Raw genomic sequence first — 114,161 nt, forward strand, 5'->3', positions numbered from 1 at the left:
GGCCTAAATGCCCCGGCCCCTAACGCGCAAGAGGGCTTTTTAGAATTTTGCCAAAAGGGGCCAAGCTTTGAAGAAGCTTATGCGGTGTTTGGGGATTTACTGCTCGAGCAAGAGCTCTTAGGCGTGGTGAAAAGAGAAAATGGGCGGGTGGTGGTGCTGTGATCATCGCTTGCGACATCGGGCTAAAGCGCATCGGCTTGGCTATGGGTGTGCAAGGCATCGTCTTGCCCTTAGAGCCTATTTTGCGCCACAGCCGCAAACAGGCCAGTCAAGAGTTGCAAGCCCTGCTAGATGAGAAAAAGCCCAGTTGCCTTGTGGTGGGGTTGCCCTCAGAAAACTACACGGATACACGCAAGCGCGTTTTGCACTTTGTGGGCTTGTTAGACTTTGCCCCCATTGTGTTTATTAATGAGTGCAACACGAGCGCTGAGGCTCTAGGGTACACCCACCATTTAAAGGCGCAAAAACGCCAAAACGCTAGAAAAGATGGCAAGCTAGACAGCCTAGCTGCTTGTGAAATCTTAAAACGCTATCAAGAAATGTTGGTGTAAAGGGCGATGACATCGTCATCCTCTTCGATTCTATCTAGGAGTTTTTCGCTCTCGGCTAAAGCTTCGGGGCTTAAAGTGATGGGGGCATTGGCGATGCGCTGTAAGCTCGCCTTTTGCACCGGGATTTTCAAGGTCTCAAAGCCCTCGTGCAACTCCTTAAAGCTCGTGTAATCGCCCAAAGCGATCACTAAATCCTCTATCACTTCTAAGCTCTCTAAGCCATAGTCGATCAAAGCCAACTCCATATCCTCTAGGCTCAAGCCTAAAGTTTCAAGGCTAGAAAGCGGGCACTCAAAGACGCTTTTTTTAGAAAACATAAATTCTAAAGAGCCGTTATTGACAATGCTAGCCCCCGGGGTTTTGTTGAAGTAACTTTTTAAATTGGCGATGGTGCGGGTGGGGTTGTCTGTCATGCACTCGATGAAAAGCAAGACTCCGTGGTTTGCCTTGCCCTCATAGCTCACCTCCACTAATTGCCCCTCTTTGCTATTTGCCCTTTTAATCGCCGCCTCTATGTTGTCCTTTGGCATGTTTTGCGCTTTGGCGTTTAAAATGGCGGTGCGTAATTTGGCGTTGCTGGCTGGATCTCCCCCGCCCTCTTTGGCCGCTAAAGTGATCGCCTTAGCCAATTTGGGAAAAACCTTACTCATTTTGTCCCATCTTTTTTCTTTGGCCGCCCGTCTGTATTCAAAAGCCCGTCCCATTAAAATCCTTTCTGCAAGAGTTGCGCCACTTCTTTAGCGTGGTAGCTGATAATCATGTCCGCTCCCGAGCGCTTAAAAGCGGTCATGGTTTCTAAAAGTAGATGATTGTAATCCATAAGATTGTGCGCTTGGGCTAGTTTAAACATGGAATACTCCCCGCTCACATTGTAAAGTGCAAGGGGCAAGAGTGTGCGCTCTTTAATGTCGCGCACAATGTCTAGATAAGCCAAAGCGGGTTTTACCATTAAAATATCCGCCCCCTGCGCTTCATCTTCTAAACTCTCTAAAATCGCCTCATAGCGGTTAGAAAAGTCCATTTGGTAGGATTTGCGATCGCCAAAACTGGGGGCAGAGTTGGCCGCCTCTCTAAAGGGGCCGTAGTAACTGCTGGCAAACTTAGTTGAGTAGCTCATAATAGGGGTTTGGCTAAAGCCGTTTTGATCTAGGGCTTGGCGTAAGGTGCTCACCATACCATCTAGCATGGCACTGGGCGCGATCACATCCACCCCACTTTGGACTAAAATCACCGCTTGTTTGGCTAGGATTTCTAGCGTGGCATCGTTGTCTAACTCAAAAGTTTTGCCCTTGTTTTTTAAAATCCCACAATGCCCGTGGTCGGTGTATTCACAAAAACACAAATCCGCAATCACGCACAAATCGGGGAAGTTTTCTTTAATCGCTTTTGTGGCGGTGGCTACGGGGTGATCCTCTCTTAGCGCGCTCGAGCCTGTCGCGTCCTTGTGTGCGGGCAAGCCAAAGAGCAAAACCGCTTGAATCCCCACTTCTTGCAACAGGGCGCACTCTTTTAATAAATCTTGTAAATCCATTTGAAAAACCCCGGGCATGGAAGCGATGGGTGCGCTCTTGCCCTCTTGGAGCACAAAGAGCGGGGCGATGAAGTCGGCACAACTTAGGCGGGTTTGGCGCACTAAATGACGCAAGGTGGGGGTGGTCCTTAGGCGGCGGAATCGTTTAAACATGGCTGTCCTTATTTTTTGGAATCAAACAATCTTGGCAAAAAGGGGCATTGATGGCGGCCTTTAGGGCGTTTAAAGACAAAAAGCCCACACTATCCGCCCCGATATATGCGGCCTCGCCCCCTTGCGCGCTCAACAATTCGTTTTTGGCGGGGATGTCAATGCCCCACAAACAGGGAGATAGAATGGGCGCAGCGCTGAGGAGCAAATAGACACGGCCAGCGCCCGCCTCTTTTAGCATTTGCACCACGACCTTGCTCGTGGTCCCCCTCACAAGCGAGTCGTCTATCAAAATAATGTCCTTACCTTTTAAGTCCTCTTGGACAAGGCTGAATTTTTGGCGAGCTTTGCGCTCTCTGCTCTCTTGTGTGCTCTCTATGAAGGAGCGCCCCACATAGGGATTAAGGCTTATTAGGGGGGCAAAGTCTAAACCTAGCTCTTTGGCATAAGCAAGAGCGGCCAGTGTCCCGCTGTTGGGGATAGGCACGACAAAATCCGCTTGTAAGGGGTGTTCTTGGGCTAGAGCTTGCCCGAGTTTGGTGCGCATGGCATAGACGCTTTGGCCAAACACGACACTGCTAGGGTGGCTGAAATAAATGGCTTCAAACACACAGGGGCGGGGCGTGGGCCGGGCTAAAAGCATTGCGCCCGTCTTTGTATAAAGTGTAGCGGGTGGGATTTCTTGGATGTCTGTAACGCCCAAGGCTTGCAAGGTGTAAGTTTCGCTAGCCAAAGCAAACCCACTCCTTAAAGCCCCCACAAATAGGGGGCGATAGCCAAAGGGGTCGCGCACGGCGATTAAGCGATTGGGGGTTAAAAGCAAAAACGCATAAGCCCCTTTTAGCGTGGGGGTAATTTCTTTTAATTTAGCTTCTAGGCTCGTTGCTTGGGCGCGATCTAAAGCTTTGGCGATGAATTTGGCGGGGGTTGTGCTATGGTGTAAATTACCGCAAAAGGCGATGGCTAGGTGGTTGTTAGCGTAAAAATCGTGGTGCGCGCCCAGCACTTGCCCAAGTGCGTGGGGGGCAGGGGTGAAAAAATCTTTAGGGGCGCAACTTAACAGCCCGCAAGATCGCTTAAATTCTAGTTTGGTATGGGCTGTGGCTAAAGCGATGCCTTCTTGGGCGCGGTGCTGTAAAGAGAGCAAAGCTTGGTGAGCTAAAGCGGGAGTGGCGCACGCAAAAAGTCCAAACATGGGTTTTCACCCCCCCTTTTTGGGCAATTTAGAAAAGAGATTCCCAAATTCTTGCAAAATGCACCCATGGATGGTGAAAATATTGCGCTCGTCCTCATAAGCATAGCTTAAATGCAATTCCAAAGTGTCTAGCGCGCTTTTGATGATGTACATGCCCAGCCCAAAGCCGTGCGCATCGCTGGGGTTTTCGTGGTGGAAGTAGGGCTTGAAGTAGTGTATCAAATCCTCTTTTAAAGGCGCACCCCGATTAGAGATGACTAAATCCTTGCCACTGACTTCGATCTTCACTTGCCGATCGGGGCTGTATTTTAGGGCGTTGTCTAGCAGGTTTTTAATCACTAGGCTAAAAAGCTCAAAATCGGTTTCAAGGCTGTAATTGGGCAAGTCTGCCAAAATACAAGTGCTGTTATGTTCTAAGAGCAACATGTTTTTGACATGCTCGACAAGGCGGTCCATTAAAAACATCTCTTTGGTGATTTTGTAATTCTTTGAAGAGAGTTGCTCGATGCGGGCAAATTGCTCGATGAGAGCATTGAGCCGTTTAAAAGTGGTCAAAAGCCTCTCTTTTTGCAAAGGATTATCCACCATTTCCGCCACAATCATGCCTTTTGTGATGGGGGTACGCAACTCGTGCATGATGGCCCTTAAAAATAAAATGCGCGACTCGTTCATGCCCTTAATTTTTTTAATGGCGTTGTCAAAAGCTAAAGCCAAATCCCCGATTTCATCTTGCTGATCGATTTTGCACTCTATATTCATCTCTCCGTTTGAAAAAAGATGTACCTTTTTGCGCAACTCATTGATGGGGATAAAGCCTTGCAGCATGAATATAAAAATCATGGTGATCAAAAATGCCCCCACAGAGATCGCAAGGTAGTAGTTGCGGTAAGAAGTTTTTTGAATCTCTTTATATAAAACCGTGTCGCCCTGACTTTTAAGGGAGATGAAAATTTTATTGCCGACTTTAATGATGTGGGCTAGGGGGTTTTCGTCGTTTTCAATTTTGCCCTTTTGCTTGGCTAGGATTTCGTGCAACTCTTGTGGGGTGATCTCTTGAAAGCCCAACTCGTGCAAATAGACTTCAGCAGAGTAGCGGTTGCTCTTGTCGGCGAGAACCTGGTTGATAGTGGTGATGAATTGTTGGTGGCGGATTTGGGTTTGAAAATTCTCGTGGTCGATTTGCGAGCGGATAAAGTAGTAAGAGAAGGCCGCAAAGCTTGTGATCGAGATCACAAACAAAAAGACAATCTTGCTAAAGATTGAAAAAGGCATCTAAAACTCGAGTTTGTAGCCAACTCCGCGCACAGAGATGATGTGCTTAGGTTTTTTAGGGTCTTTTTCGATCTTAGAGCGCAGACGGCCAATGATGACATCGATGCTCTTATTGGAGCTCTCAGGGTTGATCGACTCGGATTCAATGGCGATCGACTCCCTAGAAAAAACATAGCCCTTTTTGCTGATTAAAAGCGTGAGAATCTCATACTCTGCTCGCGTGAGCTCGAGTTTTCTATTTTGCATATAGACCTCTCTAGCATCGTGATCGATTCTAAAAAGGGTGTTCTTGGCCTGCACTTCGCCCCCTTGCAGGGGTTTTTTATTGTAGCGGCGCAATAAAGATTGTATGCGGGCTAAGAGCTCTTTAGGGTCGTAGGGTTTGGGGATGTAGTCGTCTGCCCCGCACTCTAGGGCTTCCACTTTGTCGTTAAGGTCGTTTCTGGCTGAAGAAATGATGATGGGGATGTCCTTTTGTTTGGATATGCGCTTGCACACCTCTAGGCCATCTAGGTTAGGCAAGGTCAAATCGAGTAACAAAAGGTCGTATTGTTGGGTGGTGGCGGCGCTGATGCCCGTGTAGGGCTCATCGCAATTCACCACTTCAATGCCATGCCGACCTAAAAATTCACTCAAAATCTCGGCTAACTCGACATCATCTTCTATCATAAGTATCTTCATCACACGCACCTTAACAAAGAGCTAACAAAAACCAAATGCTAACATAAAATCGATAAAAACCCAATCAATCTTTGAAAGCCTTGAGCCTTTCTTGTACCATGTAAAGCTGATATTGCAAATAATTCACCACGAGGTCTAGCTTCATCGGTAAGTTCTTGGTTTGGGGAGACTTAAGCCCCTCAAAGAGTAAAAGGGTCTTTTGTTCCAAGTCTTTTAAAAACTGCTGTTCTTCTTGCAAAACTTTGGGGCTTTGGCGAGGGGGCGGGATTTTGGCTACGGGCTGGGGCTTATGATCGACTTGCTCGATCTCATCTAGGGCTTGGGATATGATGTTTTTTAGTTCCATTTGAGTAACCACTCTTCGATTGTTTGTAACTCTGCTGGGCTTGTGGCTTGGATAAAAAGGGACTGCATGTTTTGGATTTGGAAGCGCTGCAAAGGGGCGTATTGGCTCAGATTCGCCGCAGGCTTGGGCTTTGCTAGCGCGGGCTTAGTGGGCGCTTTTTGCCCCAGCGCACTTAAGCGTCTGTGGCTTTGCAAAGCCTGTTTGTGGTGGGGGTCGTTTTTTAAAATGCTCTTATAAATTTGTAAGGCCTCCAAAACACGCCCTTGTAATTCATACACACCAGCTAACGCAATCGCTTGTTCCACGCAAAAAACCTTAATTGTTTATTCAACTTATTATATAATAGCCCCTTTTAATAATTGCTTTTGTGGCAGGATTTTTAAAAAGGCGATGGTGAGGGCGCAAAAATATGGAAGCACATGCGCTGTATGTGGTTGTAGCTGGATTGGGTCTTAGTGTAGTGAGCGGTCTTTTGCTTAAAAAGATCGAAATGCCCGTGATCATTGGTTATATTTTAACCGGACTTATCATCGCCGCCCTTTTTCACATCCAAGACTTCGAATCGCTCTCAGAGATTGCAGATTTTGGGATTGTATTCTTGATGTTTATGATTGGGCTTGAATTTAACTTCGACAAGCTCAAGACCATGAAACAGGAGGTCTTGCTCTTTGGCGGGTTGCAGGTGGTCGTCACCTCTGCCTTGCATGTACTCTTTGGTTACTTTGTGATGGGGTCGTCTTGGGGTTTTTCCTTTGTCGTGGCCATGGGCTTTTCGCTCTCCTCGACAGCAATTGTGCTGAAATTCTTTGAAGAGAGCAAGCAGTTAAACACCCCTGTGGGCAAAATTGTGGTGGGGATTTTAATTTTCCAAGACATCGCAGCGATCCCTATCTTGCTGATTTTAATGCTCATGGGCGGGGGGAGTGACCACTTTTTAGGCTTGCTGATTAAAACCATTGTGTCCTCAGCGATCATCTTAACTTTATTGCTCTTGCCGGGAAAATTGGCCGCCACGAGGATTTTAAGCCTAGCGGCTGAAAGCCGTTTGCCTGAAATTTTTATGGGTACGATTTTGCTGATTGTCTTTGGGGCAGCCAGCCTGAGCCACTTTTTTGGATTCTCCATGTCTTTGGGGGCGTTTGTGGCAGGCATGGCAATCTCTAAGTCGCGTTATCGCATCCGCGTTCAAGAGGAATTTGCTCCCCTTAAAGACATTTTTCTAGGGCTTTTTTTTGTTACGGTGGGCATGCAAATCCATTTAGGGTTTTTATTTGAAAACTTCTTTGCTGTGATTTTCTTGCTGAGTGTCGCCATGTTTTTAAAAACGGGGGTTTTGTATGTTGTTTTGCGCATCTTTAGGGATAGTAAAAGCGCCTTAAAGGCTGCGCTTTCTTTGGCTCAAATCGGGGAGTTTGCTTTGGTGGTGTTTTTGAGCGCGAGCAAACGTAACCTTTTGACGCTGCAAAAACACGAAGGGGTTTTGGCCTTTTTGCGCGACCACGACATCATCCATGTGGGGGCAAACGACATCCAACAATTCTTGGTGCTGATGATCATTTTTTCCATGCTCATCACCCCCTTTATTTTGAAATACTTAGACTCTATGGTGGATTTTTTCACCAACAAATTTAACAGGAACAAGGCTTAACATCAATGGTGCAAATTGGGATTGTGGGCTTGGGCTGTGTAGGCTTGAGCGTAGTGGAGATTTTAAACAAACACGCCGCCTTGTTGGAACAAAGGTGTGGGCACGCCCTAGTGGTGAAAAGGGGAGTGGTTAGGGACTTAGCCAAAAAACGCCCTCCCGTAGATTTTGCTCTAAGCGCTAGCGTGGATGACCTTTTAAACGACCCGGACATTAACTTAATTGTGGAACTTAGCGGGCAGGTGGATTTGGCTTATCAATTAGCTAGGCATGCTTTAAAGCAGGGCAAGGGTTTTGTTACGGCAAATAAGGCGATGCTTGCCAAACACCAAGAATTGATCCACCAACCCATCGGCTTTGAGGCGAGTGTAGGTGGGGGCATCCCTTTAATCAAGGCCCTTAAAGAAGGCTTGTCTGCTAACGCCATCCTTAGCATAGAAGGCGTGTTAAACGGGACTTGTAACTTTATATTAGAGCAAATGGACTTGGGGCAAAGCTTTGAAGTTGCCCTACAAAGGGCGCAAGAGTTGGGCTACGCAGAGGCCAGTGCCCACCTAGACACCAGCGGACAAGACAGCGCCCATAAACTGCTTATTTTGGCATCCCTTGCCTTTGGCGGCAAGATCGCCCTTTCAAGTGTAGAGGTGCGCGGCATTGAGGGAATTGCTAACGCCGACTTGGCGCACGCTAAACGCTTGGGTTGTTGCGTCAAACTTTTGGCCCAAGCGCACCAAGAGAAGGGGGGATTAACTTTAAGCGTGGGCCCGGTTTTGTTGCCACAAAGCCATTTGCTTGCACAAGTTAAGGGGGTGATGAATGGGGCCGTTGTGGTGGGCGATTCTGTGGGGGAGACCTTTTACTATGGAGCGGGGGCGGGGGGCGTGGCCACAGCTAGCGCGGTGGTGGGCGATATTGTAGATTTTTGCAAACAAAGACACACCACACAGCCAAAAAACTTGCCCCCAATCGCTTTATCCCCCAAAGCCCCGAAACCGCACTATGTCCGCCTAGAGCAGGCCATGCCTAAAAACATCCCCGCCACTTTGCACTTTTGCGCGGGCCAAAGCCACATTTACACAACACAACCCACCAACACACAGGACCTACAAGCAAGTTTGGCGCACTTGGGCGCAGGGGCGCAGATTTACCCCCTTTTGGCGTGAATGCACAAGGTCAGCTGGCTGAAGATTTGGCCTGTGCGTATTTGCAAGAACAGGGGTGTGCGATCGTTTGCCGTAACTTTTTTAGCCCCTTTGGCGAGATAGACATCATCGCCTTGAAAGATGAGGTGTTGCATTTCATCGAGGTTAAAAGTCGGACCGATGGTGAGCCGCTTGAGGCCATCACACCGCGCAAATTACAAAAAATCCAAAAAACCATTGCGCTCTATTTCCAAGAAAACCCCAGCGATCTGCCCTTCTGTATCGATGCGCTCACGCTTAAGGGGGCGTTACCAAATTGCCAGATTGAGTGGATACAAAACATGGTGTTTTGACACCTAAAGGCAGGCTTTATAATCCATGTTATACAATGCAGGTCTATTCAAAAATTAGGAGAATTAATGTCAGGTTATATTGAATTGACGGATAAGAATTTTGATTCAGAAACCAAGAGTGGGGCTGTAGTGGTGGATTTTTGGGCACCTTGGTGCGGGCCTTGTAAAATGCTCTCCCCCATCATTGACGAGTTGGCCAGCGAGTATACCGGCAGGGCCAAGATTTGTAAAGTGAATACGGATGAGCAAGAGGAATTGTCCGCCCGCTTTGGCATCCGCAGCATCCCCACCGTCTTATACATGAAAGATGGTCAAGTACTCAACCAAACCGTGGGCGCTCTCTCCAAACAATCTTTAAAGGACAACATTGACAAACTCCTCTAGTGTGCCCCTGCTAGACCTAGCGATCATCGGTGGCGGTCCGGCGGGGTTGAGCGCAGGGCTTTACGCCACAAGGGGAGGGCTTAAACAAGTCGTGTTGTTTGAAAAGGGCGCGCCCGGGGGGCAGATCACTTTTAGCAGTGAGATTGAAAACTACCCGGGGGTGCGTGAGATCGTGAGCGGGTTAGATTTTATGCAACCTTGGCAGGAGCAATGTTTTCGCTTTGGGCTTAGGCATGAAATGGCTCTTGTTACCCAAGTTAAATCTAAGGGGGAGCATTTTGCGATTCACACCGATGAAAACAAAGTTTTTCACGCTCGAAGTGTCATTTTAGCCACGGGTGGCAAACCCAAGCGGGCGGGCATTAAAGGCGAGGACACTTTTTGGGGCAATGGGGTGAGCACTTGCGCAACTTGCGATGGTTTTTTTTATAAAAATAAAGAAGTGGCGGTTTTAGGTGGGGGAGACACGGCCTTAGAGGAAGCCCTTTATTTGGCTAAGATTTGCACTAAGGTCTATCTTGTCCATCGCCGCGACACTTTCCGCGCCGCCCCCATCACCCTAGAGAAAGCCCAAAACAATCCCAAAATTGAGTTCATCACCCCCGCCGTGATCGAGGAAATCAAGGGCGATGCGAATGGGGTAAATGCTGTGGTGTTTAAGAACACCCACACGGGCGTGGTAAAAGAGCTGGCTGTGCCAGGGATTTTTATTTTTGTGGGCTATGAAATCAACAACGAAGTGTTAAAACAGGAAGACAAAAGCATGTTGTGTGCGTGCGACCCTTATGGAGCTGTTGTGGTGGATTTGGCAATGAAAACGAGCGTGAAAGGTTTCTTTGCTGCCGGAGATGTGCGCACACAGGCGGCTAAACAAGTGGTGTGTGCGGCCGGGGATGGGGCTACGGCTGCGCTCTCGGCCATTGCCTATTTAGAGGGGCATTGAATGCCACAATTACAAGTGGGGATTTTTGGGGCGAGTGGAAAAGTGGGGGGCTTGTTGGCCAAAGAGATACACAAACACCCTCACCTAGCCCTTTCAAGTGTCTTTTTGCGCCAAAATCTGAGCTTACAGCTTGCCCAAATCTTGCCCCAAGAAACCTTTGTTACCAACGATGTTGAACAATTCACCGCCCATTGCCAGTTTGTGATCGACTTTTCCTCTCCCAAAGCCTTAGACATGCTCTTGCAAGCCTTGCTTAAAAACCCCCTGCCCCTTGTCTGTGGCACGACTGGCTTACAAGAGCAATGGCAGACCTTGGCTGAACTTAGCCAAAAAGTTCCCGTTTTATATGCTTCTAACATGTCCCTAGGTGTAGCGGTGTTAAACGAAGTGGTGGGGGCGGTGGCTAAGAATTTAGCCCACGCCGACATTGAGATCACAGAGATCCACCACCGCTATAAAAAAGACGCGCCCAGCGGGACAGCCTTGACTTTAGGGCAAACTTGCGCCCACGCGCGTGGAGTGGATTTTAAAGAAGTGTGCCAAGAACACAGAGAGGGCTCACGCAAAGAGGGCGAAATCGGTTTTGCGAGCTTGCGCGCTGGCGATGTTGTGGGACGGCACACTGTGGGCTTTTATTTAGACGGGGAATACTTAGAATTAAGCCACACCGCCACAGACCGCACCATCTTTGCTAAGGGGGCGCTCGAGGCGGCTAAGTGGCTGTCTGCCCAAAAACCCGGGCTTTATAACATCCAAGACATTTACCGCTCTTAAAGGGCTATAAATACACCATCCTAGCATAGGGTTTGGGGATTTCGATCTCTTGGCCCAAGCTTAGAGCCGCATTAAAGCACCAAAAGGGGTTTTTCAACAAAGCCCGCGCTAAATAGATGGCATCCACGACCTGACTACCCACTAACCTTTGTGCCATTTTGGGCTCTTCAAGAGCACCACCTCCGATGGTGGGCTTGCCTAAAGCGTCTCTTAAATAACCAGCACTAGAAATTTGGTAGCCCGGATACACTTTAATAGGCACTTCCACCACGCCTCCAGAGCTCACATTTAGGGCATCATACAGAGAGTCTAAAGGTTCTAAAAGTTGGGCTATTTTTTCAGGGGTGTTGCCCTGTTTATGGTAGTCTGCGGCAGACACGCGCACAGTGAGGGGCAGGTCTATGGTCTCTCTTAGGCTTTCTAAGATTTCTTGTAAAATCAATGCCCGATTTTTGCCATAGGCATCATTTCTATGGTTGCTTAAGGGGGATAAAAAGCTGCTGAGTAAGTAGCCGTGTGCGGCGTGGATTTCTAGCGCGTCAAAGCCCGCTTGCTTTGCCCTTAAACCCGCTTGCTTAAACTCTAAAATGACTTGTTTAATGTCGTTGGTATCCATTTCTTTAGGCGTGGCGTAAGATTCGTTAAAACGCAAAGCAGAGGGGGCAAGTAATTGGGTGTCTTTAAGTTGCCCCTTTCTGCCCGCATGCCCGATTTGTAAAGCCACTTTAGAGCCGTATTTGTGGCACTCTTTGACAATCTTAGCTAAACCTTCTATGTGCTTGTCTTCATAAATGCCTAAATCTTCGCTAGAAATGCGCCCATTGGCACTCACCGCCGCCACTTCAAAGATGATTAAGCCCACTTGCCCAATGGCGCGACTCACATAATGGTAAGTGTGCCAGTCATTAACATGCCCATCGCGCGCGCTGTATTGGTCCATCGGTGCCATCACCACGCGGTTTTTTAACTCTAAATCTTTGATTTTCCAAGGGCTAAACAATAAAGTTTTGTCCATTTTCTTTCTCCATTTGGTCTAAAAAGGCGTGTAAATGCTTGTATTCTTTAGAGTTTAAATAGCGGGTTTTACCTGCAGGCAGGGCGTTTAAAGACACAAAGCCAAAGCTCACCCGCTTTAAGTCCAAAACCTCCCGTTTAAAATGCCCGAAAAAACGGCGCAACTCTCTATTACGCCCCTCTTGCAAGGTGAGCTTGAGCTTGGAGTAATTGCGGCCACTTTTAAGCACGCTGGCTTGCATGGGGGCAATGTGGATGGTTTCTACACGACTCTTTTGGTGTGCGCCCTCTTTGCTGGTGGTTTCTAAACCCCCTTCAAAGGCATCACACATGGCTTGTGTTACGCTCCCATTGATTTTCACTAAATAGGTGCGCTCTAAGTGGCTATGCATCAAAGCATCCACGACCTTTTTACTGTCGCTCAAAAGCAACAGTCCCATAGACGCGTAATCTAGCCGTCCTATGGGGGTGAAGTGCTGAAACTTATGATCTAGACTGTCAAAAATGACCTTGCGCCCCCGATCGTCTACGCGGCTCACAAGCTCGCCTTTAGACTTGTGATAGACGATCACGGTGTAATGCTCTTGCTTTTTGATCTTTAGCAACTTGCCATCTACAAAGATTTTATCGTGGGGGTGAAAGGGTGTGGTGAAAGTGGCTTTGGTGTGTTTGACTTTCACCCGCCCCTGGGCGATCAAAGCATCGGCAACACGGCGCGAACAGGGGATGTTATGGGCTAAGAATTGGTTTAAACGCATCAATTATCCAACCATTGGTAGGTCTTAAAATTCTCTTTGATGGTGGTGTTGACCTTAAAGGCGGTGTTGAAGCGTAGGCGTTTGTTTTGCTCGTAGAAAACCACGGACAGGGCGCGGTTGCCCTTGTGGCTTGTGGCCGCCTCTTTGAGCTTAGAAAACAAGTCTAAAGACACGCTCGTGTCTAGCACAATGGATAAGGGGATGTGTTGCTCGTCTTGATGCCCTATGACACAAGAGCTTGGGTTATCGCTAAAGTCCTTGACGATGTCTACGGGCTGTGTGTCCTCTGTGTCCTCTTTTTGGGCTTTGTAGCGCACTTTGGGGATTTTGGCTTGTTTGATGTTTTCAAAAGTGTCGATCTCCAAGAGGCGCAAGCGGGCGACCTCCTCTTGCTCCTCAATCTTGCACTTAAAGGCTATGGGCAATTCTATGTCTAATTGGTCTAGGGCGTTTAATTGTTTTTCAAACAACATGAGCTCAAAGCGGCCCGAAAAATCCACAATCGCCGCCTCGCCATAGGGCTTCCCGCTGTTTTTCCCCATTTTGCGCTTAACATCTAAAACCTTGCCGATGAACACCGCCTGCGAGCCAATTTCCATGCGGGCAATATCCACGCTCTTAGCCACATTTTTTAGGCTCTTGATCTGCTCTTTAAACGCGTCTAAAGGGTGCCCTGAAAAATAAAGCCCCATGCACTCGTATTCGTAGTTTAAAAGCGTGTTGGCATCAAATTCCTCATAAATCTTTAAATCCAAATGTGCCTTTTCTAACTCTTCGCTAGACATGTTGGCAAACAGCCCCACACTCATCTGGGCGTTGCTCTTGTCTTTTCTACGCCCCTCCTCACAGATCGCGTCTAAGTTTTCTAGCATGGTGTGGCGGTTGTAGCCTAGCCCATCTAAGCTACCCGACTTCACCAAAGGCTCTAAAATGCGCTTGCTAAATTTTGAAAAATCGATTTTGCTGATCAAATCCTCTAGACTCGTGAAAGGCCCGTGTTTTTCGCGAATTTCTACTAGAGTGCCTAAAGGCCCTTCGCCCGCCCCCTTGATCGCCTCCAGCCCAAAAACAATGACTTTTTCGCCCTTTGTATCTTCTACCTTAAATTGCACATCGGAGGTGTTGACATGGGGGCGTTCGACCTTGATCCCCATTGAGCTCGCCTCTTCCACATAGTAAGCCACCGATTCAATGTGGCGGCACTCGCTGCTGAGCATCGCCGCCATGAACTCGTGCTTGTAGTGGGTTTTTAAATAGGCGGTTTGGAAAGTCAGCATCGCATAGGCGGCAGAGTGGGACTTGTTAAAACCATAGCCGGCGAATTTCACGATCAAGTCAAACAAATCGCCCGCCTTTTGGCCATCAAAATGATTTTTGATCGCCCCTTGCACGAATTTGGCTTTATTGTCCGCCATGATTTGTGCGTCCTTTTTTCCCATGGCACGGCGGATCAAATCCGCCTCCCCTAGTGAAAAGCCCGCAATGGTTTGCACGATTTGCATGACTTGCTCTTGATACACGATCGTGCCATAAGTGGGGCGTAAAATCGGCTCTAGCGCGTCAAACATATAGGTGATCGGAGCGTTGCCATGTTTGCGGTTGACAAAGTCATCCACCATGCCAGACTCCATAGGCCCAGGGCGACCCAAAGCAATGATCGCAATGATGTCCTCAAAGCTAGAGGGGCGCAGGCGTTTGTTTAAGGTTTGGAACATGCCCGACTCGATTTGGAAGATCCCCACCGTGTTGCCCTCTTGGATCGTGGCATAGACTTTAGGGTCGTCCATATCCACACTCAAAAAGTCGATCTTTTTGTGGCTGTATTTTTCAATGATTTTTAGGGCATCGTGGATCACCGTGAGCGTTTTTAACCCCAAAAAGTCAAACTTGATGAGATCAATGGCTTCTAGGTACTTCATGGAGTATTGCGTGACAATGCCCCCCGTGCGCTCACTTGTGTAAAGGGGGGATTTGTACCAAAGCTCCCTTTCGCTATCCACCACCAAAGCAGCGGCGTGCTTGCCTGCCGAGCGATTCAAATTTTCTAGACGCAAAGAAAAATCCCAAACCTGCTTGGCTAGCTGATCCCTCTCAATCAAGGCTTGGATTTTAGGCTCTAGCTCGAAGGCTTCTTGCAAGGTGATCCCTAGCCGATTGGGGATCAATTTTGCCATCTCATCGGCTTGTTTGTAGGGCATGTCTAGCACCCGTGCGACATCTCTAATCACGCCCTTAGCCAGCATTTTATTGAAGGTGATCACTTGGGCGACATTGTATTTGCCGTATTTGGCAATCATGTAATCGAGCATTTCGCCCCGTCGTCTTTGGCAAAAGTCGGTGTCAATATCGGGCATGCTCACCCGCTCGGGATTTAAGAAGCGCTCAAAGAGTAGATCGTATTTGAGCGGATCGATGTCCGTGATTTGCAAACAAAAAGCGACCAAGCTGCCCGCCGCACTGCCCCGCCCGGGGCCTACGGGGATGTTATTCTCCCTGGCGTGGCGGATAAAATCCCACACAATCAGCATATAGCCTGCAAATTTCATCTCGCTAATGATCTTAATTTCGTATTCTAGCCGTTTAGCGTATTTGGCGTGTTGGCTAGGCTCGATGATCTCTAGGCGTTTTTTAAGCCCCTCTCTAGCTTTGTGGGCGAAGTAAGCTTTATCGTCCTCAAGGTCTAGCCCCTCGTTTTTAGCATACTCTTTAGTAAATTTAAAGTGGGGGGGGGTGGGGGGGTTGGTGTCGTTCTTTAAATCGATCTCTAAATGGCATTTGTCGGCGATCTCTTGGGTGTGCTCTAGGGCTTCGGGAATGTCGGCAAAGAGCCTTGCCATCTCTTGGGGAGTCTTGATATAAAACTCATGCACAGAGTGTTTGAGCCGTTCGGTGTCATTCAGGGTCTTGCCCATCGCCACACACATGGCGACTTCTTGGGCGCTCGCGTCCTCTTTGTTGGTGTAGTGGGTGTCGTTGGTGGCGATCAGCTTAATGCCCGTTTCTTTAGAGAGCCTGATGATCTGCTCGTCAATGGCGAGTTGGTCGGCAATGCCATGGCGCATGATCTCCATATAAAAATCGTCCCCGAAAATGTCTTGGTATTCTAGGGCAATGCGTTTAGCCTCCTCATAGCCCTTTGCCCCGAATTTTTTATTGCGCGGGTTGTTGTCGTTTAAATGCCAGTTGATTTCGCCTTGTAGGCATGCACTCGAGCAAATCAGCCCTTGAGCGCGCTCTCTCAAAATCTTTTTATTGATGCGGGGGTAGTAGTAAAACCCCTCCAAAAAAGCCTGTGAGCTTAAATACATTAAGTTTTGGTAGCCCTCTTGGTCTTTGGCGTATAAGCACAGGTGGAAGCGCTGCCGGGATTGTTTGTCGTTTAAGTTTTCGGCGTTGTGTAGATAGGTTTCAATGCCGATGATGGGCTTGATCCCCTCTTTTTTCATGCAAGTGTAAAAGTCGATCGCCCCAAACATATTCCCGTGGTCAGTCATGCTCACACTTGTCATGCCCAACTCTTTGATCTTTTTAGCTAAAGCTTTGATTTTGTTCGCGCCATCGAGCAAAGAATATTCAGTGTGCAGGTGTAGGTGGGTGTAGTTTTGCATGGGTATCCTTTATTCCATACTATTATAGAAGGGCTTAAAAATCAAAGGGGTTAAATTGTGGATAAACAGAGGATAAAATAATTTGAAACCTTAAACCGCTTGTCTAACCTTTTTGCCCTCTATGCGGGTTTTTATCCTCCCTCTTTTCCTTCCTAAATAACTTTAATTGGCTCGCCCCGATGTAAAAGTTTTCTTGATATTCTCTTTTGCGCTTAAAGCATGGATAGCTGACTTTACCTAACTTCAAATCTTTAAAGAAGTTTTGAAAAGCTAAATTGAGATGATGAAAGGGCGTTTAGTCGCCCATTTTTTAAACTTTATACACAAATGAGGTGAGTTTCTTTAATTTGAGCACATTAAACCCTTTCTTTAGGGCAAAATGATTAGTTTTGATGCCCTTTTGTCATTCTCTTTCCACTTCGCTAAACCACAATTAAACCCCAATTTATAGGCAAGCCGCGCACAGCCAAACCCTTTTTTAAAGTGGGTTTGGGCTTTGATATTTTAGATTTCATTTTGCTGTTTTTGACCCCTTGCCATCTGTGAGTCACCCATCCTCTAAAATTTGCAAGAATTTATACAAGATTCGCGCCTGTTCGATCTCATCAAATCAGGGCAGACAAAAGAGCCTTTTTGCACAGCTTTGTGAGCTGGTCCACTCTTCAAAGCCCACATACCCCGGCGGGTGTGCGCGCGCAGGCGATGAGCAAGTCGGGCGAGCTCATTGAGGACTTTTTATTTTGCAATAGCGCTAGAAGTGTCAATGTCTGCAACGCCCCAAGCCCTGCGGCCACCTCGGCTATCCCCATAGGCCAGCACATTTTAGAGCAGTTGGAGGGGATGATGGGGTAGGGGGTGTAAGCCTTGCAACAGCCTATTGGAGCGGTGCCAAAAAACTAAGACCCCTTGTCTAGTTTTGTTTTTTGGGGTGTCTTACAGCGATCGTGTTTGCTTTGACCTTAAAGGACTCGTTTGTGGGGGGATTGTGTCTAGGGCATACAGGCACGATCCACCATCTCTCCCCATACCCCTTAATTTTCACATGTGCTCCAAACTCCGCATCATTATGACAATCCAAATAACAACATGGAATTTTCATGTGTTTGCGGTAATAGTCAATCCAAGAATCATAACCAAAGTCTTGTGCTTTAGAGTCGCTACTTCCCTCGACATGTTTGACAGTGGTTTTCTCATCAATTTCAATGCTCTGTGGGGTGTTTTGGTTCGCCTTATCATCTTCCATTGATATCAAATCAAACAATCTTGGCATTTTTTGCTCCTTAAAGTTTATTTATACTTCCACCACCGCCAGCAGTCCATGCGTAGATTTTTTCCAACATCGCTAGGATTTACAATACGGATTTCATCCTGCTCGTTTTTTGTAAAACACTCCGCAGTAAAACCATGGCAGTTGCTTGTAAGTGGGTTATAGTTTCTCTTTTCCCCCTCGTGTTTTTCTGCATACTCGGCTGCCTTTGGATCTCCAACCGCCTTTCTATCTTTACATGAAACAAAAATGGGCTTGCCATCAGAAAATCCCTTAACATCACAAGGCTCGACATGACCTGTTTTTCTCAAATGTATGATTTTTCCACCACCGATATAAACACCCGAGTGTGAAAACTTCTTTCCAATTAAATCACACAACACCATGCTCCCCTCAGCAGGTTCGCCATCGATTGGATCATTGTTAGACCAATCATCTTCTCTGTGAATTGGATAGTCCGCTATCACATGTTCATAAAACTCGCTCACTATTTCATCGGCTAGCTCTAGTGTTTTCTTCCCTAAGAATGCCCCAACCAGTGGCATGATGATCAAGGGTAACATTTGCTCCCCCTAATCCAACAACTTGACCGCTTCTTGATAAAGCATAAAGTTTTTCACCACCCAGTCCTTAAACTGATCCACTTTGTGGGTGGAGACTCCCATTTCTTTGGCGTAAGAGTAAATGGTGTCCCTTTCGTTGTCATGCCAACGGCTATCGGCTAAAGCCACAGAGACTAGCTCTAACAATGCGGCATGTTTAGCATGGTTGGTAGTAAAAAGTTTGCCTAGCTCGCTTAAAGGCACTTCTTTTTCACTAATGCCATATTCGCATTGTTTTTTGATCACATCCAACGCGCCTAGTTGCAATTCGTGCAACACGCCATCGGCTTCAATGACTTTTCTTGCTAAATACAAGAACACTTGTTGTTGCTCAACGCTTAAATCTTGGATAAACATGTTTGCTCCTTTGTTGTTAGGGTTGATTTTCTAAAACTTGTGGCACGGCTCTAGTACCACTATTAACCGTAAAGGTTTGATTGCCTTTAGGGTTATGACTCTTACACACAGGCACAATAAAGTATTTATTGCCAATGCTTTTCACCTTGACATGCGCACCGATGACGGCTTCTTGCGTACATCTGAGATAGCAACAAGTCAAGACAGAAAGATTGGAATACTTTCTATAAAAATCAATCCAAGATTGTGGCTCACCATAACTTGGAATGTATCTATCTGTGCCACTAATGTGTTGCACTTCCTCTTGCGCCAGCGTTTTATATTCTGGGCGATAATCACTAGCCAAACTAACCCCTTTCTAAAAAAATTAAAAAGGCAAACGGCATTTTAGCGAGAGAGAGAGAGTCAAGAGGGTTTTTAAAACCTAAACGGCGCATTTTAGGGCAGAGGGGGTTTTACAAAGCCAGCCAAGCCAAAAGCCAAATTTAGATAAGATGAGCCCAAAAATTAAAGGTTTTGGCATGTTACTTTTCACCGGGGCGTGTGGTTATATTGGCTCAAGTGTCGCCCGCTTGTTTTTAGAGCAAACGAATTATAAAATTTGGATTGTGGATAATTTAAGCACGGGCTTTGAAATCCACGCTAAGACTCTAAAACACCTTTACCCTGAGCGGGTATTCTTTGATATGTTAGATTTAAGCGACACTAACAAACTAGAACACCTCATCCAAGCCAAGCAACAAGAGCACCCCATTCAAGGCGTGTTGCACTTTGCGGCAAAACTCTTGGTCGAAGAATCCACGCGCCTACCTCTAGATTACTACACCAACAATACCTTAAACACATTGCAATTAGCAAGGCTTTGCGTGAAACATGGGATCAAACATTTTGTGTTCTCATCCACGGCTGCCGTCTATGGACAGGGCGCACAAATCATGGATGAGAGCGCGCCTTTAAGTCCCATTAACCCTTATGGCGCGTCTAAGATGATGAGCGAGCGCATTTTGCTAGACACCTCCAAGGTTGCGCCCTTTTCTTGCGCCCTTTTGCGCTATTTTAATGTCGCCGGGGCGACTCGCTTTAACGACTATTTAAGCCCCTTTGCTTTGGGGCAGAGGGCAAAAAACGCCACGCATTTAATCAAAGTCGCTTGCGAGTGCGCCACGCATAAGCGCCCCTTTATGGCGATCTTTGGCAACGATTATCCCACGCCCGATGGTACTTGCGTGCGCGATTACATCCACATAGACGATCTAGCCCTAGCGCACTTAGAAGCGTTTAAAACTTTGCAAAGCGAGCAAAAAAGCCAAATTTACAATGTGGGCTATGGGCGGGGTTATAGCGTGGCCGAAGTGGTGGCTAAGGTGAAAGAGATTTCTGGCGTGGATTTTAAGGTGCAAATGCAGGGCAGGAGGGCGGGCGATCCAGCGAGTTTAATCGCCGACAACTCTAAAATTTTAAGCCACACCGCTTTTAAACCGCAATATGACAGCCTAGAGACGATCATCAAAAGTGCCTACGAGTGGGAGCAGTATTTGGGAGCACAACCATGTTAGCGGTGGTTTTAACGGGAGCGAGCAGTGGGATCGGGCTAGAGTGTGCTAAAGCCCTCTTGCAAAAGGGTTATAGAGTCTATGCCCTCTCACGCCAAGCCACGGGCGTAGAGGACTTAAAACACCCACATTGCGTGCGTCTTGATTGTGATTTGCAAGATGAGGGGCAAATTGAAAAAGCCACACAAACGATTTTAGCGCAAGAAAAAGAGCTTTTTGCGCTCATCAACAACGCCGGTTATGGAATTTTTGGCGCGCTCGAGGAACAACCCATTAAAGAAGCGCGGGCATTGTTTGAAACAAATTTATTCAGTGTGGGGGCGTTGTGCTCTAAGCTTTTACCCTTGTTGCGCGCAAGCGCAGGGCTTCAGGCAAGCCAAAGGCTTGCTCCAAAAATCATCAATGTCGCCTCGAGTGCGGGGCGCTCCACCACGCTATTTTTGGGTTGGTACCACGCGAGCAAATACGCCCTAGAAGCTTACAGCGATTGTCTGCGCGCAGAGTTGTTGGGCTTAGGCGTGCAGGTGGTGCTGATCGAGCCCGGGGCAATCAAGACTAAGTGGGATGCAGGGCTTACAAACGCCCTAAAGCCAAACAGCCCCTACGCCTTAGAGCTAGAAAAAACCCACGCCTATTTTCAAAAGACCTATGAAAACGCCAGCCCGGCTAGCCTTGTAGCCACCACCATTTTAAAAACCCTAGAGAGCAAGCACCCCAAGACTCGCTATTTGGTGGGCAAAAAGGCGCACTTATTGGTGTGGGCTAAGGCACTGCTACCGGATAAAATTTACGACAGGATTTTACGCCAAGAGATTTTAAAGTAGTGGTGCGGAAGAGAGGACTTGAACCTCCACGCCTTGCGGCGCCAGATCCTAAGTCTGGTGCGTCTGCCATTTCGCCACTTCCGCATAAAACCAGAGATTTTAGCCTTTGTAAGTTTAAAACTTTCTTAAATTTAACCAAAGCCTATTTTATAAGCTAGTTTAGATTATACTAGGCCCCTTTTGAAGGAGTAGAAAATGAAAGCACTGGGCCGTAAAAGAATCTACAACCCCGAATCTAAAGAACAGGCCGGGGAGCGCCAAATCTTTGGAGGCAACCCCACGAGCATGTTTGATTTAAACCAAATCAAATACCCGTGGGCAAGCAAACTTTGGAAAACCATGCTCACCAACACTTGGTTTCCCGAAGAAGTGGGCATGCACGGGGATAAAACCCATTATCTAAAGTTAAGCCCTCAAGAGAAAATCGGCTATGACCGCGCCCTAGCCCAGCTCATCTTTATGGATAGCTTGCAGACAAATAACCTCATCGACAACATCAACCCCTTCATCACAAGCCCTGAGATCAATTTATGTTTAGTGCGCCAAGCCTTTGAGGAGGCGTTGCATAGCCACAGCTACGCCGTGATGGTCGAGAGCATCAGCGCAAACAGCGATGAGATTTACGAGATGTGGCGCACCGACTCCGCCCTAAAAGACAAAAACGATTGCATTGCCCAAATTTATATGGACCTCTCCCAAGAGCCCACAGAGCGCAATTTATTGAAAGCCCTGTTTGCCAACCAAATTTTAGAGGGGATTTATTTTTACAGCGGGTTTAGCTACTTTTACGCTTTGGCTAGAAGTGGGCGCATGCTCGGCACGGCGCAAATGATCCGCTTCATCCAAAGAGACGAAGTAACGCATTTAAGCTTGTTTCAAAATATGATCAATTCCTTGCGTAAAGAGAGGGCAGATCTTTTTACCCCAGATTTGCTCGAGGAGGTGGTGGAAATGTTTAAACAAGCGGTGGATTTAGAGAGCGCGTGGGGGGCATACATCACACAGGAGCAGATTTTAGATTTGAGCCCTAAAATTTTGCGCGCTTACACGGAGTATTTAGCCGACACCCGTTTAAGCGTGGTGGGGCTACCCAAACTCTACCACACCAAAAACCCCATCCGCTGGGTGGAGCAATTTGCCAACTTCAACAGCCACCGCTCCAACTTCTTTGAGGCAAGGGTCAGCAATTACTCTAAGGGCAGCATTAGCTTTGAGGGGTTTTAGTTGTTTAGCTTAAAAAACACGCATATGTGCGCTGAAATCGCGCGGCATTTTCCCCTAGAAAAGTCCGTTGAAGAGGCCATTTGTGCGGTCAATAGAGAGGAGTTTGTATCGCCCAAACACCTAGCTTATAGCCTAAACGCCCTACCCTTAGATGGCGAGCAGTTCATCAGCTCTCCGCTTACGGTGGCGAAAATGACGCAATATTTACAGCTAAAGGGAGTCGATAGCGTGCTAGAGATTGGCTGTGGGAGTGGGTATCAGGCAATGGTGCTCTCCAAGTTAGTGCGCCGAGTCTTTAGCATCGAGCGCATTGAAAAGCTTTTAGTGCAAGCCAAAGAGCGTTTTAGGCGTTTAAGCGTTACAAATATCCATACGAAATTAGCAGACGGGCAAGAGGGCTGGCGTGAATTTGCCCCCTTTGAGCGCATTTTGCTCTCGGCTTGCGCCACGCACATCCCCAAGGCTCTTAGCGAGCAACTAAGCGAGGGGGGGGTTTTGCTTGCTCCCATGTTAGAGGGCAACGATCAGGTCATCACCCGCTTTAGCAAACAAAATGGACGGCTCGTGGTGCAGAGTCTAGAAAAGTGCCAGTTTGTGCCTATTTTAGATGGCATCGAGCGGGGAGTTTAGGGGCAAGCGTGGACTTGGCTAAAACCTGTATGTTTAACGCCATTTCGCAAATTTTCTTTTCGTTCTTTTTGGTGCTCTTTTTCATCGCTTCGATGATCATGCTCATAGGCATTGCCAGCGTTACTTTAGTGGTGAAGCTTAGTTTTTTGGATTTAGTGCAGCTTTACACCTACTCTTTGCCCGGGACTATATTTTTCATCATCCCCATTACATTTTTTGCCGCTTGCGCCATTGGGCTCGCACGGCTCTCTTATGACCACGAGTTGTTGGTCTTTTTCTCGTTAGGGATCGCGCCTAAAAAAATCGTGCAAGCCTTTTTGCCCCTTTGTGTCTTTGCTAGCTGTGTGCTCTTGGTTTTTTCTTTGATCTTGATCCCCGCTTCTAAAAGCGCGTATTACTCGTTTATCCGAGACAAGAAAGATCACATCGATGTGAATATCCAAGCCGGGGAGTTTGGGCAAAAGCTGGGCGATTGGCTGGTGTATGTAGGCAAGAAAGAGGGGGGGGTGTTTAGTGATTTGGTGCTCTTCTCGCACAAGGGGCTGGCCTTAGAGAGTTTTATGATCGCTGAAAGTGGGGAGGTGAAAAACGCTGGTGGGGTTTTTGGCCTACAATTAGAGCATGGCAATGCCTACTTTGCCGACAAAGATCAATTGCGTAAAGTCAGCTTCCAACAATTAAATTTGCGCAATAAATTGAGCATGTCGGCTAGAAACGGGGCGGCCTATTTGCACGGCCACGACTACATAGGCTATTGGAAAAAGGCCTTTGGGCCACATGCGGATAAAAACCAACAAAGGCGTTTCACCCAAGCCGTTTTAGTGGCCCTTTTTCCCCTAGCCAGTCTATTTTTAATCCCCGTTTTTGGGATCGCCAACCCCCGTTTTTCTAAAAACTTTTCTTATGTCTATGTGCTCTTGGCTGTGGGGCTTTACTTTTTGGGCATGCATGTCATCAGCCAAGACCTGCCCCTGATTGGCACGATCGCTTTGCCCATTTTGTGGTTTTTGGGCGCATATGGGCTTTACCGGCGGGTGATTGTGCGCTTTTATTGATGCGCCGTTTTAAACTGGTGATCGCCTACGATGGGAGCGCCTTTATGGGCTTTGCCAAACAAGGGGAGTTAAACACCGTTGAGGGCGCGCTAGAAAATGCCCTAAAACGGCTCAATATCCAAAGCCCGCTTACAGCCGCCGGGCGCACAGATAAAGGCGTGCATGCCACTTACCAAGTGGTCGCTTTCAATGCCCCCGCCTTTTGGAGTGCGCAAAAATTATTAGCCCATCTTGCGCCCAAATTAGCCCCCCACATTGTGTGCCAAAGTTTGGAGCAAGTAGGGCTAGACTTTCACCCCCGTTTTTGCGCCCATAAGAGGCGTTATCGCTACATTTTAAGCCAAATGCCAAGCCCTTTTTTAGCCCGCTATGTGGCTTTTCATCCACACGGTACACTTGAAAGCTTGCAAGAGGCCCTCAATTGCTTTGTGGGGACGCACGATTTTAAATACTTTTGCAAAACGGGCAGCAATCCTAAGCACACAAGGCGCACGCTTTACAAAGCCTTTTGTTACCCTTTTTGCGTGGGGCGTTTAGATTGTGTGGTGGTGGTCTTTGAGGCCAATGGGTTTTTGCGCGCCCAAGTGCGCCTCATGCTTGGCGCGGCTTTAAAATGCTCTTTGGGGCATTTAAGCTTAGAGGATTTAAAAGCGCAACTCGCGCTAAAAAAGCGGACGAGCACGGATTTAGCCCCCTCTAATGGGCTGTATTTAAGCCGCGTAGTTTATCCACAGCCCTTAAGCAAAGATGGGGTATAATGCGGATTTTAAGCCTGAACGATGCGTGTTTCATAATAGGGCAAGTTCGTTTATCTTTTTTATGAGGCTGTTGTAGCGGTTTTGGTGTGATGGGCATTTCTTGTATCTGCCCCCTAAAGAAACCCTCTTGCCTCTTGTAGCTTTGTTGAACTAAAGCACACAGGTAACGGTCGTTTGGGTGATTGACATTAGGGATTGAATGAAGAGAAAAGTTTTAATCATTGGGGGCGGAGCGCGCGAGTATGCCCTAGGGCGCAAACTAAAAGAGGACCCTAGGGTGAGCGAGCTGTTTTTTTGCCCCGGCAATGGGGGGACGCAAAGCATTGGCGAAAATGTCCTTTTGCAAGATTTTGCCCAAATCGCCGCTTTCGCCCAAGAAAAAATGATTAATCTAATCGTGGTCGGACCTGAAGAACCTTTAGTGGGGGGCTTAGTAGATGTGTTGCAAAAGGCGGGTGTTGCTGTCTTTGGACCTAGTCAAAAAGCAAGTGTGTTGGAGGGCTCTAAGAGTTTTACCAAAGCCCTAGCCACAGCGCATAAAATCCCCACAGCCCCCTACTTTATCGCCACACACTGCAAAGAAGCCCTAGCGCGGGCTAAAATTTTGGGCTTTCCTGTAGTGCTTAAGGCCGATGGCCTCGCACAGGGCAAAGGCGTTATCGTGGCGCAAAGCGAAGAGGAGGCGCAAATTGCCCTAGAAAACTTGTTTAAGGCGCACTCTAAAGTCGTTTTAGAGAAGTTTTTAGAGGGTTTGGAGCTGTCTGTGCTGGCTTTTGTGAGCGGGCAGGATTTTTTACTCTTGCCCGCGTGCCACGATTATAAAAAATTGCACCCCAATGGACCAAATACGGGGGGGATGGGGGCGTTTGCGCCCTCGCATTTGTGCGATGACACGCTTAAAGAAAAGATCGTTGCGCGCATCTTTAAACCCACGCTCAAAGCGATGCAAGAAAACAACACGCCCTTTGTGGGGGTGTTGTATGCGGGCTTGATGCTTGTCGAAGAAAACGGGCAACTAGAGCCGTATTTGCTCGAATTTAATGTGCGCTTTGGCGACCCCGAGTGTAGCGTGCTCTTGCCCTTGCTAAAAACCCCGCTTTTGGATTTAATCGAAGCCACAATGCAGGGCAATTTAGACCAAATACCGTTGGAGTTACACCCACAGCACGCTTTGGGCGTGGTCTTGGCGTGCAAGGACTACCCCAGACAAATTTCACACGGGCAAAGCATTTACATAGACCCCATTGATGAGAAAAACGCTTGTTTGGACTTAGGCAAGATCGCGCAAGAAAATGGAGTCTTTTTGGTCGCGGGCGGACGGGTGTGCGTGTGTGTGGGCTGGGGCAAGTCGCTCACAGAGGCCAAGAGCCACGCCTACCACTTGGTTAAAAAAGTGCAGTTTGAGGGCATGCAATTTCGCGAAGACATCGGAGTGCTTTGATTGGAAGCCAAATTAGAAGAAAGGCTTTATAAGGAGCGGTTGGTGACCGCCCCCTTTTTGTGGCGTGTGGGGGCTTACTTGGTAGATTTGCTCTTTATTTGCTTTTTAGCGTGGGATTTACACCCCCATTTGCCCCTGCACTCAGGCTTCTTGCGCCTTTTGTGCGCCTTTGTGGCGGCGCACTTAGTGTATGAGTTTTTGTCTATGTTAGGCTTTGCAAGCAGTGTTGGCAAGCTCGTTTTTCACTTGCGCGTGCTGGACTTTAAAAGCCTAGATAAACCCCCACTTTTAGCCCGCTTAAAGCGGTGCGTGCTTAAAGAACTCTTGTTGTTTTTTCCTTTGGCTTATTATTTTAGAGATAAATTTGGGCGTACCTTTTACGACAAACACGCCCAAACTCTCATCATTGTGTCTAAATGAGTGGTGTGGCGCGGTACTTTTATCATCGCTCTTTTTATAGGTGTGTTGTTTGGAAAGCAACAGCAAGTCGCCGTGCAAAAGTTTGACAAAAAAAACCATAAAATCTTTGAGCTCTTAGCCGACCGCGTGGATGCAAAAAATAATGTGGTCGTGGCCACAGGGCATGCCGTCTTACTCAACTACGATGTCTATATCCTAGCCGACCGCGTGAGTTACGACACCAAGAAAAAAGAAGCCATCATTGATGGGCATGTCAAGGTCTATCGGGGCGAGGGGCTTTTGGTGCAAAGCGAGCACATGAAGGTGCGCATGGACGATAAATACGCTCTCATGTTTCCCTTTTATGTGCAAGACAGCGTAACGGGCATTTGGATCAGCGCAGACATTGCCCACTCGCAGAAAAACCGCTACTACATTAAAAACCTCACCACCTCCGGCTGCGACATTGAAAATCCCATCTGGCATGTCAATGCCTCTTCAGGGAGTTACAACGCCGATAAATCGCATTTGACTCTGGTCAATTCTAAAGTCTATTTAGGCAAAATCCCCGTGCTTTATTTGCCCTATCTTTTCACTTCTACAAGCACTAAACGCTCTAGCGGGTTTCTCTACCCAGAGTTTGGGACCTCTAACCTAGCCGGTTTTATCTATTTGCAACCTTTCTACATCGCCCCCAAAGACTCGTGGGACATCACGCTCACCCCGCAAATCCGCTCTAAAAGGGGCTTGGGGCTGAACTTTCAGGGGCGTTTGATCAATTCCCACCAAGATAAATTCTTATTCAACGCCCGGTATTTCCGCAACTACAACGCCTACACCAAAAAATATGACTTGAGAAACCAAAATGTCTTTGGGTTTGAAACCTTGAGTGCAAGCCGCCAAGCTTTACAGAAGTACTTTGGTTTGAAAAAGCCTTTAGACAACGCCTTTTATTTAGATTTCTTGTATATGAACGACCTAGACTATGTGCGCTTTGAGAAAGTGAATAAACGCATCACGGACGCGACCCACATGTCAAGGGGCAATTACTTTGTGCAAACCAATAACCACTTTTACGGCTTTTACCTCAGATACTTCTTAAACCTCAACAAAATCAACAATAACGACACCTTCCAATCTTTGCCAAATCTGCAATACCACAAATACCTAAACACTTTAGGCTGGAAGCATTTACTCTACTCCTTTGATTACCAGTTTCATAATGTGGTGCGGGAGGTGGGCTATGGTTACGCCCAAAACACCATCAATGTCCCCTTGGGTTTGCAATTCTCGCTCTTTAAAAAATATCTGTCTGTGGGCTTGTGGAACACGGTACAATTGAGTAACCTAGCCATCCTCAACACCAAAACCAGCTACATCCCACAGGTGAGCGGGCAATCAAAAGAATTTGGCAATTACTTTTCTAGCGGCTACGCCTTGTATTTAAACAGCGATCTAGCCAGAGAGTACCACAAAATCTTGCACACAGTCCAGTTACAAGCAGTCTTAAGCGGGGCTTACTACACCTTTGCTGACGGGCTTTTTGACCCGCAAATGTATAATTTAAGCTCGCTTGCAAGAAACAACTTCACCTCTCCCACTTTAAGCAACTATGATGTCCAAGGGCGCTTATATAATGCGGTGTGGAATCCCTCTTTACTCTTTGCCTCTAACCCCTCTAACAGCCAACTTTATTTAAACCTCACGCAGTACCTCTATGGCTTGGGCGGGCAGGAGTTGCTCTATTGGCGCATCAGTCAGGTACTGAATTTTGCCGACCCGACCTCCATCGCCAGCTCGCCCATAGAGAGCAAAATCGGGTTTTCGCCCTTAAAGGGGCTTGACATCTACGGCACCGTGTTTTACTCTTGGTATTACAATAGCCTAGAGGAAGTGTCGATCAATGCCAATTACATCCGTAAGTTTTTGAGCGCAAACGTTTCCTACTACCTAAAAAAGAACTTTGATGAGAGCAGCATTAATAAAATCTCTACGAACAACTCCAACTACCTAAAGGCGGGCATCAGCAACGACTTTCGCTGGTTTTCTTTGAGCGCGTCTGTGGGCTATGACATCCAAAACAATGTGCTTTTGAATTGGCGTGTGGGGATTTTTAAAAAAATCCGCTGTTTTGGCATCGGGTTGCAATTTGTCAGCCAACGTCGCCCCGTGCTCACCAGCAACCCCGCCGACCCGCTCACAATCTACCAAAACAACTACATCAAGTTGACCCTTGACTTCTCCCCCATCACCAAAACCAACATCACTTATAGGTCTTTGAAGCGTTAAATGAGTAATTTAGTCGATGATTTTATGTTTGCCAGCCCTGAAGATGCTTTGCATCTGTTGATGAATGAGCTTTTAATCCGCCACCTTGACACGAAAAATGCCTTGATGCTGGTTACAAGCCTTAAGGGCTTGAAATTTGCCCATGTGTTGGCGCACCAGCTCAACACCCCCTTAGATTTTCTCTTCACCGCTTCGATCTATGCCCCTTTAAATAGGGAGTGCGAAATCGCTTTGGTGAGCGAGAGCATGGACATTTTAATGAATGAGAATTTGATCAACTCCTTTGAAATCACCTTAGACTATGTCTATGGCGAGGCCAAGCGGGTTTATGAGGAAGAAATCCTGTCTAAAATCTACAAATACCGCAAGGGCAACACCATCCAAACCCTAGAAAACAAAAATGTTTTCATTGTGGATTGCGGCATTGAAACGGGCATCACGGCGAATTTAGCTATACAAACTTGCATGGGCAAGTCGTCTAAAAGCATCTATGTACTCACCCCCATTTTGCCAAAGGATGTAGCGGATTCGTTGGCGATGCTGTGCGATGGAGTGATCAGTGTTTATCGCCCCGATTATTTTGTGAGCATCGATCACTATTACAAAACCCCTATACAAATCGAGCCCGCCGAGATTGAAGACATTTTTAAAAAATCGATGAAGTCCAAATGAAAGGAAATGATGCAAAAAATTAACATAGACACACAGGAATTTATTTTAGACTACATGGCGCGCCAAGCCACAAGTGCTTTGCTTTACAGCCACAAAGCCACAAGGATTTTAGCCAGCGTGGTGGTGGGGCAACAAGCCACAGAAGAGGACTTTTTGCCCTTAAGCGTGCAATATAACCAAAGGGCTTATGCTGTGGGCAGACTACCGGGCAATTTCACCCGCCGCGAGGGCAAAATGGAAGACTTTGAAACTTTGACTTCTCGCTTAATCGATCGCTCTTTGCGCCCCCTTTTTCCCAAAGGCTACGCTTACCCTACACAGATCACGCTCTTGCTCTTAAGCCACGCTTATGAGAGCGATTTACAAGTGTGCGCTTTAAATGCCGCCGCCAGCGCGCTTTATCTAGCCAATGTCGGGGTGGAGCAGACCATCCACGCCATGCGCTTAAAAGACAATTTTGATCTCTTTGTGGCGGGCACAAAAGAGGCGATCCTTATGATCGAAATGCAGGCAAACGAGGCTAAAAACCCTTTAAGCGAACCTGCCCTTTTAAAGCTGCTTGAATCGGCCCACAGCCACATTAAAGAACAATGCGCCCTTTACACCAAGCACTTTGACCCCCATAGAAAACCCAAACTAGAAACCCCCCAAGAAAAGCCAATAAACCCCCACCTGATGCAAATCTTAAGCACCCGCTTTAAGCCCCAAATCTTAGAAACCATGTCTTTAATGGCCAAAAGCGAGAGGGGCGCACAGCTAGAACACCTCTTAGATCACATCGCCCATGAGCTCAACGAGCATTGCCCCATAGAGTTAAGCCACGCCCTACACGCCTGCTTTAAAGAACAGCTGCATAAAAGCATTTTAGACAGACAAGAGAGAGCAGATGGGCGCGGATTAAAACAAATCCGCCCCATCCACATCACTACAAATTTACTGCCCGCTTGCCACTCTAGCGTGTTCTTTGAAAGGGGGCACACCCAAGCCTTAGTCACTTGCACGCTCGGGGCTGAAAGCGATGCGAAGCAAAATTTTGGCCTGCAAGAGGCCAACCCTTCAAAAGAGCGATTCATGCTCCATTACAACTTTTTACCCTTTAGCGTGGGCGAGGCAGCCCCCCTTAGTGCGCCCAGCCGCCGCGAGCTAGGGCACGGGTACTTAGCCCAAAAGGCTTTAAGTTGCTCTTTGCCTGAAAACGCCCCTGTCATCCGCCTAGTCTCTGAGATTTTAGAGTCCAATGGCTCTAGCTCAATGGCAAGTGTGTGCGCGGGGTCTTTGGCCTTGAGGGCAAGCGGGGTTGAGCCCACAGCTTTGATTGCGGGCGTGGCGATGGGGCTTGTTTTTGACGGCACAAAACACGCCATTTTAAGCGACATCAGCGCCCTAGAGGACATGCAAGGGGACATGGATTTTAAAATCGCGGGGACAGATAGGGGCATTGTGGCCATGCAAATGGACACAAAATTAGCAGGCCTGCCTTTAGAGTGGTTGCCTGAAATTTTAGAACAAGCCAAAGAAGCCCGCCTAGTGGTGCTAGATCGCATGCAAGAGGCGGCAAAAAACATACAAATCAACACGAATCTACCCACAACCGAGAGTTTTTACATCCCCACGCAAAAAATGAGCGTGCTCATAGGCCCCGGGGGCAAGCACATTAAAGACATCTTGCAACGCTTCAGCGTGCAAATTGATTTAGACAAATCCAGCGGGCTTGTGAGCGTTAGGGGCATGCAAGAGGCGGTGGGCCAAGCAAAAGACTACATTTCTAAAGCTCTGCAACTGCAAGAACCTTGCGTGGGGCAAAAGATGCAGGTTTTTGTGAAAAGAGTTGTGGATTTTGGGGTATTTGTGCGCCTAGAGACGGGGGGCGATGCCTTGTTGCATAAAAGCAATGCGGGGGATTTAGACTTGGCACGTTTAGAAAATGGCGCGCCGCTTTGGTGTGAAATCTCTAAAATCGAGCAGGGCAAGGTGCATGTCATCTTAGCTTAAGCTTAGAATTGCTATAATTGGGGCTTATGGAAATTTTAATTAATAAAGCGAGGTTGTGGCGGTGATGAAGTTTTTTGTGCTTTTCTTTTTGGGAGCGTTGGGGTTAGCCTTTGGAGCCGATGTGAGCGGGGTGGATATGATTAAATCTTACTCCGTTGTTGGGGCTGTTGTCGGGCTGGGCGTGGCCGCCTGTGGGGGCGCGATCGGTATGGGCAATGCAGCAGCCGCTGCCATCACCGGCACAGCCCGCAACCCCGGCGTGGGCGGTAAATTGCTCACCACAATGTTTATCGCCATGGCCATGATTGAGGCACAAGTGATTTATACTTTGGTGTTTGCAATCGTGGCGATTTACAGCAACCCTTTCTTGGCCTAAAAAAGAGGAGGGGGTCAAAAGCACTGGTGGTGGAATTGGTAGACACGCCATCTTGAGGGGGTGGTGGGGCAACCCGTGCGAGTTCGAGTCTCGCTCAGTGCACCACAAACGCGAGGCGTTTGTTCGAAACCGAAGGTTTTGTTTGAACGCGTAGCATTTGTTAGTTGCGTACTAGAGCTAGTTGCGTTATAGGCAAGTTAGCGCAAGCTAGTAAAACGGCTCAAAGCCTTAAAAACTTTAAGCCAAAATGGTGGAATTGGTAGACACGCTAGACTCAAAATCTGGTGGAGGCAACTCCGTGTCGGTTCGAGTCCGACTTTTGGTACCACTTTAAAATCTTCAAACTTTTAGACATTTTGAGTTAGAATAGGGGCTTTTTAAGGAGCATGCATGGCAAATACCCTAGAAAATCCCGGTGTGGTTTTACTCATTGATGTGCAAGAGCGGTTGTTTCAGGCAATGGCGGGAGCTGATGCGCTGCTAGAAAACAGCCTGCGCTTTTTAAAGATCGCTAAAGAGCTTGCCATTCCCATTGTTGCCACAGAGCAAAACCCTCAAAAATTAGGCGCAACTTTAGAGCAACTGCGCCCTTTTTGCCAACAAATCTACACCAAAGAGAGTTTTAGCGCACGCCCTGCACTCTCTTTGCCTAAAGCTCCCTTGTTTGTGCTAGGCATCGAGGCGCATGTGTGCGTTTATCAAAGCGTGAAGGATTTTTTAAAAGAGGGGTTTTGTGTGAGCGTGATCGCTGAGGGCACGAGCTCAAGAAAGCCCAAAGATTGCGCCCTTGCACTCGAGGATTTACGCGCACAGGGGGCGCGCATCGCTTCTGTGGAAATGTGCGCCTTTGAGTGGCTAAAGACCTACACACACCCGCAATTTAAAACCATTTCCAAACTCATTAAATAACCCTAGCTTATGAAAAAATTTAGCTTGTTGCTTGTGCTTTCTTTGGGGGCTTGTGTGCCTAAGCCATCGGCTAACGCTAGCCTCGTAACTTTTGACATTGCCCATCAAGGGGGGGTGGTGAAGACTTATTGGCGCAAATTGGGGGACAAACCCTCTAAAGAGTTTGCACTTGGGAGCAATAACTGGGTGTTGTTGATTTTTAAAGACCCCTACAAGAAAGCCAAAATCGAACAGCGCTATTTAGAGCCGGGCATTTACTACTTAGCTTCTTTTGAATTGCAAGTGGGCAACCGCTTACTTAAAAGTCAAGGGACCTTGCCTAGATGGCGCACGGGCTGGGACAAGGCACACAACAAGCCACTTTTTTTAGCCTTTAAGGTCAAACCCCACACTCCCTTAAAATTGCCCCCCATTGAGCTAGCTGTACGCCACATTTTGGCAGATAAAAAAAGGGGAGTCAAAGAGAGTTACAAGGTTAATTTTCTTTTTAACGACAAAGAGGGCGTGTTGATTCAAGGGGCTTATCTTAAGTCGTTTTGAATTTAGTTATAATGCAGGTTTTAATACAGGGGAGCGTATGGATAGTCTCTTAAGTTTTCTAACAAACATCAATGTTGTCTTTTATTTAGTGGGCTATGTCGTGGGGGGCATGCCCTTTGGGTATTGGCTAGTTAGGGCCGTGTATAAAGTGGATGTTACAGCGCACGGCAGTGGGGGCATTGGGGCAACCAATGTCGTTAGAGTGCTTAAAAACATCAACCCGTCTAAGGCAAAAAGGATGGGTGCTCTAGTCTTAGTGTTGGACTTGGTTAAGGGAGTCTTTTGTGTGTTGCTGGCTAAGTTGGCGGGGCTAAATTATGCGGCACAATGGATGGTCGCCATCACCACGATTTTAGGGCATTGTTATTCGCCCTTTTTGAATTTCAAAGGGGGCAAGGGCGTGAGCACCACTATGGGGGCGGTGTTGTTGTTGATTCCTGTGGAAAGCTTGATTGGGTTAGCCTTGTGGGCGGCCATTGGCAAGGGGCTTAAAATCTCCTCTTTGGCTTCTATTGTGGGGGTGGGCACGGCGACAATTCTTATCTTTTTCATGCCTAAATTCTTGCCCGCCCCTATTAATATTGTGCATGAGGTCGGCACGCAAACACCCATGGTGCTGATTTTCATTTTCACCCTTTACAAACACTGGGGCAATGTGTTGAATCTTTTGGGCGGAAAAGAGGGCAAAATTTTATGACCTTAAGCATCCAAGATTACCAAATCGATGCCGTCATTGGGCTGTTAGAGGGCGAGCAAAAAGCCCCCCAGCCCTTGATCGTGGATTTGCGCGTGGAATACACCTACAACCCCCCAAATTATTTAGACTATATAGACATTTTAGAAGTGGTGCAAAACAAATTAGCCACGACCCATTACACTCTTTTAGAGGAGGCTTTAAGCGAGATCACAAAGTGGCTTAAAACATGTTTTCCTGCCATCACGCAAATTGATATGTCGATCAAAAAACCGCAAGCGTGCCAAAGGGCATTGGTGGGGGCGAGTTTGCAAGTCAGTTTTGCATAAAGTGCGCTATTTAGGGGTTTTTTCTTAATTTTTTTAGTGAAAATTTAGCAAAACTCGGGTAAAAGTGATAGAAATTTCATAGTAAGGGGTTTTCTTGTCTTTGTTAGTTAGTCAGGAGTGTATTGCGTGCGATGCGTGCCGGGAGGAGTGCCCCACAGAAGCCATAGATGAAAGCGATCCGGTCTATTACATCGATCCCGATCGTTGCACAGAGTGCGTGGGTTACAGCGATGAGCCTAGCTGCGTGGGGGTTTGCCCCGTAGATGCGATTATCCCCGACCCCAACAACACCGAAAGCCAAGAGGAATTACAATACAAATACCAGAGCTTGCAAGAAGAAATCTAAGTTTTTATGGCAAAAATCACCACAATCATTGACATCGGCTCCAACTCGGTACGCATGGCTATCTTTAAAAAGACGAGTCAGTTTGGATTTTACTTGCTCTACGAGATCAAATCCAAAGTACGCATTTCTCAGGGCTCTTACGAACACAAAGGGGTGTTGCAAAAAGCCCCGATGAAGCGGGCTTTAAGGGCACTCAGCGATTTTAAGGATATTGCTGAGAAGTATAAGAGTCGCAAGATTTTATGCGTGGCGACCTCAGCCGTGCGCGATGCCCCCAACTCTAAAGAGTTTATCGCCCTTGTAAAAGAAGAGTGTGGCCTGCAAGTGAAGGTCATCGATGGAAAAAAAGAGGCGTTTTATGGGGGCGTGGCTTGTGCAAATCTCTTGCACCACAAAGACGGGATCACCATTGACATTGGCGGGGGGAGCACGGAGTGCGCACTCATTGAAGATGGCAAAATCAAGGACTTGATCTCGGTAAACCTAGGCACGATCCGCTTAAAAGAACTCTTTTTTGATAAAAACCTAGACTTGAGTCTTGCTAAAGAATTTATCCAAAAAGAATTGGCCAAAATCCCCCCCCACTTTAAAACCGGCTGTGTTTTTGGCGTGGGCGGGACGATCCGCTCTTTGGCCAAAGTGGGGATATTCCAAAACAACTACCCCATCGATGTGATCCACGGCTATGAAATGGATGTGAAAAGCAATTGGCATTGGATGCAGCAAATCATCAGAAGCAGCGAAGCCCAGTTAGGCGAGTTTGGCATCAGCGAAGATCGCAAAGACAGCATTAGAAGCGGGACTTTGATTTTTACGATGTTTTTAGAGCACTTTAAGGCGCGTACGATTGTAGCGAGCGGGGTGGGCGTTAGAGAGGGTGTGTTTTTAAGCGACATGCTAAGAAGCCACAACCACAGCTTCCCCAAGGGCATTAACCCATCTATTCTGTCCTTGCTCGATCGCTTTTTGCCCCACTCCAAACACAGCCAAGAGGTTAAAAAAGAGTGTGCTAAACTCTTTGGGGCCCTGCAACCCTTGCATGGCATCCACGAAAAGTATTTATACCATTTAAAAATTGCCGGGCAACTCTCTAGCATTGGCAAGGTGTTAAATTTTTACAACGCCCACAAACACGGGGCTTATTTGAGTCTGCACTCTTTGAGTTATGGTTTTTCACACCAAGATCGGGCGATCATTTGCCTATTGGTGCAATTTAGCTACAAGAAAATCCCAAAGGATAGCAACATCGCCCACATCGGCGCGATCATGCCCCCTATTTTGACCCTGCAATGGCTCAGTTTCATTTTGGGGCTGGCTGAAACCATGTGCCTAGCCCGCTTGCCTAAAGGCACGCATTACCATTTAAAACACAAGACCCTACAAATCCACAGCCCAAGCGACACCTACCTTTGCCAAGAAGTCGCCACAAAGCTCACAAAGCCCGTCCCCTTTGAAATTGAGTTTGTATGAAAGTCGCCATCATTAGGCTTTCAGCCCTAGGCGATGTGGTTGTGAGTGCCGTGTTTTTGCCCTTTTTAAAACAACGCTACAAGGGGGTTAAGATCCATTGGTTTGTGGATGAAAACTTTGCTCCCATTTTAAAAGATGCCCCCCACATCGATGTCTTGCACGCCCTGCCCTATAAACGGACTTTACGCACCAAAAATCCCTTAAAGATTTGGCGTTTTTATAGCCATTTGCGCTCTTTAGGGGTCTTTGATTTGATCATTGACATGCAGGGGCTTTTAAAATCTGCTTTAATTGGGTTGTTTTTAGCCAAGAAAAAGCCTAAACATTTTGTGGGCTTTGATCGCCACTCTATTAGAGAAAAACTCGCGAGCTTATTTTACACCCACAAAGTGAGCATCCCCTACGGCGCACACATTTTAGAGCGCAACGCTTGCGTGCTAAAAGGCGGATTTGATTTACTCTTGAAGATCAAAGAGTGGGAAAACCCCCTACAAGAGCGCAACTTAGCCTTTTTCTGCCCCAACAGCCCTAAGTTAGAGCCCATCTTAAACACCCCCGCCCCTAAAGTCTTGTTTGTGCTTGAAACCTCTAGAGCGTATAAAACCTACCCGCTTGAGGGCTTTAAACAAGTGGGGCTAGCGTTGAAAGATTGTGGGCTAGAGATTTTAATCCTAAGCCACGCCCATTTAGAACAAGCCCAAGAACTTTATGCCTGCCTAAGCCCCCAAGTCAAAGCCGTGCTTTTGCCCCTTTTAACTTTAGAGGAGGTGAAAACCCTTGTGGCTGGGGTGAGCGTGGTCGTGGGCGGGGACACAGGCGTGGTGCATTTAGCTTGGGCTTTAAAAACCCCATCGGTAACCCTTTATGGCAACACGCCCAAAGCGCGTTTTGAGCTAAAGGGCAAACACCACATCGCTTTAGCGGGGAATTTGCAGGCGGATTTTGCTAAAAACGGCTTTTCTATTAACGACATCCCGCCCCTTGCCATTAAGGAGGCGGTGTTGGAGGTACTTAAAGGAGCACAGACACTTGACTAAAGAAAATGGGATTAAAAGAGAGTGGGGGATTTTTTGCGCCAAAATTTTAGAGTGGTTTTTAAATGTTTTGGGCTTTGTGTTGGCACGCGTGCCCCACTCGTGGTTTGTGGGCTGTGTGCGGGCTTTGGGCTTTGTCTTTTATAAGCTAGATAGACGGCGTTACTACGATGCCAAGGCAAATTTAGATTTTGTGTTCCCCGAAATGGATCACGCCCGTAAAGAAGCGATCATCCGGCGGGCTTACCAAAACTTCGCCTTCATTATCTTAGAAAGCGTGCGGGTGGAGTTTCTACCTAAAGACATTTACGATGCCCGCTTCACGCTCATCGATCAAGAAAATGTGTTAAAGTCCTTAAAGAAAAACGGGCAAGCCGTGGTGATGGGGATGCACTTTGGGTATTGGGAGGCAGTCGGGACTTCTTTAGCGCAATATTACGCCCAGTATGATCGGGGGTCTTTAGGGCGTTTAACCAAGTTTGAGAGCATTAACCGCCTGATCGTCAAGCACAGAGAGGCCTTTGGCGTGCGCTTCATCAACAAGGTCGGAGCGTTTAAAGAGCTCTTAAAGGTCTATAATGGGGGGAAGGGCTTAGTGGGGATTTTAGTCGATCAAAACATTTCGCCTAAAGAAGGCGTTGAGGTGGATTTTTTCGGGCACAAGGCGACACACACCACGATCGGCTCCATCCTAGCGCGGCGCTACAACATAGACATTGTGGCGGTCATCATTGACTTTAACGAGGATTACAGCCATTACTATGTCACTTACTACCCTCCCATCCAAGCCCCCAATACAGAGGATGGCCAAGCCGACATTTTAGAGGCCACGCAAGCGCAGGCCTCTTTGAGCGAGCAAATCATCCGAGCACATCCGGAGAGTTGGTTTTGGTTCCATCGGCGTTTTAAAAGCACGCACCCTGAGATTTACAAAAGGCCTACTTAAAACGGCTGGTTAAGAATAAGGCGCACAGCACACCCACGCTAAGACCGGCCATGAGCGCGCCGATAGTGTGGGCGTTTAAGTAAATGCGTGCGCCCATGGTCATGAACGCTAAAGGCAAAAACCACAGCCACACCGCCCCATAACGGCGCACTAAAAAGCCCAGAGCGCAAGCGACCATAGAAGAGTGTCCGCTGGGCATGTTTTTATCGCTTCCACTGGGCCTTTCGCCCAAACGCCGCCCAAAGAGCACCACATCATTAAGCCCCCATTTAAGCGCGTGTGTGGCGATGGTCGTGGCAATGCTGACATGGACGATTTGCACCAAACCGATGACATCTCTTTTAGCCAAAGGCAGAGCAAAAGAGATGATGGTGGGGATAAAGCGGGCGTAATGTTCGGTAACACTAAAAGCTGTGGGGACTTGGGGTTGCTTGGCAATTTTAGGAAAGGGAGCGATCACCCCCACTAAAAAGAACAGAAAAAAACAAACGATGCTTTTGATCGGCAAGCTCTTAGGCAGGCTGTCTAGGCAAAGGCTTTTAAGTTTCATTGAAAAATATCCAGATGGGAGTCATAGGCTTGGCTGGCTTGCAGGCCAAAGGCGTGCAAGATGCTAGGAAAAATCACACCTTGATTGTAGTTTGGCTTTGTGGGTTTAGGTTGCAGACTCGTTTTAAGGGCGGGGTTTAAATAGACAATGAAGGGGACTTGCTTTTGTTGCACGGGAGCGATTAAATAGGGCGTGCCATGCAAGTACAGCCCATGCTCGCCCAAACTCTCGCCGTGATCGCTCATATACAGCAACAACGCTTGTCTGTTGGTGTGTTGCAAAGCATGCACCGCTAAATCCAACACCCGATCGTTGTAGGCAATGGTGTTGTCGTAGGCGTTGATCAATGCGGCGGTTTGGCAAGTGTTTAGCTCGTTGTGGGTGCAGATGGGCTTAAAGGGGGCGAAATTTTTGGGCACTTTATCCACATACAGCGGTCCATGCGAGCCTTTGAGGTGCAAGACCACAAACAAATTATCGCTAGGGTAACGGCTAAAAACAAAGGGCAAGGCTAGGGCTAGGGCTTCGTCAAAGTTTAAAATCTCGGACCCAACCCCCTTTTGTTTGAGCCACTCTTGCCACACGGGTTTATCAGGTTGCCAGTCAATGGTCATAGGCGGTTGCCCATCGTTAAGGCTGAGCCACACGACTTTAACCCCTTGCCTGTGCAAAAATGAAGGTAAATTTTCATACCCACTTTTGGCGTTTAAAATGCACGCCAGCGCGGCGGTGGTGTAGGTGGCGCAAGAAGTGGCTTTTAAGGCTAGGATTTGGTGGTGGTTTAAAAGCTCTTGCAGTTTGGGCGTGGTGGGTCTGTTGTAGCCATAAATGCTATAATTTGCCCTTCGTGCGCTCTCACCTATGGCTAGAATCACTACCCGATCGTGCACCTTGGGAGTTGTTAGGGCAAAGTGCTTAAGCTCGGGATTTTTTAAAGAAGCTAGGGTAGCACGTAGGGCGTTTATGCTGTAATTATAGGGTGAAACGAGTCCTCCAATGGCTTTAGCGTGCTGATCGAAAAAAAGCCACTCCTTGGTGTGGGTTGCGCTCCACAGAGCAAAGACAAGCCCCGAACCCAAGAAAAAATAAACCCTGTGTTTAAAGGGGCTTGTTTTTAAAGGCAAAACCCAAAAGCACCCCCCCACCACGAGCCCCAACAAGACATAAACCCACAAATGCCCCCCTAAAAATCCGCCCGCTTCTTCTAGGTTCGTGTGCAAGACATTGCCCATCATGTCTTTTGTCAGCAACACATGGTAAGTGCTGATGAAGTAGAGGGCTAGGGCGTTGCATAGACTAAAAAGGGCGAAAAAGAGGCGCACCACACGCAGACCAAACACCGACAAAGCCGCAAAGACCATGTTTGTGGTGCAGATGTAGGCGGCACACACGCTAAAAGCAACGCCAAAACCCCCTTTGTGAAACACATAGCTTAAAAGAGGTAGGTTAAACGGGGTTAAAGAGACGACACTATAAAACAACAAGCCCCAACTAAGGGGCAAAGGCGCAACCCGAAAGGACATCAAAACCTATTTGCCGATATAAACTTGTCTTGGCCGCGTGATGCGGGCTTGGGCGTTTTTGACATGCTCGAGGAGTTGGGCGCACCAGCCCACTGTGCGCCCGATCACAAACACGGGAGTGAAAAAGCGCACGGGGATTTGCAACGCCCGCAAGATCGTACCGGAGTAAAAATCTACATTGGGGTAAAGGTTGCGCGCGATAAAATACTCGTCTTTCAGGGCAACTTCTTCAACTTTAGCGGCGATCTCATCGAGTTTGGGATTCATTTTAATCCCCTTGGCTTGTAAATCGTCCTTGATTTGCTTTAAAATGCGCGCGCGTGGATCGTAGCTCTTATACACCCGATGTCCAAAACCCATGAGTTTAAAGGAGTCGTTTTTGTCTTTCACCCGAGCGATGTATTTATCCACATTTTTCACATCCCCAATCTCTTCTAGTTGGATCAAAACCTTTTCATTGGCCCCGCCGTGCAAATGTCCCCAAAGCGCGCTAATGCCCGCACTAATGGCCGCATAGGGATGTACCCCCGTAGAAGCAACATTGCGCACAGTCGTGGAGGAGGCGTTTTGCCCGTGGTCGGCGTGCAAGGTCAAGATTTTATCAAAGGCTTCGACTTCAAGGGGGGTGATTTCGATTTCGCCGTGCAAGCTGTGTTTGAGTCGTTCGTGGGGGTAGGCTCTGAGCATAAACAAGATGTTTTCAATGTAGCTGCGGCCAATGTCTGGGTGTATGATGGGCGCGCCGATTTCGTTGCGGTAACAAATGGCCGCTAGAGTAGGCATTTTAGCCACAATGCGCCGCGCCATTGTTTGGTAGTCTTCTTCCGTGTGCATCACAGCGTGGTCGGAGTAAAAGGTTGAGAGGATTGACACCCCGCTGCTGAGTTTTGCCATAGGGTGGGCATTTGTGGGGAAAGCAGCAAACATGTTCATTAAGGTTCTGTGGATAAAGCTTCTGTGGCGTAACTCCAGCTCAAATTCGAGCGACTCGGTCTCGTTTTGGGGAAGTTGGTCTGTGAGCAAGAGCTTACACACATCGACATACTTATATTTTGCGACCAGCTCCTCAATGGGGTGGCCCTTGTAGTAAAGCTCGCCCTTTTTGCCATCAATGTAACTAATGGTCGATTTGCACCCTGCTGTGGAGGAGTAACCCGGGTCGTAAGAAAAAAGCCCTGAAGTTTCGTAGAGCTTAGAAAAATCGATGGCATCCCCGCCCCTTGTACAGGCAATGGTCTCAAACTCAAACTTCTCGTTCGTGGCGTTGTTGGTGAGTGTGACAGACATGGACTTCCTTTTGGTTCGTTTTAGATCAAATTATACCCGCCTTGAGATTAAAACAAGGTTGCCTAAGCATGGAGTTTAACCATCTCTAGGTATTTTTGAAACATCTTAGCGTTAAAATTGCGTATCGTGTCCACAAGAGCGCGGATTGTGTAGTCCAGCCCAAGCGCCACCCCAAAAACTTTAAGAGTTTTACGGCTATCTCTTTGGAAATCTCTAACCCATAAATCTTGCTAAGGTGGATAATCATCGCAACATGGGTGGTGGCGATCAAGGGACAATCAGAGAAAGGGACGGGAGGCCTATGGTGGCGTGTAGCCCATAATTGCCTTGTGTGCGTCTTCCTTGCATTGTTCGCGGCGCAATTTTGATCGTATTTTTGTTTTTTTTACAAAAGCTGCTCACCTTGCTTTGTTTCTCGCATCTCTTGCTTTAGCTACTCCCTTGCCGTCCTTGTCTTGCTGGGCTTTGGTGATCCCCACAATTCCATGCACTCTCGCATCGGCCCCAAAGCCTTAGACATCAAACCCGCTGAATCCAGATTCACTTCTCTAGCTGCAACAATTAACACATTCCCTTACACCAAGATGGCCTCATTCTAGCCAAAGACTTTAAACCCGCTTTATGCTACAATGCCACGCATATCATCTTAAGGAGTTTTTATGTCTTACAACCCCAAGTATTTGTCTTTACCCACTGAGGGGGAAACGATCACTTACAAAGAGGGCAAATTGCATGTGCCAAGCCACCCCATCATCCCCTTCATTGAGGGTGATGGGATTGGTGTGGATATCACCCCCGTGATGCGTAAAGTCGTGGATGCTGCCGTGCAAAAGGCCTACAAGGGCGCAAAAAAGATCGCTTGGTATGAGGTCTTTGTGGGAGAAAAGTGCTACAACAAATTCAAGGACCACAAAGAATTAAGCGTGGAAGAGCAATGGCTCTTGCCCGACACCATTGAGGCGATTAACCATTTTAAGGTTTCCATTAAAGGACCACTCACCACGCCTGTAGGCGAGGGCTTTAGGTCGCTCAATGTTGCTCTGCGCCAAAAAATGGATTTGTATGTGTGCTTGCGCCCTGTGCGCTGGTATTCTAGCCCAAGCCCGGTTAAAGACCCCGCTAAAGTGGATATGGTGATTTTTAGAGAAAACAGCGAGGACATTTACGCGGGCATCGAGTTTAACCAAGACACGCCCGAAGCCAAAAAGCTCATTAAATTTTTGCAAGAGGAATTAAAAGTCACTAAAATCCGCTTTCCCCAAACAAGCAGTGTAGGCATCAAGCCCATTAGCCTAGAGGGGACGGAAAGGCTCGTGCGTAAAGCAATTGAATACACCATCGACAACGATCGCAACAGCCTAACTTTCGTGCATAAGGGCAATATCATGAAATACACCGAGGGGGCGTTCATGAAATGGGGCTATGCTCTAGCACAAAGAGAGTTTGGGGCAAAGCTCTTAGACAAGGGGCCTTGGTGCGTGCTAAAAAATCCCAAAACCGGTAAAGAGATTGTCATTAAAGACATGATCGCCGATGCTTTCTTGCAACAAATTTTATTGCGCCCGGCTGAATACGATGTGATCGCCACCATGAATTTAAACGGGGATTATATCTCAGATGCACTCGCGGCGATGGTGGGTGGGATTGGCATCGCTCCCGGGGCAAACATGAACGATAGTGTCGCCATGTTTGAAGCCACACACGGCACCGCCCCTAAATACGCGGGTCTTAATAAAGTTAATCCCGGCTCCATCATCTTAAGCGCGGAGATGATGTTGCGCCACATGGGCTGGATTGAGGCGGCGGATTTAATCGTGGTGGGCATGCAAAAGGCGATTGAGAGCAAAAAAGTAACTTATGACTTCGCGCGCCTGATGGAGGGCGCTACTGAGGTGTCTAGCTCTGAGTTTGGAGAGGTGATCATCTCGCATTTATAATGGGACTTGATTTTATTTTAGCCCTAGTGGGCTTTGTAACGGGCGTTACGGCGGGGTTTTTTGGCATCGGTGGGGGGGAGATTGTCGTACCCGCCGCCGTGTTTGCCGGCTTTAGTTACAGCCACGCGGTGGGTATTTCTCTCTTTCAAATGCTCTTTTCTTCGCTGGCAGGCTCGTTCATCAACTATAAAAAAGGCTTGTTGGATATTAAAGAGGGTCTAGCGATTGCACTAGGTGGGTTGTTTGGGGCAATACTGGGCAGTTTTTTGCTCAAGCACATTGACGATCGTCTGTTGATGGGACTATTTGTGGCGGTGGTGTGCTACACTTGTTTTAAATACGCCTTTGTGCGCGAGGGCAACTACCAAAGTGCTCACTTTCAAATGCACTCCAAGCGCACCCGCTTTAAAATCCCCCTAACCCATTGGCACTTGAGTCAAAAGCATGCCATTTTAGCGCTAGCGGGGCTACTCACGGGGGTTTTCTCGATCCCGCTTGGCATGGGTGGGGGGATTTTGATTATCCCCTTTTTGGGCTATTTCTTAAAATACGAAACCCAAAAAATCGTGCCTTTAGGGCTGTTCTTTGTCATCTTTTCTTCGCTCTCAGGGGTGGTTGCTCTCACCCACGCGGGTGTTTTGACCCCCCATGTTTTGTGGATTGGCTTTTTAACGGGCATGGGTGCTTTGGCGGGGGTCGGGCTTGGCATTAAATTAATCTTGGTGGCGACCGAGAAAATCCACCGGGTCTTGCTCTTAAGCATTTACGTCTTGAGTATCTTAGCCACGCTCTATAAGCTCATCGCAGAGTTATAAATTTCGGCTTAACAGCACTTGATTAATGTGCCTTTGCTCTTGGATTTTACACACTTGGATCACGACATCAATCGCACTTTTGAAGTAGCGTTTGACGATGCCTAAATCAAACTTCGCCTTATGCCCCATTTCAATGTTTAAAGCGATCGCTTCTAGGACCTGCTCCACACTATTGGCGTGTAAAGTCGTCATCATCCCCTTATGCCCCGTGTTGCCAAAGCGCAAAAATAAAAGGGCATTTCTAGTGTCAATTTCGCCCACCATGAGTCGATCGGGGCGCATGCGCATTGCCATGTTGAGGGCGTTTTCATAGGTGAAAGGGGTTTGCTCGATTTTACCCACCAACAGCCCCACGCTGTTTTCAAACCCGCTCAAATCCAGCTCTTGGCTATCCTCCACGCTCACGACTCGCTCTTCTTTGGGGATGGACTCCAAGAGGGCGTTTAATAGACTCGTTTTCCCGCTAGCGGTCGCCCCGCTGATTAAAATATTATGCCCCTCTTGCGCCATGCTTTTTAAGTCGGCGTGGCTAAAAGGGCAAGTGGGGGCTAGGGCGAAAGCCTCAAGGGGGAATTTTTGCAGGCTGGGTACGCGGATGTTTAGGCTGATTTGGTTATTTGTAGTGATGCTAAAGTGGTTGGCACTCACACGATAACGAGTAAAGGGGATGGAGCAGTTGAGCGTGGGGGCTTGGGTGTCAAAGGGCAAATCTCTATAATTGGCTAATTGTTCGCAAAAGCGCAATAAAAATTCTTTGCTGAAAGTGGAATCGTGGATTTTCTGGCGCGTGCCATCAAGCTTATACAGCCACAGCTCATTTTCGGTGTTGCTGATGAGCTCTGTGATTTGGCTTTGCAAATAGGGGGCAAAAAGAGCGATTTGCGCCTTTAAAACTTTGTGGGTTTTAAGGCTCTCTAGCACCTTTTTAAGGCTTCTTGTAAATCTTGCAGAGTGTCGATGCCCACGCTCTTAGTTTCTACAAGGCTTGTGGTGATGGCTTTATGGTGGTAGAGTGCCCTCAGTTGCTCGAGTTTTTCAATGTCTTCTAGGGGGCTTTTAGGCAGGGCGCAAAACTCTAAAAGCGTGTGTACTCTAAATCCATAAAGGCCTATGTGGCCCAAAAAAGAGTGGTGCTGTTCGTCTCGGCCATAAGGGATGGGGGCTCTTGAAAAATAAAGGGCGCGGTTGTCAATGCCTAGCACGACCTTAACAACATTGGGATCTTGCGCCTCTTTGGGGCTAATTTCCTTAATGCAAGTGTGCATAAAAGGCGTTTTTTGGGATTCTTGTAAAAGTGTGGCGATGATCTCAGGCTCTAAAAAGGGTTCATCGCCTTGCAGGTTTAAAACGGGGGTTTGTTCGGGCAAATTTAAAAGGGTGCAGGCCTGCGCGCACCTGTCCGTCCCGCTTGTGTGCGCCTTGTTTGTCAAAATGGCTTTGATGTTAAAATCCTCGCAGGCCCTTAAAAGCAAAGCGTCATCGCAAGCCACAACCACCTCATCGACTTTTTGGGCGTTGCGCGCGGTGGCGACCACCATAGGTACACCTTGAATGGGCACCAAAAGCTTACGTGGGAAACGGGTGGATTCTAATCTCGCAGGGATGACAATCATGCAATCTCCTTAAACAAAAAATACTTTATTATAGCCTTTTTGTGTGCGGTTTTCTTAACCTTAAATTTAGTTGTTTCAGGTTATGCTGTGCTCTCAATTCAAAAGAAAGGGCATAAATGGAAGTTTTAACAAGCCAAAATTACCAAGAAAAGATAAGTCAGGGAGCTGTGGTGGTCGATGTGGGGGCAAATTGGTGTCCAGACTGCCGCAAAATCGCCCCCATGATGGACGCTTTAGCCAAAGATTACAGCCAAGTGAAAATCTTTAAAGTGGATTTTGACCAAAGCGAAGATTTAAAGGAAAGTCTAGGCATTAAACGCATCCCGACTTTGATTTTCTACAAAGATGGCAAAGAAGTGGGGCAAAGGTTAGTCGAGCCTGATACAAAAAGCACCATCGAAGCGGAGTTTAAAAAGCTAGTGTAGTTGGTTGCGGGAGGTGGATTTGAACCACCGACCTTTGGGTTATGAGCCCAACGAGCTACCGGACTGCTCTATCCCGCGCCGTGGTTGGGGTAAAAGGATTCGAACCTCTGAATGGCAGGACCAAAACCTGCTGCCTTACCACTTGGCGATACCCCAACAGAAAGTGCTATTCTATCCTATTCATCTGCAAAAGTCAAGCCCCCTAGCACTTGGGGATATGCACATGTGTAGCCAGCCCGCCCAAAGAAGTCTCTTTGTATTTAGAGTCTAATGCCTTGCCCACCTCATACATGGTAGAGATCACATCATCAAGACTCACTTTGGCCTGATAACCATCTTCTAGGGCTAGGCGGGCTGAAGAGATTGCTTTGATGGTCCCCACCACATTACGCTCAATACAGGGGATTTGCACCAAACCGCCCACAGGGTCGCAGGTCAAGCCCAAATGGTGCTCCATCGCGATCTCAGCCGCGCTGAGGACTTGGCGCACGCTCCCGCCCAACACAAAGGCAAAGCCTGCTGCCGCCATTGAAGATGCAGTGCCCACCTCTGCCTGACAGCCTGCCTCTGCGCCACTCAAGGACGCGTTCTTTTTGTATAAATACCCTACCGCCGCACAGGTGAGTAAAAAATCCACGATCTGTTCGGTTTCCAAAGGTTTGATGTGGTGGTGGCAATAAAGCAAGACAGCGGGCACGACTCCACAAGCCCCATTCGTGGGGGCAGTAACGACCTTATGCCCGCAGGCATTTTCTTCACTCACAGCCCGCGCGTAAAGCGTGGCGTAATCGACCATCGCCAGCGGGTCAGCAAGGCTGGGGTGTTTGTTTAGGCGGGCATGGACTTTGGGGGCTAGACGCGCCATGCCAATGTAGCCGGGGAGTTGTTTTTCTTGAGAGGACACCCCATTTTTATAGCACTCCAACATCGCTTGATAAATTTCTAAGCAGTAAGTGCGGGCGTAATTTTGCCCAAACAACGCGCTTTCGTGCAAATCCACGATACCGGCAATGTGGGTGTGGTGCTTTTCGCACAGATCTAATAATTCTTGAGCGCTTGAAAAGTCAAAGGGGGAGTGCCCAGATTTTACAGAGTCGATCTTTTTATGCTTTAGCTCCTCCTCGGTGTAAATAAATCCACCCCCTGTGGAGTAATAGACTTCCTTAAGCAATAAATCCTGTTTGGCATTGAAAGCCTGTATCTCCATGCCATTTTCGTGCAGGTCCAAAGCCCTAGGCTCAAAGAGAATGTCTGTTTCAAGATTAAAGGGGATGTTCTTGGCTTTGGCTAGGTTTAAGCTGTGCTCTTGGATGGCTTTTTGCAAAATCTCTTGCCTTTGGGGCACGCTCACCTCTTTGGCGCACACTCCGCTAAGGCCCACCACACAGGCCAAATCCGTTAAATGCCCCTTGCCTGTTAAAGCCAGCGAGCCGTGCAGGATTACCTGCACTCTAGCCACTTGCTCAAGGATTTGTTTTTCTTGCAGGAGATGACAAAAACGCACACAAGCATCCATAGGGCCTATGGTGTGTGAAGAGCTAGGACCGATGCCAATTTTAAAAATGGCAGTGATGGATTGGCTGTAAATTTCTTGCTGTGTCATGGTTACCTCATTTAAGAATGTCAAGAATGGCGTTTAGGACGGTGAGTACGCCCGTTGCAAAGATGAAGGCATCGGCAAGCGGACTTCTAAATTCCTTCATGGAGGGCAGGGCATACATCGCCACAATGGGTAAGATAAAGGTGATGGTGGCAAGGGCAGGCCCGCCCAAATCCTCAATGAAACTTAAAATGCTGGGGTTGTAGTAGGCAACCGCAATGATGCTGATCCAAAAAAATATAGTGGTCCATGCATCGATTCGGCGGTGGTGGTGGGTGTTGAGCTTGTCTTTTGTGAAGCACTGCACAATCAAGCCCTTTAAGCCCTCTTTGGCTCCATAGTAATGCCCGAAAAAAGAAGTGGTGATGGCTAAAAACGCCACAATAGGGCCGGCGTAACCGATGAAGGGGTTATGCAGGGTGTTGGCAAAGTAGCTCAAAATGGGGATGTTTTGCGCCCGAGCTTTTGCAAAGTCAGCGGGGTCTAAGCACAAAATACAAGAGAACACAAAAAACATCACAAAAAAGAGCAGTAAAGAAGTGTTTAGCAGCTCGATTTGATTGGTCTTGTAGTGCTTGAGCTCCCCGTAGTGTTTTTCCACAGCCTGCGCGAAAGTCGATATGATCGCGCTGTGGTTAAAAGAAAACACCAAAACGGGCAAAGTGAACCACAGAGCCGCAAAAAATCCTTTGACGCTTGGAATGTCCGCGATCATGGCGGTTTTCCAATAGGGGATCAAATACAAAGAAAACATCAATAAAATCAAGGCCAAAGGATAAACAAGGGCATTGGCCACACGGGTTACAATCGTGGTGTTAAAAATCATCACAAAAATCATGCCCGTGATCAAGTGTTCGGCTAGAAAAAAGCGGTTGTTGTCAAAATAGTGCAAGCCCAGTTGGTTAGCAAAAAAAGACTCTACGGTGTTGGTGATCCCCACGCCATAGGCTAGACAAATCGGATAGAGGGCAAAAAAATACATCAAGGTGATTAAAAACCCGATCCTCTTGCCTAAGCGGGTGGCGGCGTGGGTGATGTCTTGGTTGCCTATGGCATTGACAAAGCGCGCTAAAGCCCTGTGACTAAGCCAAGTCATGGGAAAACTCATTGTAGCCATTAAGACCACAGGCCAAAATCCGTGTTCGCCCGCCTTGATGGGCAAAAACAAAATCCCTGCCCCAACAGCCGTGCCAAAGAGCGACCACATCCAACGGATGTCAAAGAGATTTAACTTTTTATCCGCTTGCGCCATTTAAACCCTTGTATCTCTAAATCAAAAGCCTCATTCTAACAAAATTAAGACAATGGGCCACCAGCCCTAACCAAGCGACGCGATTCTAGAGGGTTTGTGTAGCGGATGGTAACTTAGGGGATTTGCAATAGTGCGTTGTGGATGGCTAGAATGTCTAAATGCTCTGCAATGTCATGCACCCTTAGAATGCTCGCCCCATTTTCTAGGGCTTTTAAGTGCAAGGCAAGTGTGCCGGCTAGGCGATCCTTTACCTCCCTAGCACACACTTCGCCCACGCTTTTTTTACGGCTACAACCCACGAGCAAGGGGTAGCCAAAGTGCAGAAAATGCGTTAAGTGCTTAATGAGGGCTAAATTCTCAGGGCTTTGTTTAGAAAAACCAAACCCGATGTCTAAAATGATGTTATCAATGCCATGGTCTTTTAGGGCAGTGATTTTTGCGTGAAAAAACGCCTCCATTTCTATCCATAAATTTTTGGCTGTGAGCTGTTGGTGCGCCCTCAAGGGCACGCCCAAAGAGTGCATCAACACCACTTGCGCCCCAAACTCTTTGGCCACGGAAAACATACGCGGGTCGTTAAAGCCATTGACATCGTTGAGGACACAAAAGCCATGCTCTAGGGCAAAGGTGGCCGTTTGGGGGTTGTAGGTGTCGATGCTGAATTTGGCATGCTTGTAAAGGTTTTGGCTTTTGATCTCGGTGCATAAATCTTTTAAGCGGGCCATCTCTGTGCTCGCGTCTGTGTAAAGGCTGTCTGGTCTAGAGCTGGCCGCGCCTATGTCGATGTAGGCGATTTTCTGCTCTAAGAGTCTATAGATTTGCTCTAGGGCGGTTTTTGCGCTGTGGCGGCTGTTGGGGTAAAAGCTATCGGGAGTCACATTGACAATTGCCATTAAAGCGGGGGCAACCTTGGGAAGGGTGAAGTGGGTTTCTAGCTCTTTGGCAAGTTTTTTAAGCCCAAAGTCTTGTTTAGCGCATTTTTGAACTAAGTGCTGGAGCTGGTCTAAAGTACCCACGAGCAAACAATCATAGGCCTTCTCCTGTGCCAAAATACAATTTTTAGGCGTGGCTAGCTCTGCGCCCACACGCAACGCCTCTTGTTTTAAAATCAAAGTGGCGCTTAGGGGCAAGTCAGTGATTTTAAAACTCAAAAGTTTGGCTTTTTTAGCCATGATGGCTTGTCCTGTGGGGTGTGCGCCAATCTCTTTTAAGGCGCAAGAAAAACTAGCCGGGTTGAGTCGTTGCAAAAACATTAGCCTCTCGCTTGCAACACGCTTAAAAGCAAGGGCAAGAGGTTATAGCTGGGGCGCAAGTAAAGGGCATTGGCGTGAATAGCGTTGTCAAATTGTGTGAGTGTGGCGGGGCTTAGGTGGATGCCCGCTTGCTTTGTGGCCTCTAAAAGTGCGGCGATTTGGGTTTTCACTTCCTCTTGGTTAAATTGTTTGTCGGCATTTTGTAAAAACTGGTAAAGGGCGCGTAAATCACAAGTTCTTAGGTCTAGCCCAAAAGGTGGGAGAGGTGTTTTGGTGCGCTTGTTGGTGTGAGGCAAGCGGGAGCGGATTGTGAGCAGGAGTGCGCTTGGGTGCTTGGTGATGAGAATAAAAAAGGTGTTTTTGGGCGGTTCTTCTAGGATTTTAAGCAAAGCGTTTTGGGCAAAGAGATTAAAGTTAGAAGCGGCGATGATGAAGGCTTTTTGCCCAGAAAACTTGAGTACACAACGGCGTTTGATCTCGTGGGCGTGTTCGATTTTTAGCTCATCTTCACAAACGAGTTCAGCTAAAAAGGGGGTATTTTGGGCTTTAAAATGCACCTCTAAAAACTCTTTATGGTTTTGGGCGTGCTCTTTTGGGGTGTTGGCGTAGATGATTTGACTAGTCATCTAAGCGCACTTGTCCTAGCAAACTTTCTAGCACCATATGGGCAAACACGCGGTAAAGTTGCAAAAGTTTGTGATCGAGCAGGGGATCAAGGGATTCAAAGTTGATCGCCCCCTCTTTGGGGCTGTCTAAAAGCCACAACAAACTTTGATCCACGCTTGAAGCAAGCTGCGCCATTGGGGTGTTGCCAGCTCCCACATACCAAAAGATATAGTTTTGATAGACCAAATCTAAGGTGTTGCGCACTAAAAAGATGTCTTGGCCTTGTTGCAAATAAACTTGGAAACTTTTCAGGGGGTCAAAGATAGGCACTAAGGGGTGCATAGGGTGGGCGTTTAAATGCGCTAAAGCATAGGTTCTAAGCCACGCACGCGGGGCATCTGTGGCCACAAGAAGACACCCTCCTTTTAGAATATGCCTTGTGGCGCGCAAAAGGGGGGCACAATCCTTAGGCAACTCAAGGCATAAAAACCCCTCTTTTTGCAATGTGGCAAACCACTCTTTAAGCCGCATTAAAGGTCGAGTTTAAAGGCCGTGTGTAGGGTTTTCAAGGCAAGCTCAGCCACGCCAACCTCCACAACCACAGAAATTTTAATCTCACTCGTGCCAATCATTAAGATGTTGATATTCTCTTTGGCTAGGGCGTTAAAAACCGCGCTGGCAATCCCCGAGTGTGAGCGCATCCCCACCCCCACCACAGAAACCTTAGCGATTTTGTCGTCATGCTCGATTGAGCCGATGTTTTGCAGATTTTTTAAAACGTGCAAGCAAGCTTCTAAATCGCCTTTAGGCACGGTGAAATTAATGTCGGTTTTGCCATTACGGGCAACTGTTTGCACGATCAAATCGATGTTGATCCCTGCACCGGCCAAGAGTCCAAAAACCTCCCCGGCAATGCCCGGATAATCCAAAGCATCGACAATATTCACACGGGCTTGGTCGGTATCTAGGGCGATGCCACTCACAATGGGTTTTTCCAAAATTTTCTCCTCTGAAGTGATGCGCGTCCCCTCGGTGCTGTTGAAAGAATTGCGCGTAACAAGGGGAATGTTGTATTTTTTAGCCAGCTCCACAGAGCGGTTAAACAGCACCTTAGCCCCCATTGAAGCCAACTCTAACATTTCCTCATAACTGATCTCATCGATTTTGCGCGCACGGGGCACAATGCGTGGGTCTGTGGTGTAAATGCCATCCACATCGGTGTAAATCTCGCAAAGCCCAGCGTGCAAGGCCCCGGCTAGAGCCACTGCGCTTAAATCGCTGCCCCCCCGCCCCAAGGTGGTGATCTCTCCACTAGGACTGATCCCTTGAAAGCCGGCCACCACCACGACAAAGTTTTGTGCCAACAACTCTTTGATTTTAGCTGTATCGATGTCTAAAATCTGGGCTTTGGTGTAGCGCGCATCGGTTAAAATGCCCGCCTCCGACCCACTGAGCGAACACGCCTTTTGCCCCATAGATTCAAGTGCGATGGCGAGCAAGGCGCTAGAGATTTGCTCTCCGCTACTAAGCAGGCGGTCTAATTCCCTTTGGTTGCTGCGCGCGCCAAAATAGTGGGCTAAATTTAAAAAATCATCTGTGGTGTCGCCCATCGCTGAAACCACCACCACTAAATCCTCATAGAGCTTTTTACTCTCAATCACGCGTCTAGCCACCGCTTCAATGCGCGCACACCCCCCCATGCTCGTCCCCCCAAACTTTTGCACTACCAGCATTACAAATACCCTTCTTTGCGGAAATAGCCGATCACTTGGCGATAAACTTGGCGTTTGAAATGCACGACCCTATGAAAGAGATCCTTGGTTTTCACAAAACAATAGCGGTTAAACTCGGGCGAAAGGGTTTGGATGTTGATCAAAGAATTGTTTTTGAGCCGCACTAAAAAGTACTTCTGCTTTTGCCCATCAAAGGGGTAGAGTTTTTTGGGCATCGTGGGGGGGAAGTCGTAGGTGATCCACTTGGGGTATTCGGCAATCACCTCGATAGCGTCTGTGCCGATCTCCTCTAAAAGTTCGCGATAAAGGGCTTTTAAAGGGGTCTCTCCTTGATCGATCCCACCTTGGGGGAATTGCCAAGCGCCTTGGATGTCGATTCGTTGTGCGAGAAAAAACTCACAATCCCTAGGGTATTGAGAGGAAAGCACAACAGCGGCCACATTCGGGCGGTAACTTTTTTTGGTGTCCATAGTTGTCCTTTTTGCTGGCTCTTAAAGCCAAAAAACTGGGCAACATTATAACACACGCGAAACTGAAAGAAAGCCCCCGCTCCTTTAGTGTTTAGATTTACTTTTTAAGAGTGGGGATGTATTTTGCGAGCGCGTCGATCTCTGCATCGCTCAAAGGTTTGGTCTGCGTGTGCATCACAGCACCCATCCCATAGCGATTAAGCGTACCCGCCTTATAGCCCTTCAAGTCCTCTTTAATGGTCGCGCTGTCTAAAGTATTGACCACATGCCCTTTGCCAAATGCCTTTTTATCCATAGAAGCCCCGTGGCAACCAGCGCATTTTTTAATCAATTCGGCAGGTTCAGCCGCCCCTAAAAGCCCAAGACCTAATACAGCACCCAAAAATAGAAACTTATTCAAAAAAACCTCCTCTAGTTTTATCAAAAAGCATGCTAAGATGATATTATTTAAAGGATTAAGTCATGCTTAAATCCACGCCCCAAAGAGGCCTTTACATACACATCCCCTTTTGCACGAGCAAGTGTGGGTATTGTGCCTTCAATTCTTTCAGTGGGCTCGACTCCCTAAAAGATGCCTATGTGCAAGCTCTCATCCTAGATTTAAAAGAAAGCCTTAGGGACACCCCAGTTTTAAGCTCTATCTTTGTTGGCGGGGGTACACCAAACACTCTAGAATCCAAACACTATGAACAGATTTTTAGCACCATTTACGCCAACACAATTTGTGCTCCCAACACAGAAATCACTTTGGAGGGCAACCCCGATATAATCACCAAAGAGTGGTGTCAAACTTTAAAGGCTTTGGGGGCTAACCGCCTTTCTTTGGGGGTGCAAAGTTTTTTTGCCGACAAATTAAAGTTTTTACAAAGAGAGCATGGCCAACAAGATATTTTTAAAGCCCTTGAGAGCGCACATAACAGCGGATTTGAACACCTCAGCATAGATTTGATCTACAACACCCCCCTAGACACACCCACACGCCTTAAGGCAGAATGTTTGCTTGCAAACACTCTGCCCATAGACCACCTCTCTGCTTACAGTCTGACCCTTGAAGACAACACCCGTTTAACTAGAAGCACGGCCCCAAGCGCGCTTTTAAACGCCGATGCCATGTTGCAAAATCTTTTAAAAGATTTGGGTTTTGTACCCTATGAAGTGTCTAATTACGCCAGACCCTACCAAGTACAACACAATTTGGGTTACTGGGCGGGGTGTGAGTATTTGGGCTGTGGAGCAGGAGCTGTGGGGCGCGTGGGTCAAGAGCGGTTTTATAAACAAAAAGATGTCTTAAGTTACATCAACGACCCCCTAAAACAGCGTGTAGAGCATTTAAGCGATCAGGATTTAGAGCTTGAAAGGCTTTTTTTGGGTTTGCGCTGTGTGTTGGGCGTAGAGTTAAAGGGGCTAGAACCTAAAAAAGTCCAAACCCTCGTGGAGGAAAAAAAATGCGAAGTGCGCAACCAACGCCTAGTTGCGCGCGATTTCTTCCTAGCGGACGAAATCGCTTTGTGGCTCACCTAAAGCCCGAAGGCCCTAAGTTAAAAGGCGGAGAATATTTTGTTGCACAGTGTTGGCTTGGCTCATCGCGTAACTACCAGACTGCGCCAAGATGTTGTTTTTGCTAAAGTTTGCACTCTCTTCGGCAAAATCCACATCGCGGATTTGCGATTCAGCGGCCTTCACATTCACTTGGGTGATGGTGATGTTATTGACCGTGCTCACCATTTGGTTTTGCACAGAACCCAAGTCAGATCGGATTTTATCCAACATCTTTTGCGCAGACTCGGCAATGTCCATCACCACCATCGCACCCTTAAGGGTGGTAACCCCAGAACCTAGCGTGAGGTCCTCTTTAGCTAGAGTGTTGTTGTAGTTGGCCCCAGAGGCGCTGCGCACATTTTGGTTAAACTCGCCAAGCACATCTCTTAAATTAACTGTGGTGCTGGCGGCATCGCCCTTGCCAAAACCGATGGCTTTATAGCCGGCATCGGCATCGGTCACATTGGCCCCAGAAACGATGAGAATATCCCTAGCATCTTGACGCACCAAAGACAAACGCCCATAATTGACAGAACCATCTGTGATTTTTTGGCCACCATTGAGGGTGTCTAGGGCCATCGGGCTCCCACCACCACCTTTTTGATCGCCTCCGCCTTCGTTATCAGCCTTTAGGCTAATGCCCCGACCATCCAAACTGCGTAGGTTTAAGCGCCCCTCAGAGTCTGTATAGGCCTCGATGCCTGTTTGTGCAGTTACAGCGTTAAAAGCCGCCACCAAACGACCATCGCTGTCGTTTTTCTTCACACCCACAACATTACCGATATGGATGCCATTGAGGACCAAATTATGAAGGCTACCTGAACGGATGGCCGTGTCTGAAGTGGAGATCACATTTGCAGTTGCTCTAACACCTGTGGCGTTGGAGTTTTTGTTGATCACCTCCACCAAAACGCCCAAGCCTGTGCCGGCAGAAGTGGAGATTTTCACACTTTCTAAATTCACATCATGGATACCATCGACTTGCTTAAAAGTCAAAGCCACATCCCCAGAAGCAGTGATCACTTTACCGGTAACGATCTTAGTCTGTCCGATTTTATCCGAAGTGGCCGCTCCAATACTTGCCTTAATGGTTTGGTTGGAGTAAGCCCCCACTTGAAACTCTTTATTAGAGAAAGACCCAGCTAAAAGGGTTTGCCCGTTGTAAGAGGTGGTGGTACCGATGTTGTCCAAGCTTTGGATCAAGCGCACAATGTCGGCTTGCAAAGCCTTTCTTGACTGGGTATTTTGCCCATCTTGAGCCGCTTGGGTCGCCTTCGTTTTGATGGTGTCGAGGATTTTGATTTGTTCATCCATCGCTTTATCGGCGATTTGGATGATCCCCATCCCATCATTGGTGTTGGCGATTGCCTGCCCTAAACTTTTGGCTTGAGAACGCAATGAATCGGCGATCGTCATCCCGGAAGCGTCATCGGCAGCCTTGTTGATGCGCAAGCCCGAACTCAACCGCTCCAACGATTCCTTTAAATCGCGCTGCGTCACCAACCCAACCGCGTGGGCGTTTAACGCATTGATATTTGTATTGACCTGAAATGCCATACTAACTCCTTGTTAATCTCCTAAAGCTTCCTTGCCTTGGCGCACCTATAATCGGCCAAAAATCATTTTATTAAACGCTCCAAGCGTGCATTTTAGCTTTATTTTCGTTGTCTTTTTAAGCTAAAATAACGCCTGTAATAAAAAAAGCAAGGAGATCGCATGACAGTTAGCATTGGCCAGTATCTGCTGGATAGGTTAAAAGATTACGGCGTGGGGCACATCTTTGGCGTACCCGGAGATTATAACTTGGGCTTCTTAGACATGATTGAGGATGACCCTAATCTAGAGTGGATCGGTAATTGTAATGAGCTCAACGCCTCCTATGCGGCGGATGGGTATGCCCGCATCAAACCGATGGGCGCGCTTTTGACCACCTTTGGTGTGGGCGAGCTTAGTGCGATTAATGGGGTGGCGGGCTCTTTTGCAGAGAGCGTGCCTGTGGTGAAAATCGTGGGGATGCCCTCGCGCAATGTTTCAGAGAATAGACGCTTTGTGCACCACACCCTAGGCGATGGGGAGTTTATGAGGTTTTACGCCATGTATCAAGGCATTAGCGCGGCGCAAACGATCTTAAACAAGCAAAACGCCAAGAGCGAGATTGATCGGGTTTTGGCCGAATGTGCTTTGCATAAAAAGCCCGTGTATATCGGTATCCCCGCCGATGTGCCGCACATGCAAATTGAAGTTTCAAGCCCCATGCTCTACAAGCCCAAGAGCGATAAAAAAATCTTAAACGCTTTCATCGAAGCCGTGAAAAAAACTTTGAAAACTTATAAATCTTTCATCGCTATGGCCGACTACGAGGTGAATCGCTACCACCTCAATCAAGAGTTACACGACTTCATTGAAGCTACGAATTTGCCCATCGCCTCGCTCTCTATGGGTAAAGGTGTATTTTCCGAGCAACACCCTAACTTCATTGGAGTTTATAACGGGATATTGAGCGATGATCGGGTAACAAACGCCATTAAAGAATCTGATTGTACGATCTTAGTCGGCGTGAAACTCACCGACTCCTTAACCGCCGGCTTCCACTACATTTGCGAAGAGCCCACCCCTAAAATCGAAGTCCATCCGCTTTACAGTAAAATAGGCGAGAAGGTGTATAGCGACATACTGATGCAAGATGTGCTTAAAAAACTCTCTCATCTAAACTTTAAATCTAAAATGCCCTCCAAAGAACCTAAAGAAAAGCCCAAGCTAACGGGCAAACTCACCCAAAGGCAATTTTTCCAAGTGGTCGAAAAACATTTACAGCCAAATGGGGTGTTGATCGCCGAGCAGGGGACTTCGTTTTTTGGAGCGATTGATGTGAGCTTGCCACAGGGGACAAGCTTTATCGGGCAACCGCTTTGGGGTTCGATTGGCTACACCTTTGGGGCCCTATTAGGCAGTGCTTTAGCCGATCGCAAACGGCGCAATGTGCTTCTAGTCGGGGATGGCTCTTTCCAACTCACCGCCCAGGAGCTATCCACGATGCTAAGAGAAAACATCACTCCCATTGTCCTTGTGATCAACAATGATGGCTACACGGTGGAGCGTTGCATCCATGGACCTGAGCGCAAATACAACGACATCAACATGTGGCATTACACCAAGCTTTTAGAGGCCTTTGATGTGCATTTACACAGAAAACCCTTGTCTTTCAAGGCAGGCACCGTCGAAAGTTTGGAGCAAGCCCTGGAACAGGCAAACAAACACCCCGATAAACTAGCCTTCATAGAGGTACAGATGGATAGAGATGACGCGCCCGCTCTCTTAAAGAAATTGGGTGGTCTCTTTTCAGCACAAAACAGCTACTAAGACCACAAGATCAAAGCATCGGCCCCATAGGAATTTTGAGAATCGATGGGAGGGGTGCTTAAATCCTTTAAAACCACCAAGCCCTGCGGGACAAGTTGCAAGAGCTCTTCAAAGTTTTGCACGATGTAAAGGGCTTTGGCTCTAGCTAAAATGGCGCTTTTTAAGTCGGCCACGTTGCTAACCTGCACAATTGCCAACAGCCCTAAATGCGCGGTGTAAGCCACCATGTTTTTTAAATCTTTTTGCAATAAATTAGGGTCTAAGACTAGGCCATCCACACCATAGACCAAGGCTTCCAAAATTTGGTAACGATCGATGATCAAATCTTTTAAGATTAGGGGTTTGGTGCAAAGACGGCGCACGAAACCGAGCAAGTCAAGCATTTCTAAGGACGGCTCTTTGGCATAAAGGGGGGTGAGATCAAACAACAGGGCCAACGCTTGGCTCTCTTGCGCCTTTTGTAAGTTCTCTAGCAAAACTTCTAAATCTTGGCGCAGATCGAGGGCTAAAATGGCGTGGGCTAGAGAAAGTTTGCGCCTCAACTGCTCCAGCTCTAGGCGGGGCAAATAGGGGTTGTAGGCAAGGCTACGGCCCAACATCTCAAAGGGGCGGATTTGCTCCTTAAGCGCCAAAAGGGTTTTTAAATTTTCTATTGGCACTCGGCGATGGCTTGGGAGTGGGCTTTCAACTCGGGTTGGGCGTTGATGTCCTCTTGTGAAATGCCTAAAAAGAGTTTTTTGGCCAAGGCGCAATTGCCTAGCTTGAAATACCCCCAAGCAAGCGAATCGATGTAAAAAATCGACTTGGGCTCAATTTGCAAAGCCACTTTGACATAGTCGATCCCCTTGCGGACATTTAGCCCATACTCGATGAGCGAATAACCCAAGAAATTATAAAAAAAGGCATCTTGGACATCTAACCTGCCCTTATGGATGCGGATTTGCTCTCTACGCTCGGCAATGGCTTTTTCAAGTTTGTGCGTGATGGGCAGGAGGTCGGTTTTGTTCAACTTCTTTTGAGCTGTTAAATCCTCGTAGCTATAAACCGCCTCTAGTGCTAAGAATTTGGGGTCTTTGCGCTCTTTATAGAGCAAACCCGCTTGTTTAGAGGCTAGAGCAAACTTCTTTTGGGCGGTGTAAAGATCTAGGAGCAAACGGCGGTTAAAAGGAAAACCTTTGGCAATTTTTTCAGCCTCACTAAATTCTTTGAGCATCACCAAAACCCCAATGTAGAGCTGGGCGTTTTGCACCACAGGGTCTTTGTGATAGAGGGTAGAAAAAGCCTCTTTAGCCTTATCAAGCTGGTTAAGCTGGACTAAGGTGTTGAAACTTTTTTGGCACAGATCGGGAGAACAGCCGTACTTTTCTAAATGGGAAGTGATGAGGTCGGCCGCCTCTTGCTGGCTGTTTTGGATGAAGTAGAGGGTGATGAGCTTTTCTAAAGTGTCCTCATCATGTACTTGGTTGTAGAGCTTGCTTAAAATGTCAAAGGCTTTGGTGTATTGTTTTTCGCTGATGTAGAGCGCGCCTAGTACGCTATCAAGCATTAAGGATTTGTCCTCTTTGCGGATTTTTTCCAAAAGAGCGATGGCCTTTTGGATTTGGCCGGTTTTAATGTAGCCATCCACTAAGATTTTGTTGATCGACAGGTCTTTGTTGTTTTTGGTAACTTTTTTATAAAGTCTAGCCAACTTTACAGCGGTGTTGATGTCACCCAAGCTGGCGGCTGAAATGGCGGCCTCTTTGGCGTAAATAATGTTGTTCGTTTCTCTGTAAAGCTGTAAATAGCCCTTTTTAGCCGTAGCAAAGTCGCCCCTGTGGAAGGCATCTGAAGTGATTAAAATTTGTTGGTCTTCTGTCATGCTTTGGGCAAAAAGTACACCACTTAGTGCCAAACTTAAGCCTAGAAACCTCAAAGTCTTTCTTTTCTGTTGTGGCATAAAACCTCGCTTATGTGTAGAATTTTCCTAGAGGGAGAGTATATAGTATAAAAAACATGTTTTAGTTAAAAGGGATTTGGACCCCGGGGCAGAGCGCGCACAACTGCTTAAACCCTTCTTCGCTTTTGAAGACTTCCCAAAAGGGGAAGGTCCTACACTGCTTGGGGCGCACGGGATAAATTTGGCAAAGTTTGGTCTCTTCATCCAAAAACACGCAGGCATAGCCCTCTTTAGGGTCTCTGGCGGGTTTTTCTAGCAAGCTGTAATGGTAGGCGACTTTTTTAATGTATTTCAGAGTGAAAGTTTCAAAGGGCAAATTTAAAAATTCACTGATTGCCTGCATTTCAGACGGCTTGACAAAAATATAGCCCTCTTGGCCCAAACAACACTTTGCTCCACACGCCATGCAAGCCTTGGGGTTAAAACTAAAATCCATTAGTGGCCAACCGACCCGTGATCGACATGCACGCCAAAGTCCAAAAGAAAGGCGTTTTCATTTTTAGTGATGGTGATGGGAAATTCAATCTGCACATGCGCGCTGATGCGCACCAAGTCGTCAAAGAAGGCGTAAAAGTCTTTTAAATTGCGCGCGTGCGCGCTCACCCGCAATTTCTTGCGGATGAAGTGTCCTAGGGGATCGGTGCGACTGCTTTCTTCTCGGATTTTGATGTGGGTGAAGTGCTGGTTTAATAGGATTTTTAACGCGTTGATTAAAGCGCTGTAATCGGGGGGTTGGAGCAAGTGGCTATTGTGCTCTTTTAAAGAGCGGTAGCTTTGCAAGATGCCAACAAAGCCTCTGCGCTGGTAGGCCACAATGGTGGCTTGCTGGCGGGCATCGGCATCTTGGGAGCGGTAGTCGTCTATCTTTGGATAAAGCCACAGGCCCACACTCACCATCGCGATCACCACAAAAACTATAAAGAAGATGAAGTTTTTAACGAGATTCTCAAATGCCAAATCCTTGGCGTAGCGGCTCATGTAGAGTTGCTCTAGATCTTGTTCCATCAGTTGGTCGCCTTTTCAATGAAGGGTAGATCAGAAGAGTTCGTGGAAATAAATTTATACCATCCATTGCCTAGGGGGGTGAATTCAACATGGCTGTTTTCAAAGATCGAGTCGAGTCGCTGTTGGATCGTGTTTTTAAAGATTTCTTTAGAAGGCACAACCCCCTGAAACACTAACCTAGAATAATCGATGGTGATGGAGCTGATGGTGATGGAGTCGGGGATTATTTCTAAAACCCCTTGGATGGAGTCCTTGGCATTGACGGCGTAGGTGGCCCTGTTTTGCAAGGTTTGGATGGTTTTTTTGGCGCGCTCTATGCTCTCTTTGATTCGGTCGGCTTCGTGCTTATAGATGTCGGCTTGTACCTGAGAAATCCTTGCGTGTGTTTGGGTAACTTTAATATACTCTTGTAAAAAATAGGTCAGCCCATAAACAACCCCTACAGAGAGCAGGATATAAAAAATCCAAATCTTAGTGAGTAGCCCTAGTACGTGCTTAGGAAAAGGTTTGCTATAACTCAGCTTCATTGTATTGCTCTTTTTTCGCCAAAATGCTCATGCGCTCGACTAGGGACATAGGCGCGTGTTCAATCTCCAACATGAGTTCATCTTCGAGGACATCAATGAGTTGGTAAGAAATCTCATAAGTGTACAACACCCACACCTTTTGGATAAAGTCTTCAATGTGATAGTTGGGGTTGTCGTAGGCGGTCTTGATCGACTCTTGTAAATACTTGATGATGTCGGTGGCATGAATCATGCTATCCACTAAAGCTTTGGGGTCTTGGGTAGATTCTTCCTCCACTGGTTGGGATGGGGCATTAGTGTCCATGTGTATCAAGTTGGTTTCAATGGACTTTAAAAAGGATTGCAACATTTCCTCTTCGTGTTTGTAACTTTCCTGTTGGATGTCTTGGGTCTGCACCTCTAGATCAGCATCGCTCAAAGTTCTCTCCAAGGGGTAGAATTTGCTATAACAAATGTCTCTGTGGTTGCTCACCATCACAAACAAGCGGGCGTGCTCTAAGAGCGCATAGACCGCCACTCCATCTTCTAAAATAGGTTTAATAAAGCTATACATCAAAAGAAAGGGCGAAAAGATGTAATCGATCTTTTGCATGGTCATGCCAAAAATTCTGCGATCTTGCTCTAGGGATTGTTTGGGGATGTAAAAACAATAGCCATCGATTTCTAGGACAATCAAGTCTTTTTTACGCAAGCCTTTTGGGATGTTTTGCTCAAGTTCGGATTTTTTACACATGCCCTGATCTGCGCTCTTGGCCATCGCGCATAGATAAGAAAAAGGGTAAATATTGACAAAATCGCGAACGTCCTTCATCGCTCTAATGGGGATCTTTCCATTTTTTACGGGATAAACCTTGTTGATGATCTCGCGCGTTCTCCTCCATCTGAGTCGCTCCATGCGGCCTAGCAAAGTCTCGTGGTCTAAATTAAAACAAATAAAGACATCAGAGAAAAATGCGGCGCGCGTGCTGTCGTAAAATATACCTTTTAAAAAACTAAAAGCCCCCATTAAACTGCCTCCATGCGTTGCCTTAAAAGAGTTTTAGCCTCTTGTAAGTCCATTTCTTTGGGGATGAAAATGGGGGAAAACATGTAGTAATTGATGGTCGAAAAAGGCTTAGGCAATTTAAAGCGATCCCAAGTGTTGAGCGTAAAGGCATTGCTAAAAACCACGCGGCAAGCCACCACCCCCACCCCCGTTTTTTGCGCCAAAGCCACCACTCCATCGGCGATGCTATGGCGTGGCCCTCTGGGCCCATCGGGGGTGATGCCAATGTCTGCCCCCGCTTTTAAACGCTTGATCCCCTCGATCAAGACTTTAACTCCGCCCTTTTTGCTAGAGCCACGGATCGCTTCAAACCCAAAGCACTCAAAAAGTTTAGCGGCCAGCCCGCCATCAAAATGTTGGCTGGCGATCACCGACAAGTCTGATTTAGGTTTGATGCGTAAATAGGCAAAGGACATCATTGCAATCTCGCCATGCCACACGCTCATGATAAAGGAAGTGTTGCTAAGCCCCTCGGCTAAATGGAAGCGGTTTTTGCAGGTCTTAAACAAAATCCTCAAGACCCAATAGAGCAAAACGGGCAGGGCGTGCAAAACAAAGCCGTTTCTCAAGTGTTTTAAAATCACACTCTAGCCAGCCTCCCCTTTAAGCTCCCCTTGTGGTGTGCGATCACCTCAACGCGGACGAAATCCCCCACACAAGCCTTGCCAGCCTCAAAGCTGAGTAAGCGCCCATTGTCGCTACGCCCCTCGGCCACGCCCTGTGCAAGTTTTTCCACCAAAACCTCGTGCGTCTTGCCCAGCTCGCCCTTAGCCTTTTGCTCTAAAATCTCTTTGTGGCGACTCTGCAAGCGTTCTAAATGCACGCTCGCCTCCTCTTTGGGGACTTTATTCTCCCATGTGTAAGAGGGGGTGAGCGGGCGGGGGGAGTAGATAAAGCTATATAAAGTGTCAAAGCGCACTTGCTCTAAGATGTCTAGGGTATCCTCAAAGTCTTTGGGTGTTTCGCCCGGAAAGCCCACGATAATGTCTGTGCTGATCCCCACTTCAGGCACCAAAGCTTTTAAGCGGGCGATGCGATCTAAGTACCACTCCCGACTATATCCGCGCTTCATCGCCTTTAAAATGGCATTAGAGCCGCTTTGCAAAGGGATATGAATACTCTTGCACACTTTGGGGTTGGTGGCAAAGCACTCCAAAAAGGCGTTGTCCATGTGTAAGGGGTGCGGGGAGGTGAAGCGGATGCGCTTGATCCCCTCAATTTGGCTTAAATTCTCTAGCAGGGCCGTAAAACTCACCTTGGGGTGATCGGTGCTAAAGCGCGCCCCGTAGTTATTCACATTCTGTCCCAAGAGCAAGAGCTCTTTGACCCCCATTTTGGCTAATTTTTCTGCCTCCCTTAAAAGCAAATCCATAGGGATAGAAATCTCCTTGCCCCTCGTGTGGGGCACAATGCAATAAGTGCAATGTTTGTCGCAACCTATGGAGATGTTTAATAAGGCTTTAATGTGGCTAGAGGTTTGGCTTTCAAAAACATAGGTGCTGTCATCATGGTCTAGGTCGATGGCAACCGCCTTGTCTTGTTTGATGATTTGGCTGATCTTGGACACATTGCGCGCGCCCAAAACGAAATTGACGCTCGGGGCTTTTTTGAGGATTTGCTCTCCCATGTGGCTGGCCGTGCAACCGCATACGCCAATCTTGGCCCCGGGCTTTTTGATCTTAGCAAATTGCCCGATCTCGGAAAATAATTTTCTTTCAGGCTTTTCGCGCACACTACAAGTGTTGATTAAAATTAAATCCGCCTCGCTAGGCTCGCTCGTTTGCGTGTAGCCCACCTTGCCAAGCTCGCCCACCATGTGCTCGCTATCGCGCGTGTTCATCGCGCAACCCATTGTTTCGATGTAAAGTTTCACGAATCGCCTTAGATGATGTGCATTTGGTAAATGAAATCCTTTTCATCTGAGCTGATTTGCACTTCAGATAAATGCACCCGGCAATGCTTCTTTTCTAAAAACGCCACCGCCGCTAACATGTCCTTATGGGCGTTTGTGGGAGCAAAGTAAAAAATGTGTTCGTTTTTTAAATATTTTTGGTGCAACTCTTCCAAACTCAAGCTAGGGGTTTTGCTCTGTTTGCGATCCATTTTAGCTAAACGCAGTTCCATGAAAGACCTCCCGTAAAGTAGCCCTAGAGTTTAGCTGACATTGCCTTAAAAGCCCTTTTAGACCCCAAAGCCACTAAGTTCCCCTTGTATATACAAGTCCAGTACTCTGTGGGCGTGTAAAAGCCAGTGCAACACCCCCTGCAAATCAGCCTTTGCATTGAAGTTAAACACCGCAAAATCCGCCAAAAAGCCCGCTTGCAAACTCCCCCCCTTTAAGCCCAAAGCTTGGCTGGCGTGCAAGGTCGCCCCCAACAAAATTTTAGGCAACACCTCCAAAAGAGGCGTGTTAAACGCAAAAAGGGCCGTGCGCAATTCCTCTAAAAAAAGGGTGTTGTTGTTTGAGCTTTTGCCATCTGTAGCTAGAGCGGTTTTTAAGCCCACTGCGCTGGGGTGTTTTAAGTTTAAAAGTGCCCCGCTCAAAAGGCGGTTAGAGCGGGGGCAGGTGATGATCGTGGGGTTGGCTATGTTTTTGGCGTGCTCTAGATGCGCCTTTGTGGCAAACATGGCATGCACTAAAAGCAGATTTTGCCCCTTAAAAAGGTCTAAAAACTCTAGGGGGCTTGCGTAGTGTGGGGCCGTTAATCCGTGTTTGGCGTAAAAATTTGCAAAATATCCCCCCCGCCCCTTCAAAAAGTCTAACTCCGCTTGCGACTCCAAGAAATGCACGGAAACCACGGGGCTTTTGTGGGTGTCTAAGACTTTCTTAGCTAGGTCTTTATGCACCGAATAGGGGGCGTGGATGGCGATAGCGGGGGTAAATTTAGGGCTTTTGCCCGCTTGGCTTAGAGCGTGGCGCGCGCTAAAAGCCTCAAAAGCGGGAGCAATGTCGGCACTCGCGCCGATGAGCTCATCAAAAAAAACCACCCTTAAGGGGCTCTCTTGCAAAATGTTTCGATCCAATCCATAGCTGCTGATCGCCCCCACGCTTGCCACGCCTTGCAAAAGTTGCTCTTGGATGGCCCTTTGCCCGTGCGCTTGCGCCCGCTTTAAAACTTGGCTTCTTTCAGACATGACAGAGTCTAGCCAGCTTTCAAAACTCCCGTATGCAAAGCTCTGTTTTTGTCCTGCAAATTCAAAGTGGATGTGTGGATTGACTAAGGCGGGCATTAAAAGGGCGTTTTTATAAAAGCGGGCTTTGGCTTTGGGGTGTTTGTCGCATAACTTAGCGTAATCCCCCACTTCTAAAATCTCCCCCTCTTTAAACAACACCCCTCCATTAGACAAAATGTCGAAGTTGGGGTTACACACAAGGGCGCATTTAGCCCCTAGAATTTTAAGCCCCATAGACGATGTCCTCCCCTTGAAAAACAAAACACACCCGCCCTTTTAAACTCTCTTGGTAGTAGGGGCTGTGTGGGTTTTCCACCACACAAGCCCCCTTAAGATCGACTAGCATTAAACGCGCTTCTTTGCCCTCGCACACTTCTGCGCAATTGAGCCCTAAAAAGCGGGCGGGGGTTGCTGCCATTAGGTCTATGAGTTTTTCTAGGCTCACCAAGCCCGTTTGGACTAAGTGCGTGTAAGCCAAAGAAAAGGCGTTTTCAATGCAATGTACGCCAAAGGGGGCCTCTTCAAAGATTTGTTGCCCTTGAGGGGGGCGGGTGTAGTGCAAGCTTGTGAGCATATCGATCTTACCCTCTTGCAAGGCTTTCTGCAGGGCTTTTTGTTGATCTTGGCTCTTTAAGGGGGGCAAAATTTTAAAGCGGGGATCGTAAGTTTGATACACGTTTTCAGTCAAGATTAAATGGTGCAAGGGGGTTTGCACAAACAAAGGCGCGCCTAGATTCTTAAGGCTTGTGGCGATGTGCAAGGCTTCAATCTCCACCACGCTATCTAGCATGGTGTCTATCTTTGTGTGTAGTGCCATGCTGGCGTACTTGCCGACCTCTTTAATTTGGATCAAGGGGCTCACACTGGGCAGCCCTAATTTGTAGGCTAAAGGCGTGGTGTCTGCGATGCCTAGAGTGGGGCGGCCCTCATAGCCACGCACCCCACACACGAGGGGCAACTTTAGCATTTTGGCGTAGTCTAGCGCCGGCAAGAGTTTTTGCCCCTCTAGATTGTAGATATATAAACACGCAGGGCCACTTAGTCCGCTGACTATTTTAGATAAATTTTGCAAGCGTTGGCGGGCGTTTAAGGGGTGCAAACAAATGGGGTCTTTGGCTTTTTGCGCCTCTTTGGGGATGGTGTTTTCTAAAGGGTCCTCTGCCTCTTTAAAGTCTAAGGGCTGCATTTCTGGCTCGTTTAAAGAGTAAAGAGGGGCAAGATCGATGCCCATGATTGCCCCCACGCCACCCTTAAAGGCTTGGGTTTTTAACTCTGTGTAGGTCTTGGCTTGCAAGTTGTGTAAAAACACGCCCAAATCCACAAGACTAGGCAAGAGAGTCAAGCCCTTACAATCAACGCGCCTCTCCGCTTCTTTGGCCTTTAAAGAGGGGCTAATTTGCTCGATGTGCGCGCCCGCAATGCGGACATCGGCCACCCTCCCATCCATCAATTTAGCGTTTTCTAACAACACAAAGATCTCCTTAATTTTGCAACAAAGCTCCTAAGTGCTCCATTTGCCCGCTTAAAATCAACACCCCCATACCAATCAAAACAAGCCCCGAGACGATCTCCACAGCTCGGCTGTAATGACGCATTTTTTTAAGCACTCCAAAAGCTTGGTTGATCAGCAAAGCCACGATCAAAAAAGGCAGGCCAAAGCCCAAGACAAACACGCCTAAAAGCGCCATGCCATAGGCGTGTTCAGCTCCACTAAGCAAAACGATGCTTGTAAAAATAGGGCCGATGCAGGGAGTCCAACCCAGCGCAAAGCTCGCCCCCAAAATAAAGGGGATGAAGCTGTTTAAAAAAGGGTTTTTAAATTCCAAACGCACTTGTAAAGTTTTGCTCTTATACAACCACTTAATGGGCAAGACCCCTAAAAAATGCAAGCCAAAGAGCACCACCAAAGACCCCGCCACAATTCTAACCCAAGGGGCGTTTAAATAGGCGTGCATGATCTTTGCCATAGACACCCCAACGAGCCAAAAGACCAAGCCAAAACCCAAGACAAATAAACTGGCTTTGAATAAGACGGCCAAGCGGGGCGCATTGCCCGCTTTAAGTTCTTCTAAAGAAGTTTGTGAAATGTAGGACATGTAGGCAGGAATCAGCGGCAAAACACAAGGGCTTAAAAACGCCAAAATGCCCGCCAAAAACGAAGCGATTAAGGGGGTTTGGTTAAAAAGCGCTAAAAGGCTGTCGTCCAACATTGACCTATCCTAAGGGTTTTTTGCTATAATACCACGCAATTGTTTAAGCGCACTTAGCATTTATATTTTTAAGGACACTAAGCCACCGATGCAAACCCCCGTTGAAGAAAACATCCAACCCACGAAGTCTTTCAAGGATTTGGGCTTAAACTCTAAGATTTTAAAGTCCATCGCTGAAGTGGGCTTTACACAACCAAGCCCCATCCAAGAGAAGGCGATTCCTGTTGTGCTGGAAGGCAAAGATGTGATCGCCCAAGCCCAGACAGGCACGGGCAAAACCGCCGCCTTTGCCCTACCCATTATCCAAAATTTGCAGAACAATAAAAGCGTGGAAGCCCTCATCATCACCCCCACGAGGGAGCTAGCCATGCAAGTGAGCGATGAGATTTTTAAACTTGGAAAAAGCTCACGCACCCGCACCATATGCGTCTATGGGGGGCAGAGTATCCGCAAACAATGCGAGCTATTGGAGCGCCACCCGCAGGTGATGATCGCCACCCCGGGCCGACTCTTAGATCACCTCAAAAACAAGCGCTTAAAACGCTTTGCACCCAAAGTTGTGGTGTTGGATGAAAGCGATGAAATGCTAGACATGGGCTTTTTAGACGACATTGAAGAAATTTTTGACTATTTGCCCCAAGATGCGCAAATTTTATTGTTTTCAGCCACCATGCCCCCGCCCATTAAAGAGTTGGCTAATAAAATCTTGCAAAACCCCGTGTCCATCCACATCGCCCCCACACATGTTACTAACGCCGACATCTCCCAGCGCTTCTATGTCATCAATGAGCACGAGCGCAACGAGGCCATCATGCGCTTGCTGGATAAAGAAAACCACACAAAGAGCATCATTTTTATGCGCATGAAAAGAGAAGTGGATGAGTTGCACCAGTTTTTGAGCGCCAAGGGCTACAAGACCACGCCTTTACACGGAGATATGGAGCAAAGGGCGAGGCAGGCTTCTATCAAAGCCTTTAAATCTAAAGAAGTCGATGTTTTGATCGCCACCGATGTGGCTAGTCGGGGGTTAGACATCAGCGATGTAAGCCATGTGTTTAACTACCACCTGCCCCTAAACACCGAGAGTTATATCCACAGGATCGGGCGCACGGGGCGGGCGGGCAGAAAGGGCGTGGCGATCACTCTAGTAACCCCCCTAGAGTATAAAGAGTTGCAGCGCATGCAAAAAGACATCGGCTCTTCGCTTGAACTCTACGAAATCCCCCACATGGATGAAGATCGCTTGGTCCAAGCCCTCTGCAAAGTCGAAGTGGATGCGGAGGTGGTGAGTTTGTACGAGCAACTGACCGAGCAGTTTGAACCCTCTCAGTTGGTGCTAAAACTTTTAAGTTTGCAATTTAAGAGCCATAAGGTGGATTTAAACCACATTTTTAACGCGCAAAAGCCAGCTGGGGTTAAAAAACCGCCTAGAGGTGCAAGGTCCCACAGAAGTGGGCACTTTAAGGATTCTAGGCGCAAATAAACACGAGAAAGGCAATATATGAATTACCCATTTATTTGGCAAGATGGTGCTTTGATCCCTTTCGATCAAGCCAAAATCCATGTCCTCAGTTATAGTTTGCACTATGCAAACCTTGTGTTTGAAGGCATCCGTGCCTACAAAGGCAAAGAAGGCTTATTTGTTTTCCGCCTGCACGATCACATGCAACGGCTTTTGAATTCGTGCAAGGCGGTCATGCTCGACATCCCCTATTCAGTCGAGGAGCTCAACCAAGCCACTTTAGAAACTTTAAGGGCTAATCGGTGCGATACAAACACCTACATCCGCCCCTTTGTGTTCATGGGGCTAGGCACTTTGGGTATTTGTGCGAGCAACCCCCCCATCCACACGGCTATTGCCACCGTAACTTGGAGGGACAACCCCCACGAGGGCATTAAGGTCAAAACCAGCTCTTATAGAAAACCCAGCGTGCAATCGACTTTAAACAAAGCCAAAGCCAGCTCCAACTACCTAAACTCGCAGTTATCCAAACAAGAAGCTTTAAATTGCGGGTGCGATGAGGCCTTGTTGCTCGACACTCAGGGCTTTGTGGCCGAGGGCGCGGCCGAGAGCTTTTTTATGGTGGCTAAGGATAAACTCATTGTCCCCCCCCTAGATTACTCTTTAGATTCGATCACCCGCCAAACCATCATCGAGTTGGCCGAGCATTTAAAAATCCCTATGGTGCATCGCCACATTGTGCGTGAGGAAATTTACAGCGCACAAGAAGCCTTTTTTGTGGGTACAGGCATGGAGATTTTGCCCATTAAAACCCTAGACTTTAGACCCATTGGCACAGATAAAAATCCCATCACCAAAGCCCTGTTTGACACCTATATGAAACTCGTAAAAGGTGAAATCTCGGGCGATTTGGAAAAATTCGCGCACTATATTGTCCGGGTTTAAAGGAAATTTATGCCCATTGATCTCAACGAGCATCTAAAAAAAAAGCAAGGCAATCAGCCCGAGCCCCCCAAAATTCCGCCTAAAAACAACACCCCTTTTAAGCCCCCCTTGGGGCCGAATATATGGCAGTCTAAGAAATTCACTTCTTTAATCGTCCTTTTCATCCTCGTTGCCGTTTTGTTTTTGGCTAAACCTTTTATGGTGATCCAATCAGGCGAGATCGGCATTAAGGTGACAGCGGGGCGTTACGACCCCATCCCTTTACAGCCCGGGATACACTTTTTTATCCCCCTCGTGCAAGATGTTTTGGTGATCGACACGAGGGTGCGCACCATTAACTTTTCGCGCACAGAAGACATGGGGATTGTAGGCAAAAATCAGGGGATTTTTAGAAACGATGCGATCAATGTGATGGATTCAAGGGGGCTTACCGTCTCTATTGAGCTTACCGTGCAATACCGCCTAAACGCCCAAACCACGCCCCAAACCATCGCCACTTATGGCCTCAGTTGGGAGCAAAAGATCATCAACCCCGTGGTGCGCGATGTGGTGCGCTCTGTGGTGGGGCGCTACCCGGCTGAGGATTTGCCCATCAAGCGCAACGAAATCGCCGCCCTCATCAACACGGACATTAACAAAGAAGTTTCTAAACTCCCCAACGCCCCCGTACAGCTCACCTCTATTCAGTTAAGAGAAATTGTTTTGCCCGCCAAGATTAAAGAACAAATCGAAAAAGTCCAAATCGCCCGCCAAGAATCCGAGCGGGTGAAATACGAGGTGGAGAAAGCCAAACAAGAAGCCCAAAAAGCCGCCGCTTTGGCTAAAGGCGAGGCGGACGCAAATCGCATTAAAGCACAAGGCATCGCCGATGCGATTGTGATTGAGGCAAAGGCAAAATCTGCTGCCAATGTCAGCATCGCGCAGAGTCTGAGCGACAAGCTTTTAAGCCTGCGTCAAATCGAGACGCAGGGGCAATTTAACGAGGCTTTAAAAACCAATCAGAACGCCCAAATTTTCTTAGTCCCCGGTGGAGCGGTGCCTAACATTTGGCTAGACACCCACAGCCGCCAAAAAGCCATGTCTGCCCATAAGTGATGGACACCACCGCCCTTTTACACACAATCCTCGTTCATTTAAAAATCTTTTGGGGCAATGTCAGCCCCTTTGCTTTGGTGGTTTTTGGAGTGCATTGTGCATTTTTTTTGTGTTTTTTTATCCCCGGTCTGCTCTTTAGAGGGTTTATGTCCTATTTTTTCTACGCTTTGGCCGCATCGTGCATGTTTGGCGCACCCATTGCAGTGCGTTATGTCTTGGAGCAACAATTATTTAAAATCCAAACCCACATACAAGAGGCCTTTTCTTTCACTTACACCAACGCTTTCATCGCAAAAGTCCATGTAAAGAATGTCGGCCGCCTCTCCATTAACCAGTGCGTTTTGCGCCTAGATGTCCTGCGCCCTTCACACAATAGACTCCAAGCATACCTGCACCAATGGGTGTTTGAGCACACCTACACCCAAACTTTTAAGGTGTTTTTAGCCCCCGGCCAAACTAAAGACCTTGTGATGGACATTGAGGCCTACCCCTATAAGCAAACCCCCTTTAATCTCTCGGCGAGTTGCTATTGATGGTTTTTTTGCATTTTTACCAAAATTCGTTATAATGAGCGGGTTTATTTTTGAAAAAAAGGATCAACAATGGCAATTGGTATTTTTTACGGCACAGACAGCGGAAATTCTGAAACCATCAGCAATAAACTTTCAGAGAAACTGGGCGGGGCGAAAGTTTTTGATGTCGCTAAAGCTTCTAAGGCAGACTTCGATGGCTTTAGCTCTGTAGTTTTAGTCGCTCCCACCGCAGGTGCAGGGGATTTACAAAGCGATTGGGAAGAATTTTTAGGCACTCTAAGCGATGCGGATTTTGCCAATAAAACCATCGCTTTAGTGGGTCTTGGTGATCAAGACACCTACTCAGAAACTTTTGCTGAGGGCATTTTCCACATCTATGAAAAAGCCAAAGCCGGTAAAGTGGTGGGCTTCACTTCCACAGATGGCTACAACTTTGAGGCTTCTAGGTCTGTAGAAGGTGGTAAATTCGTGGGGCTTGTGCTCGATGAAGATAACCAAGATGATTTGACAGACAGCCGCATCGACACTTGGATTGGCGAAGTGAAAGGACAACTCTCTTAGTTTTTAAAGGAGGGGGCCTCATTCACTCTAAAAGCGTCTGCGGCTTCTAGACTTATTTAAAAGGAACTGGGATGTTTCAAAAACGCTTTTTGCCTCCCGCTTTGATTTTGGGTAGCCTTTTGGGCTTTAGCGCTTGCACTTCCACCCACACAAAAGATGTTTTTTTAGCAAACATGCCCGCTTGGATGCTGGAAGATCGCAGCTCATTTGTAACGCAGGGCATCGACAGCTCGCACGTCATAGATGGGCAGGTCGCCCGATCTGAAAAAATTGCCAAAGAGCGGGCGCGTTTTAGAGTCGCCCAACACATCGGCAACAAAATTAAAGAGCTTTTTAAGCAAACCCAAAACGCCAATGGCCGCCCCTTTGATGACAATATTTTTAAACAGATTGTCCAGGCCATCAGCGCTAGCCTAGATAAAGAAGTCCAGCTAGGTGAATACATCAACCCCAACAATCAGGAAGTCTTTATTTTAGTGCGGGTGGATGGCTATGATAGGGGGTTGCTTGAAAAAAACTTACTCGCGATTAAAACCCTACACATCAGCACAATCAGGGCTTTACAGCAAGAGATTAGCCGAGTCTTTAAGGACGCGATGAGCTATGGTCAGGTCAAGGTCCCTCAGAGCATGTAGTAAAAGCCTTAAGAGAGATTGCCCGCTTGTCAAAGGCGTGGGCGCGCTTGCCTAGCTTATTCTTGGCCATTCTTTTAAGCAGTGTTTTAAAAAGTGTTTCTTGCTAGAAGGGTGGCTTTATAAAAAAGGGGCATTACCATAAATCCTTTTTCTTAAAACTCCCCCTCAAGTCTAAAATGCTAAATTCTAGCGCGTCATCGCCACACACCTCAATACACCGCCCGCAACGGGTACATTCCCCCGAATTGACAGATACACTCTTAAGCCCGACCATCCACAGCACCTGTCGCTCGGGGCAAATCTCAAAGCACAGCTCGCACTTCGTGCAACGCATGGCATCGTGTTTGACTTTTAAGAGCGCATAGCGACTCAAAAGCGCATAAAACGCCCCTAAAGGACAAAGCTTGGAGCAGATGATTTTATCGCCCAAAAACGCATCCACACAAAAGAGCAATAACGCCACAACGAGCCAAGAAGCCGTGCCTAAAATGATCCCCCTTTGAATCACCCCGATGAAAGACACGCTTTCAAAGGCGGGCGTGGCAAGCGCAAAGGATAAAATTAAACTTAGGGCCAAAAGGATATAGCGTAAATTCTTAGGCAAGCCCAAATGCACACCCTTAAAGTCCAGCTTGCGCCGCACCCACGCCGCAAAATCTACAATGATATTCACCGGGCACACCCACGCGCAAAACGCCCTCCCCAAAAACAAACCATAGATGCACGCCACCAAGAGAGCCCCCAAAAGAGCGGTGATGTCTACATGCAAGCTGGCCAAAAACACTTGCAAGGCTGCAAAGGGGTCGCTTAAGGGAATGGTGTTAAACAACCTAGACGCGCTCAAATTGCCCTTTAAAATAAAGGTGTTGCCGGCAAAAAGGGCTAAAATGCCCCCTTGCACAAGCCGCCTTAGCACCAAATAACGCATTAAAGCCCTTTGTTTAGATAATCTAGGGGGTTGTCTGTTTTGGGGTTTAGGGTGTTGGGTTTGGCGTTTTTGACCCGCTCTTGATCTTTAGTGTCCCAACCTTTGACATAGTGATTGCCCACCTCTCCGCTCACAAACGCCACGGGTAAAACTCGAATGGCAGGCTCTTTAGTGATGCAAGCTCGCTCGCAAAGCCCACAACCCACACACACATCGTTTTCAACCACTGGCAGCATGTAGGCGTGCTTACCCGTGCGCTCGTTGTGCTTGGTTTCTAGTTTGATCGCTCTATCAATCAAAGGGCAAACCCGGTAACACACATCGCAACGAATCCCCCAAAACGCCACGCAAGAGATCGGATCGACTACGGCCACGCCCATTTTGAGCGAATCCACGCCTTGATTTTTTGCGAGGTGTTTTTTATCCAGCGCATCTGTGGGGCAAGCCTTGATGCAGGGAATATCCGGGCAAAGGTAGCAGGGGACTTGACGCGCCTCAAAAAAAGGTGTGCCCACTCTAGCGTGGTCTAGCAAAGTGGCAAGTTTTAGGGTGTGGTAGGGACAATCGCGCACACACAGCCCACAGCGGATACACAAACTCAAGAAGCGTTCTTCATCCTCAGCCCCCGGGGGTCTTAAGCTGTAGCGGTCTTGCTTCTTGGCTTTCAGCATTGCCCCCAAAAAAGCCCCCCCACTGCCACACAGCAAAGCCCCCTTAAGGGCTGTTTGTAAAAACGCCCGTCTTCGCATATGAACCTCCAACTTGTGTAGGGAAGTTTCCCATCTTAGGCACAATCCAGCGCGTTAATTGCGCGTCATCTCAAAGCCACCCTAACTTTGATCGCTTTTTGGATGCCTCCATAAAAACCCCCATCGCCATGCTTGCGGTGATGTGCCACTGCAATCATTCTTTAATAAAGTTTCTTGCGTCGCGCTAGGCGTGTTTTTGCGACACGACCAAAAGCGCCACACCCCTACTCAAACCTTTTTATCCAAGCCCCCTTAAGCCTTGGTGATTCGCACCGCGCACTTTTTATAGTCGGTTTGCTTAGAAATGGGGCAAGTCGCGTCTAAGCAAACCTTGTTGATGAACACATTTTCATCAAACCAAGGCACATACACCAGCCCCATAGGTGGCTTGTTGCGCCCGCGCATATCCACTCGCGCTTTTACACTGCCCCGGCGCGATTCGATCCACACGGCATCGCCCTGACTCACACCCAATTTCTTACCATCCTCCTCGTGCATGTAACACAGGGCCTCAGGCACGGCTCTAAAGAGCTCTGGCACACGCATGGTCATTGTCCCGCTGTGCCAGTGCTCCAACACCCGCCCCGTGGCTAACCAGAAAGGGTATTCTTTGCTGGGGCGCTCAGGGGCTTTCATGAAAGGTCTAAAGAAAATCTTGGCTTTGTTGGCTAGGCTCTTGGCCTCTGTGCCCTGTGGCCCTCTTAAATCCCCGCTCACAAGCTTTTTCATCGCCTTGCCATAGAAAGCAAAATCTCCATTGGGCGCGGCTTTTTTGGCATAGGGGTCATACTGCGTGTTGAAACGCCAACGGGTTTCTTTGCCATTGACCACAGGCCATCTCAAGCCCCGTGCTCTGTGGTAGTCATCAAAATAGGCCAAGTCGTGTCCATGCCCCCTGCCAAATTTACGGTACTCCTCCCACAAATATTTTTGGATGAAAAAGCCATAACCCTTAAAGGGTTTGCCATCACTGCCGATCACTTGGCGCTTGTCGCCATGCACCTCTGAGTTGGGTGCGCCCTTAGCGATGGGGTCGCTGGCTAAAAACTTGCGGCTAAAGCGATTGTCAAAGAGCACATGGTAGAGCGTGTCGTTGTCCTTGTAGCCCATCTTATGCGCCTGCGCGAGCACATTGGGCAAGGTGAGTTTATCATCGATCTTATGCTCGCCCCAAACTTCTTTGAGTTTAAAGCGTTTGGCAAATTCTAAAATCTGCCAAGTGTCGCTCATGGCCGATCCAACTGGGGTAACTTGCTGTTTCCAGTGCTGTGTGCGCCGCTCGGCGTTGCCATAAGCTCCCCATTTTTCATAGATCATGGCGGTGGGTAGGATCAAATCTGCTACTTTTGCGCTGATGCCCGGATAACAATCGCTCACCACAATGAAGTTATCCATCTCTCTAGCCGCTTTGATCCAGTGGTTGGCATTCGCCGTGTTTTGCCAAGGGTTATTCACCTGCACCCAAATAAACTTGACCTTGCCATCTTCAAGGGCGCGCATCATCGCCAAAAAGTCGTAACCGGGTTTGGGGTTGATCGTGCCCTTGGGCAAATGCCAAAGTTTTTCGGCAATTTTGACATGTTCGGGGTTATTCACCACCATGTCCGCGGGCAAGCGGTGGCAGAAAGTCCCCACCTCTCTAGCCGTGCCACACGCGCTGGGCTGACCGGTCAAAGAAAACGCGCCACAACCGGGCTTGGCTTGTTTGCCCAGCAGAAAATGCACCATATAGGCCTGCTCATTTGCCCATGAGCCTCTCGTGTGCTGGTTAAAGCCCATGGTCCAAAAACTCACCACCTTGCGGTCTTTCTCAATGTAAAGTTTGGCAAGGTGTTGCAATTTATGCTTAAAGCTCTCCATCGACTCGTTCTTATCGCCCTTAGCCACTTTGGCGACATAGTCTAGGGTGTAGGGTTCTAGGGCTTCTTTAAACTGGGCAAAGGTGATTTGCCAGTGTTTGCCCGCTTCTTTTTGGTGCTCCATTTTGAACACCTCGCCGGCCTTCACACCTAAGTGTTTCAAAGCGACCGCCTCATCTTCATCTAAGGTGATGGCGTTTTGTTTTTCCACGGTGTCTTTTTCGCTGGCTCTAAAGCCGTGGTGGTTGGCATCAGGGCGCATGCCATAGCCGATGTCAGCATACCCAGTGGCAAAAACAATGTGGTTGTCGATAAATTTTTGGTCGATCGCCTCGGGGTGGTTATAGACAATCTCTCTTGCAATGTAATTCCAAATCGCCAAATCGGTGTTGGGCGTGAAGATGATTTCCATATCGGCCACGCTGGAAGTGCGGTTAGAGAAAGTGGTGAGATTAACCACCCTAACTTTCTCGGGGCTGTTGAGCTTTCGATCGCTCACCCTAGACCACAAAATGGGGTGCATTTCGGCCATATTCGCCCCCCAAGTGATGATGGTGTCCGTGGCTTCGATGTCGTCATAGCACCCGCTGGGCTCATCGATCCCAAAGGTTTGCATAAACCCGGCAGCCGCGCTAGCCATGCAGTGGCGGGCGTTGGGGTCAATGTTGTTGCCCCTAAAACCGGCCTTCATCAGCTTGAGCGCGGCATAACCCTCTGGGATGGTGCATTGCCCGCTGCCAAAGACCCCCACCCCAGTGGGGCCCATTTCCTTATAGTATTTTTTAAACTGTTTCTCCATTTCATCAAAGGCACGTTTCCACGAAACTTGTTGGAATTTGCCCTTTTTATCAAACTCGCCCTTTTCATTGACGCGTAAAAGTGGTTCAACAAGGCGATCCGCTCCGTACATGATTTTGGCGTTAAAGTAGCCTTTAATGCAGTTTAAACCGCGATTGACTGGGGCCAAAGGATCGCCCTTTGTGGCGACAATTTTATCGTCTTTGGTGGCGACCATAATTCCACAGCCTGTGCCGCAAAAGCGGCATACGGCTTTATCCCACTTCCAGCCCTCTTGGGCATGTTCGGCCTTGGCTTGCAAAGCGGGAGGGGTTAAGAGCCCTGCACTGCCCATCGCAGAGGCTAAGGCGGCTGATTTTAAAAACTCTCGGCGGCTCTCATTTTGGGGGGTTACATCTTCTGAGGGATTTGTTGTCATGGACTGTCCTTTGTACTTTTGTAGAGACATTATAGTGGAATTTATGCGTTTTTAGGGCAAATGTTGGGTAAATGGCCGGGGCTTATGGCTATTTTTTATCAATTTTTAGTTATCATTGCCCTTTATAACTAGGGTATGGAGATACTACATGGCAACTCCCTATGGAGGGTTAATGGACGCAAAAAATGGGCAAAACTCAGCGGTCAAGTTATTATGGATGTTAGGAGCGTTCTTTTTTGTGCTGCTAGGACTAGACGCGCTTGGGGTCGTCCAAAAGCAAGAGTGGGTGCAAGGTTTAGATGCCTTTTTTATTGACCTGATCCGCAATCCTGCCCCCACTCAAGGGATTTGGTTAAAATTTGTGCTTGTGAGCACTTGGTTTGCCCAATCTAAACTCACCACGCCTATAGCTCTACTCATCGCCGCTTGGTGGGTGTTTCAAAAGCGCACCGCTCTAGGGGTTTGGTTTTTTAGCACCGTGTTTGTGGGGGAGGTGGCGCTTAAGGGGCTAAAGCAGCTCGTGGCACGCCCACGCCCAGCCACTAATGGAGAGCTGTATTTGGCGCATGGCTTTAGCTTTCCTAGCGGACACGCCCTAGCCGCTGCGCTTTTTTACGGCTTGTTGGCTCTCTTGTTGTGTTTTTCTAGAGCAAGCGTAGGCGCAAAAGTGGGCGGGTTTGCCCTTTTGTTCTTTTGGATTTTTTTAATGATGTATGATCGGGTTTATTTAGGGGTGCATTACCCCACGGATGTTTTAGGAGGGTTTTTAATGGGCATGGGCTTTGTGTGTTGCTCCATGGGGTTTTACCTTGGATATTTAAAACGGACTTAGTTTAATGGCTTTTAGGACGATTCGTGGATTTTAAGGGCTTATTGCAGCAGATCATCAGTCTTTTCTCAAGGCTCAACAAGGCACAAAAGATCACCATTGTGGTGGCGGTGTCTTTGATTGTAGCCTTTTTGGTATTTTTATTGCTCTATCCAACGAAAGATCGGGGGGATTTGAGCGGGTATGGGGTGCTCTTTGAGGGAATGGATGCGAGCGACAATGCACTGATTTTGCAACACTTGCAACAAAAGCACATCCCCTATAAAATTCCCAAAGACGACACCATTTTAATCCCTAAAGACAAGGTCTATGAAGAGCGCATCTCTTTGGCTTCTCAGGGTATCCCAAAAACGAGCAAAGTCGGTTATGAAATTTTCGATGTGAAAGACTTTGGGGCGACAGACTTTGATCAAAACATCAAGTACATCCGCGCCATTGAGGGGGAACTTAGCCGCACGATTGAGAGCCTTGTGCCGATTGAAAAAGCCGATGTGCATATTGCTATCCCCAAAGACAGCGTGTTTGTGAGCCGAGAGATCCCCCCCACCGCCTCTGTGATGCTCAAGATCAAGCCCAATATGCGCTTGTTGCCTAAGCAGATTCTAGGGATTAAAAATTTAATCGCCGCCTCTGTGCCCAAGCTCACAGTGGAAAATGTTAAGCTGGTGAATGAGAACGGCGAGCCTTTGGGCGAAGACGATGAGCTAGACACCACAAGAGAATTGGCCCAAGCCCAACTGCATTATAAGCAAAACTTCGAAAATATCTTAGAGAATAAAATCGCCAATATCCTAGCTCCTATTGTGGGCGGACACGATAAGGTCGTGGCTAAGGTGAGCGCGGAATTTGACTTTAGCCAAAAGAAAAGCACCAAAGAGACCTTTGATCCCAACAATGTCGTGCGCAGCGAGCAGACCATGGAGGAAAAAAAGGAGGGCTTTCCAAAAAAGCAAGTGGGCGGCGTGCCCGGGGTGGTGAGCAATATTGGCCCCGTACAGGGCATCAACAACGACCAAATGAGGGAAAAATACGAGAAATCCACCAACACCACAAACTACGAAGTGGGCAAAACCGTGAGTGAAATCAAGGGCGAATTTGGGGTCTTAACCCGCCTAAACGCCGCCGTAGTTGTGGATGGCAAATACAAAAAGGTCGATAAGAACGGTACAGAGAGCATCGAGTATATCGCTTTGAGTGCGGATGAAATGGAGAAGATCAACTCTCTCGTCAAGCAAGCGATCGGCTACAACAAAGCCAGAGGTGATGCCGTCACGGTCAGCAACTTTGAGTTTAATGGCAAATCGGCTAAATACGTGCCCATGACGACCTATGAAAAGGTTGTGGCGACTACGGAGAAAATCTTAGGCCCTTTCTCATCCTTGCTTAAGTACCTCATCGTGGGCTTGGTGTTGTTTGTCTTTTACAAAAGAGTCATCACGCCTTTCAGCCAACGCATGCTTGAGATTCACCCCGATGAGGAAGAAAAGGTGCAATCTCTCTTTGCTATGGATGAAGACGATGAGGAAGAGATCGATCGCTTCGGCGAAATGCGTAAAAAAGTGGAGGATCAGTTGGGTCTTAATGCAAACTTTAATGAAGAGGATGTCAAGTATGATATTATGCTCGAAAGGGTAAGCAACTCCATTAAGGAGAGACCCGAAGAGATTGCTTCTTTGTTTAGACTCTTGATTAAAGATGAGGTCGCGATCACCAACACCAAAGGCAACTAATGGCTAAACTGACCCCTAGACAGAAAACACAACTAGACGAATTTACCATGTCTGAAAAGATCGCTATTTTGTTGATTCAAGTGGGCGAAGAGGCCACAGCGGGGGTTTTGCGCCATTTGGATGTGGATTCGATCACCGAAATCAGCAAGCAGATCGTGCAGCTCAATGGCACAGACAAGGCTGTGGGGGCGGCGGTTTTAGAAGAGTTTTTTGCGATTTTGCAATCCAACCAATACATCAATAGCGGCGGTTTGGAGTACGCTAGGGAGATTTTAATCAAGGCTCTAGGCCCAGAGCAGGCCAAGATCATTTTAGAAAAACTAAGCCGCTCTCTGCAGACCCAAAAAAACTTTTCTTACTTGGGACGCATTAAGCCCCAGCAACTCGCCGACTTCATCATCAACGAACACCCCCAAACCATCGCTTTGATCTTGGCGCATATGGAATCTGCCAACGCCGCAGAAACCCTAAGCTTTTTCCCCGATGACATGAAAGCCGAGGTGAGCATCCGCATGGCAAGTTTGGGCGACATCTCTCCGCAGGTGGTGAAAAGGGTTTCTACCGTGCTTGAGAATAAATTAGAAGCCCTCACCAGCTACAAAGTCGAGGTGGGCGGCACGCGTGCGGTGGCCGAAATCTTTAACCGCTTAGGCCAAAAAGCGGCTAAAACCACGCTGGCGCGCATTGAAAACATCGATGCCAAACTCGCCAACGACATTAAAGAGATGATGTTCACCTTTGAAGACATCAGCACCCTCGACAACTTCGCCATTCGTGAAATCCTTAAAGTGGCGGATAAAAAAGACCTCACTTTGGCGCTTAAGACTTCCACAGAAGAGCTAAAAACGAAATTCTTAAGCAACATGAGTAGCCGTGCAAGCGATCAATTCATTGAAGAGATGGCGTATTTGGGAGCGGTGAAAATCAAAGATGTCGAGTCGGCGCAAAGAAAAATCATTGAGATCGTCCAATCTCTAGCAGAAAAAGGCATCATCCAAATGGGCGGGGAGGAAGATGTCGTTGAATAACTTTAGTGATGAAAATTTAATCCCCAAAGAAGACCTCGACAAGCACACCATTAAAAGATACACTTTTAAATCCTTTGCTGAGATCGCCGCTGAAGAGCCAGAGGAGAAAAAGCCTAAAAAAGAGCAACCCGAGCCTCCCCAAGAGAACGAACACCTTGAACGCTCCATCCAGCTAGAAAACGATCTCATCGAGTGCTTATTAAAAAAAACCGATGAACTCTCCAGCCAGCTTGCCAAGTTGCAAATGCAGTTTGAAAAGAGCCAAGAGGAAAACCAAACCCTCTTGCAGCAAACCCGAGAGGACAATTACAAAATAGGCTTTAAAGAAGGTGAGCAAAAGGCCAAAGAGGATTTAGGCGCAAGCATTGATGAGGAAAAAACTCACTTGTTGCAATCGCTCACCGCCATCGATCAAAGAATGCAACAATCCCAAAGCCACTTAGAGGCCCTAGAAAAGGAACTCAGTGCCATTGCCGTAGAGATCGCCAAAGAGGTGATCGTTAAAGAAGTGGAGCAAAAAAGCCAAGAAGTGGCTTTGGCTCTAGCTAAAGAGCTCTTAAAAAACATCATGGACGCGACTGACATTTGCGTGAAGGTCAATACTTTAGATTACCCCTATCTCTCCCAAAATCTCAAAGACTTGCCCAAGATCAAGCTAGAACCCAGCGATGCGATCGCCAAGGGTGGAGTTTTAATCACCAGCTCGCATGGCAACATCGATGGCAACTTAATGGCGCGTTATAAAAACCTAAAAGAGAGCGTGCTAGATAACCTAAAGGTCTAAATTGCAGAGTGTGGATTTAGAAGTTTATCAAAGGGATTTGCCCCATTTAGAGCAGGTGTGCGCACAGCTTAGGGGGCGCATTTTAGAGGTCGTGAGCGCGCACGGGGGGCATTTAAGCTCCTCGCTTGGGGCAATTGAGCTCATCGTGGGCTTACACAGCGTCTTTGACAAAGACAAGCACCCTTTCATCTTTGACACAAGCCACCAAGCCTATGCCCACAAACTCTTAACGGGGCGCTTTGAAAGCTTTAACTCGTTGCGCCAAATGGGCGGGCTTAGCGGATTTGTGCGCCCTAGCGAGTCGCCCTATGACTACTTCATCGCCGGGCACAGCTCCACGGCTTTATCTGTGGGTGTGGGTGTGGCTAAAGCTTATGCGCTCGCAGGTAAAACAGAAGTGCCGGTTGTGATGATCGGCGATGGGAGTTTGAGTGCGGGGTTGGCTTATGAAGCTTTAGATGAGCTAGGCGATCGCAAATACCCTTTAGTCATTCTGCTCAACGACAATGAAATGAGTATCGCCAAACCCATAGGGGCGATCAGCAACGCTTTGTCCCACTTGATGGCACGCCCGCTTTACCAGTCTTTGCGGGACAAAATCAAGGGCGTTTTAAAGTCCATGCCCGAAGGCGTGAATTATCTCGCGAATCGTTTTGAAGAGTCTTTAAAACTCATCACTCCGGGGATTTTCTTTGAAGAGCTAGGCATCAGCTACTTAGGACCCATTGATGGGCACGACTTAGAGGCAATCACGCAAGCGTTGAAACTAGCTAAAGACACCAAAACCCCCCTACTCATCCACGCGCAGACCACGAAGGGCAAGGGCTATAAAATGGCGGAGGGCAAGTATGAAAAGTGGCATGGCGTGGGGCCTTTTGATTTAAAAACCGGACAAAGCCTCAAAAGCGCGCCTAAAGTCGCCAACCCCACACAAATCTACTCAGACACGCTCTTTGAGTTGGCTAGTCTTGATGATAAAATCGTGGGCGTTACAGCGGCTATGCCCGGGGGCACGGGGCTTGGCAAGCTCATAGACAGCTACCCAGAGCGTTTTTGGGATGTGGGCATTGCCGAGCAACACGCCGTAACTTCTATGGCAGCCCTTGCTAAAGAGGGCTTTAAACCCTTTGTGAGCATTTATTCGACCTTTTTACAAAGGGCGTTCGATCAGATTGTGCACGATGTGGGCATCATGTCCTTGCCTGTGAAATTTGCCATCGATCGGGCCGGGATTGTGGGCGAGGATGGCGAAACACACCAAGGCTTGTTAGACATCGCCTACTTGCGCCCGATCCCTCACATGACCTTGCTTGCCCCAAGAGACAACGCCACTTTGCAACAAGCGATCCGCTTTGCTAAAGAACACACAGCAGGGCCTTGCGCTTTTCGCTACCCTAGGGGGGGTTTTTTGTTAGAAGAGGGGGTTTTTGAATCTAAGCCCTATGTGTGGGGGCAGTGTGAGCTCTTAGAGCCGGAGGGGGAGATTTTATTTGTGGGCTATGGCAATGGCGTGGGTCGGGCGCACCAAACCTTAAAGCTCGTGCAGGCTCAGGGGCTAAAGGTGGCTTTGTTGGATTTATGTTTTTTAAAGCCCTTAGATGGCGCGCTTAAAGAGATTTTACCCCGCTACTCTAAAATCTATGTCTTTAGCGACTCCTATATAATGGGGGGGGTGGCCAGTGCCTTATTGGAGTTTTTAGAGGGGAGTGTGCGCGTCGAGAGTTTTGAGGTGGGCGATTGCTACCCTGCGCATGGCAACAGCTCTTTAGTGGAGCAAGCTTTGCAAATTGACCCAGTTAGCCTAGCTCAAAGGGTTTTAGGCTAGCTTTTTTAAAGAAGCAGGGCTTGGGGGGGTTTGCTTTATTTTAGAGTGTTGCCCTTAGTTTAGGGCATTGCTCTAAATCCTTTCATGAATTATCTTACCCTCCTTTTTTAACACCAGTCCTAGAAGTTATAAACATAGTTGGCGTAAATCGCCACGGTGCGCCTAAAGGTGATGGTGCTTTTGGCTCCACCATTTGCCAAGCTGTCCTTTTCTGTATAGTAAGGATCGTTAATGGTGGGGATACGCACACCCACTTCAAAGCCTTGATGTTTGCCAAAGTTTGTTCTAAACCCTATGTTGATGATGAATTGCACAAAAGTGGGGCTAAATTTAGCACTATCGCCTCCCTTTCTTGCGTACGCTGCCCATTGCGCATAAGAATCGTTCATGGTGGTGCATTGGCCACCTGTATTAGGACCGGTCATGGGGGTTGTGTAAGCACAAGACCCACCGCTCCATCCGCGCCCCATAAGCCAGCTACTCCCGCCAATCATCACACCCGCAAACACGCCCAAGTTGTAGCCGTTGTTTTCGTAGAAGTTGTAGATTGCGTCCAACCCAACGCCATAGAATAAGTTAGCGGCTTTACCTACATTGCTGCTTGCCAAAATGAGTTGAGAGGGGACAGCACTAAAATTTGTAACATAGCTCCCGCCCTGACCGCTAAAAAAGCCGTAGTAGCGCAAACCAAAGCGTTTTTTCTTGCCGAAAAATTGTTTATACCCGATTTGAATATCCGCCCCAAAGAGATTGCCCGTAGTCTTGCCGGGCTGGCTATAGGCGGACATGGGAGACCCGTCAATATTGAGTGCGGGCTGCTCGTAGTCATTGACACCCGTAACATTAGAGTACTGAAACCCGCCCTCTACAAACGCCCCGTTCTTCTCGGCACTTAAAGGCGCGAAAGAACAAAGGGCTAAAGACCCAAAAAGGGCTAGAAGTTTGCTCTTACCTGCCCTGCCATTGCTGATTGCTGATTGCTGATTGCTTTTTTCATCGTAGCACAACTTCCTTTATCAATATAAAACGACAGGCGAATACTAGCAAAAAACAAAGAAAAATGTCAAGCTAGCGTTTTAGGCTATTGACCGTTTGCAACATATTGTCTGCCGTTTGGATCGTTTTAGAATTGGCCTCATAGGCGCGCTGGGCGGTGATTAAATCCGTCATCTCTTCGACCAAACGCACATTGCTAAGTTCTAAAAAACCTTGGCGCAACTGCCCGTAGCCATCGGCATTGGCGTTACCCACAATGGCCGGACCGCTAGCAGAGGTTACGGCCAAAAGATTATCACCCAAAGCGTGCAACCCCGCGGGGTTGATAAAATTGGCTAGGGTGATTTGCCCGATCACATTAGAAGTGCTGGCATTGCCCTGAGTCACGCTCACGGTCCCATCCACGCCGATGCTAATTTGTGTGGTGTCTTGGGGGAAGGTGATTTGGGGGATCACTAAATACCCTTCGGTCGTTACCATATTGCCCTGATCGTCAATTTTAAAATTGCCGGCACGGGTGTAGGCGGTGGAGCCATCGGGCATTTGCACCTGAAAAAACCCCTTGCCCGTGATGGCTAAGTCTAAATTGTTTTCGGTTTCTTTGGGGCTGCCTTGCGAAAACATTTTGGTCACGCTAGAGGTGCGCACGCCTAGCCCCACTTCGATCCCATTAGGCGATCTAGTGGTGTCGGAGGTGGAGGTGCCGGCGTATTGCAAGGCTTGGTAAAAAAGGTCGTTAAAGTCCGCCCGTTGGCGCTTAAAGCCCACGGTATTGACATTGGCAATGTTGTTGGAGGTGGTGTCGATGTGGGTTTGCTGGCCTAGCATCCCTGTGGTCGCACTGTAAAGAGATCGCAACATGGTTAGCCTTTAAATTGGAGTAAAACCGCATTATAGCCAAAATACATTAAGTCTAAAACTGGTAGCTCAAATACGCCGTTACAGAGCGGCCGGGGCCGGGTTGCAAACCTGCCGGGCTAGAGCCAATGCCGGTGAAGTAATACTTCATGTTGAAAATATTATTCACCTGTAAGCTACCCACAATTTTATGCCGTCCGCTCTCCCAAAAAACTTGGCTCACTTCAATGTTCCACACCCAATACCAGGGCAACAGCCCCTCGTGTTGGGTCATACACCACGCCGCACATTGGTAACCGCTATTTAACACGCTCTCAAAGTTATTGCCCCCGCTGTAATATTGGGTGCCATAGTAGCCCCCGGCCGCGCTGTTGCTGATGCCGCTGTAAGCCCGGCTGTAAAAGTAGCTAGACAAGCCAAAGGTGGTTTTGCGATAGGTATAGCGCGCGTCTAAAATAAATTGATAGGGGCTGACAAAGGGGAAGTGCTTGTTGTAGCTGGTTCCAGGCAGCACATCGCCATTAAGGTCTGTTAAGGGCCCGTGGCTTGTCACGCGCGTGTCGATGTAGTTAAAGGCGGCGTGCAGTTGCAAGCCTTTAACGGGTCTGTAATACATCTCCAACTCCACGCCCTGAGAATAGCCATTGACTGGGCGTACATTGCCCTTCATAGGTCCGCTTGTGTAGATAGAATATTGCCCGGTCGCAAAATCGCGCGCCCAAATGCGGAAAAAGTCGGCGTTGAAGCTAACCTTACTCTTATAAGTGTAGCGCGCGCCCACTTCGATTTCATCAAAATGTTGGGTAAAGTACTCCGCGCCGCCATAGCTCAACACATCTAATTGGGGTGGGACATAGGAGCGTTGGTAGTTAAAGTAGGTTAAAAGGGTGTGATCGCCTTGCACGGGAATGAAGCCAATATTAGCCGAGGGCATCCAGTTGTTCATGTGGGCAATTTTTTTCAAGACAGCGCGTGGAATGGTCGCCCAATCAGCCGCATTGTCGTTTTGGTATTGCACCAAAGCGTAGCGCAAGCCGGGCACGACAAAAAAGCGCCCGTTCCAAGTTTCAATGCGATCGCTCAAATACACGGCGGTGTAGTTGTTGCGCCAGTTATTCCAATTCCAATACAAACCATGCTTGATGTGCGGTTGCCAACCGGTCATGACATTGCCCCCCTCGCACAAAACCCCCGCCCCTTCTCCGCTGGTTTTTGTGTTACACACATTGGTGTTCATGTATTGGCGTTGTAGAAAAGCGGTTGTCATAAAACGCAAACCAGTGATAAAAGTTTGCTTCACCTTACCGGTGTTGACCACCAGATTAACCTTTGGCTCAAAGGCGTTGTTGATGGAGCGCACGGGGTTTTCCACCTCCGCCCAGCCATTGTAATTGGTCATGGTGTAGGGCACGGCCAAGTTGTAGCCACTAAGCCCCTGCGTCGCACAGCTTGCCGCGCTAAAACAAGTGATCGTATTCGCGCTGTTATAACTAGAGCTCACCTGAAAGTCGCGTGTCATAAACTGCCCATAGTAGGTGAAGCTAAAAGTGCCGCCCACTTTTTCTAGGTCGCCAAAGCGGTTTTCATACACAATGCCAAAGCGCTGGGAGCGCCCACCCTTAGCGTTAAAAGGGCGCATGTTGGCAAAGCGGTTGATCTTGTAATCTTGCTCGCTTAAGGATCCGGGCTGGGCGATGTTGAATTTATAGTATTGGTAGTAGGCTTTAATGCCGTTGTTTTCGTTGATGTCATAGACCCCATCGAGCCAGTAGTTTTGGATATTCGTGGGGCTGTTGTCCCTAAAGCCCTGTCCATCGACCCAGTTGGCCTGCGCCTGCACGCCAAAGTGTTTGTTGATCATCCCTCCACTGCGCACATAGGTGTTGTAAAGAATGTCGTTGCCTAGGGAGTTAAGAAACGAAGAATCGCCCGTGTGGGGGTTAGCAAAACCGGCATTTCTGGCCTTCGCCCAAAAGGTGGTTCTCTCAGCCACTTGGCTTTCCCAATGTTTGGGGATGGGCTTGGTGATGATATTGACGATGCCCCCGTAAGTATTGGGCCCATATTGCACACTGCCCCCCCCCTTAATCACATCGATGCGATCGATTGCCTGAAAAGTTACGGGGAAGATGTCTAGCTCAATGTGTGAGTAGGGAGCCATATAAACGGGAATCCCATTGACCAACATGAGCGTGGCATCGCTGTGTCCGGAGCCGCCCGCACCAAAACCGCGGATTTGGATACTCGGCATCGCGCCCACCCCGGTGGTGTTTCTCACCTGCATGCCCGGGACATTTTGCAAGGCTTCTTCAATGCTTTGGTTAGCCGTTTGTGTGAGCTGTTTATTAGAGATCACGGTGCGGCTGCCCGTGTATTTTTTCACCTCTTCATCTTGCCAGCTTTTAGGTGCGGTGATCCCGCTATAACCTAGATTGACATGCCCGGAGTAATCGGTCTTACCTCTTTGCCCGGCCGTAGAAACTTTGCCTAAAGTATAGGTTTTATCCTTAGCCATCAAAGTCATTTGGCACGCCAAAGAAGCACTCAAAGCCAACAAAAATTTCTTACGCAAAAACACTCCTTGCCCTCAAAGATTCGCAAAGTCTAAATTTAGGTAATAAAAATTGAGATTTTATACTAAAAAACACGGTTTTACCAAAAGCAACCTTAATAAAACTTTTAAATTTTTGGCAAAATACCCTTTGTTAAAAAACTTGCGCCCATTGTGGCGGCATCAAGGGCGGTTTAAAACTAAAAATGTGTAAAAAAGCGCTCTGGTGTCTTTAGATTTCGCCTCATTAATTAAAGTCGGCCGATGTGCATAATTTTGTGCTACAATACGCCCGTAGTTGGAATGTCGGCTCTAAGGTAGAAGCTACAAACCCAAGTGAGGGGGCTTCAATGTTGCCCAATTTTAAGGACCGTCTCGAGTACAATCATTGAGGATATTTACAGCATGAGTTTTAAAACTAAAATCTCTCTTGTCTTTGCCGTGTTGTTGTTGCTGACTTCTGTTGCCATTGCTGGCATCATCAGTTATCGGCTTCACTTTAGAATCAAAACATCTGTCCAGCAAAACTTACAAGAAACTGTGCAAATGCTCTCCTACCCCCTAAAGGATTGGAGCAATTCGATCAAAGTCGCTCTCCTTAAAACCGCTACACAACTAGAGAAAATGGACTTAAATGACAGCAAGGCCATCGACAGTTTCCTAAGCCATGTGGAATATGGCATGGATTCTGCTATCTATGTTGGGTTTGAAGATAAAAGAACCATCAAGCCAACAGGAAGCGTCCCGGACAATTACGATCCGCGCACGCGCGATTGGTATAAAGACGCTAAAACTAGCCGCGGTGTTGTAATAGGCCATCCTTACTTGGATCGCTTCACCAATCTCCCTGTGGTTTCTTATAGCATTGCCATTTACCAAAAAGGCGTGTTTCAAGGGGTGCTAGGTGCTGACATCTCTTTAGCTAATGTTGAGGCCATCGCCAAAAAATACTCCACCGATCAAAAGCGCATTTATTTTTTTGATCGACAAGGTTTTATTCTAGGTTCTCATGTTTTAAAACAGGGCAAACGTTTCTTTGAAGTCTTCCCAAAGACAAAGAGCATTTCTCAACAGATATTAAATGGCAGCAGTGGCTTGATTGAAAGTGCCACAGATGGCGTGGATAAATATTATGCTTACACCACTGTGCCCGGTCCCGCTTGGAAGGTTTTGGCCGTGTGTGATAGGGACTTCGCGCTCAAGGATTTGAGCATCATTCAACACACGATTCTTTTTGTCTCTATCGTTGCTTTGGTGCTTTGCTTGGCCTCATTCTTTGTGGTTGTGCAAATCCTCTTTAAGCCTCTTGTCACCCTCACCCGCTTGATCCAAGCACTTCTTTCTAAAGAGGGCGATTTGACAGAGAGAGTCGTGGCTAAGGGCAACGATGAGATCGCAACTATTTCTAGGAGCATCAACGCCTTTTTAGAAAAGACCCATGGCATCATTTCCACCATTAAAAACAACAGCACACAAAACACCCAAATTGCACGCACCCTGCAAGACAGCTCCACCACGGTTTCTGACAACGCCAAAGAAGAACAAGACCGCATTCAGGCAGTGGTGCGCGATGGAGAAAGCGTTGTAACCAATATTTTAAGTGGGGCGGACAATGCCACGGCCAACAGCGGTAATCTAGTCAGCACCAGCCACGCTTTAGAGAAAGTGCGTGGCCAAATCGAAGCCTTTAGTCAAGACTTGGGCGACAATGCACATTTAAGCGTGGAATACTCCAACAAGCTAGAACGCGCCTCTCATGAAACCCAACAAATCAAAGCAGTGCTGACCATCATCTCAGACATCGCCGATCAAACCAACTTATTGGCCCTCAATGCGGCCATTGAAGCGGCTAGGGCGGGCGAGCACGGACGGGGCTTTGCGGTGGTGGCCGATGAAGTGAGAAAATTAGCAGAGAAGACTCAATCTAGTTTGAATGAAATTAACAGCACCATCACAAGCGTGGTGCAAAATGTAGATAGCATCAGTAAAGATTTACACGACAATGCCCAAGAGATCGTTAAGATTTCACAAGTTGCCCACGATTTGCGCAAGGTGGTGGATAGCAATGTGCAAGGGCTTCAAAGCATCATCAGCACCATCATCCAAGACACACAATCTTTCAAAGAAATGGCGCAACTGACGAAAAACATCATGGGCGAGATTCAAGAAATCGGGGCACTAAGCATCTCTAATCAAAAGAGCGTGCAGGCAGTCGCACAAGCAAGCGTCTCTTTGAGTAAAACCGCCGATGTCTTTGATCACGAGCTGAATAAGTTTAAGGTTTAATATCCCTCCTGTAACTTCATTCAAAACTGCACCAAGCGGGGGTTTTCTACACAAGGGCAATGGTGCAACAAAACTACACGACCCACAGCAGCGGTGTGGTTAAAATCCCAATACCAATATTTGTGCCCACCAGCATCGCCACGCCCCCCCACAGAGCCTAAAGCATCGCTTAAAGGCTTGCCCTTTAGCTGGGCTAAAACTGCGCCTTGATTCGCCCCACACGCCCCAATCTTGCTAATCTAAGCGCACATTCAAATATTTGATCTCTAAATAATCCTCAATGCCGTATTTAGAGCCCTCGCGCCCCATACCGCTTTGTTTGATCCCGCCAAAGGGGGCGGTTTCTGTGGATAGATTGCCGGCATTCACCCCCACCATGCCATACTCGAGCGCCTCGCTCACTCTAAAGACCCGCGCCAAATTTTGGGTGTAAAAGTAAGCTGCTAGTCCGTATTGTGTGGCGTTCGCCCACTCTAAAACCTCTTCTTCTGTGTCAAAACTAAAGAGCGGGGCGAGTGGCCCAAAGGTTTCTTCTTTAGCCACGGCCATGCCTTGATTGACTCCTGTTAAAATCGTGGGTTCAAAAAAGCTCGCCCCAAGCGTGCTAGCATGCCCGCCGGTTAAAATCTGTGCCCCTTTGCTCGTGGCATCGCTGATGTGCTCTTGCACCTTAGCCACCGCTTTAGAGTCGATCAAAGGCCCTTGTGTCGTGCTCTCCTCTAACCCGTTGCCTAGCTTTAAGCCCTCGACCTTGCTTTTTAAAAGCGCGCTCAATTCGTTGTAAATGCTTTTTTGCACATAGATTCGATTCGCGCACACGCAAGTTTGCCCGCTGTTTCTAAATTTAGAGAGCATGATCCCCTCGGCCGCTTTTTCTAAGTTAGCGTCCTCAAAGACAATAAAGGGCGCATTGCCCCCCAGTTCTAAAGAGAGCTTTTTAAGCGTGCTGGCACTTTGTGCCGCCAAGATTTTACCCACTTCAGTCGAGCCGGTGAAGCTGATTTTACGCACCAAATCGCTCTCACAAAACAGCTTTGCAATCATTTTAGTTTCCCCCGTAACCACGCTTAAGACCCCGCTAGGCACGCCCGCCTTTTGTGCCAAAGCCATTAAAGCGTAAGCGCTTAAGGGCGTTTGGGTGGCGGGCTTGATCACCATCGCGCATCCACAAGCCAAAGCCGGGGCAAGTTTGCGCGCAATCATCCCTGATGGGAAGTTCCACGGGGTGATGGCCGCACAAAGGCCAATGGGCTGTTTTAACACTAAAATTTTTTGGTTATGCATTACGCTTGGTAAAATGTCCCCATCGATGCGCCGCGCCTGCTCGGCAAACCAACGCAAATAACTTGCCCCATAGGCGATCTCTGAGCGGGCTTCTTTTAAGGGTTTGCCCATTTCTTGCGTGAGGATGCGGGCCAAATCCTCTAAATTTTCTAAGAGCAAAGCGCGCAATTTTAAGAGAATGTCCGCCCTCTCTAGAGCTAATTTGCTGGCCCACTCTTTTTGCGCCTTGTGGGCGTGGGCGATGATTTGCTCTAGCTCTGTGTGGCCCACACTTTTGACATAGGCGATCTCTTGCAAAGTCGCGGGGTTGGTAACGGGGATAAAGCCCTCTTTAGGGCTTTGGCTCACAAAGGGGTGGTCGAGTAAAGAAAAGTTCATGCGATTGCCTTTTTAATGGAGTTGTTTAAGATTTCTAAAGCCTTGTCAAATTGTGCTTGGGGGATTGTTAGAGGGTAGAGAAAGCGAATCACATTGGTGTAAGAGCCACAAGTTAAAAGCAAGAGCCCTTGAGCCATCGCCTCTTTTTGCACCGCCTTGGCAAGATTTGCACTAGGTTTGTTGCCTTCAAAGAGCTCCAGCGCGACCATAGAGCCAAGCCCTCTAATTTGCGCCATTTGGGCGATGTTTTCTTTCTCTTTTAGGGTGTTTAAGCTGTCTTTGAGCTGTTGGCCTAGTTTGTTTGCTTTTTCGTTGAGATTTTCCTCTTCAATGATTTTTAACACCTCTAAAGCGGCGGCTACGGCTAGGGGGTTGCCCGCATAAGTGCCCCCAAGCCCGCCCGCACTAAGCGAGTCCATGATGTCTGCCTTGCCAACAATGCCTGAAATGGGCAGCCCCCCGCCTAGACTCTTTGCTATACAGATGATGTCGGCTTGGAGTTTAAAATGCTCCATGGCAAAGGTCTTGCCTGTGCGGCAAAAGCCCGTTTGCACCTCATCGGCGATCAGCACGATTTTATGCGTGTCGCAAAACGCCCTAAGCCCCTCTACAAACTCAGCCGGGGCGGGGTTAAAGCCCCCCTCGCCTTGCACGGGCTCAAAGATCACAGCGGCGACATCTTTAGGCGCGATTGAACACTGACAAATAAACTCGAGGCTTTTCAAAGCGTCTTTAACGCTGACCCCGTGCAACTCATTAGGATAGTAAGCGTGATAGACCCCGGGCATGCCCACCCCGATCTCGGCTTTATAGGGGGAGACCTTGCCTGTCATGCTCACCGCCATAGAAGTGCGCCCGTGAAACGCCCCGCCAAAGGCGATCACCCCGTAGCGTTTGGTGTGCCCTTTGGCAATTTTAATGGCGTTTTCTGTCGCCTCCCCGCCTGTGGTGAAAAAACACGACTTCTTCACGCCATAAATGGGGGCTAGGGTGTTGATTTTTTCGGCCAGCTCAATGTAGCTTTCATAGGGCGTGACTTGGTAAGCCGTGTGGGTGAAGCGGGCTAATTGCGCTTGCACCGCTTGGATGACTTTAGGGTGTCTGTGCCCCACATTGAGCACCGCAATGCCCCCGGCAAAGTCAATGAACTCGCGCCCATCAATGCTTTTAATCGTGGCATTTTGCGCCTCGCTCACAAACCAATCGCACGCAATGCCAATCCCTCTAGGGGTGGCCGCCTCTCTTCTTTGTGCCAAATTTTGCATGTTTGCTCCTTTGTTGAAACAAGGCAGATTGTATAAAAACTCGCTAAACAGAGAAACAAAAAGGCCTATAAATTGTCGTTGCAACAGCAATTTTACACTTTTTTACACGGAGTGTTTTTTAAGATGAGGTGTAGTAAAATGGGGCTTCTCATTGGCTTTTGTGCTTTCATTAAGATTACCTAACATTAAGGAGTTGTTATGAGCAATACAGAGGAATTAGCGGCAGACACCATAACCGGCATTGGGCGCACGAGAGAACTTAGCATGTCTTTTTTAGTGACCCCCACGATGGTGAATTTTAACAATGTCATGCATGGGGGAGAGTTGTTGAATTTGCTAGACAAGGTCGCCTATGTGTGTTCTTCGCGTTATTGTGGGTGTGGCACCGTGACCTTGAGTGTGGATCGGGTCTTGTTTAAACACCCGATCCACATCGGCACGCTTGTAACTTGCTATGCGAGCGTGAATTATGTGGGGACCAAGAGTTGTGAAGTGGGGATCAAGGTCATTTGCGAAGACTTTAAAAACCAAACCGCCGTGCATACCAATAGCTGTTACTTCACAATGGTGGCGGTCAAAGACGGCAAAACCGTGGCCATGCCCCCTTTTGTGCCCCAAACCGACAAAGAGAAAGAGCGCTATGAGAGGGCGATTCGGCGCAAAGAAGCGTTAAAACACACCCAAAAGAGCGCGCTTAAAAGCGGTTGTTAGCGGACGACCCGCTCTTTAAGTTGCTTGGCGAGCAAAAAGGCTAATTCCAGCGCTTGGGTGGCGTTTAGGCGGGGGTCGCACTGCGTGTAGTAGTGTTGGCTTAAATTGTCCTCGCGCACCGCTCCGCCCACACACTCGGTGACGTTTTGCCCCGTCATCTCCAAATGAATCCCCCCCACGCAACTGTTTAGGTCCTTATGTATCTTAAAAAAGTCCAACACTTCTTGCAAAATGTGCGTGAAAGAGCGCGTTTTTACGCCATCTGCGGTTTTAATGGTGTTGCCATGCATAGGATCGCACACCCACACAACATTTTTTTGGGCCTGTAACATGCCTTTTAAAAGCGGGGGAAAATTTTCTTTTAGCATGCTAGCTCCCATACGCACAATAAAACTCAAGCGCCCGGGTTCGTTTTGCGGGTTGAGCGCATCGCATAGCCCCAGCATTTGCTCTAAAGTGGTCTTGGGGCCGATCTTCACGCCTATGGGGTTATGCACACCCCTTAAAAATTCCACATGCGCCTGATCTAAATCCTTGGTGCGCTCGCCAATCCAGAGCATGTGTGCCGAGCAGGCAAACCACTCCCCGCTAAGGCTGTCTTGGCGCACTAAGGGCTCTTCGTAGTTGAGCAACAGGGCTTCGTGGCTGGTGTAAAAATCTGTCTCTTGCAAGGCGGGCAGATGCGCGACCCCGCAGGCTTGCATGAATTTGAGCGCATGGGTGATTTGCATGGCTAGGGTGCTGTATTGTTGTCCTAGGGGGTTGTTTTTCACAAAGTCTAAGTTCCAACGATGCACTTCGGCCAAGTCAGCTAATCCGCCCTTAGCAAAGGCGCGCAATAAGTTTAAAGTCGCCGCACTTTGGTGGTAGGCTTGTAACAATCTTTGCGGGTTAGGGGTGCGCTCTTTAGAGTCGAGCCCATTGATCATATCCCCCCGATAAATAGGCACTTTCTTTCCATCAATCTCTTCAAAGTCCGCGCTTCTAGGTTTAGCAAACTGCCCGGCCACACGCCCCACCTTCACCACGGGACAGCCTCCCGCAAAGGCTAAAACCACGCTCATTTGCAACAACACTTTAAACAAATCGCGGATGTTGTCTGCGCTAAAACTGCTGAAACTCTCGGCACAATCGCCCCCCTGCAACAAAAACGCCCGCCCAAAAGCTGCCTCTTTAAGCGCGCCTTTTAGGCTACGCATTTCTTTAGCAAAGACTAAGGGCGGATAGCTTTTAAGCGTGGCCTCTGTTTCTTGTAAGGCCTTTAAATCGGGGTATGTGGGTTGTTGGCTAATAGGGCAAGTGCGCCAAGAGCTAGAAGACCAAGTTTGCATAGAAAACCTTATTTGAGTTTTTGTAGGGCGAGTTTGATTAAACTGGCCGCATCAAGACCTTTGGGTAGGCTGTTGCAAATTTTTGTAGCTTCAGCGGATTTAAAACCCAAACTTTGCAAGCCCAAAATGGCTTGTTGCATCTCGCTGGACTTGCTCGTCTCTGCCTCGCTTACCACAAAGCCGGCCAAATCGAGCATGATTTTACCCGCCATTTTCGCCCCCACGCCGGGCACTTTTTGCAAGGCTTTTAGGTCCTTGTTTTGGATGCACGCACTAAAAGCAGGGGCATCATAGACTGATAAAATGGCTAAGGCGGCCTTGGGCCCCACACCATTGACCTTTAAAAGCCGCTCAAACAATTCTTTTTCCGATCGCTTTAAAAAACCAAAGAGGGTGTGGCTATCTTCTTTGACGATGAGCGAGGTGTGCAAATGCACCTGTGCCCCCACTTGTAGGTTTTGGCTGGTTTGCACGCCCACATGCGCGCCATACACCACGCCCTGCACTTCAACTTCTATAAAAGTGGGGCTCATGTGCGCCACCACGCCCTTTAAGCCCACAAGCATTAGAAGTTTGTGATGTGTTGGTAACGGCTGACCTTACGCACCTCACCGCTCTTTTCATCTAAGATATAATCTGCCGTTTCGCCCTTTTCAGTGGTTAGGCTTTTTGAGCCTTTGGTGTAGGTGCGGGCATAAATAATGGTGTTAAAGGCCGTCCAAGGCCCGTCTGTATGCACCTTCACCTGATTCATGCTCGATTCGATGCGCACCAAGCGTTCCAAAAACTGGCGGTTTAAATTTTGGATGCGCGAGATGTACATGTGCAAGATTTTTACCCGCTTTAAGCAGTCCATGAAGTCGTAGTAAATCCGCTTGATCGACTCTTGCTCGATGAGCGCTTTACGGGTGGCGATGTCGGCATTGCGGATTTTGTCGATCGTGGGTTGGTTTTTTTGTACAAAAATATTGAGCTTTTGGTACTGCGCCATCACCCTTTGCGCCTTGTCTTTGTAAAGATTCATCGCCTGCTTGGTCTGCTCTAAGACCTCTTTATTCTCAGGGGCAGCAAAGGCAGAAAAGCAAAATTTATTTTCGCTCCCATCGATGTTTTCAAAACTACAATTGGAGGAAAAATAAAAGGTGTTGTTGGATTTGACTTGCTTTAACTTAATGTCTTTGGCGTAAATCTGGCTACCGCTGCTGGCTTCAGCCTCGCAAGTTTCAGCAAAGATGACCCCCCTATCGATATACTTACACTGGACTTTTTGGCCCTTGCACAGGCCCTTGTTATTGGTGATCAAAATCTCATTGGCTTCTACGCTGCTCTCGGCGTGCAATTGTCCCTCGATGATGATTTTTTGCGCCACCAGCTTGACATTTTTACCGACATTGCCCTTGACATAAATTTCTTTAGCCTCAATGCGTAAATTTGTTTCAATGGCGTTGTCGATCTCGTTTTTAGAACTGATGTGCAAAACGGGCCCATTTTCTATCCCGCCTAAAAGCATGGGCATGTTTGTGCTTTTCATCTCCACATACTGATTTTTGGTAAAGCCCTTTAGGGTGTCATTGACAAAGGCGACATACTGGGCGACCTTAGAAGTGTAGGTGATTTTAGTAGGTTCCTCCTTAGCCTCAAAGGACTCAGAGCTAAACTCGAGCTTAAAAGGCACATCCTCTAATTTTTCCACTTCTCTTAATTGTCCCCTTAAATCCCGCCCGGGCGTGCCTTGTATGGGCTTGGCATATTCTAAAACGGTGTCGCCCTTGCCGGCTCCATAAATGGCGTTAATGGGGGCTTCTTCGCCATTTTTTAATTCCCAAGATTTTTTAAGAGAAAAAGTAAAAACCCCCACTTGTTTAGGGGAGTAGCGGGCTTTTTTAATGCAAATGCGCTCGGGGGGGGTTTCTTCTGCGGAGTGGCGCACAAGCTCTTCTTTAAACAGGGTGTGTTGGGCCTGCATTTGGCGCAAAATAATCTTTTTATGGGCCATGTGCGCCTCGACATAGTCGCACAACTCCCCAAAAAGCCACTCGTCATTGACGATCATAAAGGGGGTTTCACACACCAAATACAACTGGTCGCTATCAGGCGACACTTCCACATCGATGAAGTACTTAAAGAGTCTTTTTTTAATGCAAATGTCGTAGCGCTGAATCACCTCTAGAGCGGGGTTTTCATAGAAAGCATCGTCCTCTATTTGCTTAATCCCCTCAGCATCCAAGACTTTAAACTCCCCGCGTGGCTCGGAGCGGGTTAAGGTATGCACTTTAATCAAGTCAAACCACAAATCATGCACATCAAGTCCATAATTTTTGGCGACTTTTTCTAATTCAGTTTGGATATCCCCGCAATTCTCCACAACCTTTGAATAAAATTCACTCACCAAAACACCTTTTTCTCAAAAAATCAGAATGACGAAATAGACTACCCAAAATCTGCTTATATCGTCCATTATAATCTATATTCTCTTTTAAAGCACCTTAATCCCAGCCCCAACTTTTAGCCCTTTTATGTAGAATAAAGCGAATACACCTAAAGGTTTTTTGGTGCTTAAAAAATTCTTTTTAGCCACAAGCTCGGGGATTTTATGCTCGCGCATCGCCGGATTTGTGCGGGATTTACTCAGCGCTTCAGTGCTAGGCAGTGGGCTTTATAGCGATATTTTCTTTGTGGCGTTTAAATTCCCTAATCTTTTTAGACGCATTTTTGCTGAGGGGGCGTTTAGCCAAAGTTTCTTGCCCGCCTTCATCTCTAGCCGCTACAAGGGGGCGTTTGCACTAGGCATTTTTGGCGTGTTTAGTTTGTTCTTGCTCGCCTTAGTACTCTTGGTCGATCATTTCCGCTTGTTTTGCACGAAGTTGCTCGCCTTTGGCTTTAGCCCACACGCCATAGAGCTAGCTAAAGACATCGTGGCGATCAATTTTTATTACTTGCTCTTGGTCTTTTGGGCGACCTTTTTTAGCGCGCTCTTGCAGTCCAAAAACCATTTTTGGGTGAGTGCCTACCACACGATTTTATTAAATGTGGCGATGATTTGCGCCCTTGTGTGGCATAAAAACGACAATCTCTTAGAAGTGGTGCGGGCGTTGAGTTATGGGGTGCTTTTGGGGGGGTGTGCTCAGGTGTGCTTGCACTTTTATCCGCTTTACAAACTCGGCTTTTTTAAACTCTTTGCGATCGGGGGTTACAGCCTTTTAAAGGCCAAGCCCGCCCAAAAAGCCACCATCAAGCAAGAGAGAAGACATTTTTTTAAGCAATTTTTCCCCAGCGTGCTAGGCAATTCAGCAAGCCAAATCTCGGCCTTCATCGACACTTTATTGGCTTCGTTTTTAGCCACAGGCAGCATTTCTTACTTGTACTACGCTAATCGCATTTTTCAACTGCCCTTAGCCCTCTTTGCCATCGCCACCTCTACGGCGCTGTTTCCCACAATCGCAAGGGCGATTAAAAATAAAGACAACGATCGAGCCATAGCCCATTTACAACAAGCCTTTGACTTCTTAACTGCCATGCTCTTGGTTTGCACGCTCGGGGGGATGTTCTTGTCTCAAGAGATCATCGCGCTTTTGTTTGAAAGGGGGCAGTTTGGGGCGCAAGATGTGGCTGAGTGTTCTAAGGTCTTTTGCGCCTATTTAGTCGGGCTTGCCCCCTTTGGCGTGGCTAAAATCTTTGCGCTGTGGCTTTATGCCCACAAAGAGCAACTCAAGGCCGCCAAAATCGCGCTCATCTCTTTAATCTTTGGCACGCTCTGTTCGCTCGCGCTCATGCCCTATTTGCACGCCAGCGCGCTGGCCCTGTCTAGCTCGCTCTCGGGGTTTTTGCTCTGTGGGCTCTATCTTAGGGCTTTTGGTTTTAAGCGTTTTTTGGGCATGATCTCGCTTTCTAAGATCGCCTTTTTGAGTTTGATTTTGGCTTTAGAAGCCGTGGTTTTAACCCTGTTTGTCGGGGTTTTGCAAACTTTGAAGGTTTGGATTTTTTTACACCACCTATTTTAACGCCCAAAGGTTTTCTATGATTTATTTATTTGACAGCCACCGCAAGCAAAAATGCCCCTTTAAACCCTTGAAAGCCCCCGATGTTTTGATCTATGTTTGTGGCCCCACGGTGTATGATTACTCACATTTAGGGCATGCTAGAAGCGCGATCACTTTTGATCTTTTAGGCCGCATGCTGACTTTAAGCGGGTATCGGGTGCATTTGGTGAAAAACTTTACAGACATTGACGACAAGATCATTGCCAAAGCGTTGCAAAAAAACACGGATATCAACACGCTCACCGAGTATTTTATCAAGAGTTATTTACAAGACATGCAGGCTTTGGGGGTGCAAAGACCCAAGCTAGAGCCACGCGCCAGCGTGCATTTGGGAGGCATCGTGCAAATGATTAGCGGGTTAGTGCAAAAGGGCTTTGCCTATAAAAACCCCAATGGCGATGTGTATTTAGACACGAGCCTAGATCACGCCTATGGGTCTTTAAGCGGGCATTCTTTAGAGCTTGAGAGGGTGAGCCGCATTGAAGACAACCCCGAAAAACGCCACCCTCAAGACTTTGCATTGTGGAAAGCTTACAAGGGAGAGGGGGATTTGGGCTATCCTAGCGCACTAGGCAAGGGCCGCCCCGGTTGGCACATTGAGTGCTCAGCAATGGTTAAAGAGAGTGGGGCATACACGGACACGCCCTTTCAAATCGACATACACGGGGGAGGGTCGGATTTGTTTTTCCCCCACCACGAAAATGAAGCGAGTCAAACCCGTTGCGCCTTTGGCCAAGAATTGGCGCAGTTTTGGATCCACAATGGCTTTGTGAATATCTCGGGCGAAAAGATGAGTAAAAGCTTAGGCAACAGCTTTTACATCAAGGACGCTTTAAAAGTCTATGATGGCGAAATTTTGCGTAATTATTTGCTCGGCGTGCATTACAGCGCCATTTTAAACTTCAACGAAGAGGATTTAGCCAGCCAAAAGAAACGCCTAGACAAACTCTACCGCCTAAAAAAGCGCGCCTTAGAATTGGTCCTAGCTCCTAGCGTGGCTAACGCCGCCTTTACCCATGCCTTGCTTGAAAGCATGCAAGATGATTTAAACATCTCTAAAGCGTTAAGCGTGCTTGAAGAGCATTTGCACTTGAGCAATGAGAAGCTAGACAACACGACCAATAAAGCGGATAAAAAGCACGGGGCCGCTGAGATTTTAGCGGATTTGCTCTTTGTGGAGAGTTTGTTAGGGCTTGGGGGCAAAGACCCTCAAGTGTATTTTCAGCTGGGCGTAGGCTCTGAGTTAAAAGAGTACATCAAAACCCAAATCGCCCTGCGCCAAGAGGCCAAAAAAGCCAAGGACTTTGCCCGTGCGGATGAAATTAGGCAAGCTTTAAGCGGGCGTGGCATTGCCCTGATGGACACGCCCAGCGGGACCATTTGGGAAAAGATCATCTAAGTTTGAGGCCCTGTAAAAATTTAGGGGTGAGCGCGCTTAAGGGGAGGGGGTGCGTGTTGTGCGGGTCGTCCTTGCTTTGGTTATAGAAGACCTGTGAACCCTGTGTGTAGCGCTTTAACTCCAAATCCCCCTCCACGCTCTCAAAGGTGAGGATAAAAGCGGGGGCATCGGCGGGTTTTAAATGCAACTCCAAATACGGCCCTTGGGTTTTAAAGCCCACCACCCCTGCCCCCGCAAGGCAAAAACGCCCCCTAGCGCGGTCATATTCTTTAATTTCTACGCATTGCTCTTTGGGGCCATAGATGGTGCTTAGACTGTAATCGCCCATGTTAGCGGTTTGGATTTTTGGCGCAAAAGCAGCACTTTGGCTGGGCGTGGGCTGTGGCACCTTGGCTTGGGCAAGTGGGGGAGGGGGGGTGGTAAGTTTGTCTAAAAGCGCATCGTTGATGGCACCCATGGCGTAAGTGGGGGCGGTGGAGTAGTAAGTGGGAGGCTGGTTTAGGCGGGCTAGGCTGGTTAAATAAAAGGTGCCCTTGATGAGGCCAAATGTGAGAGTGTAACCTGTCTCTTTGGGGGCGGTGGTGGGCGTGGCCGGGGTGCGATTTAGCAACTCTAGGCGCAAAGTTTCTCGATCTTTAGACAGATGCACCACATTAACCCCGTGCGCACAAAAGCCCTTAAAAAGTTGCCCTTTAAAGAGCACGCCCAAACAAACCCCGCTGTTAGGGCCTACACTCCCTAGGGCGTATAAAAGCGTGTAGGGCGCAAATTCGAGCTTATAAGCGGGATCATCACTGGCCTTTGGCAAAAGTGTCGTGTTTTCTTTGGTTTGTGCGTTTAAAAACTCTTTTGTCCATGTTTTGAGCGTTTGCATAGGATTGGCCTGCAAAAGAGTTACACAAAAAAGCGCATAGAAAAAACGGGGCATGGGTTTTCCTTTGAAAATTCCCATTATACAAAAAATCCCATTTGCCCCACTTTTAGATATAATGAGCCATTTATGCTTGGATGGTGCATGCGGCGTTATCTTTTGGGTTTGTTTTTAATATCTTCTTTGGTGGCGACAGATATACGACTCGATCCTTTTGGCTACTTGGGGATGATTTATAGCCAAGGACTCGAACACAAGGGGCATGGCTATGTGGGCTTTGATGCACGGGTGGGGACAAATTTTGCTTTCAACAATGGTTGGGCTTTTGGGATTGGGGCCATAGGGGCGTGGAATGTGTGGAGCAAGAATAAAAAATTCCAGCCCATTGTGAGCATTGGCAATGTTTTAGGCAGTGTAGAGAGCAACATGCTCCCGTATTTGAGCATGGGCGACATTTCAGACGCTTATGTCAAATACGACACCAAAAGGCTCAAGTTTGCACTGGGGCGGTTTGACACGAACTTTGTAGATTTTGACTGGATTCAGGGCAACATCCAAGGCGGGAGTTTGTACATGCACCGCTACGACTGGACTTACTGGGGCATTTATATGGACTCCATGCTCTACAATGGCTATCAGGGCAACGACTTACAAGGGCCGCGCATCGCCACAGGAATCAACGCCCTAGCGTCCTACGACCCCGTTTCTAAGAAAAGATATGTGGGAGGAGAAGTCGTGGCTTTTGGCACAAGCTACGAACACAAGGGTTTTAAAATCTCGCCCTTCTTTCTCGCAGACTCGCATCTGCCCATGGTGCGTACGCCTTTGATCCAAGTGGGTTTTAAATTCCAGTATTACACCCAATTGCCCAAAGGCTTTAAATCCTACACGATTGTACACGGCATTTACCAACATGGCAACACAGATGCCATTAGGGGCGATGACGAAGGGGGTTTGATCATGGTCGATCAAACCTTTTTGTATAAAATCTTAAACTTTGGTTTAGGCGTTTATGGCGTGCCCGCCCCGAATCAAAAGGGCTTTTTTTGGTCTTTTAACGACAAAACCAAATTTTACGGACGGGGCATCAACGCGATGGGCGTGCCCGCCATTTATTTTGCCAACGCCACAGTTACGGGCTATATTTTTGGGGGGCTAAAGACAAAGCGGGTACGCATGGACGCGATGGTCGCCTTTGGAGATTACCAAGAGTACTCATTGATGACCAATTATAAAGTCTGGCAATCTAAGCAAATGATTTTAGATGCGGGGCTGGGCTATGTTTATTCCTACTCATCAAAGGTGAAAAACACCGTAGGCAACTCCTCCTTTGTGCTTTTCACAAAGTTTTCTTACTGATGCTTGTTGTTGAAAATTTAAGCAAGGCTTACGGCTCTAAGGTCGTTTTGCAAGATTTGAGTTTTAGTCTTAAAACTGGGGAGATAGTCGGGTTGCTCGGGGCCAATGGAGCGGGCAAAAGCACCTTGTTAAAGATTTTAGCCGGGCTGCTTAGAGAACACAGTGGGGCGGTTAGCCTACACGGTCTACCCATCGGGCTAGAGAGCAAAAGAATCACCGCGTATTGCCCCGATCGCCCCATTTATCCGCCCAGCCACACCGCTTCAAATCTCTTAAGTTTGTGTGCGGATTTTTTTAGCGACTTTGACAAAGAGCGGGCCTTACAACTCATAGAGCGGTTTAAAATCTCCCTAGAGCAGCCCTTTAAATCCTTTTCAAAGGGGCAGAAAGAGCGCTTGCAACTCATTTTAGCCTTGAGTCGCAAAGCACAACTTTTCTTGTTTGATGAGCCTTTGGGCGGGATTGATCCACTCGGGCGGCAAGAAATTTTAGAATTGATCGCGTGCGAAAGAGAGCAAGAGAGCACGATGTTGATTGCCACGCACTTAGTGGCAGACATACAAGATTGTTTAGACAAGGCCATTTTTATGCAAAATGGACATTTGATCGCCTTTGAAGACACCGCCACACTTAAAGAGCGCTATGAGAGTGTAGAAAAGGCTTACAAGGATTTATTGCATGTTTAAGGTCTTTAAGCACGATTTTTTAGAAAATTACTTATCCATTGTATGTACCCAACTCTTTTTAGTCTTTTGTTGGGTGTTTTTGAGTCAAAAAGAAGGCGATGTTTTGGTGTTTTTAGTGGCCAATTTTTTCTTGCTTTTGGGCAGTGGGGTTTTGGCGGTGCTGATTTTTGCCGCCGCTGTGCGCTCCACCCAGCAAAAGCTCTTTGGAGCAGAGGGTTACTTCACCTTTAGCCTGCCCTTGAGTGTCGATGCCATTTTGGGGGCTAAAATTGCGGTCAATTTAAGTTGGGTGCTTTTGAGCATCTTTAGTTTTTTTCTAGCACTCTTGTTTTCTTACCTTTGTAGTACCAAAGCCCCGTCTCTTAGCGACATTTCACCGCAGGGTTTGCCCTACATTTTAAGAGCCTTAGGGCTTTTCTTGCTCTTTTGTTTGCTCTTGTATTTAAAGTTGCTCTTGGCGCTCACTTTATTAAACATAGGGCGGTTTAAACGATTCCCTAAATTAATGGGTTTTTTGTTTTTTGTGGGGATCAGTTTTATTCTGTCCCTGCCCTCTCATGCCTTGCAAAAACTCTTTTTAGGCCCTGAAAATACCATTTTACAAGACAGCTATTTGGTTTTTTACGCAAATTTCTTTTTCTTAGACACGGGCACAACTGCTCTTTTTTTAGGGTTAGAGTTTTTAAAAGGGGGGATTTTGTATGCGCTCATCCGTTGGCTGTTGGTGCATAAACTTGCATTAGACTAATAAGAAAGGCAGCACATGAAAAAATTTTACATTGGGCTTTTTTTAGGCTTGGTGGGCGCACTGCACGCGCAAAGCGGGTATTGTAGCTCAAATTGTGAGGGCACGCCCAGCGAACGGCTGGCCCCTATGGAGTTTCATTTTGACTTTGTGCGCTCAGTGGATCACTTCTTGAAACACCCCAAAGCCCGCTTACGCACGCTAAGGCATTGCCACGAAGCCTTCACCTCTACGGCTAGAATCAACACCATCACCAACTCTTTTAGAGTGAATTGCGACCACGCCCTAGAGGCGCAAAAGCTGGCACAATCGCAACCCTAAGCAATCTGTGCTACAATGTCCCCTTTTATCCATAAAGGACATTTATGCAACTGATCATTGACAAGACTCGCTTAGAAAAGGCACTGCAAAATCTTGTGGCTTTCACCGATCGCAAGGATTTAGCCAACATCGCTTCTCATGTCTGTTTAGAAGCCAAAAGTGGGGTGTTGCGCTTAGAGGCAAACGACCTAGAAATGGGGCTTTGTTTGCATTTGCAAGCTGACATTGCCAAAGAGGGGAGCGCGACTTTTAACGCCAAACATTTTTTAGACATCGCCTCCAAGTTAGAAAACGGCGACCTGTCTTTAGAGGCAGACAGCGATTTTGTGCATGTGCGCTTTAAACGCTCGAAATTTAAACTCCCCTTGTTTGATCGCAACGACTTTCCTGCTTTCCCCAGCCATGAAAATTTGCCCTCTTTGCACTTTAGCGATGGCACTCTTAGCGAGCATTTTAAAAAGTTGGTCCATGTCATTAAAACCAACGCGTCTAAGTATGAATTTGGCGGGGTTTTAATGGTCTTGAAAGAGCGGCTAGAGTTGGCCGCCACAGACACAAGGCGTTTGTCTTTGGTGCAAATGGACGCGGACAACATGCCCGCAGAGGTTCTAAACACGGAGTACATTTTGCCTAAGCGGGCCATGCTAGAGATTAGCAAACTCTTTGAGGGCGACTTTGACATGTTTTACGAACCCAAAGAGCCGAGCATGCTTTTTTTTAAGAACGATGCCTTATTGCTTTACTCTAAACTCATTGGAGGCAAATACCCCAACTACGAGGCCATTTTCCCCAAAGAATTCACCCACAAATTTGACCTAGAATCCCAAAGCTTTAAAGAGGCGATACAGATCACAAATGCCTTAAGCGCCACGACAAAGATTGTTTTTTACCCCGAGCGCATCGAGTTTGAATCTTCACAGAGCGAAAGCCCGAGCTTTGCAAGTACCTCCATAGAAGCTAAAACCCCTCTAGAGGGCTTTGAATTGCATGTCCATGCCCGCCATTTGCTAGATGCCATCAATGCCCTCAACGCCCCTACTTTTAAGCTCTCCTTAAACCAAAACACCGACCCCTTTTTAGTGGAAAAGGATGGGTTTAAAACCTTGATCATGCCCGTTGCTTAGAGCGCGACCACGAGGCTAGAAAAGTGTGTGTAAGTTACAAAGGCTTTGTTGCCTGCCTTTTGGGCGAATTTGACATGCTTTTTTTGTGTGTAATCAATCGCCACTTTCAGCGCCTGTTGGCTCTCATTGGCGTAGGCAAGTCTGGCTAATAGGTGGCACGCTTTCTTAAGTAGGCTCGCTGAGGGGCGGTTGGGGTGCGTGAAAATCAACATATGCGCGCTGGGCTTGTCTTTGATGTGCGCCCATGTGTCGCTGGCCCTGCCCGCCTTGAGCAGGGCGCGGTTTTCATTTTCATTGCGCCCGATGCCAATCCTTGCCCCCTCAATCTCAAAACTTTCCCACACATGGGACTTTTTGTACTTGCCCTGTTTGCTAGGGGTCAAAACTTTTAAATCCTCTAAATTGCTTTGATCGAGCAAAGCGATTTTTGCCTGCAAAAAGGCGATTTTAGACTCTAAATTCTCTTGTTGTACAACAATGTGCAACGCCCTTTGTTGGCACTTTTTAGATTCTTTAAAAAGTTTATTTGCCGCATCGCTTAGGGAACGGGCGTTTTTAGGCAGGGGAATTTTGGTGTTTTCTAAGCACAATTCCCCTAGATACAAACTTTGGGGCTTTAACTCGTGCAAATGGCATAAAATTAAAGAGGCTTGGCGTTGCTTGGTGTGGCTTAAATCTTGCAACTCTTTAGGGCTTGCTAAGTCGTCTAAAAACCCTTGTAAGGTTTTTTGCTTCTTCAACCATGTGTTTTTTAGACTCTGTTTATAGCTGTCAAGCTGCTTTTGCGTGGTCTTGGCGTGCAAGTCTTGCAAAGCCTGCAATAAGACTGGGGTGTCTGGGCTCTCTTGGGGGGGGCGTTTAAAGGCGGGCTTTTCTAGGGGAGCTAGTGGGGTGTTTTTAAGCACGGGGCGAGAGCTTTGCTCCAAAGACACAAAACGCAAAGCTTCGATAACAATGCCCTGTGGGTTCAGTAAAATGGCGTTGCTGTGCCTGCCTGTAAATTCTAATTGTAAAACGCTCTCTATTTTTTTATAACTCGTGGCGCACTCGAGCACGATTTTTAAAATGCGATCTTCGTTTTCTAAGTAGACATCGACAATCCTAGCGTTGCTCGCGCACTTTTCAAGCGCAAGGTTAAAGGGGGTTTTAGACAACTCAAGAGGGCTTTCATCTAGGTAAATGTGGCCACTGCCCTTTTGCATGCACGCTTTAAAGGGGTAGTTAGGCGTGTCTAGACTGATGGTTTGTTTGGCGTGGCGGATGGTGATTTTGCGCTGCTCTTTAAGCAATTTAGCAAAGGCGTTTAACAGCGCATAAGGGATCACGACTGAGGCTTTAACTTCATTTTGGCGTAGGCGATGGCTTCCTTACCCAAATTGGCATCGACCATACGGGCGATTTCTAGGGTCTGTTCTTTTTTGTTTAAAAGCTTCACGCAAGTTTGCTTATTGTGGGTATAAACAAGAAAATGGCGCTGGGCTAGGGCGGGTAAGTGTGGGGCGTGGGAGATGGCGATGATCTGATAATGTGCGCTGAGTTCCTTTAAAATCTGCGCCACACACGCGCTCTCTTGCCCGCTTAAATTTGTGTCGAGCTCATCGACAAAAATTGTTTGCCCCTCTTTGCCCCTCTTGTGCGCTTTTAAGGCCAAAAGGCTTAAGCGCAAGCGGTTGTGCTCGCCCGCGCTGATGTGTGTGCTTGGGGTATTGCCTAGTTGCAATTCTAGACTCTCAAGCCCACTAGAGCTTAAGGGTGTGGCTTGCAACTCTAAGATGGGGGGCTTTAATAAAAGCTTGTTGGTGTAACTTTCTAGGTCTTGTTGCATTTTGGCTAAGTTGGCTTGGCGCGTGGCTTTAAGTTGCAAGGCTAGACGCAAGCTCTCTTGCTCTAATTTGGCGCAATTTTCTTGGCTTGCCTGCAAGCTCTCTTGGTGTTGGTTGTACTCCTTGCAATTTGCCTTAAGTTGCTCTAGACGTTCTCTTGCCAAAGCCACGCTCCCGTATTTCTTAACAACCCCCCCTAGCTGGCTAATTTCATCCAATAACGCCTCAATGTCTAGGGCTTCTAACTCTTCTAGGGCGTGTTCTGTGTCTAGTAAAAAATCTTGCGCCTCGTCTAAGAGCTGCTTTAGGGCTAGGGCTTTTAGCTCGGGCAGGGCTTTTACGATTTTATCGGCGTGCTCTAAAGCTTCTAGGGCGGCCTTGACCTCCACGCCCCGCTTTTCTTGCATTTGGTGCGCCCTCTTGCGTTCCAAAAGTTTTTCATAAGCCCCCTCGCTCAAATCCAAAGCCTGCAATTTAGACAGCTCAAAACGGGCCATTTCAGCTTGTAGGTCTAAATGTGCCCCTTGTTCTTGTAAGATTTGGTGTTGCTCTTGGGCTTTTTGGTAGCTAGCAAAGACCTCTTTAAAACTCTCTAGCAGCTTTGGGGGGCCATAGCCATCAAGCAGGCTTAAAAGAAAATGGGGTTGCAACTCTTGGGCTTGCTTGTAGCTGGAGATGTGTAAAACAAGGGGGCTAAAGCTCTCTTGCAAACTCTTTTTTGTCATGGGCTTGGCGTTTAGGGTGTAGCTGGTCCTCTTGTCCTTTGTGGCTTGGATTCTACCCTGTTTCCATTGGGCTTTAACAAACTTGGCTTGCAAGGGTTTTAGCCCCACGCTGGCTAAAATCGCCCCCACCAACACGCTCTTCCCGCTTCCGCTTGCCCCACTGATCACATTTAAACGGGGGCTAAAGTCCAGCTTTGCCAGCGCAAAGACAAGCCCACCTTGTATCTCTAGACTCTCGATCACAGCCCCACTCCAAAGCCAATGTTCTTAGCCCCGTCAAAATTGCCTTGTTTTTCTTTGGCGATCTCGCTGGTAAAGTCCTCTAAACTAAAAAGGGGATTTTTATAGGTGGCGACTTTATAGGCGGTGTTTTTCACTACCAAAGCGATTTGCCCCCCGCTTAAAGCGTGTTTGGCTAGCTGGCGGGCTAAACTCTTTGCGCTCTCTGGCGGGGCGTAGGGGGCGTTTTTGGGCAGGTATTTTTCCCACAACTGCACCCTTTGCTCGAAAGTGGGGAGTCTAAATTCGATCTTGTGGTTAAAACGGCGGGAAAAGGCGGCATCTAGGGTTTCTAATAAATTCGTGGTCGCGATGAGTACCCCCTCAAACTTTTCAATTTGGTGTAAGAAGATGTTTTGCATTTGGTTATGCATTTTGTCCGCCCCACTGCTGGCACTCGTGCGGGTGCTTAAAAACTGGTCGGCCTCGTCTAAAAACAAAATGGGCGGGTTTTTGCATTGTCTGGCGATCTTTTGGTAGTCGTCAAAAATCCTACGGACGTTTTTCTCCGACTCGCCCACATACATGGACAAAATTTTAGAGCAATCAAAGCCCAAAACTTCTTTTTTCAGACTCTTGGCAAGGGCAAGCGCGCTCATCGTCTTGCCCGTGCCCGGCGGTCCATAAAAGATGATCTTGGCATCGATGTCCTTATGATTCTTGTTTTCAAGCCCCCACTCTTTTAGGCGTTGTTGCATCTGCGGGTCCATTTGTTTCAACAAAACTTCTAAGGTCTCTTTGGTTTTTTGGCTTAAAACCACTGCCTCTAAGCCCTCTTTAGGCTCAAGGGCTTCAAAAATGTCGCTGTCTTTGAGGATGTGCTTTAAAGTGGTGTTGGCGCGTGGGGGCGTGGGAGAAGTGATGGTTTCAAGCACCATGTCTTGTAAAAAGAATTGCCGCACCAAGCCGTTTTCAAAGGGGTCTAACAGCTCTTCATAGTCCATGATCTTTTTTTTGATAAGAGGGCTTGTGGGGCTTAAAAGATGGGCACTTTCTGCGCTGTTGCTCCCATCGGCACTGAGAAGTTGCAATAAATTTTGGTGTTGGCTTAACGAGTCGTCTTCTTTGACAAAATCTCTAGCATTGTAAGCGTCTTTTAACAGGGCAAAGAAAAGCAAGGTTTCTTTGGGGTTTAGGTGGTGCTTGTTTAAAAATTTTTGCACCGCTAGGGGGGTTTGGGTGCTCTTTGTGCGGGCCTTTATCTTGTGCTCTAAAAGTTGTAAATCCGCTTGTAATTTGGCCCGCCCCCTCAAGCCCACTTTTTGTAGTTTTTGCAAAATCTCGATCTTTAAAAACCAATCGTTGAAGTAATCCAAATGATCACTATAAGGTGTGATTTCTAAAAAAGGGTGTTTGTTATGCCCCTCTTGGACGAGCTTAAAAAAATGCCCGCTTAGAGCAATCGAGCTGTCAAACAACTCTAATAACAGCACTTCTTGTCGTCTAGTGCGCTTTTCTTGCACGACCCACTCTAAATCCAAGAGATTTTTAATGCAAGCCAAATAGGGCAGGGCCTCAGCTTCTTTGGCTTTAAATAAAGTCTCTAGCAAGTCGGCAACTTCTATGTCGCTTTGCCCTTTTAGGTATTGTGTGGCTAAATGTTGCAAAATGCGCCCCTCTTTGGGGCTGCACTTTAGGGCGTAAAAAATGCGGGTTTTGCAAATGTCTTTGGCTTGGATAAAGTCGGTAAAGTAGCTAGTGTTCATGGATTAAGCGAGTCTTCTTTGCCCTTAGCTAATAAAATGATGGGCGTGCCCAAAAAGCCGAATTTTTGGCGTAGGGTGTTGGTTAAATAGCGTTTGTAACTAAAATGCAGAGCCTTAGGGCGATTCATCACCAAAGCGATTTGGGGCGGACAGGAGGCAAACTGCGTGCTGTAATAAATGCGCACAATCTTGCCATGGTCGCTTGGTAGGGGGTGCTTTTGGGTGGCTTGGGCGATGACTTGATTTAGGGTGCTGGTGCTGATACGCATAGAAAAATGGCGATGCACTTCTAGGATTTTGTCCTTAATTTGAAAGATGTGGCGTTTAGAAGTGGCGCTGGCTGTGATGATTGGGACGTGTTGCAAGAATTTAAATTTATATTTGAAAGTCTGTAAAATGCTCTCAAAACTCGCATGGCGGATGTCCCATTTATTCAACACCACCACCAGCCCTAAGCGGTACTCTTCGGCTAAAGAGGCGATTTTTTCGTCCAAATCCACAAAGGGCGTGCTGACATCTAGAATCAAGAGCGCAATGTGGGATTTTTCAAGCACCTTACGGGTGCGATCGAGGGCAAATTTTTCTAAGCCCTCAATCTTGCTTCTTTGGCGCAACCCGGCTGTATCCACAAAGCAGATTTCTTGCCCATTGTGCTTGGTTGTTTCATCCACTGGGTCGATGGTCGTGCCCGCCACGCTAGAGACCAAAGAGCGTTCTTGTGCCACCAAAGCGTTTAAAACCGAGCTTTTGCCAACATTCACCCGCCCGATGATGCCCACTTGGATTCTCTCGGGCACCTCTAGAGCTTGGGGAGCTTCTAGGGGCTTTAGCCCAAAGTGCTTTAAGATGGCTTGTTGGAGTTTGTCTAAACCTTTGTTGTGGCTAGCGGACACAAAAAACATGTCATTGACCCCAAGCTTGGCAAACTCATAGGCGTTTAGGGCTTCTGTTTCGTTGTCTATCTTATTGACGAGCAAAAAGCAGGGGCAGTTTTGTTTTTGGATGGTTAAAATGTGTTGTTTGTCCGTGTCTTGGGGGGGGATTTTGCCATCCACAACATACAATACCAAATCGCAGGCTTCAACCGCTCCCATGTTGAACGAAGCGATTTGATCCCCAAAGACATGCTTAGGGTCAAACCCCCCCGTGTCCCACAACTCCACCCCATGCCCGGCGAGCAAAAAAGTTTGTTTTTTAATGTCCCTGGTGGTCCCGGCGACATTGGAAGTGATCGCACTGCGGCTTTTTAAAAAACAATTGAATAAGGAACTCTTGCCCACATTAGGCATGCCTAAAATGACGATTTTAAGCATCCTGCTCCTTTTTATGATTGATAGACACCAAAAGCTCTAAACCTCTTGCCGCTTCGGCCCACCTTTTTACAATCCAAATTATGATAGAATGGCAGATTGTTGCCATCTTGGGTTAAAAACCCACTAAATGGGGCGATATTAGTAGCATTTGACTTAAAGAACGCTTGTATCCCTAGCAACAGGGGGTTGGCGTGTGTAAAAAGGGTTTTTATGGAGCGGATTTGGGCGCAAGGTGGGGGGTTGTTTTTGGCATGTTGCTTGGGGGTGTTTTGCGGATGCGGGCAACCTCCCAATGCTACGCCCATTAACTATAACTTCAACTACAAAGAAGACATCACAAACACGGTCAATCATAACCATCTACAAACTTCGAAAATCAGCAGCCCCACCCAAAGCACAACCCAAACCAAGCAGGTGATCCGTCTAAAAACCGATGAACCTAAAAAAGTGATCTTTTCGCAGGAAAATTACTACCCCTTGAGCGGACGGGAGGTCGGCATTGAAGAGTCGCATGGCAAGTTGTTTTTAGATGTCTATTCTTATAAATTACAAAAGTTTATGCAGGGTGAAGTGTTTTTAACCAAAAGGCAAACCCAAACCTTTAAGATCAACGACTCTTCCACGCAAATCACCAACATTGAAGGGCGCATTAAAACTTACGAATATTCTCAAATCAAGCAAAAAGATCACAGCATCAACACCCCCTACCAACGCTACGCCCTACAACAAAAAACCCCCACCCGCTTTCAAATCGCCATCGATAAAATCCCCTACGCATTTGACACGCAGGGTTGTCGGGTGGTGATTAGAAAACAGTTGATAGACACCTTTTCTAACAGCAAGGAAGTGATGATCAATTTAGACTTTAAAAGGGAGTTGCGCAACAAGGCCAGCTTTGATCTCTTCTTAGAGTGCCCTTGGTGAAACACCCGCGCTAGGGGTTTAAGACTCTTGCAAATGGGCTTAGAATGCCCTAGATAGTGGCGACCCCTGAAAGATTTGAACTTCCGTTTCCACCTTGAAAGAGTGGTATCCTTGGCCACTAGATGAAGGGGTCTATTGAAAAATGTTTTGGGGAAGTGGCGGAACGGACGGGACTTGAACCCGCGACCCCCTGCGTGACAGGCAGGTATTCTAACCAACTGAACTACCGCTCCAATGGTGGTCGCTATAAGACTCGAACTTATGACATCCACCTTGTAAGGGTGGCGCTCTACCAACTGAGCTAAGCGACCGCGTGGTGACTCCTAGGGGATTTGAACCCCTGTAACCACCGTGAAAGGGTGGTATCCTAACCACTAGATGAAGGAGCCTTTGGTGACCCGTGCTGGATTCGAACCAGCGGCCCATTCCTTAAAAGGGAATTGCTCTACCTGCTGAGCTAACGGGTCATGCAAACAAAGAAGCGATAATACACTATTTTAAAAATTTTGTCAAGCCTAGAATAAAAGAGGCGCGGCACTTTGGCTTTGGTTGGGGATGGCTGCACCTTTAAGAGTGTAGTAAGTTTCCCCATTGATGCGCCGGGCGATCACGCCCTCTGGGATTTCAAAGCGGCGTTTTAAGTTGGGATCAAATTTTAGGGCTTTTTTCATGAAGTCGCCAAAGACAGGGGCAGCCACCATCCCCCCCGTCATCGCTCTGCCTATGCTCGTGTTGTCGTCACGCCCAAACCACACAACGGCTTGCAAACTTGGGCTAAAGCCACAAAACCACGCATCCACATCGTTGTTGGAAGTCCCCGTTTTGCCTGCAATTTCTAGACCGGGCACTTGCGCCTCGTGTCCGGTGCCCCTTTCCACGACATTTTGAAGCACGGACAGGGTTAAAAAGGCCTCAGACGCATTGAGGATGTTTTTAGGCGTGATGAGTTTTAAGGCTTTATCCTGCCCTCTAGAATCGGTGATGCTCTCAATGAGCGCGGGCTCTAGGATACTGCCATAGTTAGAAAAAAGCGAATATTGCATGCTCGCCTCTAGGGGTGAAATGCCAAAACTGCCCAGCGCGATGGACA

Annotated in this window: 112 protein-coding genes, 10 tRNA genes and 1 pseudogene (2 of these 123 only partly in view); 57 read left to right on the top strand and 66 right to left on the bottom strand. The window is 47.7% G+C overall.

Going from position 1 to position 114,161, the window contains the following annotated elements; genetic code table 11:
- Positions 1-162, top strand: the end of a protein-coding gene (gene dprA / locus HAL07_RS06790) for a DNA-processing protein DprA (protein WP_053940775.1). Its footprint begins 642 nt before the window's first position; the window shows 162 of its 804 coding nt (coding positions 643-804); the start codon falls outside the window, past its left edge; the stop codon is at positions 160-162.
- Positions 159-551, top strand: a complete 393-nt coding sequence (locus HAL07_RS06795) for a RuvX/YqgF family protein (protein ID WP_053945540.1) — start codon at positions 159-161, stop codon at positions 549-551. Before dprA ends, HAL07_RS06795 begins: the two co-directional genes overlap by 4 nt.
- On the opposite strand, the gene HAL07_RS06800 is transcribed toward HAL07_RS06795, so the two are convergent.
- The 7 genes from HAL07_RS06800 to HAL07_RS06830 all read right to left on the bottom strand — a co-directional run bounded on the left by HAL07_RS06800 (position 533) and on the right by HAL07_RS06830 (position 6,031).
- Positions 533-1,255 (bottom strand): YebC/PmpR family DNA-binding transcriptional regulator, encoded by a 723-nt coding sequence (locus HAL07_RS06800; protein WP_053940773.1) that lies wholly within the window; start codon positions 1,253-1,255, stop codon positions 533-535. The genes HAL07_RS06795 and HAL07_RS06800 overlap by 19 nt on opposite strands.
- Positions 1,255-2,235: a porphobilinogen synthase gene (gene hemB, locus HAL07_RS06805; protein ID WP_053940772.1), complete on the bottom strand. Its 981-nt coding sequence runs from the start codon at positions 2,233-2,235 to the stop codon at positions 1,255-1,257. The genes HAL07_RS06800 and hemB overlap by 1 nt, the downstream gene beginning before the upstream one ends.
- Entirely contained in the window at positions 2,228-3,427 is a 1,200-nt protein-coding gene (locus HAL07_RS06810) for an amidophosphoribosyltransferase (RefSeq protein ID WP_053945541.1), read from the bottom strand. Before HAL07_RS06810 ends, hemB begins: the two co-directional genes overlap by 8 nt.
- Positions 3,428-3,433: 6 nt before the next feature.
- Entirely contained in the window at positions 3,434-4,699 is a 1,266-nt protein-coding gene (locus tag HAL07_RS06815) for an ArsS family sensor histidine kinase (RefSeq protein ID WP_053945542.1), read from the bottom strand.
- The gene (gene arsR, locus HAL07_RS06820) at positions 4,700-5,383 is read right to left on the bottom strand and encodes an acid response regulator transcription factor ArsR (protein ID WP_053940769.1); all 684 of its coding nucleotides are present in this window, start codon (positions 5,381-5,383) and stop codon (positions 4,700-4,702) included.
- Positions 5,384-5,444: 61 nt separating this feature from the next.
- Positions 5,445-5,726, bottom strand: coding sequence for a CiaD-like domain-containing protein (locus HAL07_RS06825; RefSeq protein WP_053940768.1), 282 nt, complete (start codon positions 5,724-5,726; stop codon positions 5,445-5,447).
- Positions 5,717-6,031 (bottom strand): hypothetical protein, encoded by a 315-nt coding sequence (locus tag HAL07_RS06830; protein WP_053940767.1) that lies wholly within the window; start codon positions 6,029-6,031, stop codon positions 5,717-5,719. The genes HAL07_RS06825 and HAL07_RS06830 overlap by 10 nt, the downstream gene beginning before the upstream one ends.
- 104 nt (positions 6,032-6,135) lie before the next feature.
- On the opposite strand from HAL07_RS06830, the gene HAL07_RS06835 reads away from it, so the two are divergent.
- The 6 genes from HAL07_RS06835 to dapB all read left to right on the top strand — a co-directional run bounded on the left by HAL07_RS06835 (position 6,136) and on the right by dapB (position 10,967).
- The gene (locus HAL07_RS06835) at positions 6,136-7,374 is read left to right on the top strand and encodes a cation:proton antiporter domain-containing protein (RefSeq protein ID WP_053945543.1); all 1,239 of its coding nucleotides are present in this window, start codon (positions 6,136-6,138) and stop codon (positions 7,372-7,374) included.
- Positions 7,375-7,379: 5 nt separating this feature from the next.
- Complete coding sequence (locus HAL07_RS06840; protein ID WP_053940765.1) at positions 7,380-8,534, top strand: homoserine dehydrogenase; 1,155 nt, start codon at positions 7,380-7,382, stop codon at positions 8,532-8,534.
- Entirely contained in the window at positions 8,531-8,866 is a 336-nt protein-coding gene (locus HAL07_RS06845) for a YraN family protein (protein ID WP_053940764.1), read from the top strand. The genes HAL07_RS06840 and HAL07_RS06845 overlap by 4 nt, the downstream gene beginning before the upstream one ends.
- Before the next feature lie 66 nt (positions 8,867-8,932).
- A complete protein-coding gene (gene trxA, locus HAL07_RS06850; RefSeq protein ID WP_053945544.1) occupies positions 8,933-9,250 on the top strand; it encodes a thioredoxin in 318 nt (105 codons plus the stop codon).
- A 7-nt stretch (positions 9,251-9,257) separates the two neighbouring features.
- Positions 9,258-10,193 carry a thioredoxin-disulfide reductase gene (gene trxB, locus HAL07_RS06855; protein ID WP_053940779.1) on the top strand — a complete coding sequence of 312 codons (936 nt, stop codon included), beginning with the start codon at positions 9,258-9,260 and terminating at the stop codon, positions 10,191-10,193.
- Complete coding sequence (gene dapB, locus HAL07_RS06860; protein WP_053945545.1) at positions 10,194-10,967, top strand: 4-hydroxy-tetrahydrodipicolinate reductase; 774 nt, start codon at positions 10,194-10,196, stop codon at positions 10,965-10,967.
- 4 nt (positions 10,968-10,971) lie between these two features.
- Here the strand turns inward: dapB and HAL07_RS06865 are convergent, their stop codons facing one another.
- The 3 genes from HAL07_RS06865 to dnaE are packed head-to-tail and all read right to left on the bottom strand — an operon-like array spanning position 10,972 to position 16,347.
- On the bottom strand, positions 10,972-11,982 hold the full coding sequence (locus tag HAL07_RS06865; protein ID WP_053945546.1) for an oxidoreductase: 1,011 nt from the start codon (positions 11,980-11,982) through the stop codon (positions 10,972-10,974).
- Positions 11,960-12,739, bottom strand: coding sequence for a pseudouridine synthase (locus tag HAL07_RS06870; protein ID WP_053945547.1), 780 nt, complete (start codon positions 12,737-12,739; stop codon positions 11,960-11,962). Before HAL07_RS06870 ends, HAL07_RS06865 begins: the two co-directional genes overlap by 23 nt.
- A complete protein-coding gene (gene dnaE, locus HAL07_RS06875) occupies positions 12,739-16,347 on the bottom strand; it encodes a DNA polymerase III subunit alpha (protein ID WP_053945548.1) in 3,609 nt (1,202 codons plus the stop codon). Before dnaE ends, HAL07_RS06870 begins: the two co-directional genes overlap by 1 nt.
- Positions 16,348-16,980: 633 nt before the next feature.
- Between dnaE and HAL07_RS07985 the strand changes: the two genes are divergently transcribed.
- On the top strand, positions 16,981-17,199 hold the full coding sequence (locus HAL07_RS07985; protein WP_053945549.1) for a hypothetical protein: 219 nt from the start codon (positions 16,981-16,983) through the stop codon (positions 17,197-17,199).
- Positions 17,200-17,257: 58 nt separating this feature from the next.
- Here HAL07_RS07985 and HAL07_RS06890 read toward each other — a convergent pair whose 3' ends face one another.
- Genes HAL07_RS06890 through HAL07_RS06905 form a run of 4 tightly spaced genes read right to left on the bottom strand, consistent with a single transcriptional unit; the run spans position 17,258 to position 18,919 of the window.
- The gene (locus HAL07_RS06890; RefSeq protein ID WP_156295959.1) at positions 17,258-17,617 is read right to left on the bottom strand and encodes a hypothetical protein; all 360 of its coding nucleotides are present in this window, start codon (positions 17,615-17,617) and stop codon (positions 17,258-17,260) included.
- 17 nt (positions 17,618-17,634) lie between these two features.
- Entirely contained in the window at positions 17,635-18,177 is a 543-nt protein-coding gene (locus HAL07_RS06895; protein WP_053945551.1) for a C40 family peptidase, read from the bottom strand.
- Between the two features lie 9 nt (positions 18,178-18,186).
- Positions 18,187-18,573, bottom strand: coding sequence for a hypothetical protein (locus tag HAL07_RS06900; protein WP_053945552.1), 387 nt, complete (start codon positions 18,571-18,573; stop codon positions 18,187-18,189).
- 16 nt (positions 18,574-18,589) lie between these two features.
- Positions 18,590-18,919 carry a hypothetical protein gene (locus HAL07_RS06905; RefSeq protein ID WP_053940722.1) on the bottom strand — a complete coding sequence of 110 codons (330 nt, stop codon included), beginning with the start codon at positions 18,917-18,919 and terminating at the stop codon, positions 18,590-18,592.
- Between the two features lie 175 nt (positions 18,920-19,094).
- Here HAL07_RS06905 and galE point away from each other — a divergent pair, with 175 nt between their 5' ends.
- Both galE and HAL07_RS06915 read left to right on the top strand, forming a co-directional pair.
- Positions 19,095-20,129 carry a UDP-glucose 4-epimerase GalE gene (galE, locus tag HAL07_RS06910; RefSeq protein WP_053945553.1) on the top strand — a complete coding sequence of 345 codons (1,035 nt, stop codon included), beginning with the start codon at positions 19,095-19,097 and terminating at the stop codon, positions 20,127-20,129.
- A complete protein-coding gene (locus tag HAL07_RS06915) occupies positions 20,123-20,950 on the top strand; it encodes an SDR family NAD(P)-dependent oxidoreductase (protein WP_053945554.1) in 828 nt (275 codons plus the stop codon). Before galE ends, HAL07_RS06915 begins: the two co-directional genes overlap by 7 nt.
- Here HAL07_RS06915 and HAL07_RS06920 read toward each other — a convergent pair.
- A tRNA-Leu gene (locus HAL07_RS06920) sits at positions 20,951-21,034 on the bottom strand.
- Positions 21,035-21,145: 111 nt separating this feature from the next.
- Here HAL07_RS06920 and HAL07_RS06925 point away from each other — a divergent pair.
- The 20 genes from HAL07_RS06925 (at position 21,146) to HAL07_RS07020 (ending at position 38,054) form a co-directional block, all read left to right on the top strand.
- Entirely contained in the window at positions 21,146-22,174 is a 1,029-nt protein-coding gene (locus tag HAL07_RS06925) for a ribonucleotide-diphosphate reductase subunit beta (protein WP_053940719.1), read from the top strand.
- Positions 22,175-22,804 (top strand): protein-L-isoaspartate(D-aspartate) O-methyltransferase, encoded by a 630-nt coding sequence (locus HAL07_RS06930; protein ID WP_053945555.1) that lies wholly within the window; start codon positions 22,175-22,177, stop codon positions 22,802-22,804. It begins immediately after the preceding gene.
- A gap of 14 nt (positions 22,805-22,818) precedes the next feature.
- Positions 22,819-23,859 carry an LptF/LptG family permease gene (locus HAL07_RS06935; RefSeq protein ID WP_053940739.1) on the top strand — a complete coding sequence of 347 codons (1,041 nt, stop codon included), beginning with the start codon at positions 22,819-22,821 and terminating at the stop codon, positions 23,857-23,859.
- Positions 23,859-24,617: a tRNA pseudouridine(38-40) synthase TruA gene (truA, locus tag HAL07_RS06940; protein ID WP_053945556.1), complete on the top strand. Its 759-nt coding sequence runs from the start codon at positions 23,859-23,861 to the stop codon at positions 24,615-24,617. The genes HAL07_RS06935 and truA overlap by 1 nt, the downstream gene beginning before the upstream one ends.
- Before the next feature lie 199 nt (positions 24,618-24,816).
- Positions 24,817-26,058: a phosphoribosylamine--glycine ligase gene (gene purD / locus HAL07_RS06945; RefSeq protein ID WP_053940716.1), complete on the top strand. Its 1,242-nt coding sequence runs from the start codon at positions 24,817-24,819 to the stop codon at positions 26,056-26,058.
- Positions 26,059-26,100: 42 nt separating this feature from the next.
- Positions 26,101-26,478: an RDD family protein gene (locus HAL07_RS06950; RefSeq protein ID WP_231624697.1), complete on the top strand. Its 378-nt coding sequence runs from the start codon at positions 26,101-26,103 to the stop codon at positions 26,476-26,478.
- The gene (locus HAL07_RS06955; protein WP_053945557.1) at positions 26,479-28,746 is read left to right on the top strand and encodes an LPS-assembly protein LptD; all 2,268 of its coding nucleotides are present in this window, start codon (positions 26,479-26,481) and stop codon (positions 28,744-28,746) included.
- Positions 28,747-29,418: a phosphoribosyltransferase gene (locus tag HAL07_RS06960; RefSeq protein ID WP_053945558.1), complete on the top strand. Its 672-nt coding sequence runs from the start codon at positions 28,747-28,749 to the stop codon at positions 29,416-29,418. It abuts the gene before it with no gap.
- Between the two features lie 9 nt (positions 29,419-29,427).
- Positions 29,428-31,410: a polyribonucleotide nucleotidyltransferase gene (locus HAL07_RS06965; RefSeq protein WP_053945559.1), complete on the top strand. Its 1,983-nt coding sequence runs from the start codon at positions 29,428-29,430 to the stop codon at positions 31,408-31,410.
- 64 nt (positions 31,411-31,474) lie between these two features.
- Positions 31,475-31,786, top strand: coding sequence for a F0F1 ATP synthase subunit C (locus HAL07_RS06970; RefSeq protein ID WP_053940738.1), 312 nt, complete (start codon positions 31,475-31,477; stop codon positions 31,784-31,786).
- Between the two features lie 20 nt (positions 31,787-31,806).
- Positions 31,807-31,891 (top strand) — tRNA-Leu (locus tag HAL07_RS06975).
- 136 nt (positions 31,892-32,027) lie between these two features.
- A tRNA-Leu gene (locus HAL07_RS06980) sits at positions 32,028-32,114 on the top strand.
- Between the two features lie 62 nt (positions 32,115-32,176).
- Entirely contained in the window at positions 32,177-32,695 is a 519-nt protein-coding gene (locus tag HAL07_RS06985) for an isochorismatase family protein (RefSeq protein ID WP_053940711.1), read from the top strand.
- Positions 32,696-32,812: 117 nt separating this feature from the next.
- Complete coding sequence (locus HAL07_RS06990) at positions 32,813-33,235, top strand: hypothetical protein (RefSeq protein ID WP_233702541.1); 423 nt, start codon at positions 32,813-32,815, stop codon at positions 33,233-33,235.
- Between the two features lie 37 nt (positions 33,236-33,272).
- Positions 33,273-33,932, top strand: coding sequence for a glycerol-3-phosphate 1-O-acyltransferase PlsY (plsY, locus tag HAL07_RS06995; RefSeq protein ID WP_053940709.1), 660 nt, complete (start codon positions 33,273-33,275; stop codon positions 33,930-33,932).
- Positions 33,929-34,258, top strand: coding sequence for a dihydroneopterin aldolase (locus HAL07_RS07000; protein WP_053940708.1), 330 nt, complete (start codon positions 33,929-33,931; stop codon positions 34,256-34,258). Before plsY ends, HAL07_RS07000 begins: the two co-directional genes overlap by 4 nt.
- Positions 34,259-34,352: 94 nt before the next feature.
- Positions 34,353-34,604 carry a YfhL family 4Fe-4S dicluster ferredoxin gene (locus tag HAL07_RS07005; protein ID WP_053940707.1) on the top strand — a complete coding sequence of 84 codons (252 nt, stop codon included), beginning with the start codon at positions 34,353-34,355 and terminating at the stop codon, positions 34,602-34,604.
- 6 nt (positions 34,605-34,610) lie between these two features.
- Complete coding sequence (locus tag HAL07_RS07010; protein ID WP_053945561.1) at positions 34,611-36,074, top strand: Ppx/GppA phosphatase family protein; 1,464 nt, start codon at positions 34,611-34,613, stop codon at positions 36,072-36,074.
- On the top strand, positions 36,071-37,111 hold the full coding sequence (gene waaC / locus HAL07_RS07015; RefSeq protein WP_053940705.1) for a lipopolysaccharide heptosyltransferase I: 1,041 nt from the start codon (positions 36,071-36,073) through the stop codon (positions 37,109-37,111). Before HAL07_RS07010 ends, waaC begins: the two co-directional genes overlap by 4 nt.
- Positions 37,056-38,054: a lipid A biosynthesis lauroyl acyltransferase gene (locus HAL07_RS07020; protein ID WP_442345795.1), complete on the top strand. Its 999-nt coding sequence runs from the start codon at positions 37,056-37,058 to the stop codon at positions 38,052-38,054. The genes waaC and HAL07_RS07020 overlap by 56 nt, the downstream gene beginning before the upstream one ends.
- Here the strand turns inward: HAL07_RS07020 and lpxE are convergent.
- The 4 genes and pseudogenes from lpxE to HAL07_RS07040 form a co-directional block, all read right to left on the bottom strand.
- Positions 38,047-38,604 (bottom strand): lipid A 1-phosphatase LpxE, encoded by a 558-nt coding sequence (gene lpxE, locus HAL07_RS07025; RefSeq protein ID WP_053940703.1) that lies wholly within the window; start codon positions 38,602-38,604, stop codon positions 38,047-38,049. The genes HAL07_RS07020 and lpxE overlap by 8 nt on opposite strands.
- The gene (locus tag HAL07_RS07030) at positions 38,601-40,127 is read right to left on the bottom strand and encodes a sulfatase-like hydrolase/transferase (protein WP_082355935.1); all 1,527 of its coding nucleotides are present in this window, start codon (positions 40,125-40,127) and stop codon (positions 38,601-38,603) included. Before HAL07_RS07030 ends, lpxE begins: the two co-directional genes overlap by 4 nt.
- Positions 40,128-40,133: 6 nt before the next feature.
- Complete coding sequence (locus HAL07_RS07035; protein WP_053940702.1) at positions 40,134-41,414, bottom strand: citrate synthase; 1,281 nt, start codon at positions 41,412-41,414, stop codon at positions 40,134-40,136.
- An 85-nt stretch (positions 41,415-41,499) separates the two neighbouring features.
- A pseudogene (locus tag HAL07_RS07040) lies at positions 41,500-41,697 on the bottom strand (hypothetical protein); the annotation flags it as partial.
- Positions 41,698-42,073: 376 nt separating this feature from the next.
- Between HAL07_RS07040 and icd the strand changes: the two are divergent.
- The gene (gene icd / locus HAL07_RS07045; RefSeq protein WP_053945563.1) at positions 42,074-43,351 is read left to right on the top strand and encodes an isocitrate dehydrogenase (NADP(+)); all 1,278 of its coding nucleotides are present in this window, start codon (positions 42,074-42,076) and stop codon (positions 43,349-43,351) included.
- Entirely contained in the window at positions 43,351-44,166 is an 816-nt protein-coding gene (locus HAL07_RS07050) for a sulfite exporter TauE/SafE family protein (RefSeq protein WP_053945564.1), read from the top strand. Before icd ends, HAL07_RS07050 begins: the two co-directional genes overlap by 1 nt.
- Here HAL07_RS07050 and HAL07_RS07055 read toward each other — a convergent pair.
- The gene (locus HAL07_RS07055) at positions 44,161-45,087 is read right to left on the bottom strand and encodes a CpaF/VirB11 family protein (protein ID WP_053945565.1); all 927 of its coding nucleotides are present in this window, start codon (positions 45,085-45,087) and stop codon (positions 44,161-44,163) included. The two genes, HAL07_RS07050 and HAL07_RS07055, sit on opposite strands and share 6 nt — an antisense overlap.
- The gene (gene kdsB, locus HAL07_RS07060) at positions 45,081-45,779 is read right to left on the bottom strand and encodes a 3-deoxy-manno-octulosonate cytidylyltransferase (RefSeq protein ID WP_053940696.1); all 699 of its coding nucleotides are present in this window, start codon (positions 45,777-45,779) and stop codon (positions 45,081-45,083) included. The genes HAL07_RS07055 and kdsB overlap by 7 nt, the downstream gene beginning before the upstream one ends.
- A 116-nt stretch (positions 45,780-45,895) precedes the next feature.
- Here kdsB and HAL07_RS07065 point away from each other — a divergent pair, with 116 nt between their 5' ends.
- Positions 45,896-46,204: a thioredoxin family protein gene (locus tag HAL07_RS07065; protein WP_053940695.1), complete on the top strand. Its 309-nt coding sequence runs from the start codon at positions 45,896-45,898 to the stop codon at positions 46,202-46,204.
- A 1-nt stretch (position 46,205) separates the two neighbouring features.
- Here the strand turns inward: HAL07_RS07065 and HAL07_RS07070 are convergent.
- The 10 genes from HAL07_RS07070 to HAL07_RS07115 all read right to left on the bottom strand — a co-directional run bounded on the left by HAL07_RS07070 (position 46,206) and on the right by HAL07_RS07115 (position 53,518).
- Positions 46,206-46,282, bottom strand: a tRNA-Met gene (locus tag HAL07_RS07070).
- A 3-nt stretch (positions 46,283-46,285) separates the two neighbouring features.
- Positions 46,286-46,360, bottom strand: a tRNA-Gln gene (locus tag HAL07_RS07075).
- 46 nt (positions 46,361-46,406) lie between these two features.
- Positions 46,407-47,792, bottom strand: a complete 1,386-nt coding sequence (locus HAL07_RS07080; protein ID WP_199766996.1) for an L-serine ammonia-lyase — start codon at positions 47,790-47,792, stop codon at positions 46,407-46,409.
- 22 nt (positions 47,793-47,814) lie between these two features.
- Positions 47,815-49,056 (bottom strand): aromatic amino acid transport family protein, encoded by a 1,242-nt coding sequence (locus HAL07_RS07085; RefSeq protein ID WP_053940693.1) that lies wholly within the window; start codon positions 49,054-49,056, stop codon positions 47,815-47,817.
- Between the two features lie 113 nt (positions 49,057-49,169).
- Complete coding sequence (gene folP, locus HAL07_RS07090) at positions 49,170-50,309, bottom strand: dihydropteroate synthase (protein WP_053945567.1); 1,140 nt, start codon at positions 50,307-50,309, stop codon at positions 49,170-49,172.
- Positions 50,309-50,935 (bottom strand): DNA polymerase III subunit delta', encoded by a 627-nt coding sequence (locus HAL07_RS07095; protein WP_053940691.1) that lies wholly within the window; start codon positions 50,933-50,935, stop codon positions 50,309-50,311. The genes folP and HAL07_RS07095 overlap by 1 nt, the downstream gene beginning before the upstream one ends.
- Positions 50,928-51,419, bottom strand: a complete 492-nt coding sequence (locus HAL07_RS07100) for a HobA family DNA replication regulator (protein WP_053945568.1) — start codon at positions 51,417-51,419, stop codon at positions 50,928-50,930. Before HAL07_RS07100 ends, HAL07_RS07095 begins: the two co-directional genes overlap by 8 nt.
- A 26-nt stretch (positions 51,420-51,445) precedes the next feature.
- Positions 51,446-52,648 (bottom strand): aspartate kinase, encoded by a 1,203-nt coding sequence (locus HAL07_RS07105; RefSeq protein ID WP_053940689.1) that lies wholly within the window; start codon positions 52,646-52,648, stop codon positions 51,446-51,448.
- Positions 52,648-53,118: an RNA pyrophosphohydrolase gene (locus HAL07_RS07110; protein ID WP_053940688.1), complete on the bottom strand. Its 471-nt coding sequence runs from the start codon at positions 53,116-53,118 to the stop codon at positions 52,648-52,650. The genes HAL07_RS07105 and HAL07_RS07110 overlap by 1 nt, the downstream gene beginning before the upstream one ends.
- A gap of 97 nt (positions 53,119-53,215) precedes the next feature.
- Entirely contained in the window at positions 53,216-53,518 is a 303-nt protein-coding gene (locus HAL07_RS07115) for a c-type cytochrome (RefSeq protein WP_053940687.1), read from the bottom strand.
- 62 nt (positions 53,519-53,580) lie between these two features.
- On the opposite strand from HAL07_RS07115, the gene hemW reads away from it, so the two are divergent.
- A complete protein-coding gene (gene hemW / locus HAL07_RS07120; RefSeq protein ID WP_053945569.1) occupies positions 53,581-54,639 on the top strand; it encodes a radical SAM family heme chaperone HemW in 1,059 nt (352 codons plus the stop codon).
- Positions 54,640-54,651: 12 nt separating this feature from the next.
- Here hemW and HAL07_RS07125 read toward each other — a convergent pair whose 3' ends face one another.
- A complete protein-coding gene (locus tag HAL07_RS07125) occupies positions 54,652-56,214 on the bottom strand; it encodes a flagellin A (protein WP_053945570.1) in 1,563 nt (520 codons plus the stop codon).
- A 159-nt stretch (positions 56,215-56,373) separates the two neighbouring features.
- Here HAL07_RS07125 and HAL07_RS07130 point away from each other — a divergent pair, with 159 nt between their 5' ends.
- On the top strand, positions 56,374-58,017 hold the full coding sequence (locus tag HAL07_RS07130) for an alpha-keto acid decarboxylase family protein (protein ID WP_053945571.1): 1,644 nt from the start codon (positions 56,374-56,376) through the stop codon (positions 58,015-58,017).
- Here the strand turns inward: HAL07_RS07130 and HAL07_RS07135 are convergent.
- From HAL07_RS07135 to HAL07_RS07190, 12 genes are all read right to left on the bottom strand, one after another.
- Entirely contained in the window at positions 58,014-58,676 is a 663-nt protein-coding gene (locus tag HAL07_RS07135) for a beta/alpha barrel domain-containing protein (protein WP_053945572.1), read from the bottom strand. The two genes, HAL07_RS07130 and HAL07_RS07135, sit on opposite strands and share 4 nt — an antisense overlap.
- The gene (locus HAL07_RS07140; RefSeq protein ID WP_053945573.1) at positions 58,667-59,956 is read right to left on the bottom strand and encodes a tetratricopeptide repeat protein; all 1,290 of its coding nucleotides are present in this window, start codon (positions 59,954-59,956) and stop codon (positions 58,667-58,669) included. The genes HAL07_RS07135 and HAL07_RS07140 overlap by 10 nt, the downstream gene beginning before the upstream one ends.
- A 61-nt stretch (positions 59,957-60,017) precedes the next feature.
- Positions 60,018-60,392 (bottom strand): YkgJ family cysteine cluster protein, encoded by a 375-nt coding sequence (locus tag HAL07_RS07145; RefSeq protein ID WP_053940681.1) that lies wholly within the window; start codon positions 60,390-60,392, stop codon positions 60,018-60,020.
- The gene (locus HAL07_RS07150) at positions 60,392-60,961 is read right to left on the bottom strand and encodes a hypothetical protein (RefSeq protein WP_053945574.1); all 570 of its coding nucleotides are present in this window, start codon (positions 60,959-60,961) and stop codon (positions 60,392-60,394) included. The genes HAL07_RS07145 and HAL07_RS07150 overlap by 1 nt, the downstream gene beginning before the upstream one ends.
- A complete protein-coding gene (locus HAL07_RS07155) occupies positions 60,961-61,488 on the bottom strand; it encodes a PilN family protein (protein ID WP_053945575.1) in 528 nt (175 codons plus the stop codon). Before HAL07_RS07155 ends, HAL07_RS07150 begins: the two co-directional genes overlap by 1 nt.
- Positions 61,472-62,494 (bottom strand): DUF8341 domain-containing protein, encoded by a 1,023-nt coding sequence (locus HAL07_RS07160; protein WP_053940678.1) that lies wholly within the window; start codon positions 62,492-62,494, stop codon positions 61,472-61,474. The genes HAL07_RS07155 and HAL07_RS07160 overlap by 17 nt, the downstream gene beginning before the upstream one ends.
- Positions 62,494-63,117, bottom strand: a complete 624-nt coding sequence (locus HAL07_RS07165) for a lysophospholipid acyltransferase family protein (protein ID WP_370695967.1) — start codon at positions 63,115-63,117, stop codon at positions 62,494-62,496. The genes HAL07_RS07160 and HAL07_RS07165 overlap by 1 nt, the downstream gene beginning before the upstream one ends.
- Positions 63,114-64,406 (bottom strand): tRNA (N6-isopentenyl adenosine(37)-C2)-methylthiotransferase MiaB, encoded by a 1,293-nt coding sequence (gene miaB / locus HAL07_RS07170; protein ID WP_082355946.1) that lies wholly within the window; start codon positions 64,404-64,406, stop codon positions 63,114-63,116. The genes HAL07_RS07165 and miaB overlap by 4 nt, the downstream gene beginning before the upstream one ends.
- Before the next feature lie 8 nt (positions 64,407-64,414).
- Positions 64,415-64,657 (bottom strand): HP0268 family nuclease, encoded by a 243-nt coding sequence (locus tag HAL07_RS07175; RefSeq protein WP_053940677.1) that lies wholly within the window; start codon positions 64,655-64,657, stop codon positions 64,415-64,417.
- A 57-nt stretch (positions 64,658-64,714) separates the two neighbouring features.
- The gene (gene mqnF / locus HAL07_RS07180) at positions 64,715-65,941 is read right to left on the bottom strand and encodes an aminofutalosine deaminase family hydrolase (protein WP_053945576.1); all 1,227 of its coding nucleotides are present in this window, start codon (positions 65,939-65,941) and stop codon (positions 64,715-64,717) included.
- Positions 65,931-67,178, bottom strand: coding sequence for an amidohydrolase family protein (locus HAL07_RS07185; RefSeq protein WP_053940675.1), 1,248 nt, complete (start codon positions 67,176-67,178; stop codon positions 65,931-65,933). Before HAL07_RS07185 ends, mqnF begins: the two co-directional genes overlap by 11 nt.
- 10 nt (positions 67,179-67,188) lie before the next feature.
- Positions 67,189-67,917 carry a cytochrome c biogenesis protein CcdA gene (locus HAL07_RS07190; protein WP_053945577.1) on the bottom strand — a complete coding sequence of 243 codons (729 nt, stop codon included), beginning with the start codon at positions 67,915-67,917 and terminating at the stop codon, positions 67,189-67,191.
- Positions 67,918-68,005: 88 nt separating this feature from the next.
- On the opposite strand from HAL07_RS07190, the gene HAL07_RS07195 reads away from it, so the two are divergent.
- The 6 genes from HAL07_RS07195 (at position 68,006) to HAL07_RS07220 (ending at position 73,148) form a co-directional block, all read left to right on the top strand.
- Positions 68,006-69,400, top strand: a complete 1,395-nt coding sequence (locus HAL07_RS07195) for a DEAD/DEAH box helicase (protein ID WP_053945578.1) — start codon at positions 68,006-68,008, stop codon at positions 69,398-69,400.
- A gap of 18 nt (positions 69,401-69,418) precedes the next feature.
- Entirely contained in the window at positions 69,419-70,324 is a 906-nt protein-coding gene (locus HAL07_RS07200) for a branched-chain amino acid transaminase (protein WP_053945579.1), read from the top strand.
- 9 nt (positions 70,325-70,333) lie between these two features.
- Positions 70,334-71,419, top strand: a complete 1,086-nt coding sequence (locus HAL07_RS07205) for a prohibitin family protein (RefSeq protein ID WP_053940671.1) — start codon at positions 70,334-70,336, stop codon at positions 71,417-71,419.
- Entirely contained in the window at positions 71,419-71,952 is a 534-nt protein-coding gene (locus HAL07_RS07210; protein ID WP_197271557.1) for a DUF2393 domain-containing protein, read from the top strand. The genes HAL07_RS07205 and HAL07_RS07210 overlap by 1 nt, the downstream gene beginning before the upstream one ends.
- Before the next feature lie 69 nt (positions 71,953-72,021).
- Entirely contained in the window at positions 72,022-72,513 is a 492-nt protein-coding gene (locus HAL07_RS07215; protein ID WP_053940670.1) for a flavodoxin, read from the top strand.
- A gap of 71 nt (positions 72,514-72,584) precedes the next feature.
- Positions 72,585-73,148, top strand: coding sequence for a hypothetical protein (locus HAL07_RS07220; RefSeq protein WP_053945580.1), 564 nt, complete (start codon positions 72,585-72,587; stop codon positions 73,146-73,148).
- Between the two features lie 133 nt (positions 73,149-73,281).
- On the opposite strand, the gene napH is transcribed toward HAL07_RS07220, so the two are convergent.
- From napH to napA, 3 genes are all read right to left on the bottom strand, one after another.
- Positions 73,282-74,076, bottom strand: a complete 795-nt coding sequence (gene napH / locus HAL07_RS07225; protein WP_053940668.1) for a quinol dehydrogenase ferredoxin subunit NapH — start codon at positions 74,074-74,076, stop codon at positions 73,282-73,284.
- Positions 74,076-74,825: a ferredoxin-type protein NapG gene (gene napG / locus HAL07_RS07230; protein ID WP_053945581.1), complete on the bottom strand. Its 750-nt coding sequence runs from the start codon at positions 74,823-74,825 to the stop codon at positions 74,076-74,078. The genes napH and napG overlap by 1 nt, the downstream gene beginning before the upstream one ends.
- 252 nt (positions 74,826-75,077) lie before the next feature.
- The gene (gene napA, locus HAL07_RS07235) at positions 75,078-77,900 is read right to left on the bottom strand and encodes a periplasmic nitrate reductase subunit alpha (protein ID WP_053945582.1); all 2,823 of its coding nucleotides are present in this window, start codon (positions 77,898-77,900) and stop codon (positions 75,078-75,080) included.
- A gap of 172 nt (positions 77,901-78,072) precedes the next feature.
- Between napA and HAL07_RS07240 the strand changes: the two genes are divergently transcribed.
- The 5 genes from HAL07_RS07240 to dxs are packed head-to-tail and all read left to right on the top strand — an operon-like array spanning position 78,073 to position 84,096.
- Positions 78,073-78,732, top strand: a complete 660-nt coding sequence (locus tag HAL07_RS07240; protein WP_053945583.1) for a phosphatase PAP2 family protein — start codon at positions 78,073-78,075, stop codon at positions 78,730-78,732.
- A gap of 23 nt (positions 78,733-78,755) precedes the next feature.
- A complete protein-coding gene (fliF, locus tag HAL07_RS07245) occupies positions 78,756-80,459 on the top strand; it encodes a flagellar basal-body MS-ring/collar protein FliF (protein WP_053945584.1) in 1,704 nt (567 codons plus the stop codon).
- The gene (fliG, locus tag HAL07_RS07250; protein ID WP_053940663.1) at positions 80,459-81,487 is read left to right on the top strand and encodes a flagellar motor switch protein FliG; all 1,029 of its coding nucleotides are present in this window, start codon (positions 80,459-80,461) and stop codon (positions 81,485-81,487) included. Before fliF ends, fliG begins: the two co-directional genes overlap by 1 nt.
- A complete protein-coding gene (gene fliH / locus HAL07_RS07255) occupies positions 81,474-82,271 on the top strand; it encodes a flagellar assembly protein FliH (RefSeq protein ID WP_082355952.1) in 798 nt (265 codons plus the stop codon). Before fliG ends, fliH begins: the two co-directional genes overlap by 14 nt.
- A 1-nt stretch (position 82,272) precedes the next feature.
- The gene (gene dxs, locus HAL07_RS07260; RefSeq protein ID WP_053945585.1) at positions 82,273-84,096 is read left to right on the top strand and encodes a 1-deoxy-D-xylulose-5-phosphate synthase; all 1,824 of its coding nucleotides are present in this window, start codon (positions 82,273-82,275) and stop codon (positions 84,094-84,096) included.
- A gap of 119 nt (positions 84,097-84,215) precedes the next feature.
- On the opposite strand, the gene HAL07_RS07265 is transcribed toward dxs, so the two are convergent.
- The 3 genes from HAL07_RS07265 to HAL07_RS07275 form a co-directional block, all read right to left on the bottom strand.
- Entirely contained in the window at positions 84,216-85,103 is an 888-nt protein-coding gene (locus HAL07_RS07265) for an outer membrane protein (RefSeq protein ID WP_082355955.1), read from the bottom strand.
- Between the two features lie 61 nt (positions 85,104-85,164).
- Complete coding sequence (gene flgG, locus HAL07_RS07270; RefSeq protein ID WP_053945586.1) at positions 85,165-85,953, bottom strand: flagellar basal-body rod protein FlgG; 789 nt, start codon at positions 85,951-85,953, stop codon at positions 85,165-85,167.
- 52 nt (positions 85,954-86,005) lie between these two features.
- Entirely contained in the window at positions 86,006-88,522 is a 2,517-nt protein-coding gene (locus HAL07_RS07275; protein ID WP_503089851.1) for a TonB-dependent receptor family protein, read from the bottom strand.
- Between the two features lie 384 nt (positions 88,523-88,906).
- Here HAL07_RS07275 and HAL07_RS07280 point away from each other — a divergent pair, with 384 nt between their 5' ends.
- Positions 88,907-90,787, top strand: a complete 1,881-nt coding sequence (locus tag HAL07_RS07280; RefSeq protein ID WP_082355958.1) for a methyl-accepting chemotaxis protein — start codon at positions 88,907-88,909, stop codon at positions 90,785-90,787.
- A 234-nt stretch (positions 90,788-91,021) separates the two neighbouring features.
- Here the strand turns inward: HAL07_RS07280 and HAL07_RS07285 are convergent, their stop codons facing one another.
- Positions 91,022-92,449 carry an NAD-dependent succinate-semialdehyde dehydrogenase gene (locus HAL07_RS07285; RefSeq protein WP_053945587.1) on the bottom strand — a complete coding sequence of 476 codons (1,428 nt, stop codon included), beginning with the start codon at positions 92,447-92,449 and terminating at the stop codon, positions 91,022-91,024.
- Entirely contained in the window at positions 92,446-93,714 is a 1,269-nt protein-coding gene (gabT, locus tag HAL07_RS07290) for a 4-aminobutyrate--2-oxoglutarate transaminase (protein WP_053945588.1), read from the bottom strand. Before gabT ends, HAL07_RS07285 begins: the two co-directional genes overlap by 4 nt.
- A 198-nt stretch (positions 93,715-93,912) precedes the next feature.
- Between gabT and HAL07_RS07295 the strand changes: the two genes are divergently transcribed.
- Positions 93,913-94,425, top strand: coding sequence for an acyl-CoA thioesterase (locus HAL07_RS07295; RefSeq protein ID WP_053940658.1), 513 nt, complete (start codon positions 93,913-93,915; stop codon positions 94,423-94,425).
- Here the strand turns inward: HAL07_RS07295 and HAL07_RS07300 are convergent.
- The 3 genes from HAL07_RS07300 to HAL07_RS07310 are packed head-to-tail and all read right to left on the bottom strand — an operon-like array spanning position 94,422 to position 98,145.
- Positions 94,422-95,756, bottom strand: a complete 1,335-nt coding sequence (locus tag HAL07_RS07300; protein WP_053945589.1) for a class II 3-deoxy-7-phosphoheptulonate synthase — start codon at positions 95,754-95,756, stop codon at positions 94,422-94,424. The two genes, HAL07_RS07295 and HAL07_RS07300, sit on opposite strands and share 4 nt — an antisense overlap.
- A gap of 8 nt (positions 95,757-95,764) precedes the next feature.
- Positions 95,765-96,322 (bottom strand): Holliday junction branch migration protein RuvA, encoded by a 558-nt coding sequence (ruvA, locus tag HAL07_RS07305; protein ID WP_053945590.1) that lies wholly within the window; start codon positions 96,320-96,322, stop codon positions 95,765-95,767.
- Positions 96,322-98,145, bottom strand: a complete 1,824-nt coding sequence (locus HAL07_RS07310) for a FapA family protein (protein ID WP_238374505.1) — start codon at positions 98,143-98,145, stop codon at positions 96,322-96,324. Before HAL07_RS07310 ends, ruvA begins: the two co-directional genes overlap by 1 nt.
- Positions 98,146-98,308: 163 nt before the next feature.
- On the opposite strand from HAL07_RS07310, the gene murJ reads away from it, so the two are divergent.
- Positions 98,309-99,757 carry a murein biosynthesis integral membrane protein MurJ gene (gene murJ / locus HAL07_RS07315; RefSeq protein ID WP_053945592.1) on the top strand — a complete coding sequence of 483 codons (1,449 nt, stop codon included), beginning with the start codon at positions 98,309-98,311 and terminating at the stop codon, positions 99,755-99,757.
- 19 nt (positions 99,758-99,776) lie between these two features.
- Complete coding sequence (gene cysS / locus HAL07_RS07320) at positions 99,777-101,195, top strand: cysteine--tRNA ligase (protein ID WP_053945684.1); 1,419 nt, start codon at positions 99,777-99,779, stop codon at positions 101,193-101,195.
- Here the strand turns inward: cysS and HAL07_RS07325 are convergent.
- Entirely contained in the window at positions 101,188-102,123 is a 936-nt protein-coding gene (locus HAL07_RS07325; protein ID WP_053945593.1) for a hypothetical protein, read from the bottom strand. The two genes, cysS and HAL07_RS07325, sit on opposite strands and share 8 nt — an antisense overlap.
- An 87-nt stretch (positions 102,124-102,210) precedes the next feature.
- Between HAL07_RS07325 and HAL07_RS07330 the strand changes: the two genes are divergently transcribed.
- The 5 genes from HAL07_RS07330 to dnaN are packed head-to-tail and all read left to right on the top strand — an operon-like array spanning position 102,211 to position 106,301.
- Positions 102,211-103,425, top strand: coding sequence for an outer membrane family protein (locus HAL07_RS07330; RefSeq protein ID WP_238374506.1), 1,215 nt, complete (start codon positions 102,211-102,213; stop codon positions 103,423-103,425).
- Positions 103,425-104,111, top strand: a complete 687-nt coding sequence (locus HAL07_RS07335; RefSeq protein WP_053940652.1) for an ABC transporter ATP-binding protein — start codon at positions 103,425-103,427, stop codon at positions 104,109-104,111. The genes HAL07_RS07330 and HAL07_RS07335 overlap by 1 nt, the downstream gene beginning before the upstream one ends.
- Positions 104,104-104,859, top strand: coding sequence for a hypothetical protein (locus HAL07_RS07340; RefSeq protein ID WP_053945594.1), 756 nt, complete (start codon positions 104,104-104,106; stop codon positions 104,857-104,859). Before HAL07_RS07335 ends, HAL07_RS07340 begins: the two co-directional genes overlap by 8 nt.
- 15 nt (positions 104,860-104,874) lie before the next feature.
- A complete protein-coding gene (locus HAL07_RS07345) occupies positions 104,875-105,177 on the top strand; it encodes a hypothetical protein (protein WP_053940650.1) in 303 nt (100 codons plus the stop codon).
- 44 nt (positions 105,178-105,221) lie between these two features.
- On the top strand, positions 105,222-106,301 hold the full coding sequence (dnaN, locus tag HAL07_RS07350; RefSeq protein ID WP_053940649.1) for a DNA polymerase III subunit beta: 1,080 nt from the start codon (positions 105,222-105,224) through the stop codon (positions 106,299-106,301).
- Here the strand turns inward: dnaN and HAL07_RS07355 are convergent.
- From HAL07_RS07355 to der, 4 genes are read right to left on the bottom strand one after another with little or no spacing between them, the layout of a single operon-like run.
- Entirely contained in the window at positions 106,298-107,626 is a 1,329-nt protein-coding gene (locus tag HAL07_RS07355; protein WP_053945595.1) for an NFACT family protein, read from the bottom strand. The two genes, dnaN and HAL07_RS07355, sit on opposite strands and share 4 nt — an antisense overlap.
- Positions 107,623-109,092 carry a DNA repair protein RecN gene (locus HAL07_RS07360; protein ID WP_053945596.1) on the bottom strand — a complete coding sequence of 490 codons (1,470 nt, stop codon included), beginning with the start codon at positions 109,090-109,092 and terminating at the stop codon, positions 107,623-107,625. The genes HAL07_RS07355 and HAL07_RS07360 overlap by 4 nt, the downstream gene beginning before the upstream one ends.
- Positions 109,089-110,834, bottom strand: coding sequence for an ATP-binding protein (locus tag HAL07_RS07365; RefSeq protein WP_053940646.1), 1,746 nt, complete (start codon positions 110,832-110,834; stop codon positions 109,089-109,091). Before HAL07_RS07365 ends, HAL07_RS07360 begins: the two co-directional genes overlap by 4 nt.
- Entirely contained in the window at positions 110,831-112,147 is a 1,317-nt protein-coding gene (gene der, locus HAL07_RS07370) for a ribosome biogenesis GTPase Der (protein ID WP_053945597.1), read from the bottom strand. Before der ends, HAL07_RS07365 begins: the two co-directional genes overlap by 4 nt.
- A gap of 210 nt (positions 112,148-112,357) precedes the next feature.
- Between der and HAL07_RS07375 the strand changes: the two genes are divergently transcribed.
- Positions 112,358-113,071: a cell surface protein gene (locus HAL07_RS07375; RefSeq protein ID WP_082355965.1), complete on the top strand. Its 714-nt coding sequence runs from the start codon at positions 112,358-112,360 to the stop codon at positions 113,069-113,071.
- 57 nt (positions 113,072-113,128) lie between these two features.
- Here the strand turns inward: HAL07_RS07375 and HAL07_RS07380 are convergent.
- The 6 genes from HAL07_RS07380 to HAL07_RS07405 all read right to left on the bottom strand — a co-directional run.
- Positions 113,129-113,204: transfer RNA gene (locus HAL07_RS07380), tRNA-Glu, on the bottom strand.
- Positions 113,205-113,227: 23 nt separating this feature from the next.
- Positions 113,228-113,304, bottom strand: a tRNA-Asp gene (locus HAL07_RS07385).
- A gap of 2 nt (positions 113,305-113,306) precedes the next feature.
- Positions 113,307-113,382: transfer RNA gene (locus tag HAL07_RS07390), tRNA-Val, on the bottom strand.
- Positions 113,383-113,385: 3 nt separating this feature from the next.
- A tRNA-Glu gene (locus tag HAL07_RS07395) sits at positions 113,386-113,460 on the bottom strand.
- 2 nt (positions 113,461-113,462) lie between these two features.
- Positions 113,463-113,538 (bottom strand) — tRNA-Lys (locus HAL07_RS07400).
- A gap of 48 nt (positions 113,539-113,586) precedes the next feature.
- On the bottom strand, positions 113,587-114,161 hold the final stretch of the coding sequence (locus tag HAL07_RS07405) for a penicillin-binding protein 1A (protein ID WP_053945598.1). 1,372 nt of this gene lie beyond the right edge of the window; 575 of the gene's 1,947 nt are visible here — the last part of the coding sequence; its start codon lies off the right edge, out of view — the gene reads right to left on this strand; its stop codon occupies positions 113,587-113,589.

The organism is Helicobacter ailurogastricus, assembly GCF_001282945.1.
GTDB lineage: Bacteria > Campylobacterota > Campylobacteria > Campylobacterales > Helicobacteraceae > Helicobacter > Helicobacter ailurogastricus.

What these genes read in the sequence shown, in the direction of transcription:
- HAL07_RS07155 (WP_053945575.1), bottom strand. Translation starts at nt 61,488, where the DNA reads ATGAAGCTGAGTTATAGCAAACCTTTTCCTAAGCACGTACTAGGGCTA.
- HAL07_RS06965 (WP_053945559.1), top strand. Translation starts at nt 29,428, where the DNA reads ATGCAAAAAATTAACATAGACACACAGGAATTTATTTTAGACTACATG.
- HAL07_RS07175 (WP_053940677.1), bottom strand. Translation starts at nt 64,657, where the DNA reads ATGGAACTGCGTTTAGCTAAAATGGATCGCAAACAGAGCAAAACCCCT.
- ruvA (WP_053945590.1), bottom strand. Translation starts at nt 96,322, where the DNA reads ATGCTTGTGGGCTTAAAGGGCGTGGTGGCGCACATGAGCCCCACTTTT.
- HAL07_RS07195 (WP_053945578.1), top strand. Translation starts at nt 68,006, where the DNA reads ATGCAAACCCCCGTTGAAGAAAACATCCAACCCACGAAGTCTTTCAAG.
- hemW (WP_053945569.1), top strand. Translation starts at nt 53,581, where the DNA reads ATGCTTAAATCCACGCCCCAAAGAGGCCTTTACATACACATCCCCTTT.
- HAL07_RS07000 (WP_053940708.1), top strand. Translation starts at nt 33,929, where the DNA reads ATGACCTTAAGCATCCAAGATTACCAAATCGATGCCGTCATTGGGCTG.
- napG (WP_053945581.1), bottom strand. Translation starts at nt 74,825, where the DNA reads ATGCGAAGACGGGCGTTTTTACAAACAGCCCTTAAGGGGGCTTTGCTG.
- flgG (WP_053945586.1), bottom strand. Translation starts at nt 85,953, where the DNA reads ATGTTGCGATCTCTTTACAGTGCGACCACAGGGATGCTAGGCCAGCAA.
- HAL07_RS06900 (WP_053945552.1), bottom strand. Translation starts at nt 18,573, where the DNA reads ATGTTTATCCAAGATTTAAGCGTTGAGCAACAACAAGTGTTCTTGTAT.
- HAL07_RS07220 (WP_053945580.1), top strand. Translation starts at nt 72,585, where the DNA reads ATGTTTCAAAAACGCTTTTTGCCTCCCGCTTTGATTTTGGGTAGCCTT.
- HAL07_RS07280 (WP_082355958.1), top strand. Translation starts at nt 88,907, where the DNA reads ATGAGTTTTAAAACTAAAATCTCTCTTGTCTTTGCCGTGTTGTTGTTG.
- HAL07_RS06985 (WP_053940711.1), top strand. Translation starts at nt 32,177, where the DNA reads ATGGCAAATACCCTAGAAAATCCCGGTGTGGTTTTACTCATTGATGTG.
- der (WP_053945597.1), bottom strand. Translation starts at nt 112,147, where the DNA reads ATGCTTAAAATCGTCATTTTAGGCATGCCTAATGTGGGCAAGAGTTCC.
- HAL07_RS06895 (WP_053945551.1), bottom strand. Translation starts at nt 18,177, where the DNA reads ATGTTACCCTTGATCATCATGCCACTGGTTGGGGCATTCTTAGGGAAG.
- HAL07_RS06810 (WP_053945541.1), bottom strand. Translation starts at nt 3,427, where the DNA reads ATGTTTGGACTTTTTGCGTGCGCCACTCCCGCTTTAGCTCACCAAGCT.
- folP (WP_053945567.1), bottom strand. Translation starts at nt 50,309, where the DNA reads ATGTTTTTGCAACGACTCAACCCGGCTAGTTTTTCTTGCGCCTTAAAA.
- HAL07_RS07085 (WP_053940693.1), bottom strand. Translation starts at nt 49,056, where the DNA reads ATGGCGCAAGCGGATAAAAAGTTAAATCTCTTTGACATCCGTTGGATG.
- truA (WP_053945556.1), top strand. Translation starts at nt 23,859, where the DNA reads ATGCGCCGTTTTAAACTGGTGATCGCCTACGATGGGAGCGCCTTTATG.
- HAL07_RS07150 (WP_053945574.1), bottom strand. Translation starts at nt 60,961, where the DNA reads ATGGAACAAGATCTAGAGCAACTCTACATGAGCCGCTACGCCAAGGAT.
- HAL07_RS06865 (WP_053945546.1), bottom strand. Translation starts at nt 11,982, where the DNA reads ATGGACAAAACTTTATTGTTTAGCCCTTGGAAAATCAAAGATTTAGAG.
- dapB (WP_053945545.1), top strand. Translation starts at nt 10,194, where the DNA reads ATGCCACAATTACAAGTGGGGATTTTTGGGGCGAGTGGAAAAGTGGGG.
- purD (WP_053940716.1), top strand. Translation starts at nt 24,817, where the DNA reads ATGAAGAGAAAAGTTTTAATCATTGGGGGCGGAGCGCGCGAGTATGCC.
- hemB (WP_053940772.1), bottom strand. Translation starts at nt 2,235, where the DNA reads ATGTTTAAACGATTCCGCCGCCTAAGGACCACCCCCACCTTGCGTCAT.
- HAL07_RS07210 (WP_197271557.1), top strand. Translation starts at nt 71,419, where the DNA reads ATGGACACCACCGCCCTTTTACACACAATCCTCGTTCATTTAAAAATC.
- HAL07_RS07050 (WP_053945564.1), top strand. Translation starts at nt 43,351, where the DNA reads ATGGGACTTGATTTTATTTTAGCCCTAGTGGGCTTTGTAACGGGCGTT.
- HAL07_RS07215 (WP_053940670.1), top strand. Translation starts at nt 72,022, where the DNA reads ATGGCAATTGGTATTTTTTACGGCACAGACAGCGGAAATTCTGAAACC.
- HAL07_RS06870 (WP_053945547.1), bottom strand. Translation starts at nt 12,739, where the DNA reads ATGCGTTTAAACCAATTCTTAGCCCATAACATCCCCTGTTCGCGCCGT.
- HAL07_RS06925 (WP_053940719.1), top strand. Translation starts at nt 21,146, where the DNA reads ATGAAAGCACTGGGCCGTAAAAGAATCTACAACCCCGAATCTAAAGAA.
- HAL07_RS07010 (WP_053945561.1), top strand. Translation starts at nt 34,611, where the DNA reads ATGGCAAAAATCACCACAATCATTGACATCGGCTCCAACTCGGTACGC.
- dnaE (WP_053945548.1), bottom strand. Translation starts at nt 16,347, where the DNA reads ATGCAAAACTACACCCACCTACACCTGCACACTGAATATTCTTTGCTC.
- HAL07_RS07335 (WP_053940652.1), top strand. Translation starts at nt 103,425, where the DNA reads ATGCTTGTTGTTGAAAATTTAAGCAAGGCTTACGGCTCTAAGGTCGTT.
- HAL07_RS06915 (WP_053945554.1), top strand. Translation starts at nt 20,123, where the DNA reads ATGTTAGCGGTGGTTTTAACGGGAGCGAGCAGTGGGATCGGGCTAGAG.
- trxA (WP_053945544.1), top strand. Translation starts at nt 8,933, where the DNA reads ATGTCAGGTTATATTGAATTGACGGATAAGAATTTTGATTCAGAAACC.
- HAL07_RS07200 (WP_053945579.1), top strand. Translation starts at nt 69,419, where the DNA reads ATGAATTACCCATTTATTTGGCAAGATGGTGCTTTGATCCCTTTCGAT.
- HAL07_RS07365 (WP_053940646.1), bottom strand. Translation starts at nt 110,834, where the DNA reads ATGAACACTAGCTACTTTACCGACTTTATCCAAGCCAAAGACATTTGC.
- lpxE (WP_053940703.1), bottom strand. Translation starts at nt 38,604, where the DNA reads ATGAAACTTAAAAGCCTTTGCCTAGACAGCCTGCCTAAGAGCTTGCCG.
- HAL07_RS07030 (WP_082355935.1), bottom strand. Translation starts at nt 40,127, where the DNA reads ATGTCCTTTCGGGTTGCGCCTTTGCCCCTTAGTTGGGGCTTGTTGTTT.
- HAL07_RS07295 (WP_053940658.1), top strand. Translation starts at nt 93,913, where the DNA reads ATGAGCAATACAGAGGAATTAGCGGCAGACACCATAACCGGCATTGGG.
- HAL07_RS07190 (WP_053945577.1), bottom strand. Translation starts at nt 67,917, where the DNA reads ATGTTGGACGACAGCCTTTTAGCGCTTTTTAACCAAACCCCCTTAATC.
- HAL07_RS07035 (WP_053940702.1), bottom strand. Translation starts at nt 41,414, where the DNA reads ATGTCTGTCACACTCACCAACAACGCCACGAACGAGAAGTTTGAGTTT.
- HAL07_RS07240 (WP_053945583.1), top strand. Translation starts at nt 78,073, where the DNA reads ATGGACGCAAAAAATGGGCAAAACTCAGCGGTCAAGTTATTATGGATG.
- icd (WP_053945563.1), top strand. Translation starts at nt 42,074, where the DNA reads ATGTCTTACAACCCCAAGTATTTGTCTTTACCCACTGAGGGGGAAACG.
- HAL07_RS07140 (WP_053945573.1), bottom strand. Translation starts at nt 59,956, where the DNA reads ATGCCACAACAGAAAAGAAAGACTTTGAGGTTTCTAGGCTTAAGTTTG.
- dnaN (WP_053940649.1), top strand. Translation starts at nt 105,222, where the DNA reads ATGCAACTGATCATTGACAAGACTCGCTTAGAAAAGGCACTGCAAAAT.
- HAL07_RS06800 (WP_053940773.1), bottom strand. Translation starts at nt 1,255, where the DNA reads ATGGGACGGGCTTTTGAATACAGACGGGCGGCCAAAGAAAAAAGATGG.
- HAL07_RS06835 (WP_053945543.1), top strand. Translation starts at nt 6,136, where the DNA reads ATGGAAGCACATGCGCTGTATGTGGTTGTAGCTGGATTGGGTCTTAGT.
- HAL07_RS07095 (WP_053940691.1), bottom strand. Translation starts at nt 50,935, where the DNA reads ATGACTAGTCAAATCATCTACGCCAACACCCCAAAAGAGCACGCCCAA.
- HAL07_RS06825 (WP_053940768.1), bottom strand. Translation starts at nt 5,726, where the DNA reads ATGGAACTAAAAAACATCATATCCCAAGCCCTAGATGAGATCGAGCAA.
- HAL07_RS07160 (WP_053940678.1), bottom strand. Translation starts at nt 62,494, where the DNA reads ATGGGGGCTTTTAGTTTTTTAAAAGGTATATTTTACGACAGCACGCGC.
- HAL07_RS07125 (WP_053945570.1), bottom strand. Translation starts at nt 56,214, where the DNA reads ATGGCATTTCAGGTCAATACAAATATCAATGCGTTAAACGCCCACGCG.
- HAL07_RS07110 (WP_053940688.1), bottom strand. Translation starts at nt 53,118, where the DNA reads ATGGACACCAAAAAAAGTTACCGCCCGAATGTGGCCGCTGTTGTGCTT.
- HAL07_RS06890 (WP_156295959.1), bottom strand. Translation starts at nt 17,617, where the DNA reads ATGCCAAGATTGTTTGATTTGATATCAATGGAAGATGATAAGGCGAAC.
- HAL07_RS07375 (WP_082355965.1), top strand. Translation starts at nt 112,358, where the DNA reads ATGGAGCGGATTTGGGCGCAAGGTGGGGGGTTGTTTTTGGCATGTTGC.
- HAL07_RS07325 (WP_053945593.1), bottom strand. Translation starts at nt 102,123, where the DNA reads ATGCCCCGTTTTTTCTATGCGCTTTTTTGTGTAACTCTTTTGCAGGCC.
- napA (WP_053945582.1), bottom strand. Translation starts at nt 77,900, where the DNA reads ATGACAACAAATCCCTCAGAAGATGTAACCCCCCAAAATGAGAGCCGC.
- HAL07_RS07145 (WP_053940681.1), bottom strand. Translation starts at nt 60,392, where the DNA reads ATGGATTTTAGTTTTAACCCCAAGGCTTGCATGGCGTGTGGAGCAAAG.
- gabT (WP_053945588.1), bottom strand. Translation starts at nt 93,714, where the DNA reads ATGCAAAATTTGGCACAAAGAAGAGAGGCGGCCACCCCTAGAGGGATT.
- HAL07_RS07130 (WP_053945571.1), top strand. Translation starts at nt 56,374, where the DNA reads ATGACAGTTAGCATTGGCCAGTATCTGCTGGATAGGTTAAAAGATTAC.
- mqnF (WP_053945576.1), bottom strand. Translation starts at nt 65,941, where the DNA reads ATGGGGCTTAAAATTCTAGGGGCTAAATGCGCCCTTGTGTGTAACCCC.
- galE (WP_053945553.1), top strand. Translation starts at nt 19,095, where the DNA reads ATGTTACTTTTCACCGGGGCGTGTGGTTATATTGGCTCAAGTGTCGCC.
- HAL07_RS07065 (WP_053940695.1), top strand. Translation starts at nt 45,896, where the DNA reads ATGGAAGTTTTAACAAGCCAAAATTACCAAGAAAAGATAAGTCAGGGA.
- HAL07_RS07285 (WP_053945587.1), bottom strand. Translation starts at nt 92,449, where the DNA reads ATGAACTTTTCTTTACTCGACCACCCCTTTGTGAGCCAAAGCCCTAAA.
- HAL07_RS07300 (WP_053945589.1), bottom strand. Translation starts at nt 95,756, where the DNA reads ATGCAAACTTGGTCTTCTAGCTCTTGGCGCACTTGCCCTATTAGCCAA.
- plsY (WP_053940709.1), top strand. Translation starts at nt 33,273, where the DNA reads ATGGATAGTCTCTTAAGTTTTCTAACAAACATCAATGTTGTCTTTTAT.
- HAL07_RS07330 (WP_238374506.1), top strand. Translation starts at nt 102,211, where the DNA reads ATGCGGCGTTATCTTTTGGGTTTGTTTTTAATATCTTCTTTGGTGGCG.
- HAL07_RS06815 (WP_053945542.1), bottom strand. Translation starts at nt 4,699, where the DNA reads ATGCCTTTTTCAATCTTTAGCAAGATTGTCTTTTTGTTTGTGATCTCG.
- HAL07_RS07205 (WP_053940671.1), top strand. Translation starts at nt 70,334, where the DNA reads ATGCCCATTGATCTCAACGAGCATCTAAAAAAAAAGCAAGGCAATCAG.
- kdsB (WP_053940696.1), bottom strand. Translation starts at nt 45,779, where the DNA reads ATGATTGTCATCCCTGCGAGATTAGAATCCACCCGTTTCCCACGTAAG.
- HAL07_RS07105 (WP_053940689.1), bottom strand. Translation starts at nt 52,648, where the DNA reads ATGCTGGTAGTGCAAAAGTTTGGGGGGACGAGCATGGGGGGGTGTGCG.
- napH (WP_053940668.1), bottom strand. Translation starts at nt 74,076, where the DNA reads ATGCGTTATTTGGTGCTAAGGCGGCTTGTGCAAGGGGGCATTTTAGCC.
- HAL07_RS07340 (WP_053945594.1), top strand. Translation starts at nt 104,104, where the DNA reads ATGTTTAAGGTCTTTAAGCACGATTTTTTAGAAAATTACTTATCCATT.
- HAL07_RS06970 (WP_053940738.1), top strand. Translation starts at nt 31,475, where the DNA reads ATGAAGTTTTTTGTGCTTTTCTTTTTGGGAGCGTTGGGGTTAGCCTTT.
- fliG (WP_053940663.1), top strand. Translation starts at nt 80,459, where the DNA reads ATGGCTAAACTGACCCCTAGACAGAAAACACAACTAGACGAATTTACC.
- HAL07_RS06960 (WP_053945558.1), top strand. Translation starts at nt 28,747, where the DNA reads ATGAGTAATTTAGTCGATGATTTTATGTTTGCCAGCCCTGAAGATGCT.
- HAL07_RS07345 (WP_053940650.1), top strand. Translation starts at nt 104,875, where the DNA reads ATGAAAAAATTTTACATTGGGCTTTTTTTAGGCTTGGTGGGCGCACTG.
- HAL07_RS06840 (WP_053940765.1), top strand. Translation starts at nt 7,380, where the DNA reads ATGGTGCAAATTGGGATTGTGGGCTTGGGCTGTGTAGGCTTGAGCGTA.
- waaC (WP_053940705.1), top strand. Translation starts at nt 36,071, where the DNA reads ATGAAAGTCGCCATCATTAGGCTTTCAGCCCTAGGCGATGTGGTTGTG.
- fliH (WP_082355952.1), top strand. Translation starts at nt 81,474, where the DNA reads ATGTCGTTGAATAACTTTAGTGATGAAAATTTAATCCCCAAAGAAGAC.